The organism is Halostagnicola sp. A-GB9-2 (assembly GCF_030068615.1).
Classification (GTDB): Archaea; Halobacteriota; Halobacteria; order Halobacteriales; family Natrialbaceae; genus Halostagnicola.
Genome location: NZ_JASJOC010000009.1, coordinates 1 through 110,375, shown reverse-complemented (window position 1 = coordinate 110,375; position 110,375 = coordinate 1). Strand labels below are relative to the sequence as shown.

118 protein-coding genes and 3 tRNA genes (1 of these 121 running past the window's edge) are annotated in these 110,375 nt (G+C 60.3%); 42 read left to right on the top strand and 79 right to left on the bottom strand.

Annotation, left to right across the window (positions count from 1 at the left end):
• The 3 genes in view from QNM96_RS18165 to QNM96_RS18155 are tightly spaced (each overlapping or abutting the next) and all read left to right on the top strand, a layout consistent with a single transcriptional unit that may run on beyond the window.
• A protein-coding gene (locus tag QNM96_RS18165; protein ID WP_283838122.1) for a hypothetical protein crosses the window boundary here: on the top strand, positions 1–88 show its 3' end. It extends 233 nt beyond the left edge of the window; the window shows 88 of its 321 coding nt (coding positions 234–321); the start codon falls outside the window, past its left edge; it ends in the stop codon at positions 86–88.
• Positions 88–402 (top strand): hypothetical protein, encoded by a 315-nt coding sequence (locus QNM96_RS18160; protein ID WP_283838121.1) that lies wholly within the window; start codon positions 88–90, stop codon positions 400–402. The genes QNM96_RS18165 and QNM96_RS18160 overlap by 1 nt, the downstream gene beginning before the upstream one ends.
• On the top strand, positions 399–554 hold the full coding sequence (locus QNM96_RS18155; RefSeq protein WP_283838120.1) for a hypothetical protein: 156 nt from the start codon (positions 399–401) through the stop codon (positions 552–554). Before QNM96_RS18160 ends, QNM96_RS18155 begins: the two co-directional genes overlap by 4 nt.
• A 2-nt stretch (positions 555–556) precedes the next feature.
• Here QNM96_RS18155 and QNM96_RS18150 read toward each other — a convergent pair whose 3' ends face one another.
• The 4 genes from QNM96_RS18150 to QNM96_RS18135 form a co-directional block, all read right to left on the bottom strand.
• Positions 557–1,783, bottom strand: coding sequence for a site-specific integrase (locus QNM96_RS18150; protein WP_283838119.1), 1,227 nt, complete (start codon positions 1,781–1,783; stop codon positions 557–559).
• A 260-nt stretch (positions 1,784–2,043) separates the two neighbouring features.
• Positions 2,044–2,229 carry a hypothetical protein gene (locus QNM96_RS18145; RefSeq protein ID WP_283838118.1) on the bottom strand — a complete coding sequence of 62 codons (186 nt, stop codon included), beginning with the start codon at positions 2,227–2,229 and terminating at the stop codon, positions 2,044–2,046.
• A gap of 500 nt (positions 2,230–2,729) precedes the next feature.
• Positions 2,730–4,541: an asparagine synthase-related protein gene (locus tag QNM96_RS18140; RefSeq protein WP_283838117.1), complete on the bottom strand. Its 1,812-nt coding sequence runs from the start codon at positions 4,539–4,541 to the stop codon at positions 2,730–2,732.
• Between the two features lie 253 nt (positions 4,542–4,794).
• Complete coding sequence (locus QNM96_RS18135) at positions 4,795–7,539, bottom strand: hypothetical protein (protein ID WP_283838115.1); 2,745 nt, start codon at positions 7,537–7,539, stop codon at positions 4,795–4,797.
• A gap of 765 nt (positions 7,540–8,304) precedes the next feature.
• On the opposite strand from QNM96_RS18135, the gene QNM96_RS18130 reads away from it, so the two are divergent.
• From QNM96_RS18130 to gyrA, 3 genes are all read left to right on the top strand, one after another.
• On the top strand, positions 8,305–9,252 hold the full coding sequence (locus QNM96_RS18130; RefSeq protein ID WP_283838113.1) for a biotin--[acetyl-CoA-carboxylase] ligase: 948 nt from the start codon (positions 8,305–8,307) through the stop codon (positions 9,250–9,252).
• Between the two features lie 150 nt (positions 9,253–9,402).
• A complete protein-coding gene (gyrB, locus tag QNM96_RS18125) occupies positions 9,403–11,334 on the top strand; it encodes a DNA topoisomerase (ATP-hydrolyzing) subunit B (RefSeq protein WP_283838112.1) in 1,932 nt (643 codons plus the stop codon).
• Positions 11,335–11,350: 16 nt separating this feature from the next.
• The gene (gene gyrA / locus QNM96_RS18120) at positions 11,351–13,867 is read left to right on the top strand and encodes a DNA gyrase subunit A (RefSeq protein ID WP_283838111.1); all 2,517 of its coding nucleotides are present in this window, start codon (positions 11,351–11,353) and stop codon (positions 13,865–13,867) included.
• 118 nt (positions 13,868–13,985) lie between these two features.
• Here gyrA and QNM96_RS18115 read toward each other — a convergent pair whose 3' ends face one another.
• The 3 genes from QNM96_RS18115 to QNM96_RS18105 form a co-directional block, all read right to left on the bottom strand.
• Positions 13,986–14,519 (bottom strand): Rrf2 family transcriptional regulator, encoded by a 534-nt coding sequence (locus tag QNM96_RS18115; RefSeq protein WP_283838110.1) that lies wholly within the window; start codon positions 14,517–14,519, stop codon positions 13,986–13,988.
• A 178-nt stretch (positions 14,520–14,697) separates the two neighbouring features.
• Positions 14,698–15,630 carry a metal cation transporter gene (locus tag QNM96_RS18110; RefSeq protein WP_283838109.1) on the bottom strand — a complete coding sequence of 311 codons (933 nt, stop codon included), beginning with the start codon at positions 15,628–15,630 and terminating at the stop codon, positions 14,698–14,700.
• Positions 15,631–15,777: 147 nt separating this feature from the next.
• A complete protein-coding gene (locus tag QNM96_RS18105; protein ID WP_283838108.1) occupies positions 15,778–16,458 on the bottom strand; it encodes a metal-dependent transcriptional regulator in 681 nt (226 codons plus the stop codon).
• A gap of 89 nt (positions 16,459–16,547) precedes the next feature.
• Here QNM96_RS18105 and rocF point away from each other — a divergent pair, with 89 nt between their 5' ends.
• Complete coding sequence (gene rocF, locus QNM96_RS18100; RefSeq protein WP_283838107.1) at positions 16,548–17,468, top strand: arginase; 921 nt, start codon at positions 16,548–16,550, stop codon at positions 17,466–17,468.
• A 267-nt stretch (positions 17,469–17,735) separates the two neighbouring features.
• Positions 17,736–18,890, top strand: a complete 1,155-nt coding sequence (locus tag QNM96_RS18095; protein ID WP_283838106.1) for an NAD(P)/FAD-dependent oxidoreductase — start codon at positions 17,736–17,738, stop codon at positions 18,888–18,890.
• A 69-nt stretch (positions 18,891–18,959) separates the two neighbouring features.
• Here QNM96_RS18095 and QNM96_RS18090 read toward each other — a convergent pair whose 3' ends face one another.
• From QNM96_RS18090 to QNM96_RS18080, 3 genes are all read right to left on the bottom strand, one after another.
• The gene (locus QNM96_RS18090; protein WP_283838151.1) at positions 18,960–19,475 is read right to left on the bottom strand and encodes an acyltransferase; all 516 of its coding nucleotides are present in this window, start codon (positions 19,473–19,475) and stop codon (positions 18,960–18,962) included.
• Between the two features lie 141 nt (positions 19,476–19,616).
• Entirely contained in the window at positions 19,617–20,438 is an 822-nt protein-coding gene (locus QNM96_RS18085) for a hypothetical protein (protein WP_283838105.1), read from the bottom strand.
• Positions 20,439–20,739: 301 nt separating this feature from the next.
• Positions 20,740–21,213: a hypothetical protein gene (locus QNM96_RS18080; RefSeq protein ID WP_283838104.1), complete on the bottom strand. Its 474-nt coding sequence runs from the start codon at positions 21,211–21,213 to the stop codon at positions 20,740–20,742.
• Between the two features lie 326 nt (positions 21,214–21,539).
• Here QNM96_RS18080 and QNM96_RS18075 point away from each other — a divergent pair, with 326 nt between their 5' ends.
• Complete coding sequence (locus QNM96_RS18075) at positions 21,540–21,962, top strand: EamA family transporter (RefSeq protein ID WP_283838103.1); 423 nt, start codon at positions 21,540–21,542, stop codon at positions 21,960–21,962.
• Positions 21,962–22,378 carry an EamA family transporter gene (locus tag QNM96_RS18070; RefSeq protein WP_283838102.1) on the top strand — a complete coding sequence of 139 codons (417 nt, stop codon included), beginning with the start codon at positions 21,962–21,964 and terminating at the stop codon, positions 22,376–22,378. Before QNM96_RS18075 ends, QNM96_RS18070 begins: the two co-directional genes overlap by 1 nt.
• A gap of 459 nt (positions 22,379–22,837) precedes the next feature.
• Here the strand turns inward: QNM96_RS18070 and QNM96_RS18065 are convergent.
• The 5 genes from QNM96_RS18065 to QNM96_RS18045 form a co-directional block, all read right to left on the bottom strand.
• A tRNA-Pro gene (locus tag QNM96_RS18065) sits at positions 22,838–22,908 on the bottom strand.
• Between the two features lie 76 nt (positions 22,909–22,984).
• Positions 22,985–23,890: an RNA-guided pseudouridylation complex pseudouridine synthase subunit Cbf5 gene (locus QNM96_RS18060; protein ID WP_283838101.1), complete on the bottom strand. Its 906-nt coding sequence runs from the start codon at positions 23,888–23,890 to the stop codon at positions 22,985–22,987.
• Entirely contained in the window at positions 23,890–24,465 is a 576-nt protein-coding gene (gene cmk / locus QNM96_RS18055; protein WP_283838099.1) for a (d)CMP kinase, read from the bottom strand. Before cmk ends, QNM96_RS18060 begins: the two co-directional genes overlap by 1 nt.
• 472 nt (positions 24,466–24,937) lie before the next feature.
• Positions 24,938–25,888 carry a DUF106 domain-containing protein gene (locus tag QNM96_RS18050; protein WP_283838098.1) on the bottom strand — a complete coding sequence of 317 codons (951 nt, stop codon included), beginning with the start codon at positions 25,886–25,888 and terminating at the stop codon, positions 24,938–24,940.
• Between the two features lie 165 nt (positions 25,889–26,053).
• Entirely contained in the window at positions 26,054–26,689 is a 636-nt protein-coding gene (locus QNM96_RS18045) for an adenylate kinase (protein WP_283838096.1), read from the bottom strand.
• Positions 26,690–26,747: 58 nt separating this feature from the next.
• On the opposite strand from QNM96_RS18045, the gene QNM96_RS18040 reads away from it, so the two are divergent.
• Positions 26,748–27,155, top strand: a complete 408-nt coding sequence (locus tag QNM96_RS18040) for a hypothetical protein (RefSeq protein WP_283838095.1) — start codon at positions 26,748–26,750, stop codon at positions 27,153–27,155.
• Between the two features lie 60 nt (positions 27,156–27,215).
• Here QNM96_RS18040 and QNM96_RS18035 read toward each other — a convergent pair whose 3' ends face one another.
• The gene (locus tag QNM96_RS18035; protein ID WP_283838094.1) at positions 27,216–27,497 is read right to left on the bottom strand and encodes an amphi-Trp domain-containing protein; all 282 of its coding nucleotides are present in this window, start codon (positions 27,495–27,497) and stop codon (positions 27,216–27,218) included.
• Between the two features lie 372 nt (positions 27,498–27,869).
• On the opposite strand from QNM96_RS18035, the gene QNM96_RS18030 reads away from it, so the two are divergent.
• The 4 genes from QNM96_RS18030 (at position 27,870) to QNM96_RS18015 (ending at position 34,443) form a co-directional block, all read left to right on the top strand.
• Entirely contained in the window at positions 27,870–30,209 is a 2,340-nt protein-coding gene (locus QNM96_RS18030) for an amino acid permease (protein ID WP_283838092.1), read from the top strand.
• Between the two features lie 345 nt (positions 30,210–30,554).
• Positions 30,555–31,544, top strand: a complete 990-nt coding sequence (coxB, locus tag QNM96_RS18025) for a cytochrome c oxidase subunit II (protein WP_283838090.1) — start codon at positions 30,555–30,557, stop codon at positions 31,542–31,544.
• Positions 31,544–34,030, top strand: a complete 2,487-nt coding sequence (locus tag QNM96_RS18020; protein WP_283838089.1) for a cbb3-type cytochrome c oxidase subunit I — start codon at positions 31,544–31,546, stop codon at positions 34,028–34,030. Before coxB ends, QNM96_RS18020 begins: the two co-directional genes overlap by 1 nt.
• Positions 34,031–34,182: 152 nt before the next feature.
• A complete protein-coding gene (locus tag QNM96_RS18015) occupies positions 34,183–34,443 on the top strand; it encodes a cytochrome C oxidase subunit IV family protein (protein WP_283838088.1) in 261 nt (86 codons plus the stop codon).
• 95 nt (positions 34,444–34,538) lie between these two features.
• On the opposite strand, the gene QNM96_RS18010 is transcribed toward QNM96_RS18015, so the two are convergent.
• From QNM96_RS18010 to QNM96_RS17995, 4 genes are all read right to left on the bottom strand, one after another.
• A complete protein-coding gene (locus QNM96_RS18010) occupies positions 34,539–34,832 on the bottom strand; it encodes a GYD domain-containing protein (RefSeq protein WP_283838087.1) in 294 nt (97 codons plus the stop codon).
• 370 nt (positions 34,833–35,202) lie between these two features.
• Positions 35,203–35,277: transfer RNA gene (locus QNM96_RS18005), tRNA-Val, on the bottom strand.
• A 118-nt stretch (positions 35,278–35,395) separates the two neighbouring features.
• Positions 35,396–35,914: a hypothetical protein gene (locus tag QNM96_RS18000; RefSeq protein ID WP_283838086.1), complete on the bottom strand. Its 519-nt coding sequence runs from the start codon at positions 35,912–35,914 to the stop codon at positions 35,396–35,398.
• Between the two features lie 28 nt (positions 35,915–35,942).
• Positions 35,943–36,113, bottom strand: a complete 171-nt coding sequence (locus tag QNM96_RS17995; protein WP_283838085.1) for a hypothetical protein — start codon at positions 36,111–36,113, stop codon at positions 35,943–35,945.
• A 253-nt stretch (positions 36,114–36,366) separates the two neighbouring features.
• Here QNM96_RS17995 and QNM96_RS17990 point away from each other — a divergent pair, with 253 nt between their 5' ends.
• On the top strand, positions 36,367–37,749 hold the full coding sequence (locus tag QNM96_RS17990; RefSeq protein ID WP_283838084.1) for a zinc ABC transporter substrate-binding protein: 1,383 nt from the start codon (positions 36,367–36,369) through the stop codon (positions 37,747–37,749).
• 123 nt (positions 37,750–37,872) lie between these two features.
• Here the strand turns inward: QNM96_RS17990 and QNM96_RS17985 are convergent, their stop codons facing one another.
• On the bottom strand, positions 37,873–38,415 hold the full coding sequence (locus tag QNM96_RS17985; protein WP_283838083.1) for a twin-arginine translocation signal domain-containing protein: 543 nt from the start codon (positions 38,413–38,415) through the stop codon (positions 37,873–37,875).
• Positions 38,416–38,763: 348 nt separating this feature from the next.
• Between QNM96_RS17985 and QNM96_RS17980 the strand changes: the two genes are divergently transcribed.
• Entirely contained in the window at positions 38,764–38,925 is a 162-nt protein-coding gene (locus QNM96_RS17980; RefSeq protein WP_283838081.1) for a hypothetical protein, read from the top strand.
• Positions 38,926–39,027: 102 nt separating this feature from the next.
• On the opposite strand, the gene QNM96_RS17975 is transcribed toward QNM96_RS17980, so the two are convergent.
• Positions 39,028–39,936 (bottom strand): serine/threonine-protein kinase RIO2, encoded by a 909-nt coding sequence (locus QNM96_RS17975; RefSeq protein ID WP_283838079.1) that lies wholly within the window; start codon positions 39,934–39,936, stop codon positions 39,028–39,030.
• A 307-nt stretch (positions 39,937–40,243) separates the two neighbouring features.
• On the opposite strand from QNM96_RS17975, the gene QNM96_RS17970 reads away from it, so the two are divergent.
• The 7 genes from QNM96_RS17970 to QNM96_RS17940 all read left to right on the top strand — a co-directional run bounded on the left by QNM96_RS17970 (position 40,244) and on the right by QNM96_RS17940 (position 47,995).
• Positions 40,244–41,380 (top strand): ABC transporter substrate-binding protein, encoded by a 1,137-nt coding sequence (locus tag QNM96_RS17970; protein ID WP_283838078.1) that lies wholly within the window; start codon positions 40,244–40,246, stop codon positions 41,378–41,380.
• A 144-nt stretch (positions 41,381–41,524) separates the two neighbouring features.
• Positions 41,525–42,715 carry an iron ABC transporter permease gene (locus tag QNM96_RS17965; protein WP_283838077.1) on the top strand — a complete coding sequence of 397 codons (1,191 nt, stop codon included), beginning with the start codon at positions 41,525–41,527 and terminating at the stop codon, positions 42,713–42,715.
• A 97-nt stretch (positions 42,716–42,812) separates the two neighbouring features.
• Positions 42,813–43,721 carry an ABC transporter ATP-binding protein gene (locus tag QNM96_RS17960; protein WP_283838075.1) on the top strand — a complete coding sequence of 303 codons (909 nt, stop codon included), beginning with the start codon at positions 42,813–42,815 and terminating at the stop codon, positions 43,719–43,721.
• Between the two features lie 124 nt (positions 43,722–43,845).
• Positions 43,846–44,976, top strand: a complete 1,131-nt coding sequence (locus tag QNM96_RS17955) for an ABC transporter substrate-binding protein (RefSeq protein WP_283838074.1) — start codon at positions 43,846–43,848, stop codon at positions 44,974–44,976.
• A gap of 97 nt (positions 44,977–45,073) precedes the next feature.
• Positions 45,074–46,015 carry a hypothetical protein gene (locus QNM96_RS17950; protein ID WP_283838073.1) on the top strand — a complete coding sequence of 314 codons (942 nt, stop codon included), beginning with the start codon at positions 45,074–45,076 and terminating at the stop codon, positions 46,013–46,015.
• Positions 46,016–46,212: 197 nt separating this feature from the next.
• Positions 46,213–47,037, top strand: a complete 825-nt coding sequence (locus QNM96_RS17945; protein ID WP_283838072.1) for a biotin/lipoate A/B protein ligase family protein — start codon at positions 46,213–46,215, stop codon at positions 47,035–47,037.
• Positions 47,038–47,125: 88 nt separating this feature from the next.
• Positions 47,126–47,995 carry a deoxyribonuclease IV gene (locus QNM96_RS17940; protein ID WP_283838071.1) on the top strand — a complete coding sequence of 290 codons (870 nt, stop codon included), beginning with the start codon at positions 47,126–47,128 and terminating at the stop codon, positions 47,993–47,995.
• A 78-nt stretch (positions 47,996–48,073) separates the two neighbouring features.
• On the opposite strand, the gene QNM96_RS17935 is transcribed toward QNM96_RS17940, so the two are convergent.
• Positions 48,074–48,322 (bottom strand): amphi-Trp domain-containing protein, encoded by a 249-nt coding sequence (locus QNM96_RS17935; protein WP_283838070.1) that lies wholly within the window; start codon positions 48,320–48,322, stop codon positions 48,074–48,076.
• A 167-nt stretch (positions 48,323–48,489) separates the two neighbouring features.
• Here QNM96_RS17935 and QNM96_RS17930 point away from each other — a divergent pair, with 167 nt between their 5' ends.
• A complete protein-coding gene (locus tag QNM96_RS17930; RefSeq protein WP_283838149.1) occupies positions 48,490–49,299 on the top strand; it encodes a class I SAM-dependent methyltransferase in 810 nt (269 codons plus the stop codon).
• Between the two features lie 4 nt (positions 49,300–49,303).
• On the opposite strand, the gene QNM96_RS17925 is transcribed toward QNM96_RS17930, so the two are convergent.
• Together QNM96_RS17925 and QNM96_RS17920 are read right to left on the bottom strand one after the other, a co-directional pair.
• Positions 49,304–49,495 (bottom strand): hypothetical protein, encoded by a 192-nt coding sequence (locus QNM96_RS17925; RefSeq protein WP_283838069.1) that lies wholly within the window; start codon positions 49,493–49,495, stop codon positions 49,304–49,306.
• 106 nt (positions 49,496–49,601) lie between these two features.
• A complete protein-coding gene (locus QNM96_RS17920; protein ID WP_283838067.1) occupies positions 49,602–50,264 on the bottom strand; it encodes a hypothetical protein in 663 nt (220 codons plus the stop codon).
• A gap of 146 nt (positions 50,265–50,410) precedes the next feature.
• On the opposite strand from QNM96_RS17920, the gene QNM96_RS17915 reads away from it, so the two are divergent.
• Entirely contained in the window at positions 50,411–50,677 is a 267-nt protein-coding gene (locus QNM96_RS17915; RefSeq protein ID WP_283838065.1) for a hypothetical protein, read from the top strand.
• 97 nt (positions 50,678–50,774) lie between these two features.
• Positions 50,775–51,494 (top strand): alpha/beta fold hydrolase, encoded by a 720-nt coding sequence (locus tag QNM96_RS17910; protein ID WP_283838064.1) that lies wholly within the window; start codon positions 50,775–50,777, stop codon positions 51,492–51,494.
• A 47-nt stretch (positions 51,495–51,541) separates the two neighbouring features.
• On the opposite strand, the gene QNM96_RS17905 is transcribed toward QNM96_RS17910, so the two are convergent.
• Positions 51,542–52,249, bottom strand: a complete 708-nt coding sequence (locus QNM96_RS17905) for a hypothetical protein (protein ID WP_283838062.1) — start codon at positions 52,247–52,249, stop codon at positions 51,542–51,544.
• Positions 52,250–52,378: 129 nt separating this feature from the next.
• Between QNM96_RS17905 and QNM96_RS17900 the strand changes: the two genes are divergently transcribed.
• Positions 52,379–53,344, top strand: a complete 966-nt coding sequence (locus QNM96_RS17900; protein WP_283838061.1) for a TIGR00269 family protein — start codon at positions 52,379–52,381, stop codon at positions 53,342–53,344.
• A gap of 191 nt (positions 53,345–53,535) precedes the next feature.
• Here QNM96_RS17900 and ftsZ read toward each other — a convergent pair whose 3' ends face one another.
• The 3 genes from ftsZ to QNM96_RS17885 all read right to left on the bottom strand — a co-directional run bounded on the left by ftsZ (position 53,536) and on the right by QNM96_RS17885 (position 55,689).
• A complete protein-coding gene (gene ftsZ, locus QNM96_RS17895; RefSeq protein WP_283838059.1) occupies positions 53,536–54,717 on the bottom strand; it encodes a cell division protein FtsZ in 1,182 nt (393 codons plus the stop codon).
• Between the two features lie 2 nt (positions 54,718–54,719).
• Positions 54,720–54,899 carry a ribbon-helix-helix domain-containing protein gene (locus QNM96_RS17890; protein WP_049953285.1) on the bottom strand — a complete coding sequence of 60 codons (180 nt, stop codon included), beginning with the start codon at positions 54,897–54,899 and terminating at the stop codon, positions 54,720–54,722.
• A gap of 178 nt (positions 54,900–55,077) precedes the next feature.
• Complete coding sequence (locus QNM96_RS17885; RefSeq protein ID WP_283838055.1) at positions 55,078–55,689, bottom strand: CopG family transcriptional regulator; 612 nt, start codon at positions 55,687–55,689, stop codon at positions 55,078–55,080.
• 123 nt (positions 55,690–55,812) lie between these two features.
• On the opposite strand from QNM96_RS17885, the gene QNM96_RS17880 reads away from it, so the two are divergent.
• Positions 55,813–55,886: transfer RNA gene (locus tag QNM96_RS17880), tRNA-Tyr, on the top strand.
• 253 nt (positions 55,887–56,139) lie between these two features.
• Here QNM96_RS17880 and QNM96_RS17875 read toward each other — a convergent pair.
• The 3 genes from QNM96_RS17875 to QNM96_RS17865 all read right to left on the bottom strand — a co-directional run bounded on the left by QNM96_RS17875 (position 56,140) and on the right by QNM96_RS17865 (position 59,143).
• A complete protein-coding gene (locus QNM96_RS17875) occupies positions 56,140–56,367 on the bottom strand; it encodes an Mn2+/Fe2+ transporter (protein WP_283838053.1) in 228 nt (75 codons plus the stop codon).
• Positions 56,368–56,629: 262 nt separating this feature from the next.
• Positions 56,630–56,839, bottom strand: coding sequence for a hypothetical protein (locus QNM96_RS17870; protein ID WP_283838051.1), 210 nt, complete (start codon positions 56,837–56,839; stop codon positions 56,630–56,632).
• A 1,068-nt stretch (positions 56,840–57,907) separates the two neighbouring features.
• Positions 57,908–59,143: an FAD-dependent oxidoreductase gene (locus tag QNM96_RS17865; protein WP_283838049.1), complete on the bottom strand. Its 1,236-nt coding sequence runs from the start codon at positions 59,141–59,143 to the stop codon at positions 57,908–57,910.
• Positions 59,144–59,464: 321 nt separating this feature from the next.
• Between QNM96_RS17865 and QNM96_RS17860 the strand changes: the two genes are divergently transcribed.
• Positions 59,465–59,848 carry a hypothetical protein gene (locus tag QNM96_RS17860; protein WP_283838047.1) on the top strand — a complete coding sequence of 128 codons (384 nt, stop codon included), beginning with the start codon at positions 59,465–59,467 and terminating at the stop codon, positions 59,846–59,848.
• A 171-nt stretch (positions 59,849–60,019) separates the two neighbouring features.
• Here QNM96_RS17860 and QNM96_RS17855 read toward each other — a convergent pair whose 3' ends face one another.
• The 11 genes from QNM96_RS17855 to QNM96_RS17805 form a co-directional block, all read right to left on the bottom strand.
• Complete coding sequence (locus tag QNM96_RS17855; protein ID WP_006087710.1) at positions 60,020–60,214, bottom strand: cold shock domain-containing protein; 195 nt, start codon at positions 60,212–60,214, stop codon at positions 60,020–60,022.
• A 138-nt stretch (positions 60,215–60,352) separates the two neighbouring features.
• Entirely contained in the window at positions 60,353–61,183 is an 831-nt protein-coding gene (locus QNM96_RS17850; protein WP_283838046.1) for an adenosylcobinamide amidohydrolase, read from the bottom strand.
• A 7-nt stretch (positions 61,184–61,190) separates the two neighbouring features.
• Positions 61,191–62,255: an aminotransferase class I/II-fold pyridoxal phosphate-dependent enzyme gene (locus QNM96_RS17845; RefSeq protein ID WP_283838045.1), complete on the bottom strand. Its 1,065-nt coding sequence runs from the start codon at positions 62,253–62,255 to the stop codon at positions 61,191–61,193.
• Positions 62,245–63,285 carry a TIGR00303 family protein gene (locus QNM96_RS17840; protein ID WP_283838044.1) on the bottom strand — a complete coding sequence of 347 codons (1,041 nt, stop codon included), beginning with the start codon at positions 63,283–63,285 and terminating at the stop codon, positions 62,245–62,247. Before QNM96_RS17840 ends, QNM96_RS17845 begins: the two co-directional genes overlap by 11 nt.
• On the bottom strand, positions 63,276–63,896 hold the full coding sequence (locus tag QNM96_RS17835; protein WP_283838042.1) for an NTP transferase domain-containing protein: 621 nt from the start codon (positions 63,894–63,896) through the stop codon (positions 63,276–63,278). Before QNM96_RS17835 ends, QNM96_RS17840 begins: the two co-directional genes overlap by 10 nt.
• The gene (gene cobS / locus QNM96_RS17830; protein ID WP_283838040.1) at positions 63,896–64,654 is read right to left on the bottom strand and encodes an adenosylcobinamide-GDP ribazoletransferase; all 759 of its coding nucleotides are present in this window, start codon (positions 64,652–64,654) and stop codon (positions 63,896–63,898) included. Before cobS ends, QNM96_RS17835 begins: the two co-directional genes overlap by 1 nt.
• Entirely contained in the window at positions 64,647–65,666 is a 1,020-nt protein-coding gene (gene cbiB / locus QNM96_RS17825) for an adenosylcobinamide-phosphate synthase CbiB (protein WP_283838039.1), read from the bottom strand. Before cbiB ends, cobS begins: the two co-directional genes overlap by 8 nt.
• A gap of 34 nt (positions 65,667–65,700) precedes the next feature.
• Entirely contained in the window at positions 65,701–66,348 is a 648-nt protein-coding gene (locus QNM96_RS17820) for an HAD-IA family hydrolase (protein WP_283838038.1), read from the bottom strand.
• 386 nt (positions 66,349–66,734) lie between these two features.
• A complete protein-coding gene (locus tag QNM96_RS17815; RefSeq protein ID WP_283838037.1) occupies positions 66,735–67,346 on the bottom strand; it encodes a translation initiation factor IF-2 subunit beta in 612 nt (203 codons plus the stop codon).
• A gap of 339 nt (positions 67,347–67,685) precedes the next feature.
• Positions 67,686–68,591, bottom strand: coding sequence for a formyltransferase family protein (locus QNM96_RS17810; protein ID WP_283838036.1), 906 nt, complete (start codon positions 68,589–68,591; stop codon positions 67,686–67,688).
• Positions 68,592–68,596: 5 nt separating this feature from the next.
• Positions 68,597–69,619, bottom strand: coding sequence for a polysaccharide deacetylase family protein (locus QNM96_RS17805; protein ID WP_283838034.1), 1,023 nt, complete (start codon positions 69,617–69,619; stop codon positions 68,597–68,599).
• Positions 69,620–69,770: 151 nt separating this feature from the next.
• Here QNM96_RS17805 and QNM96_RS17800 point away from each other — a divergent pair, with 151 nt between their 5' ends.
• The 3 genes from QNM96_RS17800 to QNM96_RS17790 all read left to right on the top strand — a co-directional run bounded on the left by QNM96_RS17800 (position 69,771) and on the right by QNM96_RS17790 (position 71,304).
• A complete protein-coding gene (locus QNM96_RS17800) occupies positions 69,771–70,466 on the top strand; it encodes a class I SAM-dependent methyltransferase (protein ID WP_283838032.1) in 696 nt (231 codons plus the stop codon).
• 67 nt (positions 70,467–70,533) lie between these two features.
• Positions 70,534–70,812 (top strand): hypothetical protein, encoded by a 279-nt coding sequence (locus tag QNM96_RS17795; RefSeq protein WP_283838031.1) that lies wholly within the window; start codon positions 70,534–70,536, stop codon positions 70,810–70,812.
• A gap of 132 nt (positions 70,813–70,944) precedes the next feature.
• Positions 70,945–71,304: a helix-turn-helix domain-containing protein gene (locus tag QNM96_RS17790; RefSeq protein WP_283838030.1), complete on the top strand. Its 360-nt coding sequence runs from the start codon at positions 70,945–70,947 to the stop codon at positions 71,302–71,304.
• Between the two features lie 2 nt (positions 71,305–71,306).
• On the opposite strand, the gene QNM96_RS17785 is transcribed toward QNM96_RS17790, so the two are convergent.
• The 6 genes from QNM96_RS17785 to QNM96_RS17760 all read right to left on the bottom strand — a co-directional run bounded on the left by QNM96_RS17785 (position 71,307) and on the right by QNM96_RS17760 (position 75,668).
• Positions 71,307–71,930 (bottom strand): hypothetical protein, encoded by a 624-nt coding sequence (locus QNM96_RS17785; protein WP_283838029.1) that lies wholly within the window; start codon positions 71,928–71,930, stop codon positions 71,307–71,309.
• On the bottom strand, positions 71,930–72,475 hold the full coding sequence (locus QNM96_RS17780; protein ID WP_283838028.1) for a signal peptidase I: 546 nt from the start codon (positions 72,473–72,475) through the stop codon (positions 71,930–71,932). Before QNM96_RS17780 ends, QNM96_RS17785 begins: the two co-directional genes overlap by 1 nt.
• Before the next feature lie 7 nt (positions 72,476–72,482).
• Positions 72,483–73,226: a TasA family protein gene (locus QNM96_RS17775; RefSeq protein WP_283838027.1), complete on the bottom strand. Its 744-nt coding sequence runs from the start codon at positions 73,224–73,226 to the stop codon at positions 72,483–72,485.
• A gap of 25 nt (positions 73,227–73,251) precedes the next feature.
• A complete protein-coding gene (locus QNM96_RS17770) occupies positions 73,252–73,791 on the bottom strand; it encodes a TasA family protein (protein WP_283838026.1) in 540 nt (179 codons plus the stop codon).
• A 363-nt stretch (positions 73,792–74,154) separates the two neighbouring features.
• Positions 74,155–74,754 carry a hypothetical protein gene (locus QNM96_RS17765; RefSeq protein ID WP_283838025.1) on the bottom strand — a complete coding sequence of 200 codons (600 nt, stop codon included), beginning with the start codon at positions 74,752–74,754 and terminating at the stop codon, positions 74,155–74,157.
• Positions 74,755–75,056: 302 nt separating this feature from the next.
• Entirely contained in the window at positions 75,057–75,668 is a 612-nt protein-coding gene (locus QNM96_RS17760) for a hypothetical protein (protein ID WP_283838024.1), read from the bottom strand.
• 364 nt (positions 75,669–76,032) lie between these two features.
• On the opposite strand from QNM96_RS17760, the gene QNM96_RS17755 reads away from it, so the two are divergent.
• Positions 76,033–77,226: a redox-regulated ATPase YchF gene (locus QNM96_RS17755; protein ID WP_283838023.1), complete on the top strand. Its 1,194-nt coding sequence runs from the start codon at positions 76,033–76,035 to the stop codon at positions 77,224–77,226.
• Between the two features lie 39 nt (positions 77,227–77,265).
• Here QNM96_RS17755 and QNM96_RS17750 read toward each other — a convergent pair whose 3' ends face one another.
• Positions 77,266–77,490, bottom strand: coding sequence for a hypothetical protein (locus QNM96_RS17750; protein ID WP_283838022.1), 225 nt, complete (start codon positions 77,488–77,490; stop codon positions 77,266–77,268).
• A 201-nt stretch (positions 77,491–77,691) separates the two neighbouring features.
• On the opposite strand from QNM96_RS17750, the gene QNM96_RS17745 reads away from it, so the two are divergent.
• Positions 77,692–78,417 carry a hypothetical protein gene (locus tag QNM96_RS17745; protein WP_283838021.1) on the top strand — a complete coding sequence of 242 codons (726 nt, stop codon included), beginning with the start codon at positions 77,692–77,694 and terminating at the stop codon, positions 78,415–78,417.
• Positions 78,418–78,437: 20 nt separating this feature from the next.
• Here QNM96_RS17745 and QNM96_RS17740 read toward each other — a convergent pair whose 3' ends face one another.
• The 11 genes from QNM96_RS17740 to QNM96_RS17690 all read right to left on the bottom strand — a co-directional run bounded on the left by QNM96_RS17740 (position 78,438) and on the right by QNM96_RS17690 (position 89,235).
• A complete protein-coding gene (locus QNM96_RS17740; protein ID WP_283838020.1) occupies positions 78,438–80,285 on the bottom strand; it encodes a carbon starvation protein A in 1,848 nt (615 codons plus the stop codon).
• Positions 80,286–80,394: 109 nt separating this feature from the next.
• Entirely contained in the window at positions 80,395–81,366 is a 972-nt protein-coding gene (locus QNM96_RS17735; RefSeq protein WP_283838019.1) for a TRC40/GET3/ArsA family transport-energizing ATPase, read from the bottom strand.
• Positions 81,366–81,662 carry a hypothetical protein gene (locus QNM96_RS17730; protein ID WP_283838018.1) on the bottom strand — a complete coding sequence of 99 codons (297 nt, stop codon included), beginning with the start codon at positions 81,660–81,662 and terminating at the stop codon, positions 81,366–81,368. The genes QNM96_RS17735 and QNM96_RS17730 overlap by 1 nt, the downstream gene beginning before the upstream one ends.
• Before the next feature lie 130 nt (positions 81,663–81,792).
• Entirely contained in the window at positions 81,793–83,085 is a 1,293-nt protein-coding gene (gene gdhB / locus QNM96_RS17725; protein ID WP_283838017.1) for a glutamate dehydrogenase GdhB, read from the bottom strand.
• Positions 83,086–83,088: 3 nt separating this feature from the next.
• Positions 83,089–83,229, bottom strand: a complete 141-nt coding sequence (locus QNM96_RS17720) for a rubrerythrin-like domain-containing protein (RefSeq protein WP_283838016.1) — start codon at positions 83,227–83,229, stop codon at positions 83,089–83,091.
• A 112-nt stretch (positions 83,230–83,341) separates the two neighbouring features.
• Positions 83,342–86,338, bottom strand: a complete 2,997-nt coding sequence (locus QNM96_RS17715; protein WP_283838014.1) for a GAF domain-containing protein — start codon at positions 86,336–86,338, stop codon at positions 83,342–83,344.
• Between the two features lie 81 nt (positions 86,339–86,419).
• A complete protein-coding gene (locus QNM96_RS17710; protein WP_283838147.1) occupies positions 86,420–87,274 on the bottom strand; it encodes a YihY/virulence factor BrkB family protein in 855 nt (284 codons plus the stop codon).
• A gap of 87 nt (positions 87,275–87,361) precedes the next feature.
• Positions 87,362–87,568, bottom strand: coding sequence for a DUF2196 domain-containing protein (locus QNM96_RS17705; RefSeq protein WP_283838013.1), 207 nt, complete (start codon positions 87,566–87,568; stop codon positions 87,362–87,364).
• A gap of 87 nt (positions 87,569–87,655) precedes the next feature.
• A complete protein-coding gene (gene msrB, locus QNM96_RS17700) occupies positions 87,656–88,099 on the bottom strand; it encodes a peptide-methionine (R)-S-oxide reductase MsrB (protein WP_283838012.1) in 444 nt (147 codons plus the stop codon).
• Between the two features lie 128 nt (positions 88,100–88,227).
• The gene (locus tag QNM96_RS17695; protein ID WP_283838011.1) at positions 88,228–88,389 is read right to left on the bottom strand and encodes a hypothetical protein; all 162 of its coding nucleotides are present in this window, start codon (positions 88,387–88,389) and stop codon (positions 88,228–88,230) included.
• 54 nt (positions 88,390–88,443) lie between these two features.
• The gene (locus QNM96_RS17690) at positions 88,444–89,235 is read right to left on the bottom strand and encodes a hypothetical protein (protein WP_283838009.1); all 792 of its coding nucleotides are present in this window, start codon (positions 89,233–89,235) and stop codon (positions 88,444–88,446) included.
• Positions 89,236–89,377: 142 nt separating this feature from the next.
• Here QNM96_RS17690 and QNM96_RS17685 point away from each other — a divergent pair, with 142 nt between their 5' ends.
• Together QNM96_RS17685 and QNM96_RS17680 are read left to right on the top strand one after the other, a co-directional pair.
• Complete coding sequence (locus tag QNM96_RS17685) at positions 89,378–90,607, top strand: TIGR00300 family protein (RefSeq protein ID WP_283838146.1); 1,230 nt, start codon at positions 89,378–89,380, stop codon at positions 90,605–90,607.
• Positions 90,608–90,844: 237 nt separating this feature from the next.
• Positions 90,845–91,795, top strand: coding sequence for a phytoene/squalene synthase family protein (locus tag QNM96_RS17680; protein WP_283838007.1), 951 nt, complete (start codon positions 90,845–90,847; stop codon positions 91,793–91,795).
• Between the two features lie 117 nt (positions 91,796–91,912).
• Here the strand turns inward: QNM96_RS17680 and cruF are convergent, their stop codons facing one another.
• From cruF to QNM96_RS17645, 7 genes are all read right to left on the bottom strand, one after another.
• Complete coding sequence (cruF, locus tag QNM96_RS17675) at positions 91,913–92,767, bottom strand: bisanhydrobacterioruberin hydratase (RefSeq protein ID WP_283838006.1); 855 nt, start codon at positions 92,765–92,767, stop codon at positions 91,913–91,915.
• Positions 92,760–93,668: a prenyltransferase gene (locus QNM96_RS17670; protein WP_283838004.1), complete on the bottom strand. Its 909-nt coding sequence runs from the start codon at positions 93,666–93,668 to the stop codon at positions 92,760–92,762. The genes cruF and QNM96_RS17670 overlap by 8 nt, the downstream gene beginning before the upstream one ends.
• Before the next feature lie 111 nt (positions 93,669–93,779).
• On the bottom strand, positions 93,780–95,318 hold the full coding sequence (gene crtI / locus QNM96_RS17665; RefSeq protein ID WP_283838002.1) for a phytoene desaturase family protein: 1,539 nt from the start codon (positions 95,316–95,318) through the stop codon (positions 93,780–93,782).
• 99 nt (positions 95,319–95,417) lie between these two features.
• Positions 95,418–95,765: a hypothetical protein gene (locus QNM96_RS17660; protein WP_283838001.1), complete on the bottom strand. Its 348-nt coding sequence runs from the start codon at positions 95,763–95,765 to the stop codon at positions 95,418–95,420.
• A 478-nt stretch (positions 95,766–96,243) separates the two neighbouring features.
• Positions 96,244–96,528, bottom strand: coding sequence for a translation initiation factor eIF-1A (locus QNM96_RS17655; protein ID WP_082146691.1), 285 nt, complete (start codon positions 96,526–96,528; stop codon positions 96,244–96,246).
• Between the two features lie 141 nt (positions 96,529–96,669).
• Positions 96,670–97,782: an NAD(P)-dependent alcohol dehydrogenase gene (locus QNM96_RS17650; protein ID WP_283837998.1), complete on the bottom strand. Its 1,113-nt coding sequence runs from the start codon at positions 97,780–97,782 to the stop codon at positions 96,670–96,672.
• 102 nt (positions 97,783–97,884) lie between these two features.
• A complete protein-coding gene (locus QNM96_RS17645) occupies positions 97,885–98,418 on the bottom strand; it encodes a YkgJ family cysteine cluster protein (RefSeq protein ID WP_283837997.1) in 534 nt (177 codons plus the stop codon).
• A gap of 203 nt (positions 98,419–98,621) precedes the next feature.
• On the opposite strand from QNM96_RS17645, the gene QNM96_RS17640 reads away from it, so the two are divergent.
• Complete coding sequence (locus QNM96_RS17640; protein ID WP_283837996.1) at positions 98,622–99,056, top strand: hypothetical protein; 435 nt, start codon at positions 98,622–98,624, stop codon at positions 99,054–99,056.
• Between the two features lie 133 nt (positions 99,057–99,189).
• Here QNM96_RS17640 and QNM96_RS17635 read toward each other — a convergent pair whose 3' ends face one another.
• The 6 genes from QNM96_RS17635 to QNM96_RS17610 form a co-directional block, all read right to left on the bottom strand.
• A complete protein-coding gene (locus QNM96_RS17635) occupies positions 99,190–99,912 on the bottom strand; it encodes a fumarylacetoacetate hydrolase family protein (protein WP_283837995.1) in 723 nt (240 codons plus the stop codon).
• Between the two features lie 126 nt (positions 99,913–100,038).
• Complete coding sequence (locus QNM96_RS17630; RefSeq protein WP_283837994.1) at positions 100,039–100,233, bottom strand: hypothetical protein; 195 nt, start codon at positions 100,231–100,233, stop codon at positions 100,039–100,041.
• 138 nt (positions 100,234–100,371) lie between these two features.
• On the bottom strand, positions 100,372–100,794 hold the full coding sequence (locus QNM96_RS17625) for a hypothetical protein (RefSeq protein ID WP_283837993.1): 423 nt from the start codon (positions 100,792–100,794) through the stop codon (positions 100,372–100,374).
• Positions 100,795–100,809: 15 nt separating this feature from the next.
• Positions 100,810–101,088 (bottom strand): acylphosphatase, encoded by a 279-nt coding sequence (locus QNM96_RS17620; RefSeq protein WP_283837991.1) that lies wholly within the window; start codon positions 101,086–101,088, stop codon positions 100,810–100,812.
• A 117-nt stretch (positions 101,089–101,205) separates the two neighbouring features.
• On the bottom strand, positions 101,206–101,634 hold the full coding sequence (locus QNM96_RS17615) for a universal stress protein (protein ID WP_283837990.1): 429 nt from the start codon (positions 101,632–101,634) through the stop codon (positions 101,206–101,208).
• A gap of 40 nt (positions 101,635–101,674) precedes the next feature.
• The gene (locus QNM96_RS17610; RefSeq protein ID WP_283837989.1) at positions 101,675–102,856 is read right to left on the bottom strand and encodes an anion permease; all 1,182 of its coding nucleotides are present in this window, start codon (positions 102,854–102,856) and stop codon (positions 101,675–101,677) included.
• A gap of 234 nt (positions 102,857–103,090) precedes the next feature.
• On the opposite strand from QNM96_RS17610, the gene QNM96_RS17605 reads away from it, so the two are divergent.
• Entirely contained in the window at positions 103,091–104,095 is a 1,005-nt protein-coding gene (locus tag QNM96_RS17605; RefSeq protein WP_283837988.1) for an mRNA cleavage and polyadenylation specificity factor-like protein, read from the top strand.
• Between the two features lie 37 nt (positions 104,096–104,132).
• Positions 104,133–104,393: a hypothetical protein gene (locus QNM96_RS17600; protein ID WP_283837986.1), complete on the top strand. Its 261-nt coding sequence runs from the start codon at positions 104,133–104,135 to the stop codon at positions 104,391–104,393.
• A gap of 151 nt (positions 104,394–104,544) precedes the next feature.
• Here the strand turns inward: QNM96_RS17600 and QNM96_RS17595 are convergent, their stop codons facing one another.
• Positions 104,545–105,474 carry a DNA glycosylase gene (locus QNM96_RS17595; protein WP_283837984.1) on the bottom strand — a complete coding sequence of 310 codons (930 nt, stop codon included), beginning with the start codon at positions 105,472–105,474 and terminating at the stop codon, positions 104,545–104,547.
• A 263-nt stretch (positions 105,475–105,737) separates the two neighbouring features.
• On the opposite strand from QNM96_RS17595, the gene QNM96_RS17590 reads away from it, so the two are divergent.
• Entirely contained in the window at positions 105,738–106,283 is a 546-nt protein-coding gene (locus QNM96_RS17590) for a DUF555 domain-containing protein (RefSeq protein ID WP_283837983.1), read from the top strand.
• A 441-nt stretch (positions 106,284–106,724) separates the two neighbouring features.
• Here the strand turns inward: QNM96_RS17590 and QNM96_RS17585 are convergent, their stop codons facing one another.
• The 4 genes from QNM96_RS17585 to QNM96_RS17570 form a co-directional block, all read right to left on the bottom strand.
• Entirely contained in the window at positions 106,725–106,961 is a 237-nt protein-coding gene (locus QNM96_RS17585; RefSeq protein WP_283837981.1) for a UPF0058 family protein, read from the bottom strand.
• 269 nt (positions 106,962–107,230) lie between these two features.
• Positions 107,231–107,410, bottom strand: a complete 180-nt coding sequence (locus tag QNM96_RS17580) for a hypothetical protein (protein WP_283837980.1) — start codon at positions 107,408–107,410, stop codon at positions 107,231–107,233.
• Between the two features lie 135 nt (positions 107,411–107,545).
• On the bottom strand, positions 107,546–108,520 hold the full coding sequence (locus tag QNM96_RS17575) for a transcription initiation factor IIB (protein WP_283837979.1): 975 nt from the start codon (positions 108,518–108,520) through the stop codon (positions 107,546–107,548).
• Between the two features lie 511 nt (positions 108,521–109,031).
• On the bottom strand, positions 109,032–109,316 hold the full coding sequence (locus QNM96_RS17570; protein ID WP_283837978.1) for a DUF357 domain-containing protein: 285 nt from the start codon (positions 109,314–109,316) through the stop codon (positions 109,032–109,034).
• Between the two features lie 129 nt (positions 109,317–109,445).
• Here QNM96_RS17570 and grxC point away from each other — a divergent pair.
• A partial coding sequence (gene grxC, locus QNM96_RS17565) for a glutaredoxin 3 (RefSeq protein WP_283837976.1) occupies positions 109,446–110,375 on the top strand: 930 nt, incomplete at its 3' end.

Below are 110,375 nucleotides of genomic sequence, written 5' to 3'. Positions count from 1 at the left end.
CCCACTCGAGGGAGTCTTCCTGGTCGCGATCGTGTCGGCAGCCCTCTTACTCTCACTCCTGTTCGCCGAGGGGGTGGTGTTCGCGTGATGGCGAGCGCCGAGGATGTCGCCGATCGCGAACGCCGGCGTGCGGCTGAGCATGCGGTCGGCGAGATCCCTGACCACGTCCAAGACCGGTGGCCCGATCGGGCGCTCATCGACGACATCGATGTCGACCAGGCGTGGCGCGAGGCCGATCCGATTCACTACCCGAGCGCGCACCTCGGCGCAGTCGCGCGTTACCACCGTCGAAGTGATACCGTCATTCTCGCCCGACAGGGCGCGATCACGACGTGCATCGAGCTGATGGACCGGCCGTGGTCCGAGCGTATCTACATCCGTAATCAGGTGAGCGACCTATGAGCACGACCTCCACAACCCCAGATCCAACAGACGAAGCAGCAGAGACTGTCGAAGAAAACCGCGAGCTACTCGAGCGAATCGCCAACGCCGATCTTCCGATTTCGGAAGACATCGAACGCATCATCGAGATCGTCGACGGGGGTGAGGAGTGATGTTAGTTGCCGAACAGAAGTCGTTTGAGCGCGGGGTTCTCGTCGACGAGGTCACGGGCTTCCATGACGTCATCGAGGGAGACGTCGCCCTGCTCCCCACTGGCCTCTCCGGCGGACTCGACCCATCGGCGGTTGACATCGTCGGATTTATCCAACGCGCGTTGGCTGAGCGCGCGCCCGCACCACACACAAACGTCACTATCTGTCGGGTTATCCCGATCACAGCTGGGGCAAGGGATCGGAGCGAGATCTTCGTGTTCATCCTCGCCGACGTCGATACCGTGGGCGCGGGCGATCTCCCGGTCGTTCGCGTCGCCGAAGACGCTGATGTACCGCGAGGCGATATCGGAGCCTCGTGTCCACCCGTGATGGTCCTCGAGGTGGGCCTGGGAGACGCCCTGCGATGCAAGATGCGAGGCCGAGGACTTCCGGAAGCTCGAGGGAGTGACCGGCCGTTCGACATCGACCTTTCGCGCCTTCTCTTTGAGAACATCCCGGATTCGGTTATTCGAGATCTCGCGACCCGAGTTGAGCGCACAGAACAGCGGGTCGTTTCGATCACCTGGATGCACCTCGAGCCACCGCTGGACGTAGGGGACCGACGGGATCAACACGGGCGATCGCCGACCAGTCTTCCCGTTGACGGTGACCTGGAGTCCGTATTTGTGGTCAGTGATCTGCTTGGGCGTCAGGTCGAACAGTTCGTACGGACGCGGGCCGAGATCCCAGGCGAGTGCGATGAGCGCGCGATCGCGAAGGTTCGAGCACGCGTCGATCATCGGGAGGATTTCCTCTTCCCAGCGGAGCATGTCTCCGGGATCGGGCGCGGGATCGTAGTTGCTGGGGTATCCACCGGGAACCCACTCGAGACTCTCGGGGATACCGTCGACGTCGTCTCCACTAGCGAGCTTTCCGAACTGCCGGAGGGTGACGCGGTAATCCTTGTTGGTCTCGGCCGAGTTGGACTTCTCGGTGTTGATCCAGGCGACGAGGTTCTCAGCGGCGTCGCGATCTTCGAGTGCGTCAGCGAGACCACCGACTTCCTGAGCGAGTTTGACGGCTCGCATGAGGTACTTCTCGTGTGCGAAGTGACCGTACTTCGACTCCCCGAGGATACGGATGCGGTTACTCATTCGGAGGAGTGCTTGAGCGTCGTCCTCGCTCATCTCCTCGACGCCATCGATCCGCTCGCGGAGTCGTTTGATCGACTGTTCCGGATGCGCAGTCATGACTTATACTATTTCAGTGGGCATGTAAAGGTCGGGTTAGGATCCCTCCCCGGGCATTTTCCCAAGAAGTCACGAACGAAGTGAGTGACCACGCCGGAAAATGCCCGGGGAGGCGAAGAACCCGGTGGTCTTCGTGAACGAGTGAAACGAGTGAGCGAAGGCTCGAGAGAGCTTGCTCTCTCGGTGGTTCGGAGCCCGGAGAACCGGTCGATCACCTATTATGTCGCTCTACGCCCATATGACGACTGAATCACACGATATCAGTCCTCGCAGTACGCTTCGATACCCTCCTGACCGACGGACTCGTCCTCGAGTCCGATACAACCCTCACGCGAGTTCAACCATCGGACTAGCCGCTCACCGTCTCGATAGATGCGAACGTTTCGGACGACCGCCGACGTGTCGTTGATAGCACTGATCTCCTCGAGTACCGACGGACAGTTCACGTCGAACTCGCGGGGATAGTCCGGATCGGCGGCGTCAAAATCATCGGTCGCCGGCGCTGACGTCGGGCCATCACGGTAAGAAATCTCTACGATGATTTCCTCGGGTTCTGGGTAGTCGTCGACGGCGACTGTTATTCGCGAGCAGTCATAGAACGTGATGGTTACGCCTTCGGCCTCCCGTGTATACGGGTGACGACGGTCGTCGTGGTCGTACGCTTGGTAGGCTAGTTGTGGCTATCCCAATACCGCAAGTATAGTTTGCCGTCGAAGAACACGCTCGCCTGCCATGCCTACTACTGGCATATCGCAGTGTAAATACTCCTCATCCCGCTCTCTGATCGATCGCGCTGAATGTCTTCCTGCTGTTCATAGCCTTTCTCTAATTTTTCAGGAATCCGATCAATCTCACTGCCGAGCAGCGAGGCTGTTTCGAGTAGCGAACGGGTGAAAAACGTACTCAATTCGGCGCAGACGGTTCGTCGTTCGTCGACAGCGTCGAACTACTGGGAGACCGAGAGGGGATCCGATTCGTCGTCAACCGATCCGGATTGCGACTCGCTCGAGTCGTCGGATTGCTCTGCGGTGGCGGCGATGAGCGTCAAGAGGAAGTACTGGTGGGTGCTGGTGTACTCCCCGCTCGACCACGTGATTCGCTGAACCGCCTCGCTCGAAAAGTGGTCCTCAAGTTCGGATGGATCGCCCGTCGCCTCCGCGAGGGCGACCGGAGGGCTCTCGGCTCCGCTTGCACCCTGGCCCAGAAGGTTGAAGACGCGGTCTTTGAGGGCGGGATGTTCGGAGAGCCACTCGTAGCCGAACCGCTTGACACGGTAGGTGAGCGAGTCGATCGGCGCGCCGAAATCGACGTAGTCGATCTCGACCGTCTCGGGGTGGAGTTGGGAGAGGAACTCCCGGTAGAGCTTGGTTCCGTCCTTTTGTTCCGGGGGACAGGCCATCGCCTCGGTAAAGAACGGAAGCGAGTAAAACGGCGTCGTCGACCAGGTGTAGTATCGCGTTCGGTCTTCGCCGTGGTTGAGCCAGTTGATGCCGCGCTCTCGGACGAGGAAGTGAACGTATCTCCCCTCGAGCGTCGATTCGGGATAGGACAGCAGTCTGTTGCTGATCGAACTGATGAGTTTGGTGCGTTCGATATCGACGATGTCCGTCACCTCCTCGAGCGAAAAGACGTGTTGTCCGTCGATGACCAGTTCGACAAGTTCGTCCATGGACTCGACGTCTTTCGACGGGGTGAGGTCCGGCATCGCCTTGTCTCCCCCGTCGCCGGTCACGAAGGTACAGGCGGGGTGGTCCGTCGACACCTGTTCGGCGAAGTTGAGTCCGAGGGACATCCCGAGATTGTTCATCCCTTGACTCATCTCGAGAAGTTGTTCCCGATGCTGGTCGGTTCTGTCTGCAACGTACGATTGCCACGGAACGTCGAGCGCGTTCGCGACCTGCCTCGCGACATCGACTTCCGCCGCGTTTCCGCCGTTTTTCCGCGCTGACGTCGCTGCTACCAGTTCCGTATCGGTATGGGTGTAGCCGCCAATCACCGCCCGCGAGTCGAGGCCGCCGCTCAGCGAGACGATCGTTTTGTCGGTTGCACGGGCGCGGTTCTGGCAAGCTTCGATGAATTCGTTCCGGAGGCGACGGGCGTTCTCGTCGACGGAGTGATTCTCGTTCGAGTGTTCGTCGAACCGGAACTCGTACGTCGACCGGACGGTCCCCGAGTCAACCTCGAGGACCGAACCCGGCGGAAGTTGCTCGACGCCGTCGAACAGCGTCCGCGTGCCGAGCGGGTAGCCGAACAATAGCATCTGGCCGAGAGCAACCCTATCGGCGGAGAGTCCATCACCGAATTGGTGAGCCAGTTCGCGAACGATCTTGAGTTCGCGGGTGAGTATCGTCGTCTCTCCGACGGTCGCACGGTAGGTCGGCAGTCGACCGAACGCATCGTTTATCGCCCACGTCGTCCCGTCGGTTTGATCGACAATTAGCAGAAGAAAATCACCGTCTCGCTGAGCGACCCACTCGGAAAGTTCCGACTGTCGATCCGCCGAGACGAACTCGGCAACCTCCGTTACCGCCGCCGCAACGTCGTCTGTGCCGTAAAGATGGCCCTCGAGAACGATCGTGTATTCATCCGTCTCAAAAACTTCGACTGGATATTCGTCGTACCCGGTGTATGCGACGACCTGCTCGTCGCCATCGGTTACGTGGTGACAGTCGTAGCTGTCGTTGAAACAGACTGAAAGAAGTGCATCGTCGACGGCCTCGTGATCGTGTGGATCGCGGGCGACAGTAATGCCTGGCATACGACATCGAAGGGAGATGGCAGGGATTATTATAGAGCTGTTAAACGCGCCAACGTACAGTATCCGATTAGTGAAGATTACTTTCGTGCTAGCTTCAACTACTTCTTCGACAGAAAATAGGAGGGAAACCACTGGAATCGATAGAGGAGTATACCTCGAGTGAACAAAACTTTACAGTTACCGACGAATTCGGCGGAGATTCGATCGGAAAGGGGCAGACGCGTAACCAACCAGTTGTTCGAAAGTTACGACGTTACTGCGTCCGGTCGAGGATCCGAATGAGATCGAACGAGACGTCGGTCTCGTCGTTTGCCCACACGCCGATATCCCCGTCTTCCCAGGTCGTGTCGTTTCCGGAAACCGTCGCGACGGCTTCCTCCGTAGCGGTGTCGTAGAGTTCACAGACGTGGTCTTCGTCCTGATCGGGATGGTGCCACCAGTGGCGCACTCGGTACCACGTTCCGGTGTCGTAACTCAGCCCGTATTCGCCGGTTCCTACGGTCGTGCTCGAACTGCCGTCGTGGAGATCGACCCGAAACCCGCTCGAGCTCAACTCGACGCGATAGTGGCCGTCGCCACCTTCGGAGCCCTGACGACCGAACTGGAAGCGAGTTAGGCCCGGGGTATGAATCTGGACGTAGAACTCCCAGAGGTCGCCCGGCTGTGGAAAGTTCTCGAGCGAGGGGCTGTTGTCCTCGTTTGCGAACGCTCGAGTGAGTCCATCATCGTAACACCGCAGCGCGTAGGAGTTGTCGTAACTATCGCTGTGAGCGTCGACGGTCCCCGTTTGTGATGGGATCTGCCATTCGTCCAGGCCGCTTTCTGCGAAGTCATCGACGACGAGTTCTCCTGTCCCCCCGTCGTCGCCGTCGTTTTGTTCGCGGATCGTGATCTCGTCAAAATACATCCGATCGTTACCGCTGATCCAGTACGCGATACTCGACCGCTCGTATCCCGTGTACTGCGTCGAATCGGTTGTGACCTCCCCGATCGTTTCCGTCCCGTCGCCGGTGTCGATCGAGATCGTCCAATCGTCGCCGTCCGTCCCGTCGACGACCAGCCGATACCACGTCGCCGTCTCGACGGGCACGTCGGTACTCCCGAGGTACGAATCGCCATCCGCTCCGCGCTCTTGGAACCAGAGGGAGGATTCGGCATCATCGAAGGAGACGCCCAGTCGGAACGTTTCCGAATAGTCGTCGGATTGGGTCCCAAAGTACGCGTAGAACGCCTCCTCGAGAGTTTGTGTGTTCCACCAGAACTCCCACCGATCGTTCCGTCCCGGGTACGCATTCAATCCGGTATCGGATCGAACCGCACCCGAGAACCCGCTATCGCCGTCGAGTTCTAAGCCGTAGTCGCCGCGGTAGGCGCCAGACTGGGTGACGGTCGCTTCGGTTTCGACCGAATAGTTGTCGAGGTTCCCGTCTTCGAAGTTGTCGATGACGGTCCCTGGTGTCTCGTCGTCACCGTTTTCGTCGTCTTCGTACTCGAAAGAGAACGCCGGGAGATTTCCGTTGTCATCTACTGGACTCTCGAGTCCGAGATCTGCGGCGGAAACCGTGGTATCGCTGTACGTATCACCGTCGTGGTGGAGCGTGCCAACGGATCCGATGTTGAATTCGTTTCCGTTGTCCGATGCGATGCGGACGTCGTCTTCGAAATAGACGTCGGAATCGTTTTCGTAACGGGAACTGATCCAGAACGTGTTGTTGTTGGACCCCTCGTCCAATATGTAACAGTCCTCGAACGTTACGTCGACATCTGCATCGGGGGTTCCCGTTCTAATCGGACGGTTGGACCCACCTCGGATGTGTACGACCGTTTTTTCGAAGGCGATTTCGTCCGCTTCGGTTCGGATCTGGATCACCTCGCTTCCCCAGTCGGGACCGTCCGCAATGATTTCGAGTCCGATCACGCTCATGTTATCGCCGGCGTTGACAACGAACGGTGTTCCGTTCTGAGTTTCCTCACCGTCCGGTCTGTCGGTAACTTCGGTGACGCCGCCGATGATCTGATCGTTATGCGAGATCCGCATATTGCCACGTCCGTTGTTTCTCGCGGTGCAGTCCCACAGGACGTTCCGTCCCGCCTCGTCATTGCTATGAACGTAAAACGCATTGGAGTGAAAGCCCTCGGCGACACACTCCTTCCAGACGTTCAGCCCGTCGTGTGCGGGGTCTGCATTCGGACCGTAGGCGTGGTCGTGAGTGTCTGCGTCCGGATGCTCACCCATCATCGACGTTCCGCCGTCCGGGAATTCGCATCGATGGATAAACGCAGTCGCTCCGTCGGCCGCCTGTACGAGAAAGGTACCCCACCCGCCGACCGTCTCGAGTTCGCCGTCGATGATTTGTTGGCGGTGTCTCGATCCCTCGAGTCTGACGTCTTCGAGCCACGCCCGCGACCCAATACCGTTGCTGCTGAGGATACCAACGTCTGTGCTCAACCCGTTACCCGGGTCCTCAGAGATATCGAACGTGACGCCCTCCATTACCAGATAGTCGGGCGTTGTAGCAAATAGCCACTCGACGCCGTCGTCTGCGCCGACGTAGTAGATCCTCGCCCCGTCGCCAACAATGCCAACAGTTCCCGAGTGGACGCTAACCGTCGATTCCATCTCGTAGGTCCCGCTTCCGAGGTCAACGATCGCGTTCTGATCGGCCGCCTCCTCGATACGGTTCGAGAGGTCGCCGTTTCGACCGTCGTAATTCGAGGCGTCCACCGTCTCGAATTCTTCGCGCACGTCGGGCTTTGCCTGCCAGAGGTCCCAGGCGTCGTCCGGGACGTCGGCTGTAAGGTCGTAGTAGTCATCGGATTGGACGCGAGTCGTGCGAGCGGATGTAGTTGCTGCTGTTATTCCGGAGTTGATTCCGAGCAACGAAGCGCCGAGACCCACGCCGCTGGCTTTCATATAGTCGCGGCGTCCGAACGTATCTGCGGTTGAACCGCGATCTTTTTCATCTCCGCTACTGTTACGTTTTGTCTTTTCAGACATGATAGATTATATATTTCCATAGGCAATAAGTCCTATCATAGTACTACTATTTCAAAGACGAAACGATGTGGAGCAACAGAAAAGTAATATGCATTTCAAGAGAATTTTAACACTTCAGATCTGAACGCAGATTTGACGTTGCTCAGTAACGGAATCGATACAATCCCCTGAAGGGGAGCAGTTCACCCCTTCAAGTCCGTTGAGTCGATTGTCTCTCACGAAATCGTGCCAAAAACCGCTCGAGAGCGACAACAGGGAATCGATTTCGCCTCGGGCGAACGTCGTTCTCGGATGTTCGAACTTCCAACTGATCGAAGCCTACAGTGCCACGGTGTCGGAGAAGAAAGGAAGAATTAAGCGGTCTCCGATAGCTGTCCGAAACGGGGCGTATGCTCCGCTTCCGGCGAAACAAACCACAGACGGAACGGTCATCGCTGAAGGTTTCCGGCGAAGGCACACGACGGCGCGAACGGACGTTTGGATCCGGCGTCCCGCACCGTCGTCCGAGCCGAGCCCACCGCCGATAGGGGATGGCGCGTCCGACTCGTGGCCGTAAAAGCCCCCGGAAGCCACGTACGACGCCGAGGCTCGGATAACGCACTCGCGAAAACCGAGTCGAAGAACTCGTACGGATTTTCAGGAACTAACGCTGGACAGCGACGCACTCGAGAACAAGTTCCGGAGTAAAACGCCGTCACTGATCCGAGGACCTCGTTCGGAGACGTATCCGGCGAATTGAAGTGTGCGTCCCCCGCTTTCGAGAGTATGAACGAGACGAGACGAGCGATTCTCGAGACGCTATCCGAAGGGCCGGTCGGTGGACCGGCGCTCGCGGAGTCGCTCGATGTTTCGCGGGCGGCGGTCTGGAAGCAGATCGACGAACTACGCGATGCGGGCTTCGAGATCGAAAGCGGGTCGGACGGCTACGTTCTCAACGCGATCACGGAGTACAACGCGGCCGCCGTCGAGTACGGTCTCGAGGCACCGTTTTCCGTCGAGTATCACGACGCCATCGGGAACACGAACGATCGCGCACGCGAACTCGCGACCGACGGCGTCACAGACGTGGCCGTCCTCGCCGATGAGCAAACCGGCGGACGAGGTCGGCTCGAGCGAACCTGGAGCGCACCGAGTGGCGGCGTCTGGACGAGCCTCGTCTGCCGGCCGGATATCTCCCCGATGCGAGCGCCGTTGTACACGTTGGCTGCTGCAGTTGCGACAACGCGAGCGGCTCGCGAAGCGGGCGTCGACGCCCGAATCAAGTGGCCGAACGATGTCGTCGTCCCCAGCGACGACGAGAGTCTCGACCGGCCCTACCGAAAACTCGCGGGAATTCTCACGGAGATGGAAGGTGAAACCGACCGCGTGGCCTGGGTCGTCGTCGGTATCGGCGTAAACGCGAACATCGACGCATCGTCTCTGCCACCGGAAGCAACCAGTATTCGAGCCGAGGCCGACGACGTCGACCGGCGCGTGTTCGTCCAGCGGCTGCTCGAGGAGTTCGACGCCCAACGAAACTCCCTCGAGGAAGTCGCCGATGCGTGGCGGGATCACGCGCTAACGATTGGAACGCGCGTTCGAGTCGACAGAACCAACGAAGCAATCGTCGGCACCGCCGTCGACATCACTGAGACCGGATCGCTGGTGGTAGAGACGGACGACGGAGAGCAAATCGTTTCCGCAGGTGACTGTGAACACTTGCGAAGGGTCTAAACCGGATTTCGGGTATTCATGCTCCCCCGAGAGAAACTACGCGCGGCTTCACATATCCAGTAACCGTCACAAGCTTTGTATTTTCTGTTCGCGCTCGCGCGCGTACGTGACCTTTTTAACCCCCGAACCACTATCCGGAAACAGGTTTTCATGTCTCAGGAAAGCGAGTACGGCGCCGGCCAGATTCAGGTTTTAGAAGGCCTGGAGGCCGTTCGCAAGCGCCCGGCGATGTACATCGGTTCTACCGATTCTCGAGGATTACACCATCTCGTCTACGAGGTGGTGGACAACTCGATCGACGAGGCACTGGCAGGCCACTGTGACGATATCACCGTCTCGATCCACGACGACGGAGCCGTTACCGTCACGGACGATGGCCGTGGGATTCCCGTCGACACCCACGAAGAATACGACCGTCCGGCGCTCGAGGTGATTTTAACCGTCCTCCACGCCGGCGGGAAGTTCGACAACAAGTCCTACCAGGTCTCAGGCGGCCTCCACGGCGTCGGCGTCTCCGTGGTAAACGCCCTCTCGAGTCGGTTCGAGGTCGAGGTCAGGCGCGACGGCGGCGTCTTCGAACACGCGTTCGAACGCGGCGAACCCCAGGGCGATATGGAGCGGGTTCGGGACCTCGCAGACGACGAGGATACGGGCACCGAGATCACGTTTTGGCCCGACGACGAAGTCTTCGAGACGGACCAGTTCGCGTTCTCGACGCTCTCGAACCGGCTTCGGGAGCTTGCCTTCCTCAACTCCGGCGTTCACATCACCCTGCGTGACGAGCGCGAACGAGACGATGACGACCAGTTCGTCTCCGAAACGTACGAGTACGAGGGCGGTATCCGCGAGTTCGTCGAGTATCTCAACGAGACGCGCTCGGCGATGCACGAGGAGATCATCTACTTCGAGGACGAAGACGAGAACATTCAGGTCGAGGTGGCGATGCAGGCGACCCAGGAACTGCAGGGCTCGATCCACGCGTTCGCCAACAACATCAACACGCGCGAAGGCGGGACGCACCTCACCGGCTTTAAGACCGCACTCACCCGCGTGGTCAACGATTACGCAAAGGAAAATGACCTTCTCTCGGACCTCGAGGATAACCTCAAAGGGGAAGATATCCGCGAGGGGCTCACGGCGGTTATTTCGATCAAACATCCGGACCCGCAGTTCGAGGGCCAAACCAAGACGAAACTCGGGAACAGCGAAGTCCGGGGAATCGTCGAAAGTGCCATGCACGAGGGGCTGGGAATCTACTTCGAAGAGAATCCCGACACCGCCCAGGCGGTCGTCATGAAGGCCGTCGAAGCGGCCAAGGCACGAATGGCGGCCCGAAAAGCCGAAGAGCTGACTCGGCGAAAGTCTGCACTCGATTCGACCTCGTTACCGGGCAAACTCGCGGACTGTCAGACCAAAGATCCCGAGGAAGCCGAACTGTTCGTCGCGGAGGGTGACTCCGCGGGCGGAAGCGCAAAACAGGCCCGAAACCCCGAGTATCAGGCCGTTTTGCCGATCAAAGGAAAGATCCTGAACGTCGAAAAGCATCGACTCGATCGAATCCTCGAGAACGACGAAATTCGGAACCTGATCACCGCGATCGGGGCAGGAATCGGCGACGAGTTCGACACCGACGGGATCCGATACAAGAAGATCATCATGGCGACGGACGCAGACGTCGACGGGGCACACATTCGAACGCTCCTGCTGACGTTCATCTATCGGCACATGCGTCCGTTGCTCGAGGGCGGGTACGTCTACGCGACCCAGCCGCCCCTCTACCGGATTCGGTATCGAGGGGAGACCTACGACGCGATGACTGACGCGGAACGCGACGAGATCGTCGAAGAGAAGTGCGACGGGAATCCGACCCAGGTCCAGCGGTTCAAGGGTCTCGGCGAGATGAACCCCGAACAGCTCTGGGAGACGACGATGAATCCCGACAACCGCATCCTCAAACAGATCACCGTCGAGGACGCCGCGGCCGCGGACAAGATGTTCTCCGTGCTGATGGGCGACGCGGTCGAGCCCCGAAAGCAGTTCATCAAGGACAACGCGCCGGAAGCCGAGTGGATCGACATCTGATAGAGAGACAACATACATGAGTTCAGACGTACCCGAACCTACGGACGTAGAGGCCCGGACGGTCGAAACCGTCCGCATTGAAGACGAGATGGAGCAGAGTTACATCGACTATGCGATGAGCGTCATCGCGGGTCGAGCCCTCCCGGACGCTCGAGACGGACTCAAACCCGTCCACCGACGCATCCTGTACGCAATGTACGAGATGGGGATTACCAGCGGTTCGGCCCACCGGAAGTCCTCCTCGATCGTCGGCGAAACGATGGGTGACTACCACCCTCACGGCGACAGCGCGATCTACGATACGCTCGTCCGCCTGGCACAGGACTTCTCGATGCGCTATCCCCTCGTCGACGGGCAGGGGAACTTCGGATCGATGGACGGTGATCCGGCCGCAGCGCCACGATACACTGAGGCGCGGATGTCCTCGCTCTCCGAAGAGCTACTCGAGGATATCGACAAGGATACCGTCGACTTCCAGTCGAACTACGACGACCGACTCGAGGAACCGACCGTGCTTCCGTCGTCGTTCCCGAACCTGCTCGTCAACGGCTCGTCGGGAATCGCGGTCGGAATGTCGACGAACATCCCGCCGCACAACCTCGGCGAAGTGATCGACGCGACGGTCGAACTCATCGACGAGCCCGACTCGACCGTCGAGGACCTGATGGAACACGTCAAGGGTCCCGACTTCCCGACGGGTGCGAACATCGTCGGTCGCGATGCCATCTATTCGGCCTACGCCAGCGGTCGCGGGCGGCTCCGCGTCCGCGCCGAGTTCGAGGTCGAAGAGTGGAAGAACGACCGCGAGCGCATCGTCATCACGGAACTTCCGTACCAGTCGAACAAGGCCCGAATCGTCGAGCGCATCGCCGAAGACGTCAATGAGGGCGAAATCGAGGGGATATCGGACCTCCGAGACGAGTCGGACCGAAACGGCGTCCGCATCGTCGTCGACCTCAAACGCGGCGCGAACAGCGACGTCGTCAAGAACAAACTACTCGAGAATCACTTGGAGCGAACGTTCGGCGTTATCAATCTGGCGCTGGTCGACGGCCAACCGCAGGTCCTCTCGCTCAAAGAAACCTTAGAGGAGTACATCTCCCACCGTCGGGAAGTCGTGCGCCGACGAAGCGAGTACGACCTCGCCGAAGCCGAGGATCGCGCTCACATTCTCGAAGGTCGACTGAAAGCCCTCGAGAACGTCGAGGACGTCGTCGAACTGATCCGAAACTCCGAGGATCGATCGGCCGCGAGATCCGGGCTTGCAGAGGAGTTCGACTTCTCCGAGGCTCAGGCGGAGCACATCGTCAGGATGCAACTGGGCAGTCTCACGTCGATGGAATCCGCGGAGATCAAAGACGAGTACGAGGACGTTCAGGCCGAGATCGAACGTCTGACTGCGATCCTCGAGAGCGAGCAGAAACTGCTGACCGTCATCAAAGACGAACTTCGCGAGATCAAAGACGAGTATGACGACGAGCGTCGGACCTCGATCATCGAAGATCAGGGGACGGTCACACACGAGGATCTCATTCCGGAAGAAGACGTGGTCGTCGTCATGACCGAAGACGACTACGTCAAACGAATGCCGATCGACACCTTCGACCCCCAGGGCCGAGGCGGGAAGGGGATCATCGGCGCGGACATCAAAGACGAGGACCGCGTCACGACGGTCTTCCACGCGAACACCCACGACTACCTGCTCTGCTTTACCAACCACGGGCAGGTCTATCAGCTAAAAACCTACGAGATTCCGGAGATGGGTCGGACGGCGCGTGGCAAGTCCGCCGTCAACATTCTCGACCTCGACGACGGCGAGGAGATTACGGCGGTCGTCGACACCGACTCGTTCGAGGGCGACGAGTGCGTGACGATGGTGACGAAAAACGGCTACGTCAAGCGCACGTCGGGTGAGGAGTTCGACAACATCCTCACGACGGGGATCATCGCGGCCAGCCTCGAGGAGGGCGACGAACTCGTCGACGTGGAGGTAACCGACGGTTCGAACGATCTCGTCATCGCGACCGAACGGGGAATGACCATCCGGTTTGACGAAAGCGAAGTGCGCGAGATGGGTCGAAACGCCCGCGGTGTCAACGGGATCAAACTCCAGGGTGAAGGCGAGTCCAGCGACGCCGTCGCCGGACTCGTCGCGACCGATCGGGACGGGGACGACGATCGCGCGCTGTTGACAGTCACCCGAAACGGATACGGTAAGCGAACGTTGCTCTCGGAGTACAACACTCAGTCTCGGTACGGAAAGGGACTGATCGATATCAAGACCAACGATCGAAACGGCCCCGTTGCAGCTGTCAAGGCCGTCACGGAAGACGATCACCTCGTCGCGATGAGCGAACGCGGACAGATCATGCGGACTCGAGCCGGCGAAATCTCGACGGTCGGGCGCAATACCATGGGCGTCACCATCATGGACGTCAATTCCGAGGATGCCGTCGCGAGCGTCGACGTTATCCCGTCGATCGCTGCGGGTGACGACGACGCGAGTGAGTCACCCGAATCGGACGATAGTTAACCGGAAAACGCAGTGCTAACCGGCATACGCGGGCCTGATTTTGCGTTCCGAGATAACAGACCGATCCGAAGTAAACCGACGAATCAGAAAGAGGAGCAGAGATCGGTGTTGAAACCGGTCAGTGAGCCGGTTCTTCGGACGGTGCGACCATCTCATCGATGCGAAGAATGAGGATGTTGTTCGTATCGTCCTTTCCGTCGACGGTTCCCTCGATGAGAAGCTTCGAGAGCGGTGTCGGACCGACGACGACCGAGTCGTCCTCGTTGATGTCGCCGATCGCACCCTGGACATGAATTTCGGCGCGACAGAGTTCGGGGTGGTGGACGCTCGAGAGATCGATCTCTTCGATGATGACGTCCGTTACAGGCTCACCTTCGTGTTCGAGCGGGACGGAAGCCGGGTCGTCCATCTGCTGAATCTCGAGTGCCTCGTATGCCGCCGCTGTCGGCTTGTATCCCCCTTTCGGACCGGGGACACCTTCGACGAGCTGGAGTGCTTTGAGACTCTGCATCTGGTTGCGAATCGTTCCCGGGTTTCGATCGACCTGTTCGGCGATATCCTCGCCCTTGATCGCGTCGTCGGTTTCGTTGTGAAGGTTTGTGAGGGCGCGCAATATTTTCTTCTGACTTGGTGTGAGTTCGATTGATGACATATGGAATCTTACGTAATTGATTTCCTTAAACCCGGCGGGTGAGCCCGGTTTTCTTCTACAATTTTGTGTTGTTCCCGTGAGTAGTAAGGCGTTTCCTTTCTTTGAGAGGGGATCGGGCCGGTGGCGACCCATACCGACGTTCGGCAAACGACCAGTACTGACAGTCACAAAGATGGACTCACGCGGGAACGAGCCATCCCTCGAGCAACACGTCCGTGAGAACGTCCTCGAGCAGAAACATGAGGATGAAACCGACCACGAACGTTGCTGCGTTGACGCGAGTCAGGACCGCTTCGGCGTCGAATCGAATTAGTTCCGCGACCTCGATGAGCGCCTGAACGATCGCACCGACCGCGATCGCATAGAACAGGACGGCGAGCAGGGAAGATTCGCCGAAACTGCCGATCCACCCACCGAGGATGACCGGGCCACCGGCAATGAGTCCCATCGCCGCGAAGTGTCGAAGCGGCGGCGCGGATCGGTCTCGGGCGACGGCAGCAACGACCGTCGGCCCCTCCATTACGTTGTGGAGGATGAACGCGAGGACGAGGAGGGTCAACATCGAAGCGTCCTGGCCGATGAAGGCGACGCCGATACCGAGCCCTTCGCCGATGCTGTGTAATCCGAGTGCAAGCGCAACGAGATAGGCAATTTCGAGACCGCTCTTCCCGCTAGTCGCCATCTTTCGGTGTCGCCACTTACTGGCAACGTACATCACCGCGAAGGTCCCACCAACTCCGAGAACCGCGAGTCCTCCAGCGAAAACCGTACTCTCGGCCTCTCCGGCGTGTTCGACCGCCTCTTCGGTCATTTCGACGGCGATGAACGCCAGGACACCGGCCGCGAGCGCCAGAAACGCATGGAGATATCGAGGATCAAGCGCCCGAATAAACGGAAACCAGAGCATTCCGACGACGACGGGAACAACGCCGGCCAACGCGCCGATGATCGTCAACATCCACAGAATCTCGAGTCTGCTCGCGTTTTCGACGCCGCTGAGGTCGCCAAACGGCGAAGTCACGTACAAGAAGACGAAGATCGATCCGAGGACCACGACGGGACCGATTGCGAGTACCCACCGCGGAAGATTGGCGAGCGATCGGTCGGTCATCGACCGGACTCACCTCGACAGCGCAAAGCCCAAAAGTTCATTGAGTGCTATTTAGAGGCGTCTAAACTTATATGTTGGCTACGGAGCCTTAGATTGAGTCGAATCTAATGGGTTGGATGGAACGGAACAGCAGAGAATACCTGGACGTCAGGACTCTAGTTCGGGAAGCGGGGCAACGCGAACGTGGTGTGCCACGCCCTCCGGAAGCGACACGGGATCGTCGTGATCGGCGGCTCGAGTCGTCACCATCCCGAACGGAGCGACCTCGAGAATCTCGAGTTCGACGCCGGGCTCGACGCCGTGATCCGCGAGATACGAGAGGATCTCCGCATCGTGGTCGGCGACTTCCTCGACGACGACGATGTCGCCCTGTTCGAACTCGGTCACGGAGTCCCCATTTCGTTCTGCGGGTGGCTCGAGGTCGGCACCCGGAATCGGCGACCCGTGCGGGTCGACATCCGGTTCGTCCAGTGCGGCCGCGACACGCCGTTCGAAGTCTTCGCTGATGTGGTGTTCGAGCCGGTCTGCCTCCTCGTGGACTTCCGACCAGTCGTAGTCGAGATGTTCAGTGAGATACGATTCGAGGAGTCGGTGATGGCGAACGACCTCGAGTGCGACCGTCTCGCCCTCCGCGGTTAGGGTCACACCGCGGTACTTTTCTCGGTCGACGAGCCCGCGTTCCTCGAGTTTCCCGAGCATGCTCGTCACCGTCGGCGACGTGACGTCGAGTTCCGAGGCGATCTCGGAGGTTTTGATGCGGTCGTCCTGACCGCGCTGAAGCTGGTAAATGGCTTTGAGGTAGTCCTCCATCACGTCGCTCAGCATCATAGATGTAGTTTAGAGTCGTCTAACCCTAAATCTGTCGACAGCCGGAAACGGATCGTCATCACCAAGCGACTGGACGTGAACTGCCGATTATGGACCAGACCGTTCGAATCATCGGTGCACCGATGGACTACGGTGCGAACAGACGAGGCGTCGACATGGGACCGTCGGCTATCAGGTACGCCGGCGTCGCCGAGAAACTCGAGAGCGACGGCCTCGAGGTGACCGACTCGGGTGATCTTCGAATGCCTCGAGCGGAGGAGCGAGACCCGGAGGCGAATCAACCGAGCCGAGGAAACGCGAAGTTCCTCCGAGAGGTCGAGGACGTCAATACTCGATTGGCTCGACAAGTTCACGAAACGATCGAAGAGGGGATTTTCCCACTCGTCCTCGGCGGCGATCACTCGATAGCAATCGGCTCGATGAACGGGTCGGCGCGCGATGCTGACCTCGGCGTTGTCTGGTTCGACGCACACGCTGATCTCAACACGCCCGAAACCTCGCCCAGCGGGAACGTCCACGGGATGCCACTGGGGGCCACCCTCGGTCGCGGTCTCTTCGAAGACATGGACTGGGCACACGCCCCACGCGTCCGCGAAGAGTCAGTCGCGTATGTCGGCCTTCGAAGTATCGACGACCGCGAACGGGAACTCATCCGAAACAGCGATATTACGTCGTTTACGATGTCCGATATCGACAATCGCGGAATTGCGACCGTGGTCGAAGAAGCGCTCGAGGTCGCGACAACCGAGACCGACGGGATCCACGTGAGCCTCGACCTAGACTGGCTCGATCCCAAAACCGCACCCGGCGTCGGGACGCCCGTTCGCGGCGGCGTTACCTACCGAGAAGCGCATTCCGCTCTCGAGACCGTTTCGACCCGCCATGCAGAGGATGGCGTGCTCCGATCGATGGACGTCGTCGAGGTAAACCCGATCCTCGACGAAGCAAACGAAACGGCGACGTTGGCCGCCGAACTCACCGCGAGTGCGTTCGGCAAGCGAATTTTGTGAGACGATGTCGTGGTTCTGTGAGTGAGGAATTCGAAAGCGGAACGTTCCGTGTTCACGAAATGGAAATTCGTTAAACTAGAACGATAGTTGGTAAGCCGTCGAGAGAGTTTTTTGTCGTAAATCTCTGGTAGACGCCTTCACAAATTACTATAGACCGAGTAACTTTCAATCGTGGAAATGATGTCTTTCGGATACATGTGTGTGAACTAGCGGCACAGTGGTTTGTGTTTCAACACCTTTGTATCAGTGTGTTTCCCACTGTTGGGTATGACAGAGAATGTTGTCGTACTCGGTGCCGGGTACGCCGGGGCCGGCGCGGTCAAGAAACTCCAATCGGAGCTCGATGCTGACGCCCAACTCACGTGGATCGCCGACGTCAACTATCACCTCGTTCTACACGAATCCCACCGCGTGATCCGTGACCCCGACGTTCGATCGGATATCACGGTTCCCGTCGGCGATATCGCCGACCGCTCGACGGAGTTCATCAAAGACGAGGTCACCGGAATCGACACCGACGAACGGCACGTCTCCCTCGAGGGCGGCGAAGACGTCGAGTACGATTACCTGATGGTCGGACTCGGAAGTCAGACGGCCTACTACGGCATTCCCGGTCTCGACGAACACTCGCTCACGCTCAAGAGTCTCGACGACGCCCTCGAGATTCACGAAGCGATCAAAGAAGCCAGCGAGGACGCGACACGTGGCGAGCCCGCACAGATCGTCATCGGCGGCGCGGGTCTCTCGGGGATCCAGACGGCGGGCGAAATCGCGGAGTTCCGCGATATCCACCGCGCACCGATCGAGATCCACCTCGTCGAAGCGCTCGACGAAATCTTCCCCGGAAACGATCCGGAGATCCAGCAGGCGCTGCGTGACCTCCTCGAGGATGCGGGCGTTCAGATTCACACCGACGACCCGATCACGGAAGCTGAAGAAGGGGTCATCCACTTCGACGAGGGCGAACCCCTCGAGTTCGATACTTTCGTCTGGACCGGCGGAATCACCGGTCGAGAGGCACTCGACGACACCGAACTCGAGAACGAGCACAATCGCGTCACCACGGAGGCGAACTTCCAGACCTCCGACGACCGCGTCTTCGCCATCGGTGACTCGGCCATCATCGATCAGGGCGACCAGCCCGCACCACCGACGGCCCAGGCCGCTTGGCAAGCCGCCGAAGTCGTCGGCGAAAACATCTCTCGAGCGATCGAGGGTCGACCACTAAAAACCTGGGAGTACGACGACAAAGGGACAGTCATCTCGGTCGGCGAGAAGGCCGTCGCCCACGACGTCAAGATGCTTCCGTTCGATACCTTCGGCGGCTTCTCCGCCCAGAACCTGAAGAAATTCATCGCCGCCCGCTGGATCGCCGACATCACCTCCTGGAACCGGGCCCGAAAGTCCTGGTCCTCGCTGTAATTCAGCCGGTTTCTCCCTTAGACGCCCAGTATCGTTCTATTTCGGCCAGCTTTCGTTCTCGATCCGAGTTCACTTCGACTCGGAGTCGCATTCGACATCATCGGGAGTCCTATCACCGGATTCGTCGCTCGAGTCGGTACCCATCGGTCGCGCCGGAACACCCGCAACAGTCGTCTCGGCGGGAACGTCTCGCGTCACGAGCGAGTTCGCCGCGACGCGCGCGTTGGCCCCAATTTCGACGCCGGGGAGTACGATGGCTCCGGCACCGATCATCGCCCGTTCGCCAACGATGACCTCGCCCGTTCGATACTCTTCCTGTAAAAACTCGTGACAGAGGATCGTCGCGTCATAGCCCACGATCGCGTGCTCCCTGACGGTGATCAGTTCGGGCCAGAACACGTCCGGCGTCGCCTCGAGTCCCCACGAGACGCCGTCTCCGACGGTAACGCCGATTCGACGCATCAGCCACCGCTTGAGCACGAGGCTCGGCGAGAGCCGGACGAGCCAGACAACGATGTAGTTGATCGCGACCCGCATCGGATTCCGGGCGGTCGTCCAGTGAGCGAGCGAGTTCGATGGGCCCATCGTCGGATGAACCCGAACGCGGTCGTGTCGGCGGTTCGTCCCGTCGCCTTGATCCGTATCGTCGGTCACTGTCTCGTTCGTTCGTCGTCTTTCATCATGAAACCGACTGATTTTTCGGTCCCTCGAGCAGCGAGCGAAGACTCACTCGAGTTTCCCACCGAACGGCTCCCCGCTTGAGCGTTCGCCGGGAAGTCCAACGAGGTCGCAAAACGAGTCGGCGGACATCGAACAGCGGTAGGCCGGCTTGTACATCATGTTCTCCCCGCCCGCAACGACCGAAAACGCGTCGGCGACCTCCTCGCGGAGGTAGTACTGCGCCCGCTCGTTGCCGGATTTGACGTAGTAGTCGCTGAGTCGAACCGGATTCCTATCGAACAACCCGCCGGGTTCTCGGCCATTGATCATCACGATCGTCTTGTCCTCGAGGTACGCTTTCCCGTCGCGTGCACGCTTTGCATGGGCGTTTTCGGAATGCGTCTCGAGAATTTGCCGTCGTCGACCGGCGGGCGTATCGGGTTCGAGAACCCCGACCTCCTCGACGGTAAAGTAGCCGATGAGGTATCGATGCGCGCGGTCACCGTCCGGTCGCCGAAGTCCGGCGTAGAAGCCGACGATATCGCCCGGCTCGAGGGCTCGTAACCGACCGACGTATCCGCTGGTTCGATGCTCTCCGTAGGTTAGTGCATCAAAATTCGGGTCTCGGTGAAGCGGCCACTCGGCAAGTTCGTCGCCGGAGACGCGCATTTCGCCGTCCGCGACCGGTTGAGGCGAGATCGTCGTTGCGAGATCGGCCGCGACATCGTCACGGGTTCGGAGCGGCCACGATCCGAGCGTTTCGGGTTCGCTGGTCTGACTGGTTTTCTCGGGGATCGGAATGTAATCGAAACACCCGTCCTCGGTGAGGCTTCCGAGCGTTCCGAGGTTCGTGCTGTCAGCGCCGACACCGGCGAGGACGACAGTCATAGTCGACGGTGGGTCAAGCCAGCGGATAAGTCCGCTGATGGATGGAGCGACCGAGTCGTTGCTCTGGGTCGATTCCACTGTTCCGGTGTCTCGCCGCCACTGAGCAGCGAGGGAAGGCTAAAGATCCAGTTCGTGGATTACGGAACGTCGCCGTTCCCCCAGGCGACAGCACGGCGCCCGTGGCGCGTCGGACCTGTCATCTCGTGGGTGTTCCCGTCAACGTTTTTTCGGTCTCGCCCGGAAGTCGCGGCCAGCGCTCTCGAGAGCCAAAGCGGTGACCGGACGTGTGATCGAGTCCCAGCTAGTTGTACTTCTGGACGGCGAGCTCGATCGCGTCGAGATTGTTATCGACTCGGTTGTCAGCGACTCGAATGAGCCCCTGCGGGTTGTACCCGTCGGAGTAATCGAAGATGTTGTTCAGTGCGGCTTTCGGAACGGACACCGACGTGAACTCTTCGATTGTGTAGATCAACGTGGCGGTATCGCCGTTCCAGAACGTTGTACTCGCCCATTCGTCGTTGTCCACGAACGTGGTTCCGACTCGGCCAGTCCCGATATATTCGCCTTCGTGATAGAACAGCAGGAGGTCTCCCTCGTCCATTTTCTCGAAATAGGTTTCGTTGTTCGAGCCTTCGCGTGCACCCCAGAACCGGACCGGCCCAGACTGGGAAAACTCCGCGGGGTGATCTGGAAATTCGCCCAGATCGACTTCGGAGAGAACCGTTTGCTCGAAATCTTCGGAGTCGTACGGCACGAGAAATACATTTGAACTCATTACCGTAAAAATGGAGGCAATTACTGATAAAACGTTGGTTTTAGTTCTGCTAGTCACCAGTACGTGTCGACTAACGGACTGGAACGGGTAGTGCCGACCCAATTATCGTGATTGCTTTTTACAAACACGGGGGAATCGCCCTCCAGCGTATCCACGAGACTCGACGGATAGATTTGACGCTTCGCCGGCCGACGGTCGGACTCGTTTGCCGTTCACCGACTCGAAAACCCGCTGAACGCACGTTTGAGGCAGGACGATCGGACAAACGAAGGCGATCAAACAAAATGGCAACAACTGATATACCCGACTCGGAACCACAGAACGACATGGAGTATCTTTTGTGGGTGATCGTCGCACTGCTCGCGTATTCTGTCGTCGCTCCGCTTACGAGTATCGCGACTCGAGACATCCCGGCCGCAGTCGGTCTGTTCTTTGCAACGATCGTCTTCCTGGTGATTACGACCGGCGTGTTGGTACTGACAGGTACCGGAGAGCCGGCCACCGTGATTTCTCAGGACGCCGTCTACATCTACGTCGGCGGGTTCTTCCTCACGGTCGGTATCCTGGCGTACGCGTCCGCCCTCGAGGCGGGGCCGGTGAGCGTCGTCGTCCCGATTTTCGGGATGTTCATCGTCGGGAGTTCCGTCATCGGTATCGTCTTCCTCGAGGAGACGCTGTCGGTGACTCGAGGTGCCGGGATCGTCTGTGCCATCGTCGCGATCTATTTCAGCGCGGGTGACGAGCGATAATGCGGCGATATCTCGGCCTCTCGCTCGTCGCGTTCGTCGCTTACAGCCTGGTAGCCCCGCTGATGAAAATCGCGATGGAAACGATCCCGAGCACCGTGGCCGTCTTCCTCTCGAATTTCGTCATGCTCGTACTGATCGGCGGCGTGTTACTCTACAGAGGGGTTTCGGTCCGTCCATATCTCCGCCACTCCAAGATGACCTACGTCATCGCCTGGGGAGTCGCACTTGCCGTCGGCTTGCTGGCGTACTACCGCGCGCTCGAGCTCGGGCCGGTCAGCGTCGTCGTCCCGATCTACGGCCTCTTCATCGCCGTGAGCTCTGTTATCGGCATCGCCTTCCTCGAGGAGTCGCTCACGGTTCGGAAGGCGGCGGGCATCGGGTTCGCCGTGTTGGCTATCGTCCTCATGTCTATCTGATCGCTCGACGACGGGCCGTCGCACGGCTGCTCCGATCAATCATACTTAACCGCTCTGGCGGCCTTGCCGTGGAATGACTGGTGAAAAAGTTCGAACGATGGGCGTCTGTGCCGACTGTGGATCGGCGTACGCGGCGCGCGAACAAGCGGACTGATCGGTACTCCCCATCGGCGTCCGAAACGGATGCACCTGCGGCGGGACGACGTTCCTCGAGGTAAAATCTGGAATCTGCCTCGAGACCGAAGAATAGCGAAGTGAGGTGTTTTCTAGACAACTTCCCCAAAGTGTGGAACCGTTGAGATACGCATGCTCGACCTCGGCTCCTCCATTGCTGTCGCTCACAGAATTGTTCGCGACAGAAAGTGGGACCGCAGTCACAGACAAGCTGTTCCCTGCACCCATTTTCCTTCCACACATCGCAACAGTCGCTACGCTCCTTTGCTCGTTGTGTCTGAAAAATGGGACCGCCGAGAGTCGAACTCAGGTCCTACGGACCCCATCCGCAGAGGATACCACTACCCCACGGTCCCGCATATTGATCGATGGGAGTGGGCTGTTTAAGCGTGTCGTTTCGCGAGGACCGCCCGACCGGGCCGCCCTCGAGGATCAGACCAGAACCCGCTCGAGTTCCACGACCGTCCCCGATTCACTCGAGGCGTCGCCGACGAGCGTCCCGAGACAGACCGCCGCCCCGTTGGGGGTGTAACAGGTCACGAGCGAGCCACGGTCGACGTCGGGGACCTCGAGCACGCCGGGAGCGTACACCGGCGCGCCCTCGGCGACCTCGCGGGCGGCACTTTCGGCGATGACGACCGAGGGAATGTGCTCGAGGATCCGTTCCCCGGGGAGGACGATCTCGTGAAGCGGTTCCGGATCGTCGTCCTCGAGCCAGAATTCGAGCGCGTCGAGGAACTCCTCGGCGGTGTGGAGCGTTCGGTCGTCGAAGGGATCCGTCGCCGTCCGGCGAAGGTGCCCCATGTGGCCGCCGGTTCCGAGCGCCAATCCGATATCGTGACAGAGCTTTCGGACGTAGGTGCCACTCTCACAGCGAATTCGTAACAGGACCTGTCGCTCGGTCGCCTCGAGAACCTCCAGATCGTACAGTTCGCGAACGCGCAGGCGACGCGAGACGGCGCTTTTCCGGGGCGGTTTCTGATAGATCGGCCCCTCGAACGCCGAAATCACGGATTCGGCGTCCGCAGGAACCGGAGCGTGACACTCGAGGACGCTGACGTACTCCTTTTGCCCCTCGAGAAACGCCTGGGCGAGGCGGGTCGCATCCCCGAGCATGACCGGCAGACAGCCGGTAACCTTCGGATCGAGCGTTCCGGCGTGAGCGGCGCGATCGATCGTCGTTCCGGCGTCGGCTCGCTCGAGCGAATCGCTGACCGCGTCTCGGATCCACCCGCTGACCTGGTGGGAAGACGGGCCGGGCGGTTTGTCGAGGTTGACAACGCCGAAGGTGAGCAACTCGGCGGGCGAACGGTCGTTCGGTGGGCCGCGAAGACTCATCAAAACTCGTAGTCCAATTCGATCGGGGTTTGTCCTTCGTCACCTTCGCGGTCGAACTCGTCGACCGCGGTAACGAGCATATCGAGGACGGCGTCCGGTTCCCAGCGGGCGGTGTTGACCGAGAGATCGTAGATCGTCAGATCGCGGATATCGATCCCGTAGTACTCTTCGTACCGTTGGGCCTCGCTCGCCTCTCGAGCCTGGGTTTCCTCCGTCGCCCGGGCCGGGTCTTTGTCCTCTCGCTCGGCGATCCGCTCGCCACGAACGCTCGCGGGGGCATCGAGCCAGAACCGAAAGTCCGCGTAATCGCCCGCGAGCCAGCCAGCGAGTCGAGACTCGAGTACGAGATCGTCCTCTTCGGTGGCAATCTCCCGAAGGCGGCGATCCAGATCGTGGTCGATCTGATCGTTTTCTTCGGCGAGTTTGTTGAACTCGAGGGGCGTATAGCCGCGTTCGTCGGCGAGTTCGCGAAAGATATCACCGCCGCTTACGTGAGAGAGATCGAAGGCGTCAGCAAGCAACCCCGCTGTCGTGCTCTTTCCGCTTCCCGGCGGTCCGGAGACGGTGAGTAACATATCTCACCTCCACGCTACCGGGTAAAATGGGTTTTGAATGCGATGCGACCCAGTCGGCATTCACAGTCTCGAGTCGAACTTCAACGCCGAATAAATATTCGGTCGATTCGGTAACTACGTGTGGTTGTTGACAGTTCGATTTATAATGAATCAGAGACAACTCGTGGTATGGAAGTTACCGCTGCTGCAACTGGGGCGCTATTCCTTCTAATCGGCGTGATTTTGATGGAGGTGCTCGAATACTTCGAGTGGAGAAGCGGAAATGACGAATAAGTCATTTGCACTCCATTCGATGCGTCCTCAACCTGTACTTATTGCGCAGTTCGAGACACTCTTTGGCTACAAAACAGGATCACCAGTTACTGATAACGAAGAAGGCGAATAACGGTGCGGTACCCGTTTGCCTACTGCGGATTCGAAGGAAAAATTTTCAACGGAATTGGATCAAGACATTCGAGGAGATACGGTCGTCTCAGGTACTCGAGGGCGTCATGTCGATGTTCAGCGCTTTCCGAAGCAACTGCGTAAAGCCCATCGAGCACAGGAAGTACCAGACAATCCAGGCGAACATCGGTCCGAGCAGTCCTTCCTGCCACTGGACTTCGCCGACGAGCGGCATGACGACGTACTGTTCGGCACCTTCGAGCGTCGGCACTTTCCAGTACATCCAGAGGAACAGCGGGATGGTAAAGAGCATGATCCAAACCATGGGTCGGAACTGCTCTTTGAACATCCCGAGGTTGTCGGCCATGGCTTCCATCTGCTCTTCGCGAGCCTGTTGCATCTCGTTTTCGAGCGCCTCGAGTTCCGCCTCGCTCGCGTCGCGCTCTTCGGCTTCTTTCTTGCGCTCGCGGACGTCCTTTTGTTTTTCCTGCATGGCCTTCATCCGCTTTTGATACTTGCCGATGCGTTCGGTGTTCATCAGATTCGCCTGTAACAAGGTCGAGTACAGACCCGTGAGCATCGCAACCGCAAGGATCACGGCGTAGAACGGGAGGGCCGCATCGAGCGGACCGAAAACCATGTCGACCGTACCCCCGACCGTATTACGAACGGAGTCGAGCCAATAGCCGATCATCAAGAGCACGGAGCCGACGGCTGCCATCTTGTCCCACTGTGACCACTTTGCTCCCTCTTCGTCGATGTCGACATCGGGAACGTCGATACCGCCGCCGTCACCGTCACCGTCGAGCGCCTCGTCGTAGGCCTCTCGATCGGCAATTTCGAATCCTTCCTCGCCGTCGACGAGGATCCCCTTCTCGATCAGTCGTCCCCACTGCCCGCTCGTGAGGTCGTCGCGGACGTCCGACCATTCGATCTCTCCGCCGTTTTGATCCGCCGTCTCGCGGATCGACTCGAGCGCCTCGGTCATCGAGCCGTCCTCTCGGACGAGAGAATTGATTTTATCGGCTGTACGCGTCATCTATTCGCTCTTTGGGTGGTCCGATATACAAGTGTTTATCTTCGGCACCGAACGGCCCACACCGGGGGCTCTTTTGTGTCGACTATTTATCCGAAGAAGAGCGCCTCCGTCGAACTTCGAAACGAAATCGTCGCGATCACGGAACCGTCTCGACCACTGAGCAGTTTAGGTTTCCGACTCGATCGTTTCCTTGATGTCTTGCCAGACCTGCTCGGGGGCTTGCTCGCCATCGACGCGTTCGAGCGCTCCCTCGTCCTCGTAGTGCTCGATTACCGGTTCGGTGTTTTCTCGGTAGACCTGAAGTCGCTCTTTGACGGTTTCTTCGGTATCGTCGTCGCGTTGAACCAGACGTTCTTCGACCTCGTCGTCTTCCGGGGGATTGTACTCGACGTGATAGATGTCGCCGGTTTCGGGATCCATTCGGCGGCCGGTGAGTCGGTGAACGAGTTCCTCCTCGCTGACCTCGAGCATGAGTGCCAGATCGAGATCGGTCATTCCCTCGAGTTCCTCGGCCTGTTCGAGGTTCCGCGGATAGCCGTCGAGAACGAAGCCGTCGGCCTGCGACAGCGCTTCGTCGACGATGGCATTGACAACTTCGTCAGGGACCAGTTCGCCGGCGTCCATGTACTCGCCGGGCGTGTCGTACTCGAGGTCGAGGTGGGAGATGTCCATCTCCTTGTTTCCTCGCAAGGCGTCGCCGGTCGTAATGTGGTCGATATCGAAGTGTTCGGTGATCTTCGCGCTCTGTGTTCCTTTCCCGGCCCCGGGTGCCCCCAGGATCAGAATTCGTGGCTGTGCCATACGGAGACCTAACGCACCGTCGCATAAAGTCTTAAAGAAACGAGGACGTGGAGTCGGTATGAGCCGATTTGATGCGGCCGAACCCACAGAGCGCCGGTCACTGTTCATCGACGCGATTACCGCCCACCGCGAGCGAGCAAGTCCGTTTCTGACGATCGAGGTCGACGAAGGGGCACTCGGAACGGACGCCGAAACCGCCGAACTCGGCGTTCCGTGGCTCCAGTTCGCGGACGGTATTGTGAACCTCGACTGTACGGACGAGGAACTCGAGCGCCTGAAATCGTTGCTTTCGGAGTTTCCCGCGTTCAAGATCGACGAACTAACGCGTCCGGAAAACGCCGACGGAACAAACGCGCGTGTGAGCGCGAAAGCGGATCCGAACCGGATCGCACAGTTTCTCGAGGCGGCGATTCAACGCGTCTACGACCTCCCTGAAGATAGCAAGGTCTGGGTCGTCGAAATCTAAAGGGTATAGCGCGAGTCCCACGGATCACCTGACCCGTGGTCGTTTACGAACGAAGAGTATCTACTGGATCGAAAGCGATCCGTCCTCATCGCCCTCGCCCTCGTCCCACTCGAGTTCGAACTCGACGCTGAACTCGGCCGGGCCGCCGGAACTCGAGGTTTCTCGCTCGGCTTTGATTTCGAACGTCGGGCGAGATGGCGGCTCCATCGTCACCGACTCGGATCCCGCTTCGAGCGTCAGGTCGTCCGACCCCTCGAGCGTGTCGGCGACCGTTCGAAGGTAATCAGCGATTTCTGCTCGATCCATCCGCCGCTCGAACGAGAAGAGTACTTCTTCTGGCATACGAATTGTAGGGAAGCGGTAATATAAAGAGTATCGCCCGGGTTTCGGTGACTGGACGATAGAAGACGTTCTTAAACGGTGATCTGTCTTCGATACCGTCCTATTTTTACCTCCTGAGGGTCTTGCTCCGCACATGATACCAGACGAAATGACGTTCAGGCGGATCTTTTGTCTGCAGTTTCGAGGGCGGATTCACGAGGGTGTATTGAATGGATGGTAAAAGCAAGCAGCCTCCACAACACGCCGACAGCCGGCCGTTGAGACGACAATTCGATGTCGAATGGGTAGCACAGAGGGACAATAGCAATCGAGTAGCGCAGTCGGTGCCCGTCAAAGCGTGTTTCGGTACCGTAGATGGGGTGAGCGCCGAAAATGAGTGACGAAGAGCTCGCGAAAGATCTCGGACTCCTCTCCGCGCTGACGATCGGTATCGGGACGATGATCGGTGCGGGTATTTTCGTCCTGCCGGGCGTGGCCGCACAGGAGGTCGGTCCGGCCGTCGTCGCCTCGTTCGTTCTCGGTGGGATGATCGCACTGATCAACGCGATGTCCGTAAGCGAACTGGGAACGGCGATGCCGAAAGCCGGCGGTGCGTACTACTACATCAACCGCGCACTCGGACCGCTGTTCGGATCGATTTCCGGGATGGGCGACTGGATCGGTCTCGCGTTCGCCTCCGCGTTCTACTGCATCGGATTCGGTGGCTATCTGGCGGATCTCCTCGAGGGTGTCACGATTTCGTTGCCACTGCTCGGTTCCGTCGCGTTGCTCCCGACGATCGGTCTCGGTCCGTTCACGCTGGGCGGGATCCAGATCGGCGCGATAATCGCGGGCGTGCTCTTCGTCGGGGTCAACTATATCGGCGCGAAAGAAACGGGAAGCATTCAGACGGTGATCGTCACGCTGTTGCTCGGTATCCTCACAATCTTCGCCGTCGTCGGGTTCTTCTCGTTCGACTGGGACACGGTCATGACCGGCGGCAGCCTCACCCCTGAAGGAACGTTCGAAATCCTGCCGGGTGCCGCACTCGTGTTCGTCTCCTATCTCGGCTACGCGAAGATCGCCACTATCGGCGAAGAACTCAAGAATCCCGGTCGAAACCTTCCGATCGCGATTATCGGGAGCGTCGCGATCGTGATGGTCATCTACACGATCCTCGTCGGCCTGCTGATGGGACTGATCCCTTACGATGTCCTCGACGAAGACGCTCCCATGTCCGAAGCCGCGGGAGTCGTCTTCGATATCCAATTCGCAGTCGCCGGATTCGACGTCTCCGCACTGGGCGTCGGCGTAACATCGATTACCCTTGCCGCACTCCTGGCGACCGCCTCGAGCGCGAACGCGTCGATCCTCGCGTCCGCACGAATCAACTTTGCGATGGGACGGGACAAGATCGTTTCCGACTCGCTCAACGAAATCCACCCGACCTACGCGACGCCGTACCGTTCGATCGCCGTTACCGGAGCGATGATCGTCGTCTTCATCATCGTTCTTGGCGAAACGGTTGAAATCCTCTCGAGTGCGGCCAGCGTGCTCCACCTGGTCGTCTACGCGCTGATCAATGTCTCGTTGATCGTCTTCCGGGAGGCCGACGCGCCCGAGTACGACCCGGACTTTACGGTGCCGTTTTACCCGTTCACGCCGATTCTCGGCTTCGTTTTCTCGCTCGCGTTGATCTACTTCATGGACCCCATTGCGTCCGCTATCGGGTTGCTGTTCGTCGTCTTCGCGGTCGTCTGGTACTTCATCTACGCCCGGCACAACACCGATCGGGAGGGGCTACTGAGTAATTACATCCTCGAGCGCTCCGACGAAATGCCCGATCCAGCGGTCTCGGCCGTTAGCGCTGTCAAACCACACGGCGAGGACGAACCGCAAGTGATGGTCGCCATCGCGAATCCGCGAACGGAACGCGCACTCCTTACCCTCGGGAGCGCGCTCGCGCGGGAGAAAGATGGTTCTGTTCTGGCGACACACATCGTGCAGGTTCCGGATCAGACGCCGCTACAACAGGGTGCAGACCAGCTCGATCGAGTGAGCTCCGAATCCGAACGACTGCTCGCCGACGCCAAGGAAAGCACCGAAACGTTCGACGTCGACGTCGAGACGAAGACGATCATTTCCCACCGCTCGCTCGACGAGGTCTTCGACGCCGGACGAGCCGACAACATCGAGGCGATCGTCATGGGAAGCGGCGGCTCGATGCTCGAGAGCGGTCGCGTCGAACGACCGCTCGAGGAGTTGACTACCGACCTGCCAGCCGACGTTCTCGTACTCAACGGGGAGGAAGTCGCACCCGATCGACTGCTGGTTCCGACAGCCGGCGGCGAGGAGTCAGAACTCAGTGGGGAGATCGCTCGCGCACTCCACGAGGAGTATGAGAGCGAGATCACTCTGCTTCACGTCGTCGATAGCCCCGAAGAACGCGAGGAGGGCGAAGCGTTCATCAGCGAGTGGGCGACAGAGAACGACCTCGCGGACGCGACGCGTCGGGTCGACGATTCGGGCGACGTCGGAAGCGCTATCGAGCGGGAAGCGGCGGATCACTCGATGGTACTTATCGGCGCGACGAGACGCGGCCTGCTCTCGAGATACGTTCGCGGATCGGAGGTTTCGGACATCGTCGAACGACTCGACGTACCGGTGCTTCTGACCGAAAAACGTTCTTCGCGGACGCTCCGCGAACAGCTGTTCGGCCGACGAGAGGAGTAACGGTCATCGAACGGGGCCCATTTCGGAGCGGCCGAACATATTCGCGTCATCGGCCGATTTGAGCGGTAATACGCGGTTTCTGGCGACGAATAGCGCATTGAGAGCGACAGAAAAAAGACCCGTGGGTCAAACAGACTAGTGACGGACTAGGGGAGTACACAACTGGTCACGAACGATACCTCGTAAGACGCGGTCGTGACAGTGTCGCGGACAGCGTTTCCAAATAGATAAGTGCTCCCAGCGAGCATCGTCCGACATATACCCGGTTTCCAAATAGAGGTGAACACAATCTACAGCGCACTTCCAACTCCGACTCCATTGCAGATTGGCACGGGTGCAGAGGACATGACACGTGTCGACGTGTTCGAGGACATCTTCCTCGTCTTCCTCGCACTCGGTACACTCGTCGGTATTATTGTCGTCTCGTATACACTGTACAACGCGTACAAGTACCGTGATACGGAGGACCGAACCGACGACAAAGATCTGCCGGCGCTCGGAGAACTTCCGACAGGCGGAGGCAGCGGCAAGAAACTATTCGTCTCGTTCATTCTGAGTGCGATCGTCGTGATCGCGCTCATCGTCTGGACGTACGGGATGCTCCTGTACGTCGAAGACGGCCCCGACGAACTCGACGAAGACGCGATCGAGGTCGATGTCCAGGGGTCCGCGTTTAGCTGGTCCTACGAGTACGACAACGGACTCGAGCCGAACGAACTGGTCGTTCCGGCCGATGAGCCGGTCCAAATAAGCGTCACATCAACTGACGTCTGGCACACATTTGGGATATCACAAGAACGGGTGAAAGCTGACGCTATCCCCGGTGAACACGACGAAACGTGGTTCATCGCCGAAGATCCAGGCGAGTACGAGAACGCGATCGAGTGCTTCGAACTCTGCGGTGCAGGCCACTCCAGTATGGATGATGACTTCCGCGTCCTCGAGGATCAGGAGGCCTACGAGGAGTGGGTCGACGAGCAGTTCACGCTCGACATCACCCTCGAAGACGAAGACGAAGAGCCCGTGACCGAAGGCGTCGACGAACTAACCCTCGTCCACCAGGAAGAGGAAGGTCACGAGTACGCCTACGACGGTGACGAATTCGAGAACGGCTCGATAACGATCAACGAAATCGATCAGGGCGGCGACTACGATGTCGAAATCACGCCGGAAGGCGACGAATTCGAGCCGGTCGAAGAAAGTATCGTATTCACCGGCCCGTCCGACGAAACGTTCACGCTCGAATCGCCGGAAGACGAAGAAGATGATGAAGAGAATAACGAGGATGAAGGCGACGACGAAACGGACAACGACGAAGAGGGTGGTGAGAACTGATGAGTGATCTACCGCCAAAAACGTCGATCAAGCGGTGGTTAGTCACGACGAACCACAAAGACGTCGGGACGCTCTATCTCGCCACGGCGCTTTTCTTCCTCGTGCTCGGCGGGATGATGGCGCTGTTGTTCCGGGCCCAGCTGTGGCAGTCCGGCGGCACCGGAATCCTCTCCGGTGACGGGTTTAACCAGGCTGTGACGGCTCACGGGCTGATAATGGTGTTCTGGTTCCTCTCCCCGATTGCATCCGGGTTCGCGAACTACTTCGTCCCGCTTCAGATCGGAGCCAAGGACCTCGCGTTCCCGCGACTGAACGCCCTGAGTTACTGGTTCTATCTGTTCTCGGGAATCATGATCGCGCTTTCGTTCTTCCAGGGTGGAACGTTCGCCGGCGGGTGGACGATGTATGCCCCGCTAAACGTTCCAACGTACACGCCCGCGGTCGAGGCGACGACGGGGGGGACTATAACGGTATTCGCGTTAATCCTGTTCGTCCTCTCGATTACCCTCGGGACGATAAACTTCCTCGTGACCATCCACCGGTCGCGTGCTGAAGGGCTCGGCCTGTGGAACATTCCGCTGTTTACCTGGTCGTGGCTGCTCACGGTCTGGATGATGCTGTTCGCGTTCGCGGCTCTGCTCGCGGCGCTCTTACTGTTAGGAATAGACAGAGTCATGATGACCCAGTACTTCGCGACCGATCAAGGGTCGGGACTACTCTGGGCGCACCTGTTCTGGTTCTTCGGCCATCCAGAGGTGTACATCGTCTTCTTCCCCGCACTGGGGATCATGTTCGAGACGTTCCAGACCTTCTGTGGTCGCCGTCTCGTCGGCCGGAAATGGGTCATCATCGCGATGGTCCTCGTGGCGGTCCAGTCGTTCCTCGTCTGGATGCACCACATGTTCCTGACGACGATCAACCTAGAGATCAAGACGCTGATCATGGCGACCACCATCGGGATTTCGTTACCGTTCGACCTGATGGTGTTCGCGCTGATCTACACGATGGTCAAGGGACGCGTCCGCTTTACGACGCCGTTCCTCTTTAGCCTCGGCGCGCTCGTGTTGTTCATCCTCGGCGGTATCACGGGGGTCTTCCTCGGTGCCGTCGTGCTCGACTACGAGTTCCGTGGCACCTACTGGGTCGTCGCTCACTTCCACTACGTGATGGTTTCGGGCGTCACCGCGTTGATCGCCGGGCTCTACTACTGGTGGCCGAAAATCTCCGGGAAGATGTACTCCGAGAAGCTCGGCAAGCTCAACTTCGCCGTCTACTTCTTCGGGTTCAACCTGCTTTACTTCCCGATGTTCCTCGCCTGGGAGACGCCACGGCGCGTCTTCCACTTCGGGGAGAGCATGCAGATCTACCACCAGATGGCGACCGTCGGCGCGTTCGTCCTCGCGACGTCGTTCGCGATCATGTTCATCACGTTCGGCCACAGCTATCTGTACGGGCCGAAAGCACCCGACAATCCGTGGAAGTACTCCCGAACCGCAGAGTGGGCGATTCCGTCTCCACCGCCGCTGGACAACTGGAGCGGTCGCCCGTCCTATGCGAGCGGCCAACTCGAGTTCGTCGACGACGCCGCCAAAGCCACTGACGGTGGCGTCGCAACCGAAACGCCCGCCGCACAACAGGAAGAAGAACACGCGGACCACGCGAGTATCTGGCCGTTCGGTATCGGCCTCGGTACCTTCGTGACCTTCATCGGCATCAGTGGACTGACGCCGTACGTCTACGACTTCATGGAGTCCGCGGTCGAAGCTGGAAACGCCGAAATCGCTAACGGCCTGCCAGCAGGTCCGGACGCCGAACCGAACATCATGTTCCCGATACTCACCGTTATCGGACTCATGATCCTCACGTACACGCTGTTTAAGTTCGGCGTCGAGGAGTTCAACGCACCCGAGATGGCCATCGCCGAACGCTGGCCGTTCGGCGGCATCGACAACACCAAGATGGGCGTCTGGGTGTTCCTTGCATCCGACGTCGTCGTCTTCGGTGCGGCAATCGGCGCGTACGTCTTCATGCGTATCCACATGGGCTGGACCGAATGGGAGACGATCCCGTTCGCCTCCTGGCCCGGCCTGTTGAACACGTACATCCTGCTCACCTCGAGTTTCACCGTCATCCTCGCGCTCGTGATGGCAGAACGCCAGAACAAAAAAGGGCTTCTCGCAACCCTCGGCGCGACGATGTTACTCGGATTCGCGTTCATGGGCGTGAAAGCCTACGAGTACAGCGTCAAGTTCGGTGACGGAGATTACTGGTTCTCCGGACTCGAGTACTCGCTGTACTACGTGACGACGGGGCTCCACGCGTTACACGTGATACTCGGCCTGATCGTTGCAGGCTTTATGATCTATCGAGTCCTTTCGATAGACGCCTACCTCGAGGATCATCGGCCCGTCGAGTACTTCGGCCTCTACTGGCACTTCGTCGACATCGTGTGGGTCTTCCTGTTCCCACTGTTCTACCTGGTATAGAGGCCGTCGCGACAACGGATTCTTTTTGCGTTGATTTTGAAGGCCTGATGTCCGAAAACAGATCGATAGCCGCGCGATTGTGGGAGATTTAGCACTCGATCTCGAGCGACATGAGGAAGCTATAAGTGCCCTTCAACCCCAATCACCTATCAATGGCGAGTGTTCGGACCTACGCGATCATTTACGTGGTGTTGCTCGTACTGGGTACTGCGAAGTTCGTATTCTTCGAATTCGACTTCGACTACTGGACGGCGATAAGCGGGGTCATGCTACTCGCTGTAGTCAAATCCCTCCTGATCGCCGGTTACTTCCAGCACCTCATCGAAGAACCCCGGGCGATCAGCTATATGATGACTGTGGCGGTATTCATGGTGTTCTTGCTCACTGTGGCCGCCGGCTTCTCCATCCAGTAATCAGTCTCAGCCGTCGTTGTTTTCGGTTCGTCTTTCCGTTCGACTCGAGAGTTCGAATATCGGGTCGCCGTTCGTTCACACGTCCGAATCTACGTCTATGGGATTCCCCCGAGTAGCTCTCTCGACGCCTCCCTCGAGAAGGCTTTGAGCGTCTCCGAACTGACATTGCCCTTTTCGGTGACCGCGAGGACCGCCTGTGCGGCCGTTTCGTCGTCGGGGAAGTCGCTGATCGTCATCGTATCGTACCGCCCCATCAGCATGTAAAACTCCTCGAGTTGCCCGCCCATCTCGTCGAACAGTTCCTCGATCCGATCGACGCGCTCCGGGCTGTCTCTGACCGTCTGTGAACCTTGCTCCGTGAACTCCCAAAGGGTGACGTACGTTGACATTGCGGTGGTACCGCCACCGGCTCGAGTGATAAACCCCTACCACCGAGCCAGCGACAAACATCGGCTCGCGAATATTCACGGTCGTCGACTTCAGATCGGTCGGCCTCGAGGGCCTGGGGACCTCTCGAGACGAATCAACGTTTGTCTCGAGTAGCCGGTACCAATGGTCGAATTGGATCAGAACCTCGTTAGGATTTTGGGTCGTTTCAGGGTTCGTTTACGACAGAAGTAGTGCTCGAGCAGATTTGAACCACGCCGAGACGTTCCGGGTCGCTCACTTCGTTCGCTTCCCGGGCGTGCGACTCGTCTCGTTCATACTGTCCCAACATTACGAGACCGTCGCTCACGGATTTGCTCGCGACAGAACTAGTGGGTTGGGGCAGATTTGAACTGCCGACTTCCTCCGTGTGAAGGAGGTATCATAACCGGACTAGATCACCAACCCGCACCAGATTGTATCCGAGCGTTCGACTTAAGACTTCCTTTCAATCGCCGGTCGGCGACTTCTCGAGTGCCCCCACCGAATTCGACCGTCGAAATCGTGACGCCGCCTTGAGGAACGGTCAGTTCGATCTCCGTAAACGGTTCATCGAGAGGAGAACAGCGAACGCCGCGATTGCAGCCGGGGCGGTGAATCCCGGAGTTCCGTCGTCAGCCGTATCGTCGTCACCTGAATCATCGTCACCTTGCAGATCGCTCTCGTCCGGGTCATCACCGCGGGTCTCGTTGTCCCGTTCACTTTCGTCCGATTCGCCGTCCGTTCGGTCTGGCTCCTCCGCTCGGTCTGGCTCGACTGTCGTGGTTGCGTTACGACTGCTTGCGCCCGTCTCGACCGTGTGGCGATACGTCCCCGGTTCGTCCGGAGCGGTGACGGTAAACGAGAGCGTCGGAGACGCTCCGCCGGTAAGGCTCAGCGACTCCTCGCCACGCACCGAGCCACCGAACTCGTAGGTGATTTCGCCGGTGACGTTGGCCTCGGCCGTATTTTCGACCGTGACCGTGGCCTCGAGCGAGTCAGCCGCAGTAGCCTCCTCGGGAACCTCGATCTGGGTCACCTCGAGGAAGTCGACAGCCGCCGACACGTTGACCGTCTCCGTGCTCGTATCCGTCTCACCGTCCGCGTTCTCGACAGTCAGTTCGATCTCCGTCTCGCCGGCAGACTCGAGGGTGACGTTCGTCCGCCTCGTCGGTGACGGTTTCGGTCGTCCCGTCCTCGAAGGTGGCCGTCACCGTCGCTTCGGTAGTTCCTCGAGACGAACGTCTTGCATCGGTATCAGTCATTCGAGTAACCAGTCTAGCAGTCTCTCCTAAACATGTTCTGACTGCAGACAAATTTAATAATATCTAATAATTCTCTATTGGGAGTTAGTTCGAGTACGTGGGGGGATGATTCGCGCACTCGGGTCGTCCGAGCGGCCGGCACATCCACCAACCGCCGGTATGAATAATAATTCGGAGTGTGATGATGGCCCTTATTAACAAAATTACCCATTAAAATAATAACTTATTTATGTACCTGCTCGTACACGTTCGTATGAAGCTGACACGCCGTTCGATGGTGAAAGCGGGCGGAGGAGCTATCGCGTTGGGAGCGATCGCCGGCTGTCTCGGCGAGCCCGACGGTGAGCAGTCCGAGGGTGGATACGCCGCGTTCTTCCCGCTCTGGGACTGGGCCAATGAGATCGCAGACGGCGAGATCGACTTCGAGAACGCGATCGAGACCGGTGAAATGGGCCACGGCTGGGAACCGCCGAGCGACCTCCAGCGGAATATCGCCGACTCGAGCGCGTTCGTGTATCTCGACACCGACGAATTTCCGTGGGCCCAGGAGTACGCCTCGGAGTTCGAGCGCGATTACGACAACGTCACGCTCATCGACGGCATGGACGGCCTCGAGAACCAGCTTCTCGAGATGGATTCCGATGGGGACATCGATCGCGAGCCGGCGGAGTACGACTTCGATCCGAACGATCTCGAAATCGAGGGGTTCGACGTCTACAACCAACGAACCGGGAACGAAATTGCCTATTGGCACATCGACCACTGGCACGGCGGCGTCCCCGACATTCCACTCGGCGGCGAGGTCGTGATCACTGGAATATTCGAGGACGACGAAGGACGAGTTTTGCCGATCGGCGACGACAAACAGTTCCAGCTTGAGGCCAGTTTCGTCGAGGAAGAAGACGAAGATATCGAGATCGAATCGCGGGGAGACGACATCGTGTTCGGTGGAGACGGGCCGACGCAGGCCCGAATCGTGTTCGAACTCGTCGCTGATGGCGACGTCGTTTGGGACACAAGCGACGAAGCGATGTTGGTCTCGGTCGTCGAGGAACTCGAGGAGACCGAAGCGCCGGAGTACCCCGATCCACACGTCTGGGTGGATCCGGTTATCGCACAGGATATCGTGATGACGATCGCGGACGGACTCGGCGACGCCGATGGGGACAACGCCGAGCTGTACGAGGAAAACGCACGGGAATACGTCGAGAAACTCGAGGAGATCGACGCGCAGTTCGAAGCACTCGCCGAGAACGCAAGCCGTGATGTCGCGGTCTTTGCGGGTCACGACTCCTACCAGTACATCGAAGCCCGCTACGACTTCGAGTTACATACGCCCGTCGGGATCTCGCCCGACGAAGCAGAAACCAGCGCGGACATCTCCGAAATGATCGAACTCGTCAAGGAGCACGACATCGAAACGATCCTCTATGACCCCTTCGAAACGCAAAATCCCGGCGAGGATATCCCCCAAATGGTCGAGGTGCTCCTCGAGGAAACCGACGCGGAGCACTACGAACCGCTGTCGCCTGTCGAAGGGACCACTCAGGAGTGGAACGAGGCCGGATACGGTTGGATCGAACAGATGGAGGAGATCAATCTCCCGTCGTTGAGACAGGCGCTCGGAGCAGAATAGCCTCGCGCGAAGAAAGAAACCGAAAACGGAATCGATCAGAGTAGTCTCGATGATGCGTTTGGGTGGAAGCGCTTTTTGCGAAAGAAAGTCAATTCGAGACGACGCGTCCCAGAAACCGATTCGTTACGACGTTTGCAGTTCGAGGACGATCCGTCCGTCGTCAGGCGTCTCGACTTCGACGTACTCATCGAGGGTCTCGCACTCGTCATCGTCGACCGCATCGCGTTCTTGTTCGGTTCCCTCGACCGGTTCGGCCGATCCCTCGGCCGTATAGAAGACGAACGGCCCGTCGTATTCGTGTGCGTCGGTATCGAAGGCGAAGTATCCCTGGTCACCCTCGTACGAAATTTCCCAGATCACGTGTGTCTCTTCTTCCGTCGGTGCGTCCTCGCTCGAGTCACCGGCTTCGAGCGGCGTTCGATCGTCGAAGTCGGAATGGAGACACGCATGTTCGTGGGCGACGCTTTCCTCGACGAGCAACTCGAGGGAGTGTTCTTCCGGCTCGGAATCGAGATCTGACTCGGAACCATCGTCATCACCATCATCCGGTGTTTCGGTACCGTCGTCAGTCTCTTCGGATGCATCATCAGATGCGCATCCGGCGAGTACGGCCATCGATATCGCTCCGACACCGGCTTTGAGGGCCGTTCGTCTTGAGAGGTCCATAACAGTACTACCACATGTATTGTTTAAAATTGTTACTATCTTATCTATTTTTAATATCTCTCGTCGCAAGGGTGGTTCAGAAAGCCAGCGAAATGCACACTGATCGTCGCTTGCGAGCGCGACGGGCCGTTCTCGAAAATCAGCCAACGGCCCCTAATCGTGTGCGTTCGTCGCCGCCGACATCTCGGAGCAACGGCGTGTGGATGTTAACTCGAGGAATGAACTCCGAGAGTTTCGTTCGAAGCTTGCACGTTCTATATAGCAACATGAGATATATTACATAAGTAATGGCCAGGGTGCGTACTCGAAATCAGTACGTTAAACTCGGTTCGTTCGTTATCGACTCGTATGTCCCAGGAACTCGAACACGAGTGCCCGGAGTGTGGGGTCAAAACCTTCTACCGCGCCGCCAGTACGACCCTGCACCTCGGCGAGAAAATCAAGTGGCACTGCCCGGATTGTGAGTACGGTTTCGTCCAGATCAACGATATCGACTCGAGTGCAGCCTAACTCACCACAAGAATTCCCCAATCAGGTACCGATCGACGTTTTGGCTCCGGAGAGACTCGAGACCAGAGAATAATACCGACTCAGCAGTACCTCGGAATGGTGCTATTCGATATCCGCAATCGACTCGAAGGAGCCGTCTGCGATCGCATCCGCAACGCGATCGCTCTCGAGGTCGTCCGAAATGTGACTTGGATACTTTCGGCGGAAGTAGCCTACGAGATTCTTCAGATCTCGTCGGAGGAACGTCGTCGCGTTTTCGTGGTCCGTCGGGACGGACTGGGGCCAATCGAAGATTTTCACCCCTGACTCGCTGACGAAGACGTTGTACTCGCTCATGTCGGCGTGAACGTAGCCGAGTTCGTACGCTCGAGTGAGCTCTCTCAACAGGAGGTCGAGTACACCTCGAACCTGTTCGTCCTCGAGTCTGGTCTGGGAGAGTTCGACGCCGTCCATCTTCTCCATGACGATGGCGTGGCGGTTCTGTTCGATCGGACGAGGGACGGATACGTCGGGATACAGCGACTCGAGGATGTCGTGTTCCCGTTCGGCGGCTTTTCGGGCGGTGTACATCCAGGAGACGTGCTCGTTGTCGGAGGTATAATCTCGTTCTTTGTGGACCTCCCGGAAGTTCGTATAGCCTTCGCGGTGATACTTCAGTGCGAGGGGTTTGTACGATTTGACCTCGTACACGTCGCTTTCCTTGCCGACGCCGAGGGGCGCTCCGAATTCGGAGATCGTGTCGCCTTCGACGAGCGCGCGCAATGCGAGCGTATCGTAGCCCTCGAACTGGAGGGTGTATCCCTCGTACTGGATCGTCTTTTTCTCGACTAACCCGCGTTTGAGACAGCGCTCGAGGCGGTAGTCGACCTCCTCCGGCGTCAAGCCGGAGAAGTCCGTCAATTTCTCTCGCTGGACCCACTCGGAGAAACGCATCCCCTGTTCGACCCCTGAGAGGAGATAGAAGTCCTCGGTTTCGAGCTCCGGCAAGAGACCGGCGATATTCCGCACCATGGACGGTGTACCCGCCGGGTACGTAAAAACGTCGTGACGTGTGACTCCAGTCCAGACGCTCGCCCGTTTCGATGAGAGGAGTTTATAAACCGCATAATGAGATATAAAATCCCGGGTTTGTGAACAGACAAGTATTGAGCATTAGCCACTCACCAGACGTTCCCGGGACAAAACGGATTTTAGCCGATGTCCGACGGCAGTCGAAGTTGTAAATCAGTACCCTACTGCACGTTCTACCGGATCGACTAGTTTTAGGTGTGCCAAAAAACCGAAGCGGTTATAATGGTTTAGGCGGGCCTAAAGAATGATGGTCGTCTCAGCACGCGCAAACGGGACAACTCGCAGGGGAGTGTTAGCGACCGGCGGAACGGCCGTCGGATCAGTACTACTGGCTGGCTGTTCGACGCCCGAAGTCGACTCGGGTGGCGGGGAAGAAGATTCGTATACAGTCTCGATGGAACCAGTTGGAAAAGTCCAATTTCAGGACGTTCCCGAGGAGTGGGTGGTCTACGAGAGCAACTACGCCGAGATGGGAATCGTACTTGGCGTCGGCGACGGACTGCTCGCCGCCGGCGAGTTGAATCGAATCGTCACGAAGCACTTCGACGAACTCGGCATTGAGTTCGATCTGGATTCGCTGACCGAGCTCTGGAACGACGGCGTCGACAGGGAACTGTTCTACGAACTAGACCCAGACGTTCACCTGATAGACCCGAATTGGCTCGTCCACAACTCGGCGTTCGGGCTCGAAGAAGCAGATGTCGAGGAAATCGATGAGAACGTCGCCCCGTTCATCGGCAACACGATCTTCAGACGAACCGACGACTGGCACGACTACCGATACTATTCGATGTACGAGGCATTCGAACTCGTCGCGGACGTATTCCAGCAACGGGATCGGTTCGAGGAGTTTGCCGACCTTCACGACGAGTTCGTTTCGGACGTCGAGTCACGACTGCCCCCAATCGAAGACAGACCAACCGCACTACTCACGCACGACAATTCGGACGAGCCGGAGGAGTTTACGCCGTATCGACTCTCCGACCGCGGAACGGACAACAAACACTGGCACGAACTCGGACTCGAGGACGCGCTTTCGGGGACCGGGATTGACGGGTTGAGTACGACCGAACGAGGCACCCTTGATTATGAAACCGTCCTCGAAGTCGACCCCGACGTGATCCTGATCCGCGGCCACCACCACAAATCCCGTGACGAGTTCCGCGAGTCCGTGCTTTCGTACATGGAAGACCACTCCGTGGGGAGCGAACTGACAGCGGTCCAGAACGGTCGCGTCTTTCAGGGCGGGCCGCTGTACCTCGGACCGATCAGCCACCTGTTCGAACTTGAGCGGGGGGCTCAACAGCTCTATACGGACGAATTCGAGCCCGACGAGGACCTGTTCGACCGAGATCGCGTCGCAGATATCAGTACCGACTCATAGCATGCGTGGAAAACCGAACAGCAACGGCGAGTGGACTAACACCTCAATAGCACCCGGTAGCATCGGCTCCGAGAAGTACGCTATCGATGTGACCACAGTAGCCCACAGTCTCGAGAATTCGATGGGGATAGACGGAGTGCCACGATGACCGAAACTGGAACGGATCGATCCAGCAGATCCGCTGAACGATCACCGGGTTCCTCGAGTACCGATGCGAGTGCCGGCCGCCGGCGGAACGAACCCTCGCTTATTGATGGCAAACTCCTCTCGTTGTGTCTCGGAAGTTCGATAATCGTCGCCATTTCCGGGCTCGTCCAAGTGAGGTACGGGGCGTATTCGATGACGTTCGGACAAGCAATTCGGGCCGTGTTCGACACGACGGTCTTGCTCGATCCCCGATGGCTCCTCAACTTCTTCGTCGGCGAGGATCTGATGCGGTTTCTCACCGGCTATCAGGGAGAGCTACCCGAGTTGTCGACAGAGACGCTCATCGTCTGGAACCTTCGGCTTCCCCGGGTACTCGTGGCGATATTCGTCGGCATGAACCTCGCCGTCTCCGGCGCGATCTTTCAGGCGGTTACCCGAAACGAACTCGCGAGCCCGTTCATCCTCGGCGTCTCCTCCGGCGCGGGGTTGATGATTTTGCTGGTGTTGACGGTTTTCAGCGGATTGACGACGGTCCTTCCGCTGGTCGCCTCAGCGGGTGGCGCGGTCGCGTTCCTGCTCGTGTATGTCATCGCCTGGAAGAACGGAACGAGTCCGATTCGGCTGGTCCTCGCCGGCGTTATCGTCGGAACGGTATTCGGGTCGCTCCAGACCGCTATGTTCTTCTTCGCCGACGATATCGGCATCGTTCAGGAAGCTATCGCGTGGACAAGCGGATCGCTCACCGGCGTCGACTGGCAGCAGGTGCGGATGGTCCTGCCGTGGACGGTGGTCGCGATGGGGCTTGCGATCATCAGTTCCCGCCAACTGAACGTGCTCTTGCTCGGCGAACAGACGGCGTCGTCGCTGGGAATGTCCGTCGAGCGAGTGCGATTCGCCCTCTCCGGTGTCGCCGTCCTCGCGGCCGCCGCGAGTATCGCCGTGGCCGGTATCGTCGGCTTCGTCGGACTGATCGTCCCGCACATGGTTCGGAACATCGTCGGAAGTGACTACAAACGTCTGATAATCGGCTGTCTGTTCGTCGGACCGGCGTTGATGGTCGCCGCGGATGTCGGTGCGCGACTCGCACTCAACCCCGTCCAGATACCGGTCGGTATCGTTACGGGACTGATCGGCGGGCCGTACTTCCTCTATCTAATGCGAAAGAAAGAGCAACTCGGTGAGATCTGATGATCGGAAGGGCGAATACCTGTCGGTGCCATCGCGCTCGAGCGCATATCAGACGACGAGGACGAACACCAAACAGTGCACGTGGAGGCGATTACGAATGTCCGTAGAAACACATCGAGAAAACACGGAGATAGAACAGGATGTACCGGTTACCGAACGAAAACAACCGAATGACGACGAGAGCGAACAGCTCGTCGGCAAGGAGTTAGTCGTCGGCTACCCGAACGCCGAGGAACCGGTCATCGACGACGAATCGATCGTCGTTCCGGAAGGCGACGTGACCGCGCTCATCGGTCCGAACGGAAGCGGGAAGAGTACGCTCCTGAAGGGGATTGCTCGACAGATATCCCTCGAATCGGGAACGGTGCTGTTAAATGGGCGAGACGCTCACGAACTCGACTCGAAGGAGTTCGCTCGGAAGTTCGGCCTGCTCTCACAGGAGAACATGTCCCCGGGAAGCCTGTCGGTCGAAGACCTCGTCTATCACGGCCGATACCCGCATCGAGGGTTTTTCGAATCGGTGACGCAGGCCGATCAGGAGGCCGTCGATAGAGCGATCTCGCTCGCCGGCGTCGATCACCTTCGAGACCGCGACGTGGGGAGCCTAAGCGGCGGCCAGAAGCAGTTAGTTTGGATCGCGATGGTCCTCGCACAGGAGACGGAAATCCTGTTGCTCGACGAACCCACGACGTTTCTGGATATCCACCACCAGCTCGAGGTGATGGAGATCGTTGAGGCGCTTCGAGACCACAGCGACGTCACCGTTGTGCTCGTCTTACACGATATCGAACAGGCGGCCCGATACGCGGATTACTTGCTCGCGCTCAACGAGGGTTCGATCCACGCCCGCGGCCGGCCCGCGGAGGTCGTGACCGAAGCCCTTCTCGAAGAGGTGTTCGGGATCGAGGCCCGCGTCAAGGAAAACGACGGCATACGGATCACCCCCGTGAGCCCGCTTCACGATGATTCGATCGAAGCGTCGCGCCAACGCGCACTACGGCGCTAAGAGGGGGTGTATCGGTCGTTTCTCTGTGAGCGTTTCGTCGGCGTAGCTATCTCGGCTCTCCGAGCCGAATTTTTAGGTTTGCCTAAAACAAAGTACTTTTAATATTTTAGGCCAACCTAAAAACATGGTGCACAGACGCCAGTTACTGGCAGCAGGCTCAGGAGCGATTGCGACCGCAATCGCGGGTTGTATGAACGGAGAAAGCGAGACATCGAACGGTTCGGGCGAAACCGAATCTTACGAAGTCTGTATCGAACCGGCGGGCTGTCACACGTTCGAATCAGTCCCCGAAACGTTCTCGGTCATTCCGGGCACGCAAGAGGACATGGCGATGGCCCTCGGATTGCAACCGGAAGCCCACGCCTATCCCGACCGGAAACCCTACAAGTTTTACGACCAGTTGCCCGGCGTCGAGCACGATCCGGACAAAATTCTACAGTACGGAGAGGGAGAATCCGCCCGAACGTACGATAAAGAGATCTTCTACGAAGTCGACGCCGACGTCCACCTGATGGATCCGCGGATGCTCCAGAGCTATTCGGGCTGGTCGGACGCTGATCTCGAGGAGATCGAAACGAGTGTCGCTCCGTATCTCGGCTCGTACATTCGGTTCGAGTTCGACGGCAACGAGGAGCCGTATTACACGATGTACGAACTATTCGAAAAGATCGCGAAGATATTCCGGCGAGAGGAACAGTACGAGGCCTGGGTCGAACTCCGCGATGAATTCATCGCGGATATCGAGGCTGGACTCCCACCCGAAGACGAACGCCCGAGTGCGGCCGTCTTCTGGCGGGGGATCAGCGCGGAATCGGGCCAGTTCGAACCGGCACCGATCGCCGACAAACGAAACGACGCCCAGAGCTTCCGCGACCTCGGCTTCGAAGATGCCTTCGCGGACATTGAACCCGATGGGCCGGTAGGGTACGAGACCCTGCTCGAGGTCGAGCCCGACTATCTCGGGGCGTACAACCTCTCCTCGATGACCGGCGAGGAGTGGCAAACCGAGGTCATTGACCCCCTCGAGAATCACTCAACTGCGAGCGAGCTCGAAGCCGTCGAAAACGGGAACGTCGTCCGGTCGTCCGGCCAGTTCATGGGGCCGATCGCGCATCTGTTTTCGACCGAAGCGTTAGCAAAGCAGGTCTATCCCGATGAGTTCGGCGAGTGGCCCGGAGATTCGGAGGATATTCCGATGGACGAACAGCTCTTCGATCGAGAGCGCGTCGCAGATATCGTCAATAACGATCTATGAGTCCCCACCACCGAACGACGAAAACAACGATCCGCGACTCCACTAACCGAATTTCACTCGCGGTTGCCACGCGGACCAGCTGAAACGAGACTACACAATGATCGGAACGACACTCGGAGACATTCGCCAGCACTTAGAGGCGCTCGCCGACGAGACGGGACCGTACTACCTGCGATGTGGGCGCACCGGAGAACATCCCGCACCCGCCATCGGTCTTCGCTTCGAAAACAGGCCGACCGCTCGAGCGGGCGCGCGAGCGACAGAACAGTACCGGGCCGCCCTCCGTCGGTACGACCCGCAACTACCCCGGTATGACGTGATCGTCTGCCAGGACAACGATCTGACGTCTCGGGTCTCCGACGATCCCGCGAGCGACGGTGTCGCGTCTGGCGATACCGGGCGACGATCGGACGACGCGTCCGAGACAACCCTGTCGTTTCCTCCCAACGAGCCAGGCAGTGAGGAATCACTCATCGACTTCTGTCACGCCATCGCAGGGTCGGTGTTCGAAACCGTCGCCGAATCCTCCCACCGATCGGTCGAGCGGGCGATCATGGATACGTATCTCGAGATCGCGGAAACGATCGAATCGCCGGACGAACTCTGCCTTCGACTGCTCGAGAGCATGGCGATCGAACTCGAGCGGCAACTCGAGCCGGGAGAGCAGGCACCACTGTTGCTCGCCGCCGCACAGCGATTGTCGTCGCCACCGGCGAGCGACGAACCACTCGAGGTGACGTTATCGCGACTCCAGTCTGTCGCACTCCTCGAGGACTACACCCTCGAGCGGATTGCGGTCGACCGGTCGGTCGAATCGCGGTCGTGGACCGTGACTCTCGCTGCCTACGCGCTCGGCCGAGCGGAAACCGGCGTCGTGACGCTCCCGCTCGTGATCGAACTGCTCCGATACTGTTCCGAACCGAATATCACGATCTCGAGCGCCGAGTCGGTTGACGACGACGAATCAACGTGGGAATTCGTGCTGACGACTGCGTCAAACGAGGAGCCGTCCGGACTGGTGAGCGTCCCGCCGGAGTAACGACCCGACAGCGTTCTCTCACCAAAGTAACGAACCGGCGATCTTAGGTACGAATCGTTCACCTTTGCGTTCGAGCCTGCCAGCTTTGCGTTCAAATCGGTTCGACGTTCCCTTCAAATCGGTTCCATTATCGACCTGTCCCTCGAGACCTCCGAAGCTCCGCAATCACTAACTCGATTCCGCCCATCCGTGAGCACATGACTACGGACGACCTCGAGCGTCGGGACTGGCGACTGATCAGAGACGACCCTCGCGACGGAGCGACGCAGATGTCACTCGAGGAGGTCGCGGCCCGGACGGCCCTCGAGGACGACCTGCGGACGGTTCGCGTTTATTCGTGGGAACCCAGCACGCTCTCGATGGGGTATCGTCAGGACGCCGAGTCGGTCGACTGGGAGTGGTGCGAGCAAAACGGGGTCGATGTGACGCGTCGACAGACCGGCGGCGGCGGCATCTACCACGATTCGGTCGCCGACATCTCCTATACGATCGTCGCCCCCGCCGAGGAGGTCCCCGGGGACCTCATGGACTGTTACGCCCTGTTCTGTGAACCGATCCTCGAGGCGTTCTCCCGAATGGGTGTCGACGCCGACTTCGCGAGCACCGAACGCGAGGCGATCTACCAGCCGTCGTGTTATTTGCGGGATATTCATCCGGCCCACGACATCGTCGTCGACGGAGCCAAGATCAGTGGCAACGCCCAGTACCGACAACGAGACGTCGTCATCCAGCACGGCTCCGTGAGCTACGACCTCGAGCCCGAACGCCACGTCGGCGTGTTCGACACCGATCTCGAGGCGGCGACGTTCACCGATCGCGTGACGAGCATCCGCGAACAGGCGGGCCTCGACCGCGAGGAGGCCGTCGAGACCCTCGCCGAGAGCCTCGGCGAATGGTGTGGCGCCGAGGAAGGGACGTGGCGCGACGCCGAACTCGAGGCCGCAGACGAACTGGCCACACGAAAATTCGGGGCGGACTCGTGGGTTCGAAATCGGGACGTGCTCGAGAAAAGCGAGCACTGAGACAGTACAGCCGATGGCTATCGATAGCAGAGCAAAGCGCCGACATCGGTTCGTTATACCTATCACGGCTCGGTACTGATGAGAATCCATGAAGGTCGGCGCACACGTTTCGATTTCCGGTTCGCGTGTTTCCTCAGACGAAGAGACTCCACCCTACAGTGACATTCGGAACGCGGTTCACCGTCAACTCGCCTTCGGCGGCAACTGCGGACAGGTCTTTACAACCTCACCACAGGTCTGGGCTCAACCCGAAATCGGCGAGGACGCCGCCGAGGGGTTCCAAGAAGCGACCGACGAAAAGCTCGAGGGGCCGTGGGTGATCCACTCGGCGTACCTCGTCAACCTCTGTACGCCCAAAGAGGACCTCCGCCGAAAGTCAAAAGAGAGCATGCAGGCCGAACTCGACGCGGCCGAGCGGCTCGATATTCCGTACGTAAACGTCCATCTGGGCGCACACACCGGCGCTGGCGTCGAAGGCGGTCTCGACAACGCCGCGGGCGTCATCGACGACCTCGACGTTCCCGAGGACGTGACGATTCTCATCGAATCCGACGCGGGAAGCGGCACGAAACTCGGCGGCGAGTTCGAGCACCTCGCGGGCATTATCGACCGCACCGAGACGGATATCGGCATCTGTATCGACACCGCCCACACGCTCGTCGCGGGCAACGACCTCACGACGCCGGAGGCCGTCGACGAGACGATCGGGCGGTTCGACGACGAGGTCGGCCTCGAGTACCTCGAGTACCTCCACCTCAACGACTCGAAACACGATGTCGGGACGCACAAGGACGAACACGCCCACATCGGCGAGGGGTACATCGGCGAGGACGGGATGAAGGCAATCGTCAACCACCCCGATCTGCGAGCGCTTCCGTTCGCACTCGAGACGCCCACCGAAGACGGCCGGGGCTTCGCGTGGAACATCCAGAAAGTCAAAGAACTGCGCGAAGAATAAGGGCCGAACAGCGTTCTCGCTCGCCCGGGTCACACCCCGACCGCAGAGCGGAACCGCGAACCGCCGCCCGCGATTTTCTCAGGTATCTTCCGCGACTTCCCAGGCTAACTCGAGCGTGATCTCTTCTCGAGCGCCGCTGAGCATCGGCGACCGCTCCTGAGCCTCGATGGAGTACTCGATCGACGATGCCGGCGACAGCGCAACCATCTTGTTTCCGATTCGAATCTCCGCAACGTCGTCGTTTCGCAGTTCTCGAGCCAGTTCCTGTACCAGGTCCGATGCTTCTTCCCGTGAGATTTCGTCTTCGTAGGAGGTCGTATCGCCCATAGAGGATACCCATCAATCAAAGGGAAATAGGTTTGGCGCGAATCCGCAGGCACGATCAGAGCGGGGATTGGATGCCAGGTCGTAAGAAGTGTTCGAGTGCCACGGTCGCGAAAGCGCATCCGGTCCGAACCGACCCGCTTTTACTCGAGACGCCGCAGTATCCATTCGTGCGCGAGTTTGCAGCCGAGTACCTGCGTCGAACCCGCGAGGGGATGTGGGACGATTCTCGAGACGCGCTCGCTCCGCTGGCCCTCGAGTCGCGAGAGAGAATTCTGGACGTCGGCTGTGGAACCGGCGAGTTGAGTCGAGTCCTCGCAGCCGAGTCTCCGGGGACCGTAATCGGCTGTGACGTCGATTCGACGCTCCTCGAGACCGCCCGAACAAGAAACGGCGTTTCGGCGGTCGCCGGGAACGCCCTCGAACTTCCGTTTCCAGACGATACGTTCGACCTGGTCGTCTGTCAGGCGCTGTTGATCAACCTCCCGGATCCGGCCGCGGCGGTTTCAGAGTTCGCCCGCGTCTCGAACGACCTCGTCGCGGCGATCGAACCCGACAACGCAGCCGTCGAAATCGCCTCGAGCGTCGACCGCGAAGAACGACTCGAGCAACGGGCGCGTCAAGCCTACCTCGACGGCGTCGGAACCGACGTTACACTGGGTAGCGACGCGAACGAGGCCTTCGAGTCTGCGGGCCTCGAGGTGTGCGAAACGCGATCGTATGACCACGTTCGGACGATTTCTCCTCCTTACGAGGAACACGCACTTACCGTCGCCCGTCGGAAAGCGACGGGTGCTGGACTGGCGGACGATAGAGAAACCCTCCTTGCCGGTGAGTTGACCGAAGCGGAATACGGCGACCTCAGAAGCTCCTGGCGGGAGATGGGACGGCGCGTGATCGACCAGATGCAGACGGAAGCGTATCGGCGATCGGAGCGCGTTCCGTTTTACGTTACGGTCGGGCGCGCCGACGACCGATAATCAACTACTCCTCTCGATAGCCCGACAGGGAGGCGAGGACACCGAGAAATCCGATAACGACGATCAGAATGCCCGAGACGGGATCGATCAGTCCTAACAGTCCGAGGACGGAACCGGTGACGACGAGACCGACGTTCGCAAACAGCGCGACTCGCGGCGTGAGTATTCTTCCGACCATCGACGATGCACTGCTCATACGCACAGATCAGAGAGCCACGGCAAAGACGTTTCGTCACGCGGATATGTCCGACTCGGAACGGACGACAGCGAAGAGAACCCGGTTGAACGATCGACGACTCGGCTCAGACGACGTCACCGCGGATCGTCACGCCCTCCTGGTCGGCGCGCCACTCGTGGACTGTCTGTGCGGCTTCGCCCGCCTCCGGCTCGTCCATGCCGAGCATCTCGAGGGCCGACGAGAGCGTCGGGAGCGCGAGATCGCTCTCGCGGAGTTTCCGAAACGCTTCGTCGCTTCGCGTGCCGTCGACCCAGAGACAGACGCCCCGCGGATCGAGCAACTGGGTGTAGTCCTCTCGAAGCTTCGCTCCCCGAAGACGTTGCGTGACGTTGTCCTCGAAGGCCGTATTACACACCTCGAGGTGAACCGGTTCGTCCGACGGGAGCAGGTGAGCCGCGAGGCACTTTTCAGGTGCGGCGTGACCGTTCCGGTTCGCGCGAAGGAATTGGGGGTACTCCTCCGCCCACTCGGTGCGAACCGACTTGCCGACGCCGTCGACGTCGTACGAGCCCTCGTTGCCCTCGACCGACGGCCCCTGGCCCGAATTTTCACGCATGAGAACATCTTTCGTGAGGTAGATATCGAGCCGTTCGACGGGATCGAGTCCCAGCGCCACGTCCCCGAACGCCCACACCTCGCGGACGGGAACCGGCATGAGCTCGTCCTCGACGGTATCGACGACTTCCTCGAGTCGATCGACCGCCGTAGAGCGGTCAAATCCAGTCATTACGCCTTGTAGGGGCTCGACGCGCAAAATCGTTTCCTCGCGCGCTCGAGGGATCCCGACACGAAGAAAAGCTCGTTCCGGGCAAAGGGAGTCCCCGGAAACACTGGACAGAAGGGCTTTATATCAATCAGTCTGAAAATCCATTGATGGACGAGTCAGTCCCTCCAGACGACGGTGGAGATGACCGCGCCCTCGAGAATCGTCGACAGTACGAGATCCTTCGACGCGCCATCGAAGACGCCCTGTTGAGCGTCATCGGAACGGTAGTTTTGCTCGCGTTCGCATTCAGTTTCTTTTCCGTCGGTGCGTTCATCGTGATCGACGGAGGAACGACACCGGCCCTCGCGATCGGCGGGGCGATGATGGCCGTCGGAGCTCTCGGTGCCGCTATTCTCCTTGATCTGTTCCCATAGGAGAATAGTGTCGCAGGTCCCGTGTTCTCGAGGATCGATCCACAACCGCTTGTGTCAAGAGCGCAGATTTTTGGTTCCGCCCGACGAACGACCGGGTATGAGACATCGGATCTTCAACGAGGGCAGCGACGACGACCTGGTCTTCATCATGGGCTGGGGGAATCGCTGGACCCACGAGAACGTGAGCTGGCTCATCGGAAAGCTTGCGGACGCCGGTTTTCGAATCCACGCCTTCGAACCCCCGACGAACATCGATGACTTCAAAGCCGACTGGCTCGAGCCGATCGTCGAGTACGTGATCGACCTGGACGGCTACCAGCTGCTCGGCCACAGTGCGGGCGCGCTCATCGGACAGGCTCTCGACGGGGCGGAAAACCACGTCTATCTCAGCCCCTGGTGGGGCTACAGCGAAGATCACCCCGAATTCGCCCTCGACATGATCGAGAAAATCCCGACGAGCTTCCCGTTCGTTCCCTTCGGTGGCATGGGAAAGACCGAACTCGGAAGCCTCGCGACGGACCACCAGATCGCCACGACTCCCGAATGGGTCTCACCGGCGTTCATCCGGGAGACGCGACGAGCACAACAGGAGTTGCTCACGATCGACCACGACGCCGTCGTCTTCTGTTCGCTCCGTGACCCCGTCATCAGCCTTCGACCGATCGGCGAACGGGTGCCGTCCGAACATGTCGTCCTCTACAGCGGCGGTCACGAACTGTTTTCCTCCCGCCCTCGAGAACGCTACATCGATACCCTCATCGCCTCCCTGAAAGACGGGGCCGAAGCCGTCGAGGACCGCCCAACGGTTCCGGCCTGATCGGTATCAGCACCCGAACACCACGTTCCGAGGGGCCCGATGACCGACTAGTCGCCGAGCGCCCCGGCCAACCCGCGAAGTTGCGTCGGACCGTTCTCGAGCAGTGCCTGCGGAAAGCCGCGCCGAGCGTTCGCCAGTGCGGTGACGAGCGCACCGGCTGGCTCGTCGAAGAGTCCGGTTCCGTGACCGACGAGAATCCGTGCCGGATCGAGGCCCGTAAACGCCTCGAACGGCGGTGTTGGGCGACAGAGAAGGAAGACGCCGAGGCGCTCCGGGCCAACCGTATACAGCGGTGCAGTGCCGAGCAAGTCGGGGATGTACAGCGTGTCGTCACTCTCCCGATAGGCGACGCCTTCGGACCACCCGGGTACCGGACCGACCTGTCCGACGGTGAATCCGGACGAACCGAGCTCGCTCTCGTAATACTCGAGTGGTACCTCGAGGCGCTCTGGTACGCGCCCCATCCACGAGGGGACGTACACGGGAACGTCGTACCGCCGTGCAAACGCCGCCGAATCGCGAGCGTGGTACCGCGAACAGACTGCGACACCGGCGACGTGGCCGAGCGCGTCGATTTCCTCGTCGATACCGGGTGCATCGAGGGGATCGAACAACCAGACGTCGCCGTCGTCACCGACGAACGCGTGACTCGCACGCAGTCCTGTTTCCTGAGGATGAGCCAGCCAGCCGAAGCCGTTGTCGAACGTATCGATCATCCGGTAGCCACTCGAGTCCGACCGGTCGTACATGACCATCTTCTCGAGAGAGTGAGAGGTGTTGGCCCATAGACGTTTCGCCGCCACCGTCCGAAACCGGATCAGGGAGTTTCGAGAACACCGTCAGAGACGAAACCGACATACACCCGGACCGACTAGGCGCTCGCAATGGAGTGTAACCGGTGTGAAGAGCCCTCGGTCATGCACGCCGCGTACTCGGGAGCCCACCTCTGTGAGGCCCACTTTCGCGAATCGGTCGAAAAACGCGTCCGTCGCAGAGTTCGTCGGGATGACCTCGTTCCCCACGACGCCACGCCCGAAAACCCGCAAACGTGGGTTATCGGCCTTTCCGGCGGCAAAGACAGCGTCGTTCTTACACAACTTCTCTACGACACCTTCGAAGAAGACCCCCGCATCGAACTCGTCGGATTGACCATCCACGAAGGGATCGAAGGCTACCGCGACAAGTCCGTCGACGCCTGCATCGAGCTGGCCGACGACCTCGATATCCGCCACGAAGTCGTCAGCTACGCCGAGGAGTTCGGCGTTGAGATGGACGACGTCGTCGAGGACGACCCCGAAAACATGGCCGCCTGTGCCTACTGCGGAGTCTTCCGTCGGGACCTTCTCGAGGAGTACGCCGAGAAACTCGGGGCCGACCTCATGCTGACCGGACACAACCTCGATGACGAAGCTCAAACGGCGATGATGAATTTCCTCGAGGGCGACGTCGCCCAGATTGCCAAACACTTCGACGCGAGCCTCGGGCCGATATCGGAACGCGAAGATCAGGATGCGTTCGTCCCACGGGCCAAGCCGCTTCGAGACGTTCCGGAGAAGGAAGTCGCCCTCTACGCGCACCTCGAGGACCTTCCCGCCCACATCACCGAGTGTCCCCACTCGAGCGAAGCCTACCGCGCCGAGATCCAACAGCTCCTGTATGACCTCGAGGAGAACCATCCGGGGACGCGCCACTCGATCCTCTCGGGCTACGAGGAGCTCGCCGGAATCGTCGCGAACCGGTACAACGGCGACGACGAGGAGGGGGCCGACCTCCGGGAGTGCGTCGAGTGCGGATCGACGACGACCCGAGAACGCTGCCGGAAATGTTCGTTGTTAGACGCGCTCGTCTGAGGACGGGTTCAGCGGTCAAACGATTCGTTATGCAGATCAGTTTCTTGCTCCACGTCCTCTCGAGCGCGCGGATAATCAGCAACTGAGCCGTTCGAGTAGGGACTAACAGAAGAGCAACGATTGCCGAACTACACTCGTCAGTCTTCGTCACTGTCGAGTAAGACACGAGAAACGAGAACGGACCGAACGGATTATCGAATGACGTCGACGCCGTTTTTCTGCTCGACTTTGTCTCTGCCACCGTCACTCTGGGTGCCGGGATGCGAGTTTTCGACGTTCTGGCTCGCATCGAAATCGGCCTCGTTTATCCCCTCGATACTTTGTCGGGACTTATCCGCCTGTTTCTGCGTCGTCGGGCCGAGAACCTGGGCGCTCTGGACGCCAGTCATGATGGCCATGACGCGAACCTTGCCCTTGTAGTTCTCCTGAATGCGCGCGCCCCAGATGACGTTTGCACTCGCCTCGAGTCGTTCGGTGATGTTGTCCGCGATGCCTTCGGCCTCTTTCAGTGTGAGATCCGGTCCACCGGTAATGTGAACGAGGCCGCCGGAGGCACCCCGATAGTCGACATCGAGAAGCGGATGGTTCATCGCGTCGCTGACGACTTCCTGGGTCTTGTTCTTGTCCTGTGTCTCCCCAACGAGCATCACCGCGACGCCGCCCTGATTCATGATCGTGGACATATCCGCGTAGTCCAGATTGATCAGGCTCGGCTGGGTGATCGTCTCTGAAATCCCCTTGACCGTCTCGGCGATGATCTGATCCATCACCGAGAAGGCCTTGCCGATCGGGAGGTTCGGGACGTAATCGAGCAGCCGGTTGTTATCGAGAACGATGATCGAGTCGGCCTGTTCTCGGAGTTTCTCGAGGCCTTCCTCGGCTTTGACCGTCCGAGCACGTTCGACGTTGAACGGCGTCGAGACCATTCCGACGACGATTGCGCCCTGATCTTTCGCGATTTTCGAAACGACGGGGGCGGCACCCGTGCCGGTACCACCACCCATGCCGGCGGTCACGAAGACGAGGTCGGCGTCGCCGAGAACCTCTTTGATCGTGCTCTGGGCCATCTCTGTCGCGCGTTCACCCATCGACGGATCGCCACCGGCACCGAGCCCGTTGGTCAGCGATTTCCCAACGAGGATTTTGGTGTCGGCCTCGATCATCTTCAGGTGCTGTTTGTCGGTGTTGATCGCGACGGTATCCGCGCCGTCGACACCGATGTTATACAGGCGATTGATCGTATTGTTGCCCGCGCCACCGCAGCCAACGATCACGATCCGCGGATCGCCGAACTCGTCGTCGTCCATCGACTCGTCCATCTGACGAGCTTCGGCTTCGGCGTTGTCGAGGGCGTCTTGTACGATATCCTGCATCGTTACACCTTCGCCCAGCCGCGTTTGCCTGTTTGGTCGCGACGACCGTTTTGTTGTTCGTTGATCATCTCTCGGACGGCCGACCGGATTGCCTCGCTCCGGTTCGGAAACTCGCCTGAGTCGACCAGCTGTTCGACCTCGTCGATCTGCTGTTCCGGAATTCGCAGTGTCACACGCTCCATTGTTGTATTCCCTCTGGGTAAGACGGTGCGCCCCTGTTAGACGCTTTGTCTTACACGATAGACCGCCTGTATAGCCAGTTTCCCGGCGTATTCGGCCTGTGTAAGACGATCGTCTTACGCAACTATAGCATGCTGTTGATGAGTAATAAAACTTCCGTAAGACGAGAAAATTTCCGTATTACGAATTTCTCGAGTGTTGGCTGTTCGAATCGAGGACATCAGCTGCGGCCGTCCGACGACCGCAGCCGGGACAGAACGCCCAGTCGGACCGGAGCTCGTCACCACATTCACAGAACAAGCGGTGTGAGGCCTTCTCACCACAGTTTGGACAGTATACGTGTTCCCCAGAAAGGGATTCACCGCACTGCCCGCACTGTTGGTCCCCGGACGGATGTCCCCCGTGATTTGCCTCTCGTGTCGGACGCGGCGGCTCGGTATGGTCGGCGACGGGTTCGTCCTCGACCGCGTTCGGTGTCTTACGCGTTTGGTGTGCGTTCTCGAGTGCCACCGTGACGTTTACGTCCTGTGTCTCCCGGTGACGGTGCTCAGTCAGCCGATCCTCGAGCAGCGTATCGACGCGCTCTCGAATGAGTTCGTCGATGCTGTCGTTCTCATGGGCAGCGTCGGTCCGTGCCGGCTCGGCCTGGGTGATGGAGTCGTGGGTCTGACTCGTCTCACCGGCCTCGAGGTACGTCCGAAGCGCGTCGCGCATGACTTCGCTTTTCGACGCGTCGAACGTCTCGAGTTCGTCGATGAGCTCGTCGTCAGCACGGAACGTGATCTTGCTCATGAGTGTCTCGATCGGATACCTATTTTAGCCCCGTCCATATGAACATTTGCCTTTGTCGGACGGTTGTCACACAGCCATCGAATGATAACCCTTATGTCTGCCTCGTCTGCTATATTCGAGTGCCCGCCCTTAGCTCAGACTGGTAGAGCAGTCGACTGTAGATCGACTTGCCCCCCGTTCAAATCGGGGAGGGCGGACTTCTCCTGCGAACAACGTGAGCAGTGAGAAGTCTATCCTGAGCCGATTTGAACACGAGAGTCGCACGCTCGCGAGTGCAACGAGCGAGACCGTCTCTCACCTGTTCAAATTGGGAAGGCCGGGTTACCTTTCCCGTCGAACTGTGGCAAACGACCAATGCTATCTTCCGTGTGACAGCCACGACCCACGGAGTTCCGTCGCGACCGACGGGGTGAAAACGGTGAGCGATCACCGTGCGAGCGGCGCCGATCGTCAGGTGGTATGCCTGAGCATCTCCACGCTGATGGCTATCCTGTAGAGCAAATAGAGAGCGGCAAATCCGATCCCCAGCCAAACCCACGTCACTGCGGTTCCGAGGTCGTTCATGTTTACGATACCCGCCCAAATTCCGATGGACGTGGTAAAAAGAATGGTCGCAACCACAACGGTGGTGGTTCGGACGACATAATCAGCGTAAATCTTGTCCAGTTCGTTCGACATGGGTCGAACACGTTACAGAGTGATTATCATTCTTCCGGTCTTGTCAGCTGTACGTCTAATAGAGGATGCTCACTCCACCCGGATATTGATCAGAATTACTTATAATATGGGAGTTCAACGCGAAACGAGGGGGTACTCTCGACGAGTTCTCACTAATGGGTACCTCGAGAAGCCGCCCGTTTCCAGGGACGACCAAGACGGCTTCGAAAACGACGAGTAACTCAAGAAGCCGCCCGTACCACGCTTCAATCAAAACCCGTACTCAACTCGAGCCTTTCTCGATGTCGCCGTACTTCGACCAGAGACCGAGAAGGATCGCGAAAAAGACGATCCCGATTGCGACACGGAGCCCGATTTCTTCCCAGCCGGTTGCCTCGGCGTGGACGAGTCCGCCCACCCATCCGCCCACAAGAACGGCGAATCCGGTCGCCGCAATGATCATGACCAGGAGCCGATCAGTGGGCACGTTCATCACCTAAGTTGCCCACTCGAGCAAGTACAAACGGCCAGCTTGAGCTGGCCACGCGAGCGGTAGTACGAGGGTCGAAGACGACTGTCCGACGAACGCGTCATCGTATACTGTCGGCTGTACGTCGTTCACGATTCTCGTCGCTCCGAGGGTGTGTGATGAGTGAGTCGAGATGTCCCGCGGGATACTCCACCAACGAAAAGGCGAGGAAGACGACAGCACAGATACCCGGGCGGAGCGCGGCCGTTCCGAGATCGTGGGCTCGCGCGACGCGTACCCCGTGAGTCCAGATGGACGCCTGCCACATCACGAAAACGACACCGATCCTCTGCCTCGGCGGTCGCTCCGCGAAAAACGCGCCCGGAGAACAACAGGAGTTGAAGTTATCGGAGGAGTAACTGTCTCTTCGTTTCTCCCTGTTCTAAGGTTCCGATATTCGTTTTGGATTTGTTACGTACACCGATAGGATCGGAGAACGGGGAATCGGGCGCTACGAACAACTACGTCCGACGACAGCTCGTCATCGGGCACCGGTCAAAAACGCGTTCGCTCGAGAATCAATACTCTTCGCCGCACTTGTCGCACGTTTTCGTGCCGGGCGTCGGATCCGGCGGTTTCTTGACCTTCTTCTCGTTGTAGAGACACTGCGGACAGAGTTGCGTCGTCATACGGTACTCACCCTTCGAAGGCGATACCCACTCTCGACTAACAAGGTCGATACAAGAGAAGTATCGGTAGAGATGTCCTCCCCTGATATATACGCTCCCATGGTGCTCAATTCCTGGGGGAACTGTCGTATATGTATCGGCCGTAGTATTGCGTATTTGTCTTCTCCAGTTACCGGAAACACTCCGTCGAATTCATCCCGCCACCCGCATATTCTATCGGTAGAGGTGGGTTAACAAAATTGCGTAAGAGGTCGAATTCGATCTATATCGATTCATTGACCAATTCCGAGCCTCGAGAGAGACGCTGGTTGACACTGACGAGAGAGTATCCTGAGAGGCGTGACGAAGCGTACTGAAACGATACCCCCATAAATATCCTCGAGTGACGATATCCCGGTGAAAATTACCGAGTCACGAGGTCCGTATCCGTCGGCCCCTGCGCGTCGAACTCCCGAACGTACTCGTCTAGCTTCGCCGGATCGTTCGCGTTCGGCAGTTGAACCTCGGCCGTCAAACACTGCGCGTCGACGCCCAGTTTCTCACAGAGTAGGTCCGCCGTCATTTCGGCCATCTCCCTGTACGTGGTGAGCTTTCCGCCAACGATACTGACGAAGTTTTCGACGCCGTCTTCGGCGTGATCCAACCGGACGGATCCTCTCGAGATTGCGCGGCCGCCTCGAGTCGCTTCGTCGGGTTCGTACAGTGGTCTGACACCCCACCAGGTTCTGGTGGCGGTTCGGTCGCTGACGTCTGGGAGCAACTTTGCACACTCCGTAATCGTCTCTTCGATCTCCCATTCGGCCTGTTCGTAGTCGTCGGGATCGCTGACCGGAACGCTCGTGGTGCCGAGGACGACCTCCTCGTCGTGGGGAACGATAATATCCCCGTCGTCCGGATCGCGACAGCGATTGAGCACCGGCTCGAGACCGTCGTACTCGACCGATATCATGACGCCTCGCGTCGGCCGCATCTCGATGGAGACGCCCGCAAACTCACCGATCTGACCTGCGTACGCTCCGGTGGCGTTTACGACGACGGCAGGTTCGATCGTTCCGTCGATGTCGCCGCCGATCGAAACCCGCGCTATTTCCGTCTCTCCGCGTTCATCCTCCTCGAGCGTTATCGACGTCACCGGAGCGTGCGTCAGGATTTCGGCGCCGTGATCGCGCGCATCCGCAGCGTTTGCGGCGACCAGACGCGAGGGGATGACGACGCCGTCGGGGACCCACATGGCCCGTTCGACCTCGTGGTTGAGTTCCGGGAGTTCGGCTCGAATCGCGTTTCCGTCGACGACCTCCGTCGGAATGCCGATTTCCTCGCACGCCGCGCGCTTCTCGTCGAAGTACGTCGGATCGTCGCCGGCAAGTTGGACGAACAATCCTCGAGTGTGTCGGACACATTCGCCACCGATTGCTCGCAGAATTCGATTTTCCCGAAGGCATTCTCGTGCACCGTCTTCGTCGGCTTCGGCGTAGCGCGCACCGCTGTGAAGAAGGCCGTGTGACCGGCCCGACGCACCCGAAGCGAGGCCGTCGCGCTCGACCAGCGTCACGTCCACGTCTCGGAGTGCGAGGTCCCTGGCGATTCCCGTGCCGGTTGCACCGCCGCCGATAACGAGGACGTCCGTTCGGCTGTTCATAGGCGAATCAAGCGCCGCAGACGGACATATGTTTCACTCGAGAACGTCACCCTCGAGGGGAGAAAGACCCCGCGGTAGCTAGGTAGATGGTGTGATGATGGTTGCTACCGCAGGGTGAGTACATTATCCGCGGATAGTTGTACGGACCGGCGTCGGAGGCAAGGGAGGATCCGTCGGGTTCGATATCGAAGGGAATAGCCGATGGGTCGACGAAGGTGATCCGCTCAACGGTCGGCTCCGGAGCGAGTCGGAGCCGTCTCGGTTGACCCCCACGCGCTCGCCAGCCAACCGTTTTTCAGCGCGCCGCGGATACGCCCGAGCATGTCCGAGGAACCCGACCGCGACCGTGCACAGGATAGTATCGGTGAGCGAAAAGCCAGCCGAGCGGAAACAAGCGAGTCAATCCTCGAGGACGTCAAAGAACACCTCGGCAAACTCGAGTATCCGGTTACCAGCGAGGAAATCGCCTCGGAGTACGGCAGCGATCCGATGGAGCTTCCGAACGAAACCGAATCGCTGGGGAGCGTGTTCGATCGGCTGGCGGGCGAGGAGTTCGATTCGGCCGAAGAAGCCCGCGAAGCGGTCTACGGAGAGATTACGGGCCAGGCTGGAGGTTTACACGAGGCGAATCCCGAACGCGACCTCGAGGACCTCGAAGACCGATCTCAGAACCCGGTCGACGAACGTGATACGAATTCGCTGTAAGACACGAGATCCGACAGGTCGGCCCCTTCTAAAGAAAAAGCAACGAGAGTTCCACGGGTCACCGGACCCGCGGTACTTCACTAGACGAGAGCAATCGCTGTCGGATCGGTAGTGTTCGTCGAAAAATGAAGTCGTCATTCAGCGTCGCCGTCAGGCGACGGGGAAATCAGATTAGTTGCGGACGACGTTCGTCGCGCGGGGACCTTTCGGTGCCTGTTCGATGTCGAATTCGATCTCTGTGCCTTCTTCGAGGTCCGGACCGCCAACGTCTTCCATGTGGAAGAATACGTCATCGTCCGCGTCGTCCGTCGAAATGAAACCGTAGCCGCCTGTGTCGTTGAAGAAATCAACGTTACCGTTTGCCATTACAAACAAATGTAGGGCCACACTGCGGATAACCCTTGCGAGGGTCACGGTACCACGACCATCACCGCTCACGCTCGGCGTTCCTCGGCTCCCGACCGAACGGGCCCGTTATCGATCTACTCAGCCCAGAGAAAGACGTCAGTTCGGAGAAAAGACATCCGCTTTGACATCTGTCGAGATCCCATATTTGGCGTCTTCGAGCGAGTTCGGGAGCCCAACCGCCGTTCCGTTTTCGGTAGCGGCCGCATCCGCAGTTTTACCGTCGGCGCGATCACCGACGACAGCGCTATCCTCGAATCCACTCCCGTCGTAGTGTGCGCAGAGCGAGGCGCGAAGCCCATCCCGAACACAAGCTCTCGCCGCGCTTCCAATCGCCGTTGCAGTTCCGGAGAACTCGGTTTGCGAGCCGGCTGGATCGTGTCCGACGATGACGGCGTCGCTGGTCGTTCCGGGAAATCCCGTCGTCTCGAGGAGCGTCGCGGCCTTGGCCTCTGCGGCAACGGTGAGGAGGTTCGCGAGCGCGCCGGCGGAAAGCGACCGGGTCGTTCCGAGGAGAATATTCACGGTACCGACCGGTTCGTCGTCCCCTTTGTCACCTCTTTCCTCCTGTGGGAGCGTTCCGCCCGACGGATCCATCGGGAGCGCGGCCGGGTTCGAAATCCCCGCAGTCACCACTGCAGCGACCGATCCGCACCGAGCACCGCGAGCGTCCGCCACGTCGACGCCGGTCAGTAACGCGGGACCGCGTTCCTCGAATCCGGCCCGCTCGAGTCGGTCGGCAACGTACGTCTCGAGGTCCGTTCGCGGCCAGCCGTCGGGAACCGAGAGGTTGTACGCATTATCGGTCGTCCACCGACCGCCGTTCGCGCCGCTCGAGAGCCACTCCATACCCTCCCGGTGTAGCTGGAGGACGCCATCTCGTCGGGTCGTATAGAACGCAGTCGTCTCGGTCATCCGATCGTCAGTCATCCGTCCGTCACCATCTCACACCCTCCGCGGGTTCGACGTCCAGCGCCTCGAGCACTCGATCGTTTCGTCTTCGAGCTTTCACCGCGACCCGAATGTGGGACTCGAGCGACCGAAACGTCGTCGCGTCCCTGACCGCGACACCGCGATCGCGTGCGCTCGCGATGATCGACGGAACGTCCTCGTCGCCGACGTCACACAGGAGGTATGGTGCGTCCGACGGAAACACGTCGAACCGGGACTCCAGCGCGTCGCGCATCCGCTCGCGTTCGCGTTCGACGCGCTCGCGTGTTTCCGCGACGAACGCATCCTGATCGAGACAGTACGCGCCGACGCGAGCCGCTGGCGTGCCAAGAGACCACGCTCGACGGGCCGTCTCGAGGCGTTCTGCGTGTTCTCCCGAGGCCACCGCGAAGCCGGCCCGGATTCCCGGCAGTCCGAAGAGTTTGGTGAGCGAACGAGCCACGACGACGTGTTCCCAGCGCTGGCCCGACCGCTGGAGTTGGCCGACTGCGGAGGGGAAATCGGTGAACCCGAGGAACGCCTCGTCGACGAGTAGCGTCGTCCCGGCCTCCCCACAGCGGTTCGCAAACGTCTCGAGCGCGTTCGGATCCGCGGCGTCCCCCGTGGGATTGTTCGGCGTACAGACCACCGCGAGCGCACAGGACTCGAGCAGGTTCGTCGTCGCCTCGAGCATCGCGTCGTGGGGCGCAAAGACGGGGACGGCCCCCTGTAACGTAACCTCTCTGGCGTATTCTCCGAAGCTCGGGTACGGCAAGAGCACCCTGTCGCCGGGCTCGAGGGCCGTCTCCATCGCGAGCCGAATCGCGGCCAGCCCGCCCGGCGTCGGGACGACGTTCTTGCTCTCGCAACCGACGTACTCGGCGGCCGCCGCCCGGAACTCGGGATACTCGTCGTCGGGGTAGCGACGCGAATCCTCGAGGGCGTCCGCGTAGACCTCCTCGACGCCGTTGGGAACGAACGGGTTCGTGTTCGCCGACGCATCGAGAATTTCTTTGTCGGGTTCGCCGCCGTGGGGAACTCGTTGTCCCTCGCGAACCGAGTCAGGATCCATGTGTCGTTCCTTCGTCCGTCTCGGAGGAGAGTTGCTCGCCACCTGACGCCTCGATTCCGAGCCGATCACAGACGACCTCGAGACGGTCTCTGACTGCCGGAAGCTCCCCATCGGGAACGAGCGAGAGCGCGCCGCCCATAGCCACGCCTTCCTTGGCCTCGCCGGCGCAGTACCGTTCCATCGCGACGTGATCCGAGTCGTCGAAACCGGGATCGGTGACGATCAGCTCGCAGTTCAAGCGAAAGCAGGCTTCCCCGAGCGAGCCGGCTTGCTCGTCGGCGACGAACGACGTGGTCGCGAGGGATAGTTCGTCGTCGATCCCGAGGTGGTCCAAGACGGCGGCGACGGTCACCATCTGGGTTCCGCCGGCAAGCGTCACCGACGTTTCCGCCTCGAGCGCTCCCGCAGCGACACCCATCGTCGCGGCCTGGACCGGATCGCCAACCCGTCGAATCGCCTCGAGGGGCTGGTCCGCACACTCACCGACGGCGAGACCGCTCGCGGCGAGCGCCTCGTCGACGACGGCGTGTTTGCGCTCGATCGGGTTCGTCGGAAGCGACGATGAGACGCTCGAGGGCTCGCCGAGCGCCGTCAGGACGCCGAGTGCGGTCGTCGTTCCGCCGGGAATCGTCTCGCCGACCAGGATTTCGTCATCCGGCAGGCTCGCGCCGAACTCCCGAGCGCGGTCGTAGATCGCCGTCGCGTCGGGAACGGCCTCCGCGGATCGGATGTCGTTTCCAGGCGCCGCCTCGAGAGATACGGTCGGTGCGGCCGTCGACTCGGGAAGTCCCGCGTCGAGGACGGTCAGATCGAATCCGACGACTTCCCTGACGGCTCGCGTGATCGCGGCGGGCGTCGGACAGCCGTTCGGACTGACGGGCGTCACTGGGGATGCCGTCGGCTCCCCGTAGACGACGATTTCGGCGTCCGCGGGCGGCGTGTGTGCCATCAGCTCCGGCGTGGCACCTGCCGCACTGATGCCGTCGATCAGCGCCGTTTCGGTGCCGCCGGCGGCGAGAACTACTCGCACGGGTCACCCCGCTTTCCGACCCAATCCGATCGAATTCGCTCGCCAGCTCGATCTGATCGAATTTCGGACGCAACTCGCGTCTCTTCCAGTCGATTCACGTTGATCGCCAATCGCGGGTCGTAGCTTACGTCTGTCATATCTTGGGAAGTGGTGCCGACGACGTTGACCCCAGTCGGCACCAGGTGGGGTGCGTCCTCGAGTCGCGAGTCGATGCGGATGCCCAGTCGACGTTTCAAAGCCGCGGGGACACAGATCGTCCGGGAGTCGGTATCGTCGCCGTGGCGCACGAGGAGTCGGTCGACGACGGGTTCCTCGAGCGCGGGGAGGTCCGCGGCTACGGTTAGCACCGGTGGCGTTAGTTCGGAGTACTCGAGCGCGGTCATCAAGTCGGGTACGTATCCGTCGCCGGCGGTCTCGATCGTTTCGATCCCACCGACGGCCTCGAGGTGAGCCGCCGTCTCGGTCGCGTTCGGCGAGACCGCGGCGTAGATCGACTCGACGCGGCTCGACTCGAGCGCGCGACGAACGTGGTCGATCATCGCCGTCCCGTCGACCGGGTGGAGCGGCTTCTCGTGTGGACTCTCGAGGCGAGTGCCTTGACCGCCACACATTATAAGAGCATCCACGCGATCACCCCGGCGTGGATAGCGGCGACGCGACCGATTTCGTTCGCGGCACCGAAGATATCGCCGTTGAGACCACCGAGATGTCGAACCGCGAGGAACCACGCGAGCCCGACGCCGAAGAGCGCTCCCGCGACCGTCGCGACCGCAGTGGGAGTCGGCCACGTGAGGCCGATCATAGAGAGAGCGACGAGCAGGGAGATACCGAACCCGAGGGGACCGACCGCACCGGTGAGCGTCCCGCCCATCCCTTCGTATTCCGTGCTTCCGAGGCAGGCCATCGCCGCCATCCCGAGTTTCGCGCTGATCTCCGCGACGACGACGATACCGGCGGCGGTGAGCGCGTCGAGTTCTGTCAGCGCGAGTCCGCCGAACGCGAGTCCCGCCGCGACGAGCGAAACTGCGAGGATCGCGCCTACACCCGTCGTCGTATCTTTCAACGCTTCCCGACGTCGATCGACATCGCCGTGGACGGCCAGCGCGTCGCCCAGATCCGCCACGCCGTCGAGGTGGTGAATTCCGGTCACCGCATACACTGCGAGGAGGTACCCGAACGCCACCGCCGCTGCAGGGAGATACCCCGAAAGGAGCACGGGAATTGCAACCAGCCATCCGACCACGTATCCAACGATCGGGAAGGTCCACGGCCTCGAGAGAAAGGCGTCCCAATCGCCCTCGGCTTGCGGGACGGGAAGCCGGGTAAGAAAGGCGAAAGCACCCCGAAGCGCACTGATCCACTTATTCATTATATCCTACCCTTTCCCAGGGAAACGTAATTGCTTCGAGTTCGAGCGCCGACTCAAGGACGAGCATGCCACCATGGTTGCCGATCGCGCCAGATACTGCCGCCAGGAGAACGGCGATCCCGACGGCGACAGCAGCGGCGACTCCCACCACTGTAACGGCTCGTTCGCCGTCTTCGACGGTCGGGAGTTCGGTCCCGGAACCGTCGTTGAGCACGTACGCGCCCGGCTTCTCGAGTCGAACCGAGAGGCCGCAGGCGAGCGTCGCCATGGGCCAGCCCGAATTGGGCGAGGACGGAACGCGAGCCCAGCGACGAGCGCAACGTAGCGCACCCGGATCGGCCGTCGCGACCGCGAGACAGAACGCCGTCACACGCGCGGGAACCCACATGACGAGATCGTCCAGACGCGCGCTCGCGGTTCCGATCGGCTTCGATCGGTAACCGAGCATCGAGTCGAGGGTGTTGACGCCCTTGATCCAGGCCGCGGCTCCGGCCGCCGCCGGCAACGAAACGGGAGCTAGCACCGCGAACGGAAGCAACGCCGCGACAAATCCATCCGAGAGGTTTTCGGCGGCGCTTTCGGTCGCCCCGCTCCGAATCTGGGCCGGCGACAACTCCGCCGCATCCCGACCGGCGAGCCCTCGGAGTTCCTCGCGGGCTCGTTCGGGGTCCGTCTCCGTCGCCTTGAGAACGGAGCCGGTGAGCTCGAGGAGGAGCCGCAGGCTGGTCGCCGAAAAGAGGACGAGCGCGGCGGCGAGCGCGCCGAGTGCGGGAGTGACGAGAGTCGCCGCGGAAACGGCGAGGACGGCGAGTATGACGGGAATGAGTGGGAGGACGAGCGCGATGACGACGCCGATTCGTCGCTGACGACGGTCGTCGCCGCCCCAACCCCGGTCGACTGCGCCGACGAGACGGCCGAACCACGCGACCGGATGGACCTTGTTCGGCGGTTCGCCGATCAGCAGATCGAAGGTGAACGCCAACGCGATGACCGCAGGCGTCGTCAGGGACATCGCAGTTTCCCCCTCGAGTGGAGCTCACAGGGAGTCACTCCCACAGTTCATCCTCCTCGAGTAGCCGGGGAATCTCCTCGAGCGAGACGCCCGCAGACGAGTTCCCCCCGAGTAGCAGTGCGGTTCCGCCGACAGCCTCGACACCGCCGTCCGTCGCCGGGTCGTCGCCGACGTGGACGAGTGTCGATGGCTCGACGCCGAGTCGATCAGCGGTCACCTCGAACATCTCGGGGGCGGGCTTGCGCCAGCCGCAGCCGACGCTCGTCACGACGGCGTCGAAATCGTCCCGACTCACGTCGGCCCTGACCAACGTCCGGCCGACGAGTTCGGGAACGCTACAGTTCGAACAGAGACCGACCGGGCCGCGCGCTCGAGCGGCTTCGAGAGCCTCGAGAGCGCCGTCTCTGGTCTCGACGTCGGGATCGAAGGCGGCCACGACGGCCCGTCGGGCGGCGTTGGACGGACAGTCCACGCCGCGGCTCGCGAGCGCTCGAGCGACGTGGGCCGGGAGAGGAACCTCCGCGCCCTCGGGTGTGTCGATGTGCATTTCGGTGTATGCATCGCCCCAGTCGGGCGGCACGTCGACGCCTCGCTCCTCGAGTTCCGCGGCGACCGCCGCCGCCGGATCCTCGGGTTTCGTCGCGGTCACGAGCGTGTCGAACAGATCGAACGTAACTCCCACGTGCGTGTAACTGGAACAAGCTGACTTTAGTTTCGCGGTCGGCCGCCGCTCTTCGGGACGAGTCGGAGAGGAACCGATCGAACGACGCGAGCACCTCGAGGGCGTAAGCGGGGGATTCGGGGGCTGAACGGAGTGAAGCCCTCGAACGATGAGCGGGGAAAGAAACGACCCGCGAACGGAGTGACCCGCGATCGGCGAGGGGCGGTCCGCCTCGAGTGACGACAGGAGAGTAACATCGAACTCGAGGGAGAACCAACCCCGTGGCGGGAACGTGCTACCGGGAGCAAAATATTAGCGGTCGAAACCGGCCGCCAGAAACCGATATACGGCGCTTGGAAAAGCCTACAGACCGATTCCGACAGATCCCACGGATCGGTTCCGACAGATTAGTCTCGACGGGCGAACGCGAGGTTGCCCGAGATGTTCTTGATGTAGATGTCGACCACGTCGCCTTCCTCCGCGCCGGGGACGAAGATCGTGTACTTGCCTTTCTCCGCCACGCCGTCTCCCTTGCGACCCGTGCCAGTGATCTCGACGGTGTAGGTCTGGCCCTCTTCTACGGCCTCGCGCTGTTGTTGTTGCTGGGCGCTCGAGGAGCGTTTGGTGACGGGGCGGAACGCACCGCAGGCGTCACAGCGAAGCATCGGCGTGCGGTCCTCGCGGACGAGACGGGTGTCGGGCAGGCCACACTCCGAACAGAGAACGTACTCCTCGACGTAGGAATCGACCACGGCGTCGAAGTCCGTCTGGGAGAAGGTCCCGTTGTATCGGGCACGACCTCCCTCGAGTTTTCCGCTGGTTCCCAGTTCCCGCTGGACGAACCGGTGGAGGTGCTCGGTCTCTCGAGAGAGCACGTCGGCGACCTCGCCAACGTTGGTAAAGCGGGTGAACGCACCGTCTTTCTGTGGCTGTGCATCGGGAATCTGTAACCGTTCTTCGTCGCCCCCGATATCGGGGACGTTCTCCATCGCTCGGTCGAGACTCGATTCGTAATCCATATCCGGGCAAAAGCCACGGGAACGTAAATCCGTTCTGCTATGGTGTTCGTGGTTCGAGTGGAGCCGTTCGCCCTATCGCTAGATACCCAAATCACCCCTTGAAAATAGCGCCAGCGACAGTGCCGCCGGAGATAGCAATGAACTCCCTACTCCCAAACGGTGTTAATACCGGCGTCTCGGACAGCCCCGTTGGATGTGATGACTGCGTCAGTTTCCCAGACTTGGTGGATCGAGAGTAGACTTCTCACGCAGGTCCTTCGGAGTGGTCGCCTGTCCTTTTTCGGTCACGCGCGTACTTGTGCTCAGACACGGTAATACCAAAAAGTTGTGCTAGGCCCGTCACGAGCTGGCAACCCGACCACGAATGTTCTTCGCAAGGGCCCGAAACGCGAACCCGACTTCCCGCCGCGATTTCGTCGAGTAGTACGGTCCGAGCGAGTCGGGCACGGTCGACTCGAGGCTCGAATCTCGAAGCGACTCGATCCCGGTCGCGAGCAACTCGACCTCGAGTTCGTGGACCCGGTCGTAGACGTCCCACAGCGTCGGACAGTCGTCGATACGAATCGAATCCTCCGCGACGATTTCGCCGCCGTCGATTTCCTCGGAGAGCCGCTGAAGCGTCACGCCGATTCTCGAGCGACCATCGACGAACACCTTCGGCGGGCCGAGGCCGCGATACCGCCTGATATCCGCGGGGTGGAAACTCAACACGCCGTGGTCGGTCGCCGAAAGGATCTCGCCGCGAATCAGCCCGAAGCCGAACCTGACGACGACGTCACACCGCTCTGTGGCGGCTTCGACGGCCGATTCGGGAAGCTCGTTCCAGTTGCCGTCCCGAATCGGCCTCACCCGTCGGATCGTCGACTCCTCGAGACAGTCCACCTCCTCGACTCGCTGTCGGTGCTCAAGCGGATGCGTTTCGTTTCCGATCAGTTCGGCCAGCTTCCGCTCGGCGACGACCAGCGTCCAGGCCCGCTCTCGAGCGAGGAGATTCGCGCCCAGCCGGAGCGCGTCGACCCCGAGACCGCCGTTGACGACCGACGCGGCAGCTTCGGGATCGACGTCGTGGTCGTCGGGGTCCGCGACGAAGACGAGCGGAATTTCGACGTCGGTTCGCTCGATCGCCCGCTCGAGGGCCAGGATCTGCCAGCGTTCGAGGTAGGAATCGGCGAGGATACAGACGCGCCGAGGGCCGGTTTCGGGACCCGTCTCGCACTCGCGATCCGCCGCCCCGCTCGGATCCATGCGGCTCATTCGCTCGATTGAGTGTACGGTGGTTCCTCGAGGGCGGTACCGTCGCGGATCTCGTTCGACGCCGTTCGAACCCGTTCGCCGTTCGATCCGATTCGGGCACTTTCATCGTTTGCCAGTGTCTCGAGCGTTTCCTCGACGGTTCCGTCCGGGTGGCTCGTCGCATCGTAGAACTCCCGCGGCGGACCGACCCACGCGCCCATCTCGAGGGCGCGTTCGATCGCCCAGCGGTAGATGCTCCCCCAGCCGGGGAAGTCCGAGTCGTAGAACGTCCGCTGGTGCCAGTCCAGCACGAGAACGCCGTTTTCCTCGCGCACCTCCTCGAGGATCCGTTCGACGTTGTCCTTGATCCCCGACATCGTCCGCGCGGACTCCATCGTCGTCTGATCCATTATCGTCCACGGGAAGACGACGAACTCGTCGTCGAAGGGCCGGCGCAGTTCGTGGCCGTACTGGAAGTCGAGACTGTGCGGGTCTGCCAACGAGGTGTCGTAGTCCAGGCCGATTTCCCGGTGGAACTCCCAGGTCTGGGGTTTCGAGAGGTTGAGATAGTGCTGGCGGTTCCCGCGAACGGGTCGTTCCGTCGCGTCCTCGATGCGCTCTTTCTCGTATCGGAGCCGAGCGGGATCTCTCGGCGACGTGTACGATCCCTGTAACCCGACCTCCCAGCCGCCGTTCTCGAGGCTCTCGAGCGTCGACACCAGCTGCGGGTCGGTCACGTCGTACCGGCCGGAGTACCGGCTCCAGCCCGAGAGCGTCGCCCACTCCCACTTGGGTCGCTCCGTAATGTGGCGCTCATCGAGGACGTAAAACGCCGACCGAACGCCGAGCATCGACTCGAGGGCCATAATTCGTTCGAACTGCCAGTAGGGGTTTTTCGCGGCGAGTAGGCCGGTCAGCTCCCGAGGGTCTCGTTGCTCGAGACAGTTGAAGAGGTAGTTCTGTGGCGTTTTGTAAACGCGGTCGATATCGTGGGTGAGACAGACCGCGAACGTGTACGCGCCGTCTCCGCGTGAAGCCATACCGAAAGGTCACCCCAACGAGAACTAAATAGACACCGTCGATTTTCAGACAGCGGACTCCCGAGAGCGGTCGGGCTCGGGTCGGCGAGCAACCGAGAGGACCACTACCGGCCGAGAACCAGACCCAGCACGACGGTCGACCCCGAATTATATGCGACTTCGCCTCGAGAGCCACCACACGCCGATGGCTACCGAGGAGATTTCACACCCGCTGTTTGCGACGCTGTACGACGGGCTCTCGCCGATGGAGTGGCTACTGGCACCACACCGCCGATATCTCGCAACCGACCTCGAAGGTCGTGTTCTCGACGTTGGAGCGGGTGCCGGAGCCATGTTCCCCCACGTCGTGGACGAACGGGAGAACGACCCCGAACAACCCCTCGAGTACCACGCCGTCGAACCGGATCCGCACATGCGCAAGCGAGCCAGTCGTAGCGCGACCGAGGCCGGACTCGAGGTGGTTCTTCGAGACGAACGCGCGGAGTCACTTCCCTATCCCGACGATAGCTTCGACGTGGTACTCTCCGGACTCGTGTTCTGTACGATTCAGGACCCCGACGCCGCACTCGAGGAAGTTGCCCGGGTTCTCGAACCCGGCGGCGAGTTCCGCTTTCTCGAACACGTCCACGCCGACGGCTGGCAGGGCGCGGGACAGAACCTGTTGAACCCGCTGTGGGAGCGACTTGCCGGGGGCTGTCAGTTAAATCGGGAGACGGTCGAACGATTCGTCTGCCGCGACGAGTTTTCGGCCGGGGAACTCGAGCGACTCGAGTTCGGCGTCTTTCCCGTCAACCCGATCGTCCGGGGGACGCTGTACCGGACACGAGAGCGGTGGCTACCCGGCTAAAGGGAAGCGTTTCCACCCTGAAGCTGCAGGTGGAACTGTTTCACGTCTATCCGGTATAGGATAGAACATGTCCGAACCCGATCGAGAGCCGACCGAAAAACCGACGCATGACGTGGAGGAGGCCGAGCAGGAGGGCAAGGGGATGGCTCGAAACTGGATCGGGGTCGCCGTCGTCTCGATATTCACGTTGCTGGCGATCGTGATCGGAATGATGCAGGCGACCGGTGTGGTGGATGTCTTCGCTCCCTTCGCGGAAACCGAAACCCAGCAATGGGGCATCTTCTTCGTGATCGCCCTCGCCGTGATCGCACTCGCCGCCTGGAGCTGGAAAGAAATTGTTGGATAGGTTAAATTCACTATTGCTGGTAAGGGTTCTTCTTAAGATACCAAGGCGTGATACCCTCGTCATGACTTTCAGAACACATGATTAGAAGTATATCTTCAATAGTTTCAACTGTGCCGATTTACAGGATTGTGGATGAGCCGAGAGTGCGGTGACGAATTGCCCGGTGACGTGTTTCGGGTGCTCAGTCACGACCTCCGGCTCACCGTATTGGATGTTCTCGAGCGGACGCAATCGGCCGACGAATTCGCAGGTGATCTCCTGGCCTATTCCGACTTGGCCGACCGCGTCGCCGAGCGACGCTCGGGCAATTTCAGCCGGGATTCAGGTAACCTCAGTTACCACTTTCGGACGCTCCGGGACGTCGAGTTCATCGAACGAGTCGACGGAGGGTATCGCATCAAACAGGCGGGCATCCGAATCGTTCGAGCGATCAGAGCGGGAACGATCACGGACCAGCGGGAGTTCGAGGCGATCACCATCGACGAGCCCTGACCCTACTGCGGCGGCCGATCCGCGATCACGCTCGCGGACTCCTCGGAATCGTCATCGCTCGCGTTTTCGTCGGCGTGAGTTGTCTCACGGTCGCCGTCGGTACCGTCGTTCGCCGAACCAGCGCTCGAGTCAACTTCCCTCCAATCGGACGAATCCGGTCCGTCGCTCGAGGCGCGCGGTTCGAAGACCTCGATGGTCGTCGAGGCCTCGAGTTCGGCACCGTTTTCGAGTTCGGCCGTCACTACGAGCAACGGCTCGCCGACGCCCCCGGCGTCGACGATGTCCTGTGCGGTCGGCTCGAACAGGCATTTTTGCGGATTGCAGGTACGCACTGGTGCATCGACCGGGTCGCCGCCGACGGTCACGACGACCGTCTCGGAATCGATCGTAGAATCGGGCGGTCGCTCGAGGTGGATCGTCGTGATTCCCTGATTAGTTGTCGAGAGCGACTTCGGCGTGAATTTGAGGGCTCCGTCCGACGGCTCGAGTTCCGCTACCGTAATCTGCGCGGCGTCGCTCGAGGACTGGTCGCTGAAGTACGCCCCCGAGAAGCCAACGGAACTCACAAGCATGAGGACAGCAGCCCAGAGGACGAGCAGCTTGAATACGGTCGCGACCCGTCCCATCAGCTCTCTCCTCCCTCGTCGCTCACCGTGAGTTCGTACAGTTCGTTGACGACGAGCAAGGCACACGGAACGACGACGAAGAGCGCGAGCCCCGTTCGGGTCCCTGCAAACGAGACGACGCGCCCGATGGAGGGAATCGAAAACGCGACAGTCCCGATCACCTGCTCTTCGTCGACCGCGGAGCTATCCGGGGCGTTGTTCGCGTCGCCCTGCGTGACGAACTTGAGGCTGTCGTCCGCCTGCTCGATGTCGACGACCCGATGCGTGACGATGCTCGTTCCATCGGCCGCATCGAACTCGTCGGGATCAGCCGCGTCGAACGTCAGTACGTCCCCTTCTTCGATGCTCAAGGGATCGCGCTCCTGGACGATCACGACGTCGCCCGCATCGATCGTCGGGTTCATGCTGTCCGAGAGAACGACGTAGCTCTCGTCGGCCCCGGCGACGTCGGGCACTGCGAACACGAGAAACGGTACCAACAGCGCAACGAACAGCACTACTCCCGAAACGTGAAGCGCCCGTCGTTTGCTGATCCCCCTACTCATGATGGTGTTACCCGACCGTGCCGTCGAACGTCTGGCTCTCGTCTTGCAAGAGCGCGAAGTGGATGTCGGTGACCAGTTCGGCCCCCTGATACTCGTTGCCCATCCCTTCGCCGACCCTGAAGTCGTAGTGGAACGTTCGCCCGTCAGAGGACGGATCACCGTTCGTCCGCGGCGAGGGATTGAGCCTGAGCTCCCGCTCCGAGAGATCGGCGAGCGTCAGCGACTCGCCTGCCTCGAAGACGTCGAAAAAGTCGTCGCCGTCGACTTCGAATCCGAAGTCACCGGGAAGGTCGGCCTCGCTCTCGCCGAGCACTTCGAATCCGTCGACGTAGTCATACCCCTCCCAGGAGAGGACCTCGATCTCGAGTTCGTCCTCCATACTCGAGCCGTCTCGACCCTCGCCGGGTGTCGTTTCGTGCTCGATGTAGACGGCGAGACAGGCGGCGTCGACGCTGCCGGTGTTGACCGCGTCGCCGTTGAACGAGAGGTCCCGTTTCGCCCATCCGTCGCCGACGTACGCCTGCGCCGTCGTATCGCCCGGAGCGACATCCTTGAACGCGTATTCGAACGAGTAGCCGTTCGAGACGTCCAGTTCCATTGTTCCGGCCTGGATGCTGTTTCCGGACGACGTTTCGGCGTCGCTGAAGTACGCGAACGTCCCCGCACCCGCCCCCGCGGAGGCGAGTCCGATACCGGCCACTCCGACCAGCGCACTCCGCCTCGTCAATGTTCGATTTGAGTCGTTTGTCATAAGTATCGAAAAAGCGGCCGCTCGATCAGCCGTCCTCGCCGGGTTCCTGTCGCAGAGTGAACGTGTGATCGATCTCGACGGACGCGCCTTGCAGGTCGTTGCCCGCCCCCTCGTTGAACGTCGCGTCGATACTGATACTCGCGCCCTCACCGGCGGAGATTCCTTCAAGCGAGAGTTCGCCGTCGGCGAGTTCCGCGAGCGTCTGTCCGTCCGGATCGTCGCCGTTAGTGTACTCGAGATCGAGGTCGATGTACTCCGCGAGATCCTCGTCGCCGGAAACGTCGGTGTCGATCGCCAGCTCCGCGGCGTCGATCGAACCGGTGTTCTGGAACGAGACACTGACTTCCTCCTCGTCACCCGGCGCGGCGTTTTCCCACGTGTAGGAGAAGCCGTCGCCTTCGTTCACGTCGAGCTCGAGCGTGCCTGCGGAAATCGTGTTCCCTTCGCTGGTTTCTTCGTCACTGAAGAACGCCCACGTGCCTGCGCCTGCGGTGGCACCGGCGCCGCCGATGAGTGCTGTGCTTGCGAGTATCTTCCGTCGCGTCAGTTGGATTTCTTTCGTCATCTGTCTCTCAGTTGCGTTTTCACGCAGTTTCGGCGAGGGACGAGACCTCCTTTTGTATACACGAGCTGTGAATGTTACAAAGAAATCGTACGAATCGGTACGCATCGTTTACAGCCCGTATAACGGATCTACGGGAGGACAAACGGTGTGTACTGTCGCGAAAATCAATCGCGACAGGACCAGTTTCAAAACGCCGCTCGCAAGCCGATTATGACACGGTCTGAGAATACCTCGAGCCGTCAAATTGCACCCGCATTCGGGGCCGAAGCGGCGACATCCGGACAGGGTCGTTACTCTAATGCCGTCCGGACAAATCGAGGTGACGAGTGTCCAGACAAGCCAAAATGACGAGAAACGGGACGATCAGGGTGGATCGACGTGTGCGACTTCCGGCGGCGGCCCCTCGTTTCCGAGGCGATTCTGGCGGTTTCTGTAGATGTTGACGGTACCGATGGCGACGATTATCGATGCGGTGAGTACCGCCCATACACCGCCCGGGATCACGGAGAACGGAACTAGCCCGATCCATCCGAGGAACGCACTCGAGCCGAAGCTTAGCGCGATACCCGTATAAAAGACGCTCCAGGGAATCTCGTCCTCGGGAACGACATCCATGTAGACCCGAAGCGTTTCGATGTTGTCGGTCGGATGGGCAACCATTTCGTTCGTGTCGTACTCGATGATCCCCATCTTATCGAGTTTCGGTAAGTGCGCCTGATGTAACGCGGTGTAGACGCGCTTTCGCTGTTTCGACGTGACCTGTTTCCGCGGGACGGCGTTTTCCCACGCCGCAACCTGATTGGATAACGTTCGGAGCGTGACCGGCTCCCACTGTTGAATCAGGTAGTGAACGGTAAACCGTCGCCGTCTGTTGCTCAACGCCTGGTACGCGATTTCCCGATCGATCGGAGTGGTACTCGATCGGGACCGTGTTCGTGGTCGCTGTTGCTCTGTAATACTCATTCATCTCCCCCCTCATCGATCACGAAGCGGGCCGAACGCAGATTCCTTCCGTCGGACGCGGTACAACCCCGAGCGCTGTGTCGATGAGTAGTTTCGTTACCTGCCATTCGCGAGTTCGAGAAGGGAAGAGTTGTACTTTTGTATACACTATATGCAGAATCGACAAAGAGTGTTTGCGACGCTACAAACAGTGTCTATTGGTCGACAATGATCGTATACTGCTCGTATTCGGTGTATACTACGCGGTCGAACGGGTCATAGTAGCCGAACGGACCGTAGTGGTCGTCCGATCCCTCGAGTCATCAGGACGGTTCGATCCGTTCAACTTCCGGCGGCGGGCCCTCTACTGCGAGCTGATTCCGATACTCACTGTGGATGTTGAAGAGGCCCGTCGTGACTATTATCAGAGAGATTATCAGCGCCCAGAGATAGCCCGGAAGGACGTCGAAGGGGAGGAATCCAGCCCACCCGAACAGCGCGCCCGAGCCGAAGATCAGCGCGATACCCGTATAAAAGACACTCCAGGGAATCTCGTCCTCGGGAACGACATCCATGTAGACCCGAAGCGTCCCGAGTTTCTCGGTCGGGTGAGCGACCATTTCTCGATTGTCGTACTCGATGATCCCCATCTTATCGAGTTTCGGTAAGTGCGCCTGATGCAACGCGGTGTAGACGCGCTTTCGCTGTTTCGACGTGACCTGTTTCCGCGGGACGGCGTTTTCCCACGCCGCAACCTGTTTTGATAACACTCGGAGCGATATCGGTTTCCGTTCTCGTAACAGGAAGTGAACGATAAAGCGACGGCGTCTATTGCTCAACGCCTGATAGGCGACTTCCCGGTCGACCAGATTACCGTCCTCCCGTCGGTGCTGTTCCCCCAGCTGACGCAGATTGTACTGTTTTGAAATGCTCATAGCCCCCCACTCGGGTTAGTTCGATGTTCGGTCGAAGTGATACCGGCCTCGACGAACGATTCGGTTCGACGCCCCCGACAACGATTCTCTCACCGTCGATCGGATGTTCGGCCGATTCGTTTTCGACCGATCTTCCCGCGTCGTCTTCCTGTCGTTCGCCGTGTTCACACCATCACTTTCCAGATCGAACACGTTGCAATAGTATACATGATAGAATGGTAATTAGTCCTTTCGAATAACATATTATAGTAGTTTATTCGATATTTTGGATGGGCGTTGAGAGTGGGGAACCGTGGTACGCAGTGACGTTACACGACAGTGGCGGACAGAAACCCGTTTAGGTACCGGCCGACCACAACGGACAATGAGTTATCGGATCGGACTGGTGGGGAAACCATCGGTCGGTAAATCGAGCTTTTTCAACGCCGCGACCATGAACGACGTTCCCGAGGGAGCCTATCCGTTCACGACGATCGATCCCAGCGTGGGCGAGGCCTACGCCCGCGTCGAGTGTGCCGCGCCCGAATTCGACGAGGAGTGTACGCCGAACGTCGGCTACTGCGATCACGGCACTCGATTCGTCCCGACGAAACTCGTCGACGTGGCCGGCCTGATCCCCGGTGCACACGAGGGCGCGGGCCTGGGCAACCAGTTCCTCACCGACCTCAACGAAACCGACGTACTCGTCCACGTCGTCGACTTCTCGGGCGAAACCGACCTCGAGGGCGAACCCACCGAGGGCCACGACCCGCGAAAGGACATCGCCTTCCTCGAGGAGGAACTCGACCAGTGGTACCTCGGCGTTCTCGAGAAGGGCATCGAACGCTACGCCTCGGGGTACACGACCGAGGACGACGCCATCGAGGAGGAACTCGCCGAGCAGATGAGCGCGTTCAAGACCAACGAAGACGAGATCAAACGCCTAATTCGGCGGGTCGACGTCGGCTTCGAGCCCGAGGAGTGGGACGACGAGGACAAACTGGAGCTGGCCCGCGAAATCCGCAAGGAGACCAAGCCGATGGTGATCGCGGCGAACAAGATGGACACGCCCGAAGCCCAGGAGAACTACGAGGAAATTACGACCGATTCGGAGTACGAGCACCTGACGATCGTTCCCTGCAGCGCCCACGCCGAAAAGGCGCTCAAGTCCGCGGACAAATCCGGCGTCGTCGACTACCGACCGGGCGATGAGGACTTCGAGATTACGGATGATGTCTCCGGCTCGCAGAAAGAAGGACTCGAGCAGATTCGGGAGTTCCTCTCCGAGTACGGCGCGACCGGCGTTCAGGCGGCTCTCGAGACGGCCCTGTTCGACGTGCTCGGCGTGATCCCGGTGTTCCCCGGCGGCGCGAACGGGCTGGGCAACGAACGCGGCGAGGTGCTTCCCGACTGCTACCTGATCGATCCGAACTCGACCGCGGAGGACTTTGCCTACAGCCTGCACTCGGACATCGGCGACGGCTTCCTCTACGCGACGGACTGTCGGACGAACCGACAGCTCGGCAAGGATTATGAGGTCGAGTCGCGGGACGTTATCGAAGTGACGACGACGAACTGAGGTGGCGAAAAACTGAAGGGTCGGTTTACTGCGGGTTTGTTATCGCTTCCAAACGAAGGCATCGACAGCACTGTTGAGTCGACTCGAGACGCCCGAAAGCCAGGCGGCTGGCGACACGAGACGGAGTTCGTCCTCGTCGACTTCGATCCGGTCGCCGGCGTAGGGGTCACGGGCGGCGCGCTCGTCCTCGTTCCGGCCCGCGTTCGCGACATCGACCGCGGTCGACATCGAACAGCGGCCACAGGCCTCTCGTTCGTCCGTCATCGGTTACTCTGGTCTGTCGTACGAACTTGTTCGTCTTAAGCCTCCTGTAGACTCAGCAACCAGCGGGGACAGTTTCGGGGCAAAACGGCGGGCGACGACACGCCGACGCGTTTTTGGTGACTCCGTGGTATCACCCACCATGAGCGGATACCGTCGTGGGGCAACGAATCGACTCGAGCAACCGTCGGATGGTGACGGTCGATGAGTGAACGACATGGCACGAGTCCCGAAGACGGGGAATCGAAACCAGAAGACCAAGCACAGACCACCGATGACTGCACCAACGCGGGGGCAGGAAACTCCGACTTCGAGGCCGACGACGGGGAGTTCGGCGAGGATCTCGACGAACTTCCCTCCGAAATCCGCGAAGCCGTCCCCGTCTGGGAGGATGAGTACCTCGATCGGGTCAGCGACCGGCTGATGCACACCTACGACCTCGAGAAGGAAGTCCGCGAGCGTGGGGAGTCCTTCGACCTCTACGGCGAACTCCGCGTCGAGAGCAGCAAACACCTGTTTCACCCCTCGGTGCAGTATGCGAACCACCACATGCGCGAGTTCCTCTATGGCGACCGACGCTCGAGCGTGACGGTCGCCGACCTCGAGCGACTGGTCGAATTCGGCCACGAACTGGCCGACGAACGGGTCGACCCGAGCGACGAACATCGCGCAACGGAATTTACGTTCGTGCTCGTCACCCCCGAGATTCCGACTGACGTTCGCTCGTTCGTCGAGGGATTCTCGGATCGAACGCTCCTGAAGTACGGCTATCACGGCCACTACGAGGTTCACCTCTGCGTGGTTGCACCCGCCGAAGAGGATATCGTTGCGAGCGATCGAACCGAAATCAGCGGTGCATTCTCGCTGTGGGGTCCCATCGAGAAAAAGCGCGGATTAGTTAGCCGAGTTCGGTCGGCGCTGTTTCTGTAGTCGTTCGAGTCGCGTCGGAGTTAGTCGTCGTCTTCGCCCGTCGCGCTGGTCGGTTCGTCCGTCGAGAGCAGGTTATCTCGATTCTCCTGAAGGTTCGACCAGCCCAGTCTGATGATCGCGATCGCGAGCCAGATTAGGATGAACGCGAGTAGCATCCGGAGTCCGCTCGAGACCTGCTCTAAGAGCGAGGCTTCGGCCATCCACTCCGAGTTAAGCAGACCCATATACAGGTTCTCGTAGAGGGCGAGCCACAGGAGTCCGAGAATCGTGATGAATATCATCACGACGACCGGAATACCCGTGCTCAACAGCTGTTTCGAGTCCTTCCAGTTGGCGAGCCAGATGGTCGCCGTCAACAGCGCCAACGCGGCGAGCAACTGGTTCGCGCCGCCGAACAGCGGCCAGAGTTCCTCCCACTGGCCGCTCGAGACGAGCAAAAACGCGGCCAGCGTCGCAATCGCCGTGTTGACGTACTTGTTCTTGACGACCTCCTGTGCCGAGGAGTCGGGCGTCGCGATCAGTTCCTCGACCATGTACCGGCCGAGCCGAAGTCCGGTGTCGAGACTGGTCAGCAGGAAGCTCACGAAGACGAGCGCCATGAACACCTCACCGTACTGAATCGGAATGTTGAGTCCCGTGAGGAGGAGCCCACCGCCTTCGGCGAAGTTCGGGAGCGCAGCAGCGATACCGCCGATATCGTCGACATCGGTGATCGCGATGACCGAAACAGCGGCGAGCGCCGTCGCTGCGAGTAATCCTTCCGCGAGCATGCCGCCGTAGCCGATCAGGCGGGCGTCGCTCTCCTTGTTGAGCTGTTTCGCCGTGGTTCCCGAGGAGACCAGCGAGTGGAATCCGCTGATCGTCCCACAGGCGATCGTGATAAACAAAAGCGGGAACAGGGGCATCGCTTCGCCGACGAGTTCCCCGCCGAAGAACCCGGTGTAAGCGGGGAGTTCGATCGTCAGGGACTCGTCGGGCGTTCCGAGTGCGGTGCCGACGACGACCGCCAGTAACGCCCCGCCGACACCGAAGTAAAGCAGGAACGAAGAGAGGTAGTCACGCGGCTGCAACAACACCCAGACGGGGAGGATACTCGCGACGAACGCGTAGCCGAGCGAGACGATTATCCACGCGGCGACGTTCCCGCTGTCGAATACTGCGGCACCGGGGACCCACATTCCGTCACCTGGCAAGAGAACGAACGTGTTCTCGGGCATCCCGGCGGATTCGAACAACGCGATCGGGAACTCCATCCCGACGAAGACGCTGGCGAACACGCCAGCGACGAAAACGATCGTCCCGGCAACGAACGGAAGGTCGAGCTGATAGAGCCAGACGCCAGCCAAAAGCGCGAGGAAGATGTACAGAATACTCGCGGTCGCCGCCTGCGGATACGCGTCGAGGATGATCGCGACCAGCAGGGAGAAGACAGCCACGACAAGGATGATCACCAGGAAAGCAAACCAGAGGAACATGTTCTTCCCCCGCTCGCCCACGTACTGGCCGATCACGTACCCGATCGATTTCCCCTCATGGCGAACGCTCGAGGACAGGGACATGAAGTCGTGAACGGCCCCCATCAGCGGGTTCCCGATCGCAACCCAGAGCATGGCCGGGACCCAACCCCAGACGAGCGCCGCTGTGATCGGACCGGCGATCGGCGCGCCCCCTGCAATGCTCGAGAAGTGGTGTCCCAGCAAGACCGGTTTCTTCGCCGGGACGTACTCTTGTCCATCTTGATACTTGTGTGCGGGCGTCTCGCGCGAGTCGTCGAGTTCGACGAATCGCTCGAGGTATCGCCCGTACCCGATATAGCCAATCGTAAAGAGAGTGACTATAGTGGCGACGATCCAAATTACCCCTGTCATAAGTGTCTACCCTCCCGATTATTTTATGCCCACATAAATCATGTGGGATGGTAACAGCGAGTGGTAGAGTTGCGCCACTATTCAGGGGAAAACGTCCAAAACGAAACAACTAGTCGCTATTTTTGTAAGGGGGTACGTCGATCTCGAGCGCCTCGGCGACTCGGGCGAGCCGATCACCTTTGATCTCCTCGACCTGCGTCTCGATTTCGGCGACGACCGGCGGTGATAGCTCCTCCGCGGCCGTCTCGAGTCGGTTGGTTTCCGTCTCGACCCGATCGCGAAGGTATCGGGCTCCCCGACCATCCTCTTCGGGATCCGGCTCGGGAGTGAGCCTGTTCGCGATCAGTCCGCGAACCTCGAGGCCCTGCTCGGCGAGGTCGTCGATCGCTCGGCTCGTCTCCCGAATCGAGAGCGAATCGGGGTTGAACACCAGGAAAAACGAAGCGTCGTTTCGGAGCGTCTCGCCCGCGGTCTCGAAGAACTCCTTTCGGTCCTGCAGGTGGGCGAGTACGGGGTCGCCGTCCATCACCCGACGTGGCTCCTGATTCCCGATCGCCGCCTTCTCGAAGAGGTCGATGCTCTGCCGACGCTTGGCCATCAGGCGATCGATCCATCCCTCGAGGTAGTCCGGGAGCGAGAGCAATCGGAGCGTGCCGCCGGTCGGCGAGGTGTCGAAGACAACCCGATCGTACGCCTCGCTGCTCTCCATAACGTCGACGAACCGATCGAACAGCGCCGCCTCGTAGGCGCCGGGGGTGCCGTGGGCCATCTCGATCTGTCTGTCGATGTCGTTGACCATCGCCGCTGAAACCTGCTGGGAGAGGTTTCGCTTGACCTGTGTCAGGTGCTCAGAAACCTCCTGCTCGGGATCAATCTCGAGGGCGTGGAGGCCCTCGACGCCCTCGACGGGCCGCGGGTCGTCACCGAACTGCTGGTCGAAGAGATCCCCTACGGAGTGGGCCGGATCGGTCGAGACGACCAGCGTCTCGAGACCGGCCTCGGCGCACTTGTAGGCGTAGGCGGCGGAAACGGTCGTTTTCCCGACGCCGCCTTTCCCGCCGAAGAAGACGTACCGGTCCATCAGAAGTGGTACTGTCGCCCTTTTCGTTCGACGAGCGATGCCCGATCCCAGAGTCGACGCTCCCAGGCCTCGAACTCGTCCTCGAGGTACGGCAGTAGTTCGGCCGTGTAGTACGAGACAGGCGACGGAACGCCAAAGGCGTCCGGGAAACACGACAGCATGAACTCGTCCTCGAGATCCTCGGCTTCGGCCTCAATCTTCTCGTAGGCCGGGTGAGAGAGCATGCCGTGATAAAGTCCGCGGAGCCACTCCTCGAGAGTCGCCCGAAAGGTAGCGATACGGTCTGCAAGCGTCATTAGCAACCATGCTCGGGTACGGAGCCAAAAAGCTGTCGTGTCAGTAAGTGGGTGGTTCTGCGACTGGTTGGTCGCCGGAACGGACGAGTCTGGAATTCAAAGCCCCGCTCAGTTCGGTACGCGGCCGCGATTATGGCCAGAGACCTCGAGCCTCGTGCGCCTCCGAAATCCGTGACAGTGCGACGATGTAGGCCCCGTCCCGCCAACTGACATCTCGAGACTCGACCTCCGATCGAACCGCGTTCCAGGCGGTTACCATCTCGGCCTCGAGTTCGGCGTTGACCTCCTCGGGGCTCCACGCGCGGCGGTTGATATCCTGAAGCCACTCGAAGTAACTCACCGTTACGCCGCCCGCGTTCGCGAGGATATCGGGGACGACCGGAATTCCGCGCTCAGCGAGGATGGCATCGGCGGCGAACGTCGTCGGTCCGTTCGCGCCCTCGACGACCAGATCGGCCTGAATATCGTCGGCGTTGGCCTCCGTGATGACGTTCCCGACCGCCGCGGGGACGAGCACGTCGACGTCTAACTCGAGCAGTTCCTCGTTCGGCATGACGTCGTCAGCGTTGCCGGTGACCGCCTCGGGCTCCTCGTTATGAGCCGGAATCGACGCCACATCGATCCCGTCGGGTTCGTAAATCGCGCCGTTGACGTCGCTGATCGCGACGACGGTCGCGCCCCACTCCTCGAGCTGGCGGGCGGCGTTCGCGCCGACGCTACCGAATCCCTGGACGGCGACCGTCGTGTCCTCGAGCGGGGAGTCGTAGTACTCGCAGGTTTCTCGAGTGATGATGGCGACGCTGCGTCCGGGCGCTTCTTCGCGGCCGTAGCTGCCGCCGACCGCGGGCGGCTTTCCTGTGACGACGCCGGGGATGGTCTCGCCCTGTTGCATGCTGTAGGCGTCCATAATCCAGGCCATCGCCTGCGAGTCGGTCCCCATGTCGGGGGCCGGAATGTCCCGCGTCGGGCCGATTACGTCCCGGATCTCCTGTGTGAACCGGCGGGTCAGTCGCTCGCGTTCGTCCTCGCTTAACGATTTGGGATCGACGACGACGCCGCCTTTAGCGCCGCCGAAGGGGAGGTCCATCACGGCGCACTTCCAGGTCATCCACATCGAGAGCCCGACGCACTCGTCTCGAGTGACGTCAGGGTGAAATCGCAGGCCGCCCTTGTACGGCCCCCGAACGCTGTCGTGCTGGGCTCGGTAGCCGGTGAAAACGTCGACGCTCCCATCGTCTCGTTCGACCGGGACGGTGACCTCGGTTACTTTCGCGGGGTGGTTCAACCGCTCGAGTACGTCGTCGGTAATCTCGAGCTGTGAGCCGGCACGAGCGAGTTGTCGTCTGGCCGTCTCGAGCGCCGTTTCCGGCTCGTTCGCGGCCGCTTGCGCTCGAGGCGGCTCGGATGAAAGGTCCGAGGACATGAGTTACTCGATCGGGATCTCTCGATTCCGCATCTCGGCGCCACACTCCGGACAATCGATCGGGGACGTCGCTCGGGCGACCGCACCGCAGGCGAAACACTCGTAGGTCGATTCCTCGTCGGGATCTGTAGTTACGTCTTTCATAGGTATCACTGACGAACCGGAGACGCGGCGTTCGTCCGTACAGAATTATAATAGGGATATTAGGATAACAGTATCCGTTATATTACTAGCACAACTTCCCGGTGGGGGTTCACTATTCAACCCCAGGTGTTCCCGTCGCCGGGAGGCCGATTTCGTCGAACAGGAGCGAGAACAGTTTTCGCTGGACGGTTCGGTTGTGTCCGTAAAACGCAGCCGGGGAGATATCGAGCGAGTCGGCGATCTCCTCGCCCGTTTGCTCGCGCGGCGATTCGAAAAACCCGCCGTGGTAGGCCATCCGGACGACTTCGAGCTGTCGCTCGGTCAACTCCTCGAGCAGTTCCGTTCGCAGGTCGCCCGCGGACGTCCGTTCGACGGGTTGCTTCGAACGAAGTTCGACCGACTCGAAGCTGTTCGTCACCATTCGGGTCGGCGCTCTCGCATCGACGTTGTTCGGGACGTCGACGACGATCCGCGAACCGGTCGGCGTCGCCCGTACCCGTCGAAGGACGACGCCATGGTCCGCGAGTCGCAGGGCGAGAAACGGCATCGAAAGCTCGAGGAGGATCGATCCGCCTCCCTGCGCTTCAGGGCCGGACGATTCGCCCGCGCCGACACCGCCGCTGACAACCTGCACGTCGTCGACCGAGACGAGATCCTCGGCGGCGGCTGCGACATCCTCGACCGGAGCGCCGTCGATCGAAGCGAAGACGGAGACGACGGAGCCATCCTCGTGCTGACGGACGCCGCCGTCGAACGCCACCTCGCAATTTGCCCGGCTGGCCAGCTGCTGAAACACGAACGTCTCGTCGTCAACCTCGAGATCGAGGCGCGTACTCGAGACGGTCAGTAGCGCGTTTTTGCGTTCGACGGCGGCGATCGCCGACGCGATCGTTTCGCCCAGTTCCTCGAAGACGGCGCGGGACACTTCGTCGAACGCGGCCGAACGGTCCGCGTAGACCGCGAGCACGCCATAGGAGAACTCGTCGTAGGAAAGCGGGACGCTGATCGCGGACTGGAACTCCTGGGAGAGCGCCTGTTTGCGCCAGGGTTCCTCGTGGATCCCCTCTGCGACGTTCGAGACGACCGCGACGGTCCCCGACTGTGCGGTGTCGCTGGCCGGTTCTCCCGTTTGCCCGTCGACGGGGCCGGTGACGGTATCGAGGTAGCCGCGATTCTCGCCGTCGTGTGTACGCGCCTCGAGGCGCGTTCCGTCGGGGTCCAGTTCACCGATCCAGGCGAAGGAGAACCGATCCGCGCTCGTCAGTCGGTCGCAGACAGCCGCTTCGATTTCGTCGCGGGTCTCGGCCTGAACCATGGCCTGATCGATCTCTCGAATGAGTTCGTTGATCCGGTTGAGTCGCGTCAACCGCTGATTTCGATCTTTTAGCTCGCGCTCCTGTTCGTAGAGCGCAGACTCGCGCTCGATCCGATCGAGCGCCGCTTCAGCCGTCGTCGCGAGTAGGTCGATCACCTCTCGAGTGACGTCGTCGAACCCTCCCTCGGCCGTCGATCCGGTGACGAAGACGCCGTTTTCCCCCAGCGGAACGTACGCACAGCGGCGAAGCTTCGTGTCCCCGTTCGACAACAGTTCCGACTCGCGAACGTCGTCGAAAAACCGTCGCTCGCCCTCGACGAAGGCGTGGCCCACGATCGAATCGGCCGTCGCCCGATGTTCGGAGAGCGAGCCCTGCGCGCGCTCCATTTCCTTCGTCGCGGCTACCGGTCGGATGGCGCTCTCGTCGGTATCGAACAGGTACGCGGCGTTGGCCTCGAGATCGAGCACGTCGACGGCATCCTCGACGACGATGTCGGCGATTTCGTCCCGCGTTTCCGCCAGTAGCAGTCGTCTGGAAGTTCTATGCAGTGCCGTCAGCGCCTCTTCTCGACGCTTTCGGGTGGTGATATCGCGACAGCTGTAGAGGAGCGTCCCGTCCTGAATCGAGACTTCGCGAACGTTGACCAACAGCGCGTGTTCGTCGCCGTTCTTGTCCGTCGCCGTACACTCGATGTTCGTCAACACGCCGTCGGCCGCGAGTTCCTCGCGGTCGAACAGATCGGGGCCGAGCAGTTCCTCGATCGATCCCATCTCGTGAATCTCGTCGTCGGTGTAACCGAAGATGAAGTGGACGTTCGGACAGACGTACGTGAACTCACCGGACTCGTCCGTTATGAGGACCGTATCGGTCATGTGGTTGAGCGTCACTCGATGGAGCTCCTCGGACTCGCGCAGTTCCTTCTCGAGTTCGATACGGTCGGTAACGTCGTTTCCCTCGGCAACTATCGAAACGACGGCTCCCGAGTCGTCGCGAACGGGGCGAAGCGTCACCTCGAGTACCCGTTTCGTGGCGTCCGTTGCGTCGTCGGCTCCGTCACCGCTGTACTGACTGAGCAGTTCACGCTCGACCACCTCGCCCGACGCGGCTCGTTCGAACGCCGTTTCGATCGATTCGCGGTCTTGCACTCGCCACCACGGAGTCGTCTGGAACGGCCGTCCGCGAACCTCGGCGTGGTCCGCATCGATCGCCTCGAGTGCGGCCGTATTCGTTCGAGCAACGGTCCCGTCAAGGGTGAGTTCCCAGGCGTACGTCTCCGGGTCGTCGAAGATGGTCCTGAAGCGGCGTCGGGACGCCCGGGCGTGGCGACGCGTGGACTCGCGATCGATCACTCGCTCGAGGGCCGCGGGAAGTTCGTCGACGGATTGTGAGCGCGGAACGTATTCGGCAACGCCGGCACCGATCGCCGCACTCGCCAGCGTTTCGGAGCCCTCGGACGGCGAGAGGATAACCGGTGCCGTCGACCGATCGGGTTGCAACCGCTCGAGTAACTCCACTCCAGTTCCGTCGGGAAGTTCTGCGGCGGCAAGTATACAATCGATATCGCCGGGGGCGAGATCAGCTCCGGGAGCGGGGCCGAGTTCGGTCGTTGCCGTCTCGACGCACTCTAGCGCATCCGCGACCGTTCCCACGCGGGTGACCGAGACGGTTTCGACGGGCACGTCACCGGCGACGCTCTCGAGCGTCGACTCGAGCGAACGCGCATCGTTATCCGGACCGTCGGCCGCCTCGACGACGAGCACGTGGATATCGTCGATGAGGTCTGAAAACTCCATTCGTCGTTGCTACGCGCTCGGGAGGATAGAAACCACCGATCTCGACGGGGGATCACAGCTCGAGTCGGGCCAAAGTTGTGGTCAGGTCGTCTTCGCCAACTCCTCGGACATCGGAACCCAGCCGTCGTCGGGATCGACGCGACCGGCGAGCACCGCGTTGAGAACCGCGCCCAGAAGCAAACAGAGGCCGCCGAAGTAGACCCACGTCAGGACCAGCAAGATCGCACCCGCGATATCGAACAGGGCGACGCTCTCGGAGGTCAACACGTAGATGCGAAAGCCGACGGCGAGAATCGACCACGTTACGGCGGCAAACGCCGTCCCGGGAAGCACCTCGCGAATCGAAACGTCGGGTTCGGGAAACACGTAATACATCGGGACGAACAGGACGAACAACAGCCCCGTCAGGGCGATCGTGCTCGCCGCCATCGCGAGCGGTCCCTCGAAAAAGAGCGAGACGCTGACGCCGAGGAACCCGACGAGCGCGACGCCCACCGCAACGGTAACCGTGAGCAAGAACGCGTAGAGAATCGTCACGAACGACGCAGAGAGGGCGGCTTTGATCGACGACTGGGACTGCCTCGAGCCGTAGACTGCCGTAAACGCGCTGTTTACGGCCTGAAACAGGCGAGCCGCGCTCCAGAGCAGGATGCCGAGCGCGAGCAGGGCCGCTCGCGTTCGATTCGCACCGTCCCCGGCGGCTTCGTCGAGTTGGTCTCGACCGATCGTTCCCTCGAGCCCGGTCGCGGTCTCGAGGGCTTCGAGGACGACCTCGAGCGACTCGAGTATGGTGACGGCGACGAGCAACAGGATAACGAGGGGAACGAGCGTATTGAACGCGTGGTAGGCCAACCCGGCGGACTTGACGCTGATCTGGCGTTCGCGTGCGACGGCCGTGACATCCGTAGCGAGTGTCCGGATGCTCGAGGGGATCATAGTCATCTTTCACTGACGGAACCGAAATATCCTCGTCTCGAAGAAGCAGTTGTTCGAGTCCGTACCAGACGCTCGCATCCGACGCGCCTATTCGTCGACGGCGACAGATTGGACGTGGCCGACGATGCCGCTTTTGAGTTTGACGTGTGGTCCCGCCGGATCGTCGCCGTAGATCGTCCCGACTTCGCCGTGGATCGGCTCCTGGTCGGTGGATTCGATGTCGGTATCTTCCTGCACGATTTCGACGGTCATTCCCTGTCGGAGTTCCTCGGCAGTTGGTCGTTCGGAGGACATTGGACTAGCTAGGAGTCCGAGAAAGCCGTCCGAAAACATGGTGCCTGCATATTCGGCGTCGCCGTTTGAGCAGACGATCCGAAGGCCCTACTCGTCCTCGAACTCGAGTGCCGCGGAATTGATACAGAACCGTTTCCCCGTCGGTTCGGGGCCGTCTTCGAAGACGTGACCGAGGTGGCCGTCGCAGTTCGCACAGAGAACCTCCGTTCGTCGCATTCCGTGGCTGGTATCCGTTCGAGTTTTCACTCGCGCGTCGTCAACGTCGTAGAAACTGGGCCAGCCGCAACCGGACTCGAACTTGGTCTCCGACTCGAACAAAGTTGCTCCGCAGCCGGCGCAGGCGTAGCTTCCGTCGGCCTTGTGGTCGACGTATTCGCCGCTGAATGCCGGTTCCGTTCCAGCCTCGCGTAGAATCTCGTACGCTTCGTCGGTGAGTTCCTCGCGCCACTCCTCATCGCTCTTTTCCGTCGGAACGCGGCCGCTCTCGCTCGAGGCCTCGCCGCTCGAACTCGCGTCTGTTTCAGGTTCCATACTCACCTCTAGGGACGAGAGACTCAAGAGTCTGTCCGGCCAGCGCGGCCCGTCGCGCTTGCAGGTTCCTCGAGCGGGACCGGCGAGTGAAACGTCGAACGAAACTGCCTGCCGACGGTGGAAGCCGCCTATCTGCCGGTGATGACGTTCGTGCTCTTACACTCGGGACACTGGGTCATCCGGCCGAGTTTCGGCACCTCGAGTCGTCGCCACTCCGTCGAGCCACCCTCCGCTTCGAACCCGCAGTTCAAACAGCGCGACCGCGTGACCGTCCCTGATTCGTAAGCCATACGCGAGGATATGGTATGAACTTGCATAGAGGTTTTTCCACCGAGTAATGAAAGTCAAACCGTGTTATCGGTTTCAGGGACCGGAGCCGCCGATTCGGTCCCTTCGGGGTGCTCGTCGAGGGGCAGTCGATCGAGGCTAACCGCCTCGAGTTCGATTTCGGCTCTGGTCGTCTCGCTGTCGAGTCGCGCTCGCGGAATCGTGACGAGTTCGAGGCGGTCACCGGCCTCGACCGACCCGGTGAGGTCGTGCTCGAGCGACACGGGGAGCGTTCGATCGCCGTCGGTCAACTGAACGAGTTGCGCGTCGACGTACTCGCAGTAGTCGGGAACGAGTCTGAGCGACGTTCCGGTTTGGCAGGCCTGACAGCGGACCGTATCGCGAAGCCGTCGATCGTGCTGTGGAACCGTCGTCTCCTCGCCGCACCGATCGCACTCAAAGACCGCCGTCACGACCCGCGGTTGTGGCGACTCGAGCGAGCGAACCGTTCCGGCGACGGTAACAAGCCTGTTCAGGTGACTCGAGCGGATCGAGGTGAGCGGGTAGCGGACGCTGTCCGGGACGTCCTGCAGGCGAAAGTAGAGCCGTTCGTTCGCGCGGAGGTTGGTCTCGAGTTCGTCGAACCGCTGATCGACGAACTGCGCAAGCGCCGTTCGACCGGCCTCGAGGGTCCGATCGGGATCGCTCAGTAACGGCGCGGTGAAGCGGTAGTCCGTTCCACACTGTTCGAACGAGATCGATAGGTTCCGACGATCGGGGAACGCGACGAGCAGGTCCCTGATGTCGTCTTCTACGGATTGAAACACGTGCGTGTGCCACTTCTCGATCAGTTCCTGCTCGGAGATCATCACTCGTTGTTCCCCACCAGCGGCCTTCGTTAGTTGTGGACTACTCAGTTGAGAGCCGCGAGACGGGACTGACCGATCGGGTCGATCGAACCGCGGTATGGGAACGCACACATTGACGAAGCCCGGCCACGAAGTACCGGCAATGACAGTGACGCGAACGGTCGAACTCGAGGGCCACATCATCGACTCGGGGACGATGGGCCGGTGTTTCGGGGTCGTGATGGATCTCGGCGGAGAGTTCGACGTCGAGGAGTTCAACGTCGGACGGCATAAACACGCTGAGACCTATTGTCGCATGCGAGTCATCGCGGAAGAAGAGGAGGATCTCCGGGCGATCCTCCACGAACTGAATCAAAACGGGGCAACTGTTGCGGATCCACGGGACGCGACGCTCGAGGCCGCGCCCGACGATCAGGTGGTCCCGGTGGAGTTCTACTCGACCACGAACCATCCGACGTTCGTCCGGGTCGACGGCGCGTGGATCGAGGTCGAGGACCCCGAAATGGACTGCGCGCTCGTCGTCGAGCGCACCGAGGACGGACCCGCGGCCCACACGAAGGTCCTCAACGCAGTCGACGAAGGGGATCTTGTCGTCACCGGCGAGACAGGGATCAGGGTCGAACCGCCCGAGCGCCCACGGAACGGCGGGAGTTCGTTCGGCTTCATGCAAGGCGGCGTCTCGAGCGAACGCCCCTCCGCCTCGCTGATCGAGGAGATCGCAGACGAGATGCGCGAGGTTCGGGAGAACGACGGCACCGTCCTCGTCGTCTGCGGACCGGCGATCGTCCACTCGGGCGGCCGGGACGCCCTTGCGGATCTCGTTCGCGAGGGGTACGTCGACGCGCTGAGTGCAGGCAACGGCTTCGCCGTCCACGACCTCGAACGGGACCTCTACGGGACCTCACTCGGCGTCGACACGGAGAGCCTCGAGCATCCGCGCAAGGGTCACAAACACCACATCTACACGATCAGCGAGATCGGCCGCGTCGGCGGGATCGAAGCGGCCGTCGAGGAAGGAATCGTCGAGGAGGGTGTGATGTACCAGTGTATCCAGAACGACGTTCCCTACGTGCTGGCGGGATCGATCCGCGACGACGGGCCCTTACCGGATACGATCACCGACGCTATCGAGGCCCAGGACGCGATTCGCGAGCAAGCCCACGAAGCAGATCTCGTGTTGATGCTCTCGACGTTGCTCCACTCGGTCGCCGTAGGGAACTGCCTTCCCTCGACGACGAAAACCGTCTGCGTCGATATCAACCCGGCAACGGTCACGCAACTGCTCGATCGCGGCAGTGCCCAGGCGATCGGGATGGTCACGGATATCGGGACGTTCACCCCGATGTTGGCCGAGGAACTGCTCGAGGAGTGAATCGGTCCTGACCGCCATTGTCGTCCGAGTCTCGGTCGGGTCGAGGGCGTACATCTCATCGGTTCACGTCGAGTGGAACGTCCGTCGGCCCCAACTGGTGAGGGGTTTCTATTTTATATCCTCCTGTAGTACGAACTCCATCCTCGACGGGTTGCAATCCGGGAAGACTGGGGACGAACCAGGAGAGCCGGGTGCCAACCGGGAGAGCCCGAACGCGAGTCAGGGGAGAAAGAGAGAATGCAACAGGAACACATCGAGGCCGGCAAGGCGATCCAGAAGCGAACTGGAAAGACGTTCTATCTCGCGACGCGATTTCTTCCGGAGCGGGTTCGCCACGCCACGCACGTGCTCTACGCGTTCTTCCGAATCGCCGACGAGGTCGTCGACGACGCGAACGGCACGCCGCCAGCGGAACAGGCCGCTCGCCTCGAGTCGCTCCGAGCGCAGGCCCTCGGCGAGGAACCGCCCGAGGACGACGTGCTCATCGCGTTTCGACAGCTCTGTGAGCGTTACGACATCGCCGATCGCGAGATCGATGTCTTCATCGACGCGATGAAGGCCGATATCGAGACGAACCGGTACGAACGATACGACGACCTTGAGGAGTACATGCGTGGGTCGGCCGCATCCGTCGGCGTGATGATGACGGCGATCATGGAATCCGACGAGGCCGACACCGCTCGTCCCCACGCGGTGAAACTCGGGGAAGCGTTCCAGATGACGAACTTTTTGCGGGACGTTCGCGAGGACGTCCTTGAGCGCAATCGAATCTACCTCCCGCTCGAGAGTCTCGACGAACACGGCGTCGACGAACAGGAGGTCGAGAACCTCGAGTTCTCCGAATCGTTCGCCTCGGTGATGCAGTCGGAACTGAAGCGAACCGAACGGCTCTACCGCGAGGGCGTAGCCGGGATCCGGTACCTTCCGAAGGACTGTCAGCTCCCGGTGTTGCTCGCGGCGGTGTTGTACGCGGAACATCACGCCGTTATCCGGGCGCAAAACTACGACGTGTTGAACGAGGAACCGTCGCTCTCGACGACTCGAAAGCTGTGGTGTCTGGCGAAGACGCGCTGGCACTGGCACTGGAACCGCGATCCGGAGGCCGTCTTCCAGCGGGTGTCCGCCGTGCCGCCGAGCGATACCAGCCACCGCGGCCCCGGCCACGGGGAGAACGTTCCGACACACTAACGTCGTTCTGTGGGGGGAGTTGGTCCGGCGATTTGCGTGTTCTCGGGCATCTCCTGAGAGGATATCAGCGAACGGCGCAGCTGATAGCTTCGCCTCTTTCTAGTAGAAAGTCTCCCGCTACCGCTCGGGAACCGCCGACGTCACCATCTCGAGGTCGTAGCGCTCGGTCCGAAAGAGCGCGACACAGAACAGGAGCGCGACGCCGGCTGCGAGCCAGTTCGCGTAGAAAACGTTGATCGTCCCCCACAGCAACACGAAGCTCACCAGATCGTCGAGGATGAACTCACAGTCGGCCACTCGAGCCCGGAGTGCTGATCGGTCGAACGCCAGATCGACGAGGACGACCGCGACGGTCCCCGAAAGGATCCAGCCGGCGTAGTTCGAAACGGGGACGCCGTAGTAGACGCCCGCAGGGTCGAACGTCCAGAAGCCAATCGCGACCGCGGCGGGGTCGAGTACGAGGTCGACGGCGACGACCGCCGCGATAGCGACGAGCAGGCGAACGAGCGCGCTGTCGGCGGCCTCCTCGAGCACGAGCAACGTCAGCAGGTAGGCGTTGAGGACGAGCGGGACGAAGAACAGCGGGAGGGCGATCGGGATCTCATCGAAGAGCATCGGGCCCAACTGAATCGTGTACTCGAAGGCTCCGTACGGCCAGTCGGTTCGGACGCCGACGAGTTCGATCGCGTAGGTGTACGCCGTCAACAGGCCGAGCAGGCCGAGCGCCCGCCAGCCGATTCTGGGACCCAACCCGACCACGAGCGGCGAGCGCATGACCGCCGTCCCGAACAGGATAAACAGCGGGTTGTACGCGAGCGGGTCCGGAAGGATCCCCTCCGCACTGGCGAGTAGCGTCAGCGCGCCGACGATCGGAAACACCACCGCGATCGTAAACCGGTTGTTCTGGATGATCTCCTCGAGTCGTCGCTGGGTCGCCGCCCGCATCGCTGACATCCCGGCTTCCTCAGCCATAAAACACCCCCCAAAGCCCGCCCATCGTCAGAACGGTGCCGACGACGGTGTTTATCGCGGGGAACCACCAGTACGCTCGGTCGACGGCCACGCTCGCGGTTGCGACGGCGACGACGAGCGTCGGATAGACGAGCATCAGGAGTCCGAGTCGATACTCGAGTGCGCCGAAAGCGATGGCGGCCAGTAGCCAACAGACGCCGCAGTAGGCGTAGGTCCGTTTCTCGCCCAGCACCGTCGCGGTCGTCCGGATTCCGGTCGTTCTGTCGGGTTCGATGTCGGGGATCGCCGAAAAGGTGTGCATGCCCATGGCCCAGAGCCAGCCGCCCAAAATCGCCAGAAGCGGCGGTTGACCCCCTGCAACGGCCGCGTACGCCGCTCCGGCGGGGGCGATGTAGAGGCCGTTCGAAAGCGAATCGAGGAGTGGCGTCGTTTTGAATCGAAGCGGCGGCGCGCTGTAGGCGGCTCCCAGCGCGAGAAACAGGACGATCCACGGCCACGCCCCGGATGAAAGCGTCGGGAAGAACACCAGCGGAAGGAGTGCACACCCGGTGACGGCGACGGGGACGATCCGCTGACCTTCGTACCGGGTTTCTTGGTCCGCTTTTTTCGGATTTGCAGCGTCGATGTCCCGGTCGTAGATGTCGTTGATCCCGTACAGGAACACGTTCGCCGGGAGCAGAAAGTAGCCGAACAGGACGACGACCGATACCGAAACGAGGTCGCCGACCGACTCCGCCGCGTAGGCGACTCCCACGAGGACCGGCCCCGCGAGGTACAGCCAGAAGCGCGGCCTCGAGAGCGCCAGGAGATACCGAAGCTGTGACTCGGGGCCGCCCGAACCGTCACGGCTTCCAAAGCGGGTTGATTCGGCGTTCCCGCCCAGTTCATCGTCGTTCGTCATCTCGGTTTGTCATTTCGAATCGTCGTTCGGTTTTGGTCGTCCTATCTCCGGCGTTCGGTTTAGTCGTCCTGTCTCCGGCATTCGATGAGCGTCGATGCCCGTTCGACTGGGCTATCGGCCGTAGTCCTCGAGTACCGCCTCAGCCGTCAACTCGCCGCTGATGAGACACATCGGGACGCCGATTCCGGGCGTCGTGTACGAGCCGGTGAAATAGAGACCGTCGACGGCTTTCGACCGATGGGGCGGCCGAAAGAGCGCCGTCTGACGGAGCGTGTGTGCCATCCCGAGTGCCGTTCCTCGATAGCTATTGTACCTGTCCGCGAAATCCTCGACGCTGAACCGTTCCTCGAGGACGATCCGATCGCGGAGCTCTTCGCCCGTGTTCGCCGCGATATCCTCGAGCACCTGCTCGCGGTACTGGTCGCGTCGTTCGGGCGTGTCCTCGAGGCCCGGAGCGATCGGAACGAGGACGAACAGGGCGCTGTGGCCGTCGGGGGCAACATCGTCGTCCGTTTCCGAGGGGACACAGCAGTAGTAGGCGGGATCGTCGGGCCAGGCCGGGTCGTCGAAAATCTGCTCGAAGTGCTGGTCCCAGTCCGTCGGGAGGACCAGCGTGTGGTGGGCGAGTTCGTCGATGTCACCCTCGACACCGAGATAGAGCAAGAACGCGGAGGGCGCGTACGTTCGGGACTCCCAGTAGTTGGCGTCGTACCCCCGCTGTTCGGCCGTGAGCAGTTCCCGTTCGGTGTGTGCGTAATCCGCGTTGCTCACCACGAGATCCGCCTCGAACGTGCCGGGTGTGCCATCTGCCTCGAGTGTCTCGGCGACCGAGTTCGATTCCGTTCCCTGCGGCTCAGCCTCGACCAGAAACGCGCCGCGGCGTCCCTTGATCGCTGTTACTGGGCGATTCGTTTCGTAGGTGACGCCGAGTTCCCGACCGAGTTCGACGAGCCCGTCCATCACCCCGCCGAGCCCGTTTTCGGGGTACCAGACGCCGAGGTTGAAATCGACGTGACTCATCAGGTTGTACAGCGCGGGGGTATTGTTCGGAGAGCCGCCGAGAAACACCAGCGTGTACTGCATGATCTGCTGGAGCTTCGGATGGTCGAAGTAGTCCTCGACGTGCCCTTGCATCGTCCCCAACAGGGAGAGCCCGCGGGCCTGCCGGGCGACGTCGAGGTCGAGGTAGTCCCGCAAGCGCGTTCGGTCTTTGTAGACGAAGTGTTTCATCCCGACCTCGTAGTTCTCTCGAGATTTCTCGAGGTAGCGTTCTAACGCCTCGCCCGCGCCGTCCTCGTAGGATTCGAAGAGTGCTTTCGTCTCTGCAAGCTCCGGCGTGATGTCCACCTCGTTGCCGTCCTTGAAGAAGATCCGATAATGCGGATCGAGGTGGGTGAGTTCGTAGTAGTCCGTCGGCGTTCGATCGAACTTCCCGAAAAAGCGCTCGAAGACGTCGGGCATCAGGTACCACGACGGACCCATATCGAACCGGAAGCCGTCTTTTTCGAGCACCGACGCCCGGCCGCCGAACTGTTCGTTCTTCTCGAGAACGCGGACATCGGCCCCTGCATCCGCGAGGTAACAGGCCGTCGACAGCCCGCCGACACCACCACCGACGACGACCACGGACTCGCCAGCCAACGGGTTCATTGGGAATAGATAGTATAGACTGGTTGATAAGGGTAGGTCACACATACGTAGGGTTTCCTGAACGAAACACCGGAGAGTCGCGGTGACCCGTCGGCGCCGTCACTCGAGCACTTCTTCGAGGACCGACTCTCCACTGCCGGGCTTTGATTCCCACTTCCACTCGTCTTCGACTCTGATGCGCCCGTCCTCGAGCAGTTCGACGTCGCCGACCGAGTGGCCGGTCGCCGTCTCGCCGTCCGCATTGATCTGCGCGTATCGGATATCCCACTGATCCCCGTCGAACGTCCCGACCAGGTGACCGTCCACGACCGCTCCTCCCGAATAGCTCGCGTAAATCCGGTCTCCCGTTTGCTCAAAGTGAAAGCGCGTATCCGCGCCGACTTCTCCCTCGTCGTCGTTCGCGACGCCGGCGAGCGTTCGGCCGTCCAGCGAAATATCGTCTGCCATATACGGAAAGCAGTAGCTCGTCGAATAACGGTTCCGGGTTCGCGATACCGTGGCTCAAGAGACAATTATATGACGCAAGAGCCAACCGACGGCCGCTCGCCGACGGAACGGACTACCCGTCGATATCAACCAGTAGCGCGTCAACGGACACCCAAGAAATCGAAAAGAGGGTCGCGCGAATAGGAAGCTCAAGTCCTCGCCACGTCTCTACTCCCACGAGGATGCGCGACCCGTGTCGGTATGTTCGGTATTCAACATGCGACACACTGCACGTCTGTCACCGGACTTGCTATCGACCGGCGGTATATCTACGTATGGGCGGCTCCTATATAAACCTGTGGGAGACAATATCATGCACACAGCTATTCGACTGTCGGTCGAGGCAGATCCAGAAAGCAAACGGCGAATCGAAGGAGGGAGATAGAGGTCTCTCGAGGCTAAGAAGCTTCCGTGTGTGACCACGGACGCAATAAATCGATTAGTCGATGTGGCCTTCGCGACGGAGCTGATCGGCGTCCTGTCCGGAGTAACGCCATTCGATGGTCGCCTTCTCGTCCTGCCAGTCCCACGGTTCCGCGACGACGATATCGTCCTCGTTAATCCAGGTCCGGTACTTCATGCGGCCAGGGATCCGGCCGAGACGCTCTTCACCATCCTGGCAGCGAAGCCGGACGTGGTTTCCACCGAGATGTTCGGTAACGACAGCGAACACCTCATCGTTGTTAGGCATGCGGAGGTTCCGCCGCCCTGTATCTTCAGTCACACTAGCGATACGGTCGGCCGACAGTTAAATCATTTGAGTCGCACGTTATCGTGACACTCACCACCACACAATTTCCCAGCTCGTCGAGATAGTCAGTACAGAGTTGTTTCGAGCTAAAACAAGAAGTTAACAATTTTTATATTATGTCTCACCGACACGAAGTACCGGCTTGATCGTCTCCCCGTTCTCCGAAGCCTCAACCGCCTCTTCGATCTCGTCGAACTCGTAATAGGTAACGAGTTCGTCGAACGGGAACTTCCCCTGGCGGTAAAGTTCGATGAGGTCGGGAATAAACTGCTTCGGGTTCGAATCGCCCTCGACGATTCCGGTAATCGATCGCCCGTTAAGGATGAGATCGTTGACGTCGAAGCTCGCCTCGGTCCCGAGCGCCGGGGCACCGACGATTCCCACAGTCCCCCGCTGGGTGAGCGCGGCGATCGTCTGTTCGGCCACCTCGGGAACGCCGGTCGTCTCGAGCGCGTAATCGACTCCACCGTCGGTCAGTTCGCGTACCGCTTTGACTGCGTCGTCGACCGACGCCGGATCGACGGTTTCAGTCGCGCCGAGATCCGCGGCCAACTCGCGACGGTTGTCCTTCAATTCGACCGAGACGATGTCCGTACAGCCCTCGATCTCCGCGGCCATCACCGCCGAGAGGCCGACCGAACCCGCACCGAAGATGGCGATCGAAGAGCCGGTTTCGGGTGCCAGGGAGTTGATGACCGCACCCGCACCGGTCTGGATCCCGCAGCCGAGCGGCCCGAGCAACTCGAGCGGAACGTCGTCCTCGACGGGAACGACGTTCCGTTCGGTCGCGATCGCGTGCGTCGCGAACGACGACTGTCCGAAAAAGCGCCCGCTCACGGTCTCGCCGTCCTGAGAGAGCGGCGACGTTCCGTCTTCGGGTCGTGCGCCGCCGAAGTTGTGGGCGAAGAAGTCCTCGCAGTAAGCCGGGTGGCCGTCGCGACAGCTGGAACACTCCTCGTCGTAATCGAAGCTCAGGACGACTCGGTCTCCCGGCTCGACGGCCGCGACGCCGTCCCCGACCGACTCGACCACGCCGGACCCTTCGTGGCCGAGTACCGCCGGCAACGGCGTCGGATACAGCTGATCCCTAACGATCAGATCCGTGTGGCAGACGCCGGCGCCGACGATCCGAACCAGCACTTCGTTGTCCTGTGGCTCCTCGAGTTCGACACCCTCGATATCGAATGCGCCCCCTTCTTCGTTAACGACTGCTGCATCAATCTGCATAACGGTATCACGTACCACGGGAACTGCCAAGTACGTTATGAACAATTACACAAGGTCTGAGCCGATCAAAAGGGACTAATTCGCGAGACACACCGCCGTCGATCACAGGACTCGTTCGGAATCCGGGTTCTCGAGGTCCCACAACACTTCCGGAAGAAACGCCTCGAGATTCTCGATAACGCGCCGGTCGCTGACGTTTAACCCCTCGCAGTGGTCGTGTGCCGAATCGCGGATGTCGACGTGGAGGTCGCCGTCCTCGAGCCAGACGCCCAGCGGAAAGACCGAACAGCGCGTGGGTTTCCAGTCCTCCTCGAGGTGGAGCGAACAGAGGCCGTCCTCCCGGAGGAACGCACAGGCGTTGCCGTCCTCGTCGACGTGTTCCTCGCGATCTTTTTGCTCGCGAGTGACGAACTTCTCGCCCCGAAAGTCGGTCGTCGTCTCCGAGAGGTTCGCTCGAGCGGCGAGCTCGATCAAATCTCGGTCGTAGAGCAAGACGCCGTGGTGACAACACCAGGTACAGTCCTCGACACACTCGAACGTGAGGTCGGGATCGAACTCAACGATCGCCTCTCGACCGTCGTAGACCTCGATTCGTTGCGGGCCGGTTCCTCGCTCGTTCGACGTGTCGGTACTCACACTCGAGGAAATGAGGTGCGTTCGGAAGTGCCTTTCTCCACGTCTTCGGGACTCGAGCGAGAGAGTTCGCGACAGGTTCGCTCGATCGGACGGTATTCGTGCAGAACTAGGACGAACCGGAGAGGGCCGAGAGCGGGCACCGTTCGATCTCGCCCGACCTGCTGCAATCCCATGACTTGCCCGTCTGGCAATCCGTCGATATCATGAATGTCTCCAGCAGAATTCGAGCACCCCCGGAGTCTTCCGAGGGCCGTCCAGCCGTCCACTGTGAGGCGTGTCGGGCCGCTTTCGAATCCGAGAGCCGGCAGGCCGTTTCGTTTCTGCTTCTGGATCAGCTTACGATCCCCGCGATCGGCTGTGCGGAGCACGTAGAGCGGTTCAGTTCGGTCTGCGGGCTGACGAGCGAGGACACGGCCGATCTCCTGGATCACCATCCCGCCGGCGGGATCAGTTGTCCTGGCTGTCGGCTCGCACCCCACAGCTCGGCTCGGCCTCTCATCCCGGTTCAGGACGGCGCAATCATGCTTATGGCCTGTCCGAACCACCAGTCAGAGATCGTCCAACGGTACCAGACGGGACTCGAGACCCAACAGTTCCTTTCCTCGAGCGTCGGTTCCGGCTCGAATCTGTCGCCCTAATCCGTATCGGCTGCTCCGGCGGACAACGGAGGAAAACGAGACCAGCTGTCACTTAGCAGCGCTGGAATCGGGTTGTCCGAGGAGTGAGCTGTCCGAGGAGTACACGAGCTACGCTCGCGCACGCCGAAGTTAGCTACTCACTCGAGTCCACGACGGTGTTCCGCAGCGTGCCGACTCCCTCGTAGGTTATCTCGACGGTATCGCCGGGTTCGACCAGCCCCGGATTCGCCGGACTGCCAAAGGCGACGACATCGCCGGGTTCGAACGTGACGCGCTCGGAAAGATGCGAGATGATTTCGTACGGATCGAACAGCATCAGTTCCGTGTTCGCTTCCTGTCGACGTTCGCCCGCAACGTCCGTCCACATATCGATCCCCGTCGGGTCGAGATCAGTCTCGAGCCATGGTCCGAGCGGGCCGGAGTTGTCAAACGCCTTGCGTGCACTGCGCCCGGCCTGGTCGAGCGCGTCCATATCGTTCATGATCGTATAGCCTCGGACAACATCGTTGACTTCCGAAGGCTCGAGGTTCCGACAGCGCACGTCGATGACGGCCGCGAGCTCGCCCGCGTAGGTCAGTTCGTCGGTAAACGAGGGGTACGGAATCGGCTGTTCGTGGCCGAGCAACGCCGTCGGTGGCTTGATGAAAAAGTCCGGTTCATCGGGGCGTTCGTACGCCATCTGCTCGAGCGTCGCCGTGTAATTCCGACCGACGCAGTACAGCACGTCGGGGACAGACGGCGGGAGCAACGAGCCGTCGATGCCCACCTCGTACTCGCCGTCGTCTGCATGTATCACGCCGTCTTCGTACCGTCCAGCGACCGGTCCGTCCGGAGTCGCGAGCCGTGCGATTCGCATGCGTGGTACTCGAGAGCGCGGTAGGGTAGTCGTACCGGTTTTCCGAAACGAGCGCGGAACGAACGTTCCCCCGGCGAATCCGAGAGTTGCTTCTCGACGGCGACAGCGACTTCCGGACGGCGAGAATCACTCTTCGACGACGAGATAGGTGTGCGACCCGCGGTGTTCGAGCGAGACGCGATCCGTGCTCACGTTCGTCCGGACGAACTCCTCGACGCCTTTCGCTTGCAGGTCGCTGACGTCGATCCGCGGCCTGTCGGAGTCCACTACCGATTCTCGGTCGCTCGGTTCGTCGTCGAACTGCTTTACGAGTTGGTTCATACCAGTCAGTTGGAGCGATAGTACGTGAAAGCGATCCGTCCACGGTGAAAGTGAAAGTACGGGACGGAGGAGGTGTCGCCGTCGAACGGGGGTTCCGTCTTCTCCGCCTATCGCGGCTCCGTTCTCGAGCGGTGAGTCTCAGCCGAGTCGCTTCACGTCGACGCGGTGTTTCCGGCCCTCGCCGTGGCCCTCCTCGACTGTGACCGACTCGCAGATCGCGTCCGCGGCGCGGTCGCGCCAGGCTTTGAGTTCCCGTTCTCGTCGTTCCCCGACCCGATCCGGATCGGTCCCGTCCGTCTTCTCGAGTTGCTCGCCGAATGTGGGGTAGGCCTCGAGAACCTCGTCCTCGAGGAGATCGGCCGGCGCTACGTGAATCGCGTCGGGCACTCGAGCCTCCGGATCGTGAAACACGTGTAGCCGGGCGCGCATCCGGCCGTGAAACGGCGGCGTCGCTCGAAGGACGGCGGTGCCGGGATTTTCTCGAGTGTAGATCGCCGCGTCGAGGACGTCCTCGGCGGCGACGGCGAGCGAACGGATCGACGACGGCTCTGAATCGGACATGGTGGATCGGTTGCGTTAGTACCGAATTTCGAACCCGTCTTCGTCCTGGGGTTCTTCGAACTCGGCCTGCACGTCGCTGACGTCCGCGGCAGGACTTCCCTCGTGACACCACTCGACCATCGACGCGACGGCGTCCTCGGGGCCCTCGAACACCGCCTCGACGCGCCCGTCCTTCAAGTTCTTCACCCAACCGTCGACCCCGGCGTCTCGAGCCGTGTCTCGAGTCGTCGCCCGATAGTAGACGCCCTGGACGGTTCCGGAGACGAACACGTGCACTCGAGTTCGATCTGTCATGTTGGATGGGAGGCGAGCGAGGGGTAAAAGTCCGGCTCTCTTTCGGATACGTAACGGGTTTTGGAGAATCGAAGAGTCCGCCGAAGACGGCTTCGAACCGTACGGGCCGACCGAAGCTCAGCGAACGATCGTTACCGGCACCGACGACCGCTTTGATACCGTCTCAGCGACGTTACCGACGAGAAATCGGTGCGACGCGCGGCTCCGGTCCGAACCGTGAGCCCCGATCACAATCGTGTCGTAATCGTCGGCGCGATCGAGGACGTTCCGAGCCGGATGACCCACGCTGACGATCGTCTCGATCCCCCGGTCCAGGTCGTCGGCGATCTCGCGAGCGCGATCGAAGACGGGTTCGGCGCGTTCGGCGGCGGCCTCGCTGATGTCGTCTTCAAGCGTGAGACCCACCGCGTCGCCCATCATCATCGATGGGGCGCCGACGACGTGGAGGACGGTGACCTCGGCGTCAGGGTGGTTTTCAAGCGCGTATTTTAGGGCGTGACCGGCCGGTTCGGAGTCGTCCATCGGGACGAGAATGCTCGAAAGCATGTCTCGAGATACAGCAACCAGGGACGTAAGTTTCCCTCCGTCAGGTGACCCCTGGGACGAGAACAAAGAACCCGTAGGCCAGTATCGTCGACATCGACGGGCCGATGATCCACATCGAGACATACTTGATCACCGCCTGTGGGTTGAATAGATCACTTCCGTGAAGCACTTCTTCGGTTTCTGCCTCGCCGATCGGCGGTGTCGGTTCGTCTTTTTGTTCTTCGGTGACGATCGCACCCAATTCGATTTCACGGTCCTCACCCTCGCTGTCGCGACTGACGGCTTCGCGGAAGGTGATCGGCCGAGTCGCCCGACCCCAGCCGATGCCGACGATCGTCATCACCGTTGCCATCACGAGGCTGATTGGGATGCCGATGTACGAAAGGGCGGTCGTGATCGACGACGCGGTCACCATGACAAAAAGCGCTGCGAGTAGTGGAATGTCACTCAGCTCACCACCGACGGAATCCATCGTTCGCCGAGCGATGGTGAACCCACCGATACCGATCGCAATCGTCGCGATAATGACTGCGTTCGTCACTTCCAGCCCGGCTTCGCCGACGAGCGGCGCAGCGGCGTTCGGAACGTTGCTCGCCCCAGCGCTAAACGCCATGTAACACCCGATAATAAGGACGACTGTCGTGGTACCGAGTTCCCGCCAGGTCGTGTTCGGACCGAACGCGGGCGTCGGAACCGTTCCCTGTCGGTCAAGAATCAGGAGCGGGCCCTCGGATTTCTTGATATCGACCCGCTGATTGACCGCCGGATAGAGATATCGCCCGATGACCCCGCCGACCCAGAACCCGATGATCGGAGTGACGATCCACCAGGTGATGATCTCCGCCATGGTCACGTAGTTGAGGGTCCCGGTCGCCAATCCGAGTCCCGCGATCGCACCGACGGTCGTCATCGATGTCGGAACGGGCACACCGAAGATGTTGGCGACGAGAATGCCCAATCCGATAAAGAAGAGGACGGCAACCCCCGCAGCCAGCGTCAGATCGGTCGTAATAATGCCTTCACTGAGTGTCTCCATCACGTTTTGCCCGACGGTTATTCCGCCGAGAAAGACGAAGACGGTCATGACGGCCGCCGCAGTTGTCTTCTTGACGATTCCGGCACCGACGGACGGTCCCCACGTGATCCCGGTCGATGACCCACCAATGTTGACTCCGACGAACACCGAGGCGACGATCCCAATCAGCAGAAGAGTTTCGACCATCGTCAGAAAATACGACTGTATCAGTGAAGTAAGTATTGGACCTTTTCCGAACCATTTCCATAACCTATCGATCAGTTTCTAACAGACTAACGCCGCTCAGTTCCTATCCGCAGTGAACACGATTTCTGACGGGTACGCGATTTCTGGCGAGTACACGATTTCTGGCCGACTGCTCGAGAACATGGAGTCTCGAGAACCAACAAATCGACAAGGCAAGGATGCTCGAGCCCGTCTGTGGACGTAGTGACGGTTCGACATCGCGACGGCATTCACTTCGAGGGCGAGCCACACGTCGTCGCCGACGCGCGGAGTGCCGTCGGTGACGTCAATATCGTGAGCCACGCCCACGCCGATCACACGTTCGGATCGACGACCAGCTCACCGGAAACGATCGTTTGCTCGGCCGAGACGGCCGAAATCGCCAAGGCACGCTCGGGAGCCGAGTTCGCGTTCGTCGAGTCGACGCCGGCGATCGACCTCGTCCCGGCGGGCCACGTCGTCGGCTCTCGAGCGGCCCTGTTTGAGGACGCGTCCGGTCGACGTTACTGTTACACGGGCGACTTTTCGATCCGCGATCGGGCCTATCTCGAGGGGTTCGATCCCGACGCTATCGAGGCCGACGTGCTGGTGATGGAGACGACCTACGGGCTTCCAAAATACCGGTTTCCAGATCAAGCCGAACTCGAGGCGCAAATCCGCGACTGGATCACAGATACCGCCGACCGACCGTTGTTCCTGTTTGGCTACTCCCTCGGACGGGCCCAAAAGCTCCAGTGGCTCGCGAGCGAGGTCTCGGATCGCGAACTCCTCGTCTCCGAATCGATCGACCGCGTCAACCGCGCTATCGAAGCGGCCACTTCCCTCTCGTTTTCGGCTCGATCCTACGGAGACGGCGAGTTACGGGATCTAAGCGACGAAATCGTCGTGCTCCCGTCGAACCAGGCCAGAGCCGACTGGGTCGAACGCACGGTCGAAGCGGTCAGCGGGCACAAAGCCGGATTCTCGGGCTGGGCCGTCGACGACGGCTTCCTGTATCGCGGCAACTACGACGTTACCTTCCCGCTCACCGACCACTGCGACTACGACGAGCTCATCGAGACCGTCGAAGCGGTCGACCCCGACGTCGTCTACACGAACCACGGCTTCGATGAGGCGTTCGCCGACGTCCTCGAGACGAATTACGGCTATCGAGCACGGCCACTGAAGCGAAATCAGACGACCCTCGAGGAGTTCTGCTGATGATGCTCCTCGATCGTAATCAGGTGCTGTTTCGCTGATGGGACCGATCGAACGACTCGAGGAGGAGTTTCTCGACGTCTCGAGTTCTCGAGCCGATATTCGGGAGTTGCTCGAACTCGTCGCCGGCTCGATCCTGTTTCTCGGCGTCGCGTACGGGTTGACCGCGGTTCTCATCGGTCGAACGGAAGCGCTCGTCGTGACCGGCGTCCTCGGCGCGATATTTGCAATCACGATCCTCTCGCAGGCGTACTGGGCGATTGCCGGCAGGGACGATTATCGAGACGGAAAAGACAGGTGAGACGGTGACTGTTCGGACGGTGAGGACTACGGATTCAGCGCTATAGAAAGGGACACCCTGTCGGATACCTTGGAAGTGTCCTCCAGCGCTCGCTCGAGACGGTAGGATGGCCTCGTCTCGAGGGAAACTATCCGAAGCGCTCCACCCGAGATCACTCACCAGTTCTGAGGTAATGAAAGACGTACGTCTGGGCGTAGCCGGCGTATTTCCCGCCGAAACGTTCCCGAATAGCTCGAGAGGTTTCAGCGTAGTTCCCGCAGTCGCAGTCGGGATAGTAGTCGGCAATCGCGGTCTTGATCCAGGTGTCGAGCGGGACGGCTTCGTCGAACCCGAGCGAAAACAGGAGAACGCAGTCCGCAACCTTGTCCCCGACACCGACGAACTGGGTGAGATGGTCGCGAGCGTCCTCGTACTCAAGGTCGCGTGCGTCCGCCGGATGGCCGTCGCCGTTCGCAACCATTTCGGCCGTTCGAACGACGTAGGGGGCGCGATAGCCGAGTCCGAGGTCGCGCAGTTCGGCTTCGGTTGATGACGCGAGCTGTTCGGGCCGCGGGAACGCGTGATAGGTTTCGCCGTCGAACTCGATCTCGTCACCGTAGGTTCGGGCGAGCGTCGAGACCATCCCGTGAATTCGGCTGACTCGCATCTGGGCCGAGCAGATAAACGAGATTAGGGTTCCGAACGGCGGATCCTCGACCAGTCGGAGGCCGCGGTAGGCCTCGTAGGCCTCCTCGAGGAACGGGTCTGCCGGTGCCGATTCGACGATCGACTCGAGGTCGTCGTCGAGCCGAAGCAGGCGGCGGATCGTCGGTTCGCGGTCGTCGCTCGCCTCCCACTCGAGGACGCCGGCGCTCGAATTGTCGGCCGCCCCCGGTTGATCGCCGCCGCGGCGTCGAACGCGGATGACGTCGCCGTCGACGACGGTCGAATACCAGCGGTCGTGGCCGGGACCAGGTTCGGCGTCGTCGTTGTACATCTCGCCGTCTTCGCGCCGCCAGAGGTAGCTCTGTCCGCTCTCGAGCGTTCGATACAGATCGAATCCACCGGAACACTCCGCGATCGGGATCGTTCCCGTTTCCATTGCCTCGCAATTCGGTAGCGACGGCTTGGGCCTTTCGAAGCGATGTCGGTTACGACGAGCGATTCGAACGGGCATCGATTCCGACGAGACGGGAAACTGACTCGGGCGCGACGAACTGAACGAGTGTGTGAGGACGCAGGTGGCAGACAGTCTCGCCACGTCACGACGACACCGTACGATCTGTGGCGAACTCCGCCGCGGGCGGTTCTCAGTCGACTTGCGTGGGGCGAAGCTTCATACTGTTGGCTATACAATATCACGATATGAACTGCAGGGTTGTCGTCGAGGCCGCCGTGCCCGTATACGACGTCGAGACGGAGAACGAGGCCATTCGAATCGGGATCTCGAAGACCGGTGAGATGTTGAACCCTGATCTGAATTACGTCGAAATCAACATGGGGACGCGGACGTCCCCCTCCGGGGAGGAACTCGAGCCCGCCTTCATCGCCGCCGACGAAGCGCTCGTCGCGCTGGAACTCGAGATGACCGTGTTTAACGTCGAACGCGAGGAACACGCCTCCCGGATCGCCCGCAAGGAGATCGGTCAGCGACTCGAGAACATTCCGCTCGAGGTTCTCCACGTCGAGGTGATCGAGGACGATGACGAGGAAGACGAAGAGAGCGAAGCGGTCGACGACGAAACGCCGGCGGATGAAGACGCATTAGCGGACGACGAGACCGCACAAACGAGCGACGACGAAGAGACGGACGAGCCAGTTCCCGAGGACGACGACGAGTCGAGCGACGCCGAAGTCGACGCGGCTGCAGACGACGACGTTCTGCCCGAGTTCGAAGAGCTGCTCGAGTAATTTTTCGGGTCGCCGTCGAAACGGTTCCGTCGTGAAATTCTAGTGATATTGGGGGACTCAGTCCTGTGACAAACTGGAGAAAACCAAAGCGTCGAGGGGGCGTGAAACGACACAAAACGTTTCGTTGGTATTGAACGCTCGTCCGAAATACTGTGTTACCGACCAGATCCAGCGTCGGTAATTCGAAACCGTTCGAACGGAACAACGATGAGCAAGAAAAGGACGATATTAAGCGAGTAGGAGACCCATATCAGCACAGCGAGCGGTTCAGTCGCCCCTGGAACGATTATACGAAACGGGCAACCACAAAGAGATATTGTGTGATAACAGGCGGATACTTATCGGAACAAGAGGATACTGATCGGAACGAGATTGGAACTCAGAACCAGTGTCACCAGCGTTGTCACTAGAGTAGTTAGTTTCAGAGGAGTCGACGTGTCTTCAGTCTGCGGTTGCAGCGACTGCTTCTTGTTCTTCCTCACGCATGTTGTACGTGATTCCCCCTGCGATTGCGAAAACAGCGGCCTTGTGGTCTGTCTTTGATTTGTGGATTGATGTCGGCCGAATACCAAGCGATTCGTATTCGTCAAGGTTAATTTGACAGTCTTCCCACGCGGCACACTGGTTCGATACTTCGGCAAGAAGGCCGTGAAGGTGAATGAGCTCCTGTTTCTTCATAACCATGCAATTCTAACCACTGCAGGGTTATATTATTATCTTGAGGGACGTTAACACACTGGGCCTGTCCGCGTAGTTGCTGTCTTCCATACTGGACGATTCCGGGTTGAGGTGAATTCACCAAAACTCTCAGCAAGAGTCGCGAAAAGCCGATTAGGAAGGTCTTAATCGGCTTCACTCACCGACCGTTTCACGGACACTGCGGCCGGGCCACTCGTCGGCGACGGTGACGGATGGCCAGTGGCCCATCGTCCAGTCGAGACGACTCTCTATCCTAACTGTTTGAGCGTCCGGAGATCGCGGTCGGTTCGAGTAAACTCCGAGGTCTGTCTCGAGGCGTGACAGTTCGGGCAATGAAAGAGCTCCGAAGAGTTGGGAAGGTCAGTCGGTGTTCGCTGCCAATCTTTCGTACATTCAGGACACAACAATTGGATCGACGTCTCGTCCATGGCATGGTATTGCACACCGAGGGTGAAAAAACTTCCTCGGCTATGTCGACGCAACAATATTTCTGCTACGAGGTCGATTTCGAACGGGAAAAGTTCGGTTCGCTACCGACGGCATCGATCGATCGGATCGTCGTCTTAGGCCGGTGTCGCCGTGTCCGAGGCCTCGAGCAGTTCCTTGTAACGGTTGCGGATCGTTACTTCCGAGATGTTCGCGACTTCGCTGACCTCGTTCTGGGTGACCTTCTCGTTGGTCAGCAATGCCGCGGCATAGACCGATGCGGCGGCGAGTCCAACAGGAGATTTCCCGCTGTGGACGCCTTCCTCGCGGGCGGCGTCGAGTAGTTCTCGAGCCATCCGTTCGGTCTCCTCGGAGAGGTCGAGTCCGCTGGCAAACCGGGGAACGTACTGTTCCGGATCGGCCGGCTGCACCTCGAGGCCGAGCTCCCGGATGACGTACCGGTAGGTTCGCGTTAACTCCATCTTGTCGACGCGGCTGACGGCCGAAATCTCGTCGAGGCTTCGCGGCGTGCCGGCCTGTCGAGCGGCGGCGTACAGCGAGGAGGTCGCGACCCCCTCGATCGAGCGTCCGGGGAGGAGGTCCTCCTCGAGCGCGCGTCGGTAGATGACCGACGCCGTTTCGCGGACGTTCTCCGGGAGGCCGATGGCGCTGGCCATCCGGTCGATCTCGCCGAGTGCCTGTTTCAGGTTTCGCTCCTTGGAGTCACGCGTTCGGAAGCGTTCGTTCCAGGTGCGCAGGCGCTGCATCTTCTGGCGCTGGCGGGAACTCAGAGAGTTCCCGTAGGCGTCTTTGTCCTGCCAGCCGATGTTCGTCGAGAGCCCCTGATCGTGCATCATGTTCGTGGTCGGGGCACCGACGCGGGACTTCTCGTCTTTCTCGGCGGCGTCGAACGCTCGCCACTCCGGACCGCGGTCGATCTCGTCTTCTTCGACGACGAGTCCACAATCCTCACAGACGGTCTCGGCGTGTTCGGCATCGGAGACGACCCGTCCACCACACTCCGGACAGCGCTCCTGTTCTTCGGCGTTCGTACTCGTTTCCTCTTCGGTCTCACTTTCGCGTGAGTACGTTCGGATTGATGTATCAGTCATGGTGTATCGAGTTAGTTACTTGGGACTCCCGGGTGGGGGAACCAGAAGAAAACCCGGTCGTCGCAGCTAACATAGTGTAAGGCCGAAGAGTTTATAAAGCTTTTGCCTACTTTATAAACTGATCGGCGATTTGGTTATATAGGTTTCGCCTATATAGTGATCAAACGTGATCGTTTCGGGGGAGACAATCAACCTGGTGGATATAACGATGTCGGTCCGCGCCAAGTGTGCGTTGACTCACGTTCGAACTCACCGTAGTACGAACTTCGTTCGGTCTATAGGTAAGTAACCGCCGTCGCTCCCACCGACTGGGAACGGCCGGCAGAAGCGACTGATTTCAACACATGAGTACCGTCTCCGTACCGATTGTGTGGATTTCGTCTCCGATACCCGTTACCTGAGCGCTGTCTCTGGAATACGCCGAATGGACTCCCCTGACTCGGCGACAGGGAAACGTCCCTGCCGGTTTGGATTTTCCAGGTACTACGCATCACACACGGTACCATCCACCTCAGACGGTAAAGAGATGTCCCTCCGTCGGAACGTCGAACAGGCCGACTCGAGCACCGGCGTCGAGCCAGGCGTGGCCGTAGGAAAACGAGGCCAGGGCGTTGACGAGGTCGTCCTGCTCGCGAAAGTGGGTGCCGTCCTCGAGGTAGGATTCGGCCATCTCGTAGCACTCGGCCGCAGCCTCGGCCATCGGTGTCCCCTCCGGCGGGGCGACGGTCGCTTCCGCTAGCGCTTCGGCCAGTAGTTCGCCATACCGGTTCGTCTTTTCCTCGAGATCTGCGGTCATCGATATGGCGTAGCTATCGGGTCTCGAGTCCGTAAGTGCGTCGTCCCGACCGCCGGTGGCGAAGAGAGATGAGACCGGAAAAGCTGGGAAACAGAAGGCGTTTTAGGCGTTGTGTCCCAACGGTACCGTATGAGCGACGAGCCTCGAGTCGAGATCTACACCAAGGAGAACTGCCCGTATTGTGAGAAGGCAAAGGACCTCTTCGATGCGAAGGGCGTCGAGTACGAGACCTACAACGTTACGGGTGATGAGGAGCTTTTCGAGGAGATGATCGAGCGCGCCGACGGACGCAAGACGGCACCCGAAGTGTTCATCGACGACGAACTGATCGGCGGCTGGGACGACACCAGCGCGCTCAACGAAACCGGCGAACTCGACGAGAAACTGGGAATCGAAACCGAGACTGGCGATGTGCCGAAGGGACATCGAAACGGAGATAGTGCGGAACGGAGTTCCGCGAACCACTCAAGCGGGCAAAGCCCGCGAGAGGACGGCGAAGCCGCAGACGGCGTCGAACACCGGAAACTCATCATCGCCGGAACGGGCATCGCCGGGTTGACGGCGGCGATTTACGCCGGCCGCGGCGACAACGACCCGCTGGTTATCGAGGGCGACGAACCCGGCGGCCAGTTGACCCTGACCACCGACGTTGCGAACTATCCCGGCTTCCCCGACGGCATCGGCGGCCCCGAACTGGTCAACAACATGAAAGAGCAGGCCAAACAGTTCGGTGCCGAGCTGAAAAACGGCATCATCGCCGACGTCGACGCCTCGAGCAGGCCGTTCCGGGTCGAGTTGACCAACGGCGACGTCTACACGGCCGACGCCGTAATCGCCGCTTCGGGTGCGAGCGCGCGGACGCTTGGCATTCCCGGCGAGGACGAACTCATGGGCTACGGCCTCTCGACGTGTGCGACCTGCGACGGGGCGTTCTTCCGCGACGAGGACATGCTCGTCGTCGGCGGCGGCGACGCCGCCATGGAGGAAGCCTCCTTCCTTACCAAGTTCGCTGACACCGTCTACATCGCCCACCGACGTGAGGAGTTCCGCGCCGAGCAA

Excerpts from the sequence above, each read along its gene's own strand:
- QNM96_RS17940 (WP_283838071.1), top strand. The coding sequence starts at position 47,126 with ATGAAGGTCGGCGCACACGTTTCGATTTCCGGTTCGCGTGTTTCCTCA.
- QNM96_RS17960 (WP_283838075.1), top strand. The coding sequence starts at position 42,813 with ATGTCCGTAGAAACACATCGAGAAAACACGGAGATAGAACAGGATGTA.
- QNM96_RS17790 (WP_283838030.1), top strand. The coding sequence starts at position 70,945 with ATGAGCCGAGAGTGCGGTGACGAATTGCCCGGTGACGTGTTTCGGGTG.
- gdhB (WP_283838017.1), bottom strand. The coding sequence starts at position 83,085 with ATGTCCTCGGACCTTTCATCCGAGCCGCCTCGAGCGCAAGCGGCCGCG.
- QNM96_RS18095 (WP_283838106.1), top strand. The coding sequence starts at position 17,736 with ATGACAGAGAATGTTGTCGTACTCGGTGCCGGGTACGCCGGGGCCGGC.
- QNM96_RS17720 (WP_283838016.1), bottom strand. The coding sequence starts at position 83,229 with ATGAAAGACGTAACTACAGATCCCGACGAGGAATCGACCTACGAGTGT.
- QNM96_RS17740 (WP_283838020.1), bottom strand. The coding sequence starts at position 80,285 with ATGACAGGGGTAATTTGGATCGTCGCCACTATAGTCACTCTCTTTACG.
- QNM96_RS18085 (WP_283838105.1), bottom strand. The coding sequence starts at position 20,438 with ATGACTGTCGTCCTCGCCGGTGTCGGCGCTGACAGCACGAACCTCGGA.
- QNM96_RS17795 (WP_283838031.1), top strand. The coding sequence starts at position 70,534 with ATGTCCGAACCCGATCGAGAGCCGACCGAAAAACCGACGCATGACGTG.
- QNM96_RS17610 (WP_283837989.1), bottom strand. The coding sequence starts at position 102,856 with ATGGTCGAAACTCTTCTGCTGATTGGGATCGTCGCCTCGGTGTTCGTC.
- QNM96_RS17630 (WP_283837994.1), bottom strand. The coding sequence starts at position 100,233 with ATGAACCAACTCGTAAAGCAGTTCGACGACGAACCGAGCGACCGAGAA.
- QNM96_RS17590 (WP_283837983.1), top strand. The coding sequence starts at position 105,738 with ATGAACTGCAGGGTTGTCGTCGAGGCCGCCGTGCCCGTATACGACGTC.
- cmk (WP_283838099.1), bottom strand. The coding sequence starts at position 24,465 with ATGTTACTCACCGTCTCCGGACCGCCGGGAAGCGGAAAGAGCACGACA.
- QNM96_RS17580 (WP_283837980.1), bottom strand. The coding sequence starts at position 107,410 with ATGGACGAGACGTCGATCCAATTGTTGTGTCCTGAATGTACGAAAGAT.
- crtI (WP_283838002.1), bottom strand. The coding sequence starts at position 95,318 with ATGAACCCGTTGGCTGGCGAGTCCGTGGTCGTCGTCGGTGGTGGTGTC.
- QNM96_RS17980 (WP_283838081.1), top strand. The coding sequence starts at position 38,764 with ATGTCCCAGGAACTCGAACACGAGTGCCCGGAGTGTGGGGTCAAAACC.
- QNM96_RS17870 (WP_283838051.1), bottom strand. The coding sequence starts at position 56,839 with ATGAACGTGCCCACTGATCGGCTCCTGGTCATGATCATTGCGGCGACC.
- QNM96_RS17935 (WP_283838070.1), bottom strand. The coding sequence starts at position 48,322 with ATGGGCGATACGACCTCCTACGAAGACGAAATCTCACGGGAAGAAGCA.
- QNM96_RS17640 (WP_283837996.1), top strand. The coding sequence starts at position 98,622 with ATGAATGTCTCCAGCAGAATTCGAGCACCCCCGGAGTCTTCCGAGGGC.
- rocF (WP_283838107.1), top strand. The coding sequence starts at position 16,548 with ATGGACCAGACCGTTCGAATCATCGGTGCACCGATGGACTACGGTGCG.
- cruF (WP_283838006.1), bottom strand. The coding sequence starts at position 92,767 with ATGGCTGAGGAAGCCGGGATGTCAGCGATGCGGGCGGCGACCCAGCGA.
- QNM96_RS17750 (WP_283838022.1), bottom strand. The coding sequence starts at position 77,490 with ATGACGGACGAACGAGAGGCCTGTGGCCGCTGTTCGATGTCGACCGCG.
- QNM96_RS17695 (WP_283838011.1), bottom strand. The coding sequence starts at position 88,389 with ATGGCTTACGAATCAGGGACGGTCACGCGGTCGCGCTGTTTGAACTGC.
- QNM96_RS17715 (WP_283838014.1), bottom strand. The coding sequence starts at position 86,338 with ATGGAGTTTTCAGACCTCATCGACGATATCCACGTGCTCGTCGTCGAG.
- QNM96_RS17950 (WP_283838073.1), top strand. The coding sequence starts at position 45,074 with ATGATCGGAACGACACTCGGAGACATTCGCCAGCACTTAGAGGCGCTC.
- QNM96_RS17670 (WP_283838004.1), bottom strand. The coding sequence starts at position 93,668 with ATGACGAACGACGATGAACTGGGCGGGAACGCCGAATCAACCCGCTTT.
- QNM96_RS17985 (WP_283838083.1), bottom strand. The coding sequence starts at position 38,415 with ATGGACCTCTCAAGACGAACGGCCCTCAAAGCCGGTGTCGGAGCGATA.
- QNM96_RS17915 (WP_283838065.1), top strand. The coding sequence starts at position 50,411 with ATGGACGAGTCAGTCCCTCCAGACGACGGTGGAGATGACCGCGCCCTC.
- QNM96_RS17920 (WP_283838067.1), bottom strand. The coding sequence starts at position 50,264 with ATGACTGGATTTGACCGCTCTACGGCGGTCGATCGACTCGAGGAAGTC.
- QNM96_RS17775 (WP_283838027.1), bottom strand. The coding sequence starts at position 73,226 with ATGACAAACGACTCAAATCGAACATTGACGAGGCGGAGTGCGCTGGTC.
- QNM96_RS17815 (WP_283838037.1), bottom strand. The coding sequence starts at position 67,346 with ATGGATTACGAATCGAGTCTCGACCGAGCGATGGAGAACGTCCCCGAT.
- QNM96_RS18160 (WP_283838121.1), top strand. The coding sequence starts at position 88 with ATGGCGAGCGCCGAGGATGTCGCCGATCGCGAACGCCGGCGTGCGGCT.
- coxB (WP_283838090.1), top strand. The coding sequence starts at position 30,555 with ATGACACGTGTCGACGTGTTCGAGGACATCTTCCTCGTCTTCCTCGCA.
- QNM96_RS17955 (WP_283838074.1), top strand. The coding sequence starts at position 43,846 with ATGGTGCACAGACGCCAGTTACTGGCAGCAGGCTCAGGAGCGATTGCG.
- QNM96_RS17730 (WP_283838018.1), bottom strand. The coding sequence starts at position 81,662 with ATGACGCTTGCAGACCGTATCGCTACCTTTCGGGCGACTCTCGAGGAG.
- QNM96_RS18020 (WP_283838089.1), top strand. The coding sequence starts at position 31,544 with ATGAGTGATCTACCGCCAAAAACGTCGATCAAGCGGTGGTTAGTCACG.
- QNM96_RS17745 (WP_283838021.1), top strand. The coding sequence starts at position 77,692 with ATGAGTGAACGACATGGCACGAGTCCCGAAGACGGGGAATCGAAACCA.
- QNM96_RS17615 (WP_283837990.1), bottom strand. The coding sequence starts at position 101,634 with ATGCTTTCGAGCATTCTCGTCCCGATGGACGACTCCGAACCGGCCGGT.
- QNM96_RS17650 (WP_283837998.1), bottom strand. The coding sequence starts at position 97,782 with ATGCAGATTGATGCAGCAGTCGTTAACGAAGAAGGGGGCGCATTCGAT.
- QNM96_RS17800 (WP_283838032.1), top strand. The coding sequence starts at position 69,771 with ATGCGACTTCGCCTCGAGAGCCACCACACGCCGATGGCTACCGAGGAG.
- QNM96_RS18075 (WP_283838103.1), top strand. The coding sequence starts at position 21,540 with ATGGAGTATCTTTTGTGGGTGATCGTCGCACTGCTCGCGTATTCTGTC.
- QNM96_RS17970 (WP_283838078.1), top strand. The coding sequence starts at position 40,244 with ATGGTCGTCTCAGCACGCGCAAACGGGACAACTCGCAGGGGAGTGTTA.
- QNM96_RS17875 (WP_283838053.1), bottom strand. The coding sequence starts at position 56,367 with ATGTCGAACGAACTGGACAAGATTTACGCTGATTATGTCGTCCGAACC.
- QNM96_RS17585 (WP_283837981.1), bottom strand. The coding sequence starts at position 106,961 with ATGAAGAAACAGGAGCTCATTCACCTTCACGGCCTTCTTGCCGAAGTA.
- QNM96_RS17705 (WP_283838013.1), bottom strand. The coding sequence starts at position 87,568 with ATGTCCTCCGAACGACCAACTGCCGAGGAACTCCGACAGGGAATGACC.
- QNM96_RS18070 (WP_283838102.1), top strand. The coding sequence starts at position 21,962 with ATGCGGCGATATCTCGGCCTCTCGCTCGTCGCGTTCGTCGCTTACAGC.
- QNM96_RS17620 (WP_283837991.1), bottom strand. The coding sequence starts at position 101,088 with ATGACAGATCGAACTCGAGTGCACGTGTTCGTCTCCGGAACCGTCCAG.
- QNM96_RS18140 (WP_283838117.1), bottom strand. The coding sequence starts at position 4,541 with ATGCCAGGCATTACTGTCGCCCGCGATCCACACGATCACGAGGCCGTC.
- QNM96_RS17925 (WP_283838069.1), bottom strand. The coding sequence starts at position 49,495 with ATGAGCAGTGCATCGTCGATGGTCGGAAGAATACTCACGCCGCGAGTC.
- QNM96_RS18045 (WP_283838096.1), bottom strand. The coding sequence starts at position 26,689 with ATGGCACAGCCACGAATTCTGATCCTGGGGGCACCCGGGGCCGGGAAA.
- QNM96_RS18035 (WP_283838094.1), bottom strand. The coding sequence starts at position 27,497 with ATGCCAGAAGAAGTACTCTTCTCGTTCGAGCGGCGGATGGATCGAGCA.
- QNM96_RS17780 (WP_283838028.1), bottom strand. The coding sequence starts at position 72,475 with ATGAGTAGGGGGATCAGCAAACGACGGGCGCTTCACGTTTCGGGAGTA.
- QNM96_RS17770 (WP_283838026.1), bottom strand. The coding sequence starts at position 73,791 with ATGACGAAAGAAATCCAACTGACGCGACGGAAGATACTCGCAAGCACA.
- QNM96_RS17600 (WP_283837986.1), top strand. The coding sequence starts at position 104,133 with ATGGGACCGATCGAACGACTCGAGGAGGAGTTTCTCGACGTCTCGAGT.
- QNM96_RS18150 (WP_283838119.1), bottom strand. The coding sequence starts at position 1,783 with ATGACTGCGCATCCGGAACAGTCGATCAAACGACTCCGCGAGCGGATC.
- QNM96_RS17995 (WP_283838085.1), bottom strand. The coding sequence starts at position 36,113 with ATGACTGATACCGATGCAAGACGTTCGTCTCGAGGAACTACCGAAGCG.
- QNM96_RS17835 (WP_283838042.1), bottom strand. The coding sequence starts at position 63,896 with ATGTGTGGCGGTCAAGGCACTCGCCTCGAGAGTCCACACGAGAAGCCG.
- cbiB (WP_283838039.1), bottom strand. The coding sequence starts at position 65,666 with ATGTCCCTGACGACGCCTGCGGTCATCGCGTTGGCGTTCACCTTCGAT.
- QNM96_RS17785 (WP_283838029.1), bottom strand. The coding sequence starts at position 71,930 with ATGGGACGGGTCGCGACCGTATTCAAGCTGCTCGTCCTCTGGGCTGCT.
- QNM96_RS17685 (WP_283838146.1), top strand. The coding sequence starts at position 89,378 with ATGACAGTGACGCGAACGGTCGAACTCGAGGGCCACATCATCGACTCG.
- QNM96_RS17810 (WP_283838036.1), bottom strand. The coding sequence starts at position 68,591 with ATGGATCCGAGCGGGGCGGCGGATCGCGAGTGCGAGACGGGTCCCGAA.
- QNM96_RS17865 (WP_283838049.1), bottom strand. The coding sequence starts at position 59,143 with ATGAACAGCCGAACGGACGTCCTCGTTATCGGCGGCGGTGCAACCGGC.
- QNM96_RS18030 (WP_283838092.1), top strand. The coding sequence starts at position 27,870 with ATGAGTGACGAAGAGCTCGCGAAAGATCTCGGACTCCTCTCCGCGCTG.
- QNM96_RS18015 (WP_283838088.1), top strand. The coding sequence starts at position 34,183 with ATGGCGAGTGTTCGGACCTACGCGATCATTTACGTGGTGTTGCTCGTA.
- QNM96_RS17860 (WP_283838047.1), top strand. The coding sequence starts at position 59,465 with ATGTCCGAGGAACCCGACCGCGACCGTGCACAGGATAGTATCGGTGAG.
- gyrA (WP_283838111.1), top strand. The coding sequence starts at position 11,351 with ATGAGTTCAGACGTACCCGAACCTACGGACGTAGAGGCCCGGACGGTC.
- QNM96_RS17635 (WP_283837995.1), bottom strand. The coding sequence starts at position 99,912 with ATGCGAATCGCACGGCTCGCGACTCCGGACGGACCGGTCGCTGGACGG.
- QNM96_RS17625 (WP_283837993.1), bottom strand. The coding sequence starts at position 100,794 with ATGTCCGATTCAGAGCCGTCGTCGATCCGTTCGCTCGCCGTCGCCGCC.
- QNM96_RS17905 (WP_283838062.1), bottom strand. The coding sequence starts at position 52,249 with ATGGTCATGTACGACCGGTCGGACTCGAGTGGCTACCGGATGATCGAT.
- QNM96_RS18040 (WP_283838095.1), top strand. The coding sequence starts at position 26,748 with ATGAGCCGATTTGATGCGGCCGAACCCACAGAGCGCCGGTCACTGTTC.
- QNM96_RS17965 (WP_283838077.1), top strand. The coding sequence starts at position 41,525 with ATGACCGAAACTGGAACGGATCGATCCAGCAGATCCGCTGAACGATCA.
- QNM96_RS18080 (WP_283838104.1), bottom strand. The coding sequence starts at position 21,213 with ATGAGTTCAAATGTATTTCTCGTGCCGTACGACTCCGAAGATTTCGAG.
- QNM96_RS18090 (WP_283838151.1), bottom strand. The coding sequence starts at position 19,475 with ATGGGCCCATCGAACTCGCTCGCTCACTGGACGACCGCCCGGAATCCG.
- QNM96_RS17765 (WP_283838025.1), bottom strand. The coding sequence starts at position 74,754 with ATGAGTATTACAGAGCAACAGCGACCACGAACACGGTCCCGATCGAGT.
- QNM96_RS18115 (WP_283838110.1), bottom strand. The coding sequence starts at position 14,519 with ATGTCATCAATCGAACTCACACCAAGTCAGAAGAAAATATTGCGCGCC.
- QNM96_RS17755 (WP_283838023.1), top strand. The coding sequence starts at position 76,033 with ATGAGTTATCGGATCGGACTGGTGGGGAAACCATCGGTCGGTAAATCG.
- QNM96_RS17885 (WP_283838055.1), bottom strand. The coding sequence starts at position 55,689 with ATGAGCAAGATCACGTTCCGTGCTGACGACGAGCTCATCGACGAACTC.
- QNM96_RS18050 (WP_283838098.1), bottom strand. The coding sequence starts at position 25,888 with ATGACGCGTACAGCCGATAAAATCAATTCTCTCGTCCGAGAGGACGGC.
- QNM96_RS17855 (WP_006087710.1), bottom strand. The coding sequence starts at position 60,214 with ATGGCAAACGGTAACGTTGATTTCTTCAACGACACAGGCGGCTACGGT.
- QNM96_RS17845 (WP_283838045.1), bottom strand. The coding sequence starts at position 62,255 with ATGGATCCTGACTCGGTTCGCGAGGGACAACGAGTTCCCCACGGCGGC.
- QNM96_RS17990 (WP_283838084.1), top strand. The coding sequence starts at position 36,367 with ATGAAGCTGACACGCCGTTCGATGGTGAAAGCGGGCGGAGGAGCTATC.
- QNM96_RS18155 (WP_283838120.1), top strand. The coding sequence starts at position 399 with ATGAGCACGACCTCCACAACCCCAGATCCAACAGACGAAGCAGCAGAG.
- QNM96_RS17680 (WP_283838007.1), top strand. The coding sequence starts at position 90,845 with ATGCAACAGGAACACATCGAGGCCGGCAAGGCGATCCAGAAGCGAACT.
- QNM96_RS18010 (WP_283838087.1), bottom strand. The coding sequence starts at position 34,832 with ATGTCAACGTACGTCACCCTTTGGGAGTTCACGGAGCAAGGTTCACAG.
- QNM96_RS17690 (WP_283838009.1), bottom strand. The coding sequence starts at position 89,235 with ATGATCTCCGAGCAGGAACTGATCGAGAAGTGGCACACGCACGTGTTT.
- QNM96_RS18060 (WP_283838101.1), bottom strand. The coding sequence starts at position 23,890 with ATGAGTCTTCGCGGCCCACCGAACGACCGTTCGCCCGCCGAGTTGCTC.
- ftsZ (WP_283838059.1), bottom strand. The coding sequence starts at position 54,717 with ATGCAGGATATCGTACAAGACGCCCTCGACAACGCCGAAGCCGAAGCT.
- QNM96_RS17850 (WP_283838046.1), bottom strand. The coding sequence starts at position 61,183 with ATGACTGACGATCGGATGACCGAGACGACTGCGTTCTATACGACCCGA.
- cobS (WP_283838040.1), bottom strand. The coding sequence starts at position 64,654 with ATGAATAAGTGGATCAGTGCGCTTCGGGGTGCTTTCGCCTTTCTTACC.
- QNM96_RS17735 (WP_283838019.1), bottom strand. The coding sequence starts at position 81,366 with ATGGACCGGTACGTCTTCTTCGGCGGGAAAGGCGGCGTCGGGAAAACG.
- QNM96_RS17900 (WP_283838061.1), top strand. The coding sequence starts at position 52,379 with ATGGAGTGTAACCGGTGTGAAGAGCCCTCGGTCATGCACGCCGCGTAC.
- QNM96_RS18110 (WP_283838109.1), bottom strand. The coding sequence starts at position 15,630 with ATGACCGACCGATCGCTCGCCAATCTTCCGCGGTGGGTACTCGCAATC.
- QNM96_RS17890 (WP_049953285.1), bottom strand. The coding sequence starts at position 54,899 with ATGGAGCGTGTGACACTGCGAATTCCGGAACAGCAGATCGACGAGGTC.
- msrB (WP_283838012.1), bottom strand. The coding sequence starts at position 88,099 with ATGGAACCTGAAACAGACGCGAGTTCGAGCGGCGAGGCCTCGAGCGAG.
- QNM96_RS18135 (WP_283838115.1), bottom strand. The coding sequence starts at position 7,539 with ATGTCTGAAAAGACAAAACGTAACAGTAGCGGAGATGAAAAAGATCGC.
- QNM96_RS17945 (WP_283838072.1), top strand. The coding sequence starts at position 46,213 with ATGACTACGGACGACCTCGAGCGTCGGGACTGGCGACTGATCAGAGAC.
- gyrB (WP_283838112.1), top strand. The coding sequence starts at position 9,403 with ATGTCTCAGGAAAGCGAGTACGGCGCCGGCCAGATTCAGGTTTTAGAA.
- QNM96_RS17660 (WP_283838001.1), bottom strand. The coding sequence starts at position 95,765 with ATGGCAGACGATATTTCGCTGGACGGCCGAACGCTCGCCGGCGTCGCG.
- QNM96_RS17570 (WP_283837978.1), bottom strand. The coding sequence starts at position 109,316 with ATGACCGCAGATCTCGAGGAAAAGACGAACCGGTATGGCGAACTACTG.
- QNM96_RS18105 (WP_283838108.1), bottom strand. The coding sequence starts at position 16,458 with ATGATGCTGAGCGACGTGATGGAGGACTACCTCAAAGCCATTTACCAG.
- QNM96_RS17805 (WP_283838034.1), bottom strand. The coding sequence starts at position 69,619 with ATGGCTTCACGCGGAGACGGCGCGTACACGTTCGCGGTCTGTCTCACC.
- QNM96_RS17595 (WP_283837984.1), bottom strand. The coding sequence starts at position 105,474 with ATGGAAACGGGAACGATCCCGATCGCGGAGTGTTCCGGTGGATTCGAT.
- QNM96_RS17575 (WP_283837979.1), bottom strand. The coding sequence starts at position 108,520 with ATGACTGATACATCAATCCGAACGTACTCACGCGAAAGTGAGACCGAA.
- QNM96_RS17710 (WP_283838147.1), bottom strand. The coding sequence starts at position 87,274 with ATGATCCCCTCGAGCATCCGGACACTCGCTACGGATGTCACGGCCGTC.
- QNM96_RS17910 (WP_283838064.1), top strand. The coding sequence starts at position 50,775 with ATGAGACATCGGATCTTCAACGAGGGCAGCGACGACGACCTGGTCTTC.
- QNM96_RS18130 (WP_283838113.1), top strand. The coding sequence starts at position 8,305 with ATGAACGAGACGAGACGAGCGATTCTCGAGACGCTATCCGAAGGGCCG.
- QNM96_RS17760 (WP_283838024.1), bottom strand. The coding sequence starts at position 75,668 with ATGAGCATTTCAAAACAGTACAATCTGCGTCAGCTGGGGGAACAGCAC.
- QNM96_RS17975 (WP_283838079.1), bottom strand. The coding sequence starts at position 39,936 with ATGGTGCGGAATATCGCCGGTCTCTTGCCGGAGCTCGAAACCGAGGAC.